The sequence below is a fragment of the Asticcacaulis sp. AC460 genome, from assembly GCF_000495795.1.
GTDB lineage: Bacteria > Pseudomonadota > Alphaproteobacteria > Caulobacterales > Caulobacteraceae > Asticcacaulis.
The window spans coordinates 169885-285227 of sequence record NZ_AWGD01000019.1 but is presented as its reverse complement, the minus strand read 5'-3'; the positions used below and the strand labels follow the sequence as shown (position 1 = coordinate 285227).

Annotated in this window: 90 protein-coding genes and 1 pseudogene (2 of these 91 only partly in view); 41 read left to right on the top strand and 50 right to left on the bottom strand. The window is 62.8% G+C overall.

Annotated elements, in window-relative coordinates:
• From ABAC460_RS35645 to ABAC460_RS35635, 3 genes are all read right to left on the bottom strand, one after another.
• On the bottom strand, positions 1-430 hold the 5' end (the start) of the coding sequence (locus ABAC460_RS35645) for an LOG family protein (RefSeq protein WP_155914631.1). It extends 659 nt beyond the left edge of the window; only the first 430 of its 1089 coding nucleotides appear in the window; the start codon lies at positions 428-430; its stop codon lies beyond the left edge, outside the window.
• 78 nt (positions 431-508) lie between these two features.
• A complete protein-coding gene (locus ABAC460_RS35640) occupies positions 509-892 on the bottom strand; it encodes a YdbL family protein (protein WP_023453483.1) in 384 nt (127 codons plus the stop codon).
• A 25-nt stretch (positions 893-917) separates the two neighbouring features.
• Positions 918-1100: a YnbE family lipoprotein gene (locus ABAC460_RS35635; RefSeq protein ID WP_031236765.1), complete on the bottom strand. Its 183-nt coding sequence runs from the start codon at positions 1098-1100 to the stop codon at positions 918-920.
• 140 nt (positions 1101-1240) lie between these two features.
• Here ABAC460_RS35635 and ABAC460_RS35630 point away from each other — a divergent pair, with 140 nt between their 5' ends.
• Positions 1241-2278: a potassium channel family protein gene (locus ABAC460_RS35630; RefSeq protein ID WP_023453481.1), complete on the top strand. Its 1038-nt coding sequence runs from the start codon at positions 1241-1243 to the stop codon at positions 2276-2278.
• A 16-nt stretch (positions 2279-2294) separates the two neighbouring features.
• Here ABAC460_RS35630 and ABAC460_RS35625 read toward each other — a convergent pair whose 3' ends face one another.
• Entirely contained in the window at positions 2295-5825 is a 3531-nt protein-coding gene (locus tag ABAC460_RS35625; RefSeq protein ID WP_023453480.1) for an intermembrane phospholipid transport protein YdbH family protein, read from the bottom strand.
• A 532-nt stretch (positions 5826-6357) separates the two neighbouring features.
• Here ABAC460_RS35625 and ABAC460_RS35620 point away from each other — a divergent pair.
• Complete coding sequence (locus ABAC460_RS35620) at positions 6358-7788, top strand: M23 family metallopeptidase (RefSeq protein ID WP_023453479.1); 1431 nt, start codon at positions 6358-6360, stop codon at positions 7786-7788.
• Between the two features lie 51 nt (positions 7789-7839).
• Here the strand turns inward: ABAC460_RS35620 and ABAC460_RS35615 are convergent, their stop codons facing one another.
• Together ABAC460_RS35615 and ABAC460_RS50150 are read right to left on the bottom strand one after the other, a co-directional pair.
• Complete coding sequence (locus tag ABAC460_RS35615; RefSeq protein WP_023453478.1) at positions 7840-8313, bottom strand: NUDIX domain-containing protein; 474 nt, start codon at positions 8311-8313, stop codon at positions 7840-7842.
• 72 nt (positions 8314-8385) lie between these two features.
• Entirely contained in the window at positions 8386-8553 is a 168-nt protein-coding gene (locus ABAC460_RS50150) for a hypothetical protein (protein WP_162150310.1), read from the bottom strand.
• Between ABAC460_RS50150 and ABAC460_RS35610 the strand changes: the two genes are divergently transcribed.
• The 4 genes from ABAC460_RS35610 to ABAC460_RS35595 all read left to right on the top strand — a co-directional run bounded on the left by ABAC460_RS35610 (position 8519) and on the right by ABAC460_RS35595 (position 12619).
• A complete protein-coding gene (locus ABAC460_RS35610) occupies positions 8519-9280 on the top strand; it encodes an SDR family oxidoreductase (protein ID WP_031236762.1) in 762 nt (253 codons plus the stop codon). The genes ABAC460_RS50150 and ABAC460_RS35610 overlap by 35 nt on opposite strands.
• A gap of 222 nt (positions 9281-9502) precedes the next feature.
• Positions 9503-10390 (top strand): hydroxypyruvate isomerase family protein, encoded by an 888-nt coding sequence (locus tag ABAC460_RS35605; protein WP_031236761.1) that lies wholly within the window; start codon positions 9503-9505, stop codon positions 10388-10390.
• Complete coding sequence (locus ABAC460_RS35600; RefSeq protein ID WP_023453475.1) at positions 10390-10971, top strand: YdeI/OmpD-associated family protein; 582 nt, start codon at positions 10390-10392, stop codon at positions 10969-10971. Before ABAC460_RS35605 ends, ABAC460_RS35600 begins: the two co-directional genes overlap by 1 nt.
• Positions 10972-11122: 151 nt before the next feature.
• Complete coding sequence (locus ABAC460_RS35595) at positions 11123-12619, top strand: carboxylesterase/lipase family protein (RefSeq protein ID WP_023453473.1); 1497 nt, start codon at positions 11123-11125, stop codon at positions 12617-12619.
• A gap of 3 nt (positions 12620-12622) precedes the next feature.
• Here the strand turns inward: ABAC460_RS35595 and ABAC460_RS35590 are convergent, their stop codons facing one another.
• Genes ABAC460_RS35590 through ABAC460_RS35580 form a run of 3 tightly spaced genes read right to left on the bottom strand, consistent with a single transcriptional unit; the run spans position 12623 to position 16413 of the window.
• Positions 12623-14149, bottom strand: a complete 1527-nt coding sequence (locus tag ABAC460_RS35590; RefSeq protein WP_023453472.1) for a helicase HerA-like domain-containing protein — start codon at positions 14147-14149, stop codon at positions 12623-12625.
• A 28-nt stretch (positions 14150-14177) separates the two neighbouring features.
• Positions 14178-15380 carry an acyltransferase family protein gene (locus ABAC460_RS35585; protein ID WP_023453471.1) on the bottom strand — a complete coding sequence of 401 codons (1203 nt, stop codon included), beginning with the start codon at positions 15378-15380 and terminating at the stop codon, positions 14178-14180.
• Positions 15381-15393: 13 nt separating this feature from the next.
• On the bottom strand, positions 15394-16413 hold the full coding sequence (locus ABAC460_RS35580) for a polyprenyl synthetase family protein (protein WP_023453470.1): 1020 nt from the start codon (positions 16411-16413) through the stop codon (positions 15394-15396).
• 211 nt (positions 16414-16624) lie between these two features.
• On the opposite strand from ABAC460_RS35580, the gene ABAC460_RS35575 reads away from it, so the two are divergent.
• Positions 16625-17314: a tRNA1(Val) (adenine(37)-N6)-methyltransferase gene (locus ABAC460_RS35575; RefSeq protein WP_081716535.1), complete on the top strand. Its 690-nt coding sequence runs from the start codon at positions 16625-16627 to the stop codon at positions 17312-17314.
• On the opposite strand, the gene ABAC460_RS51190 is transcribed toward ABAC460_RS35575, so the two are convergent.
• The gene (locus ABAC460_RS51190) at positions 17315-17521 is read right to left on the bottom strand and encodes a DUF433 domain-containing protein (RefSeq protein ID WP_081716526.1); all 207 of its coding nucleotides are present in this window, start codon (positions 17519-17521) and stop codon (positions 17315-17317) included. It abuts the gene before it with no gap.
• A gap of 247 nt (positions 17522-17768) precedes the next feature.
• Entirely contained in the window at positions 17769-18758 is a 990-nt protein-coding gene (ilvC, locus tag ABAC460_RS35570; RefSeq protein ID WP_023453468.1) for a ketol-acid reductoisomerase, read from the bottom strand.
• Positions 18759-18814: 56 nt separating this feature from the next.
• On the opposite strand from ilvC, the gene ABAC460_RS35565 reads away from it, so the two are divergent.
• The 7 genes from ABAC460_RS35565 (at position 18815) to ABAC460_RS48295 (ending at position 33108) form a co-directional block, all read left to right on the top strand.
• Positions 18815-19621, top strand: a complete 807-nt coding sequence (locus ABAC460_RS35565) for a thymidylate synthase (RefSeq protein ID WP_023453467.1) — start codon at positions 18815-18817, stop codon at positions 19619-19621.
• On the top strand, positions 19618-20136 hold the full coding sequence (locus ABAC460_RS35560) for a dihydrofolate reductase (protein ID WP_023453466.1): 519 nt from the start codon (positions 19618-19620) through the stop codon (positions 20134-20136). The genes ABAC460_RS35565 and ABAC460_RS35560 overlap by 4 nt, the downstream gene beginning before the upstream one ends.
• A gap of 37 nt (positions 20137-20173) precedes the next feature.
• Positions 20174-21226 carry a M23 family metallopeptidase gene (locus ABAC460_RS35555; protein ID WP_023453465.1) on the top strand — a complete coding sequence of 351 codons (1053 nt, stop codon included), beginning with the start codon at positions 20174-20176 and terminating at the stop codon, positions 21224-21226.
• A 76-nt stretch (positions 21227-21302) separates the two neighbouring features.
• Positions 21303-24233 carry a calcium-binding protein gene (locus ABAC460_RS50800; protein WP_023453464.1) on the top strand — a complete coding sequence of 977 codons (2931 nt, stop codon included), beginning with the start codon at positions 21303-21305 and terminating at the stop codon, positions 24231-24233.
• Between the two features lie 99 nt (positions 24234-24332).
• Positions 24333-26909: a calcium-binding protein gene (locus ABAC460_RS49660; protein WP_023453463.1), complete on the top strand. Its 2577-nt coding sequence runs from the start codon at positions 24333-24335 to the stop codon at positions 26907-26909.
• Between the two features lie 109 nt (positions 26910-27018).
• Complete coding sequence (locus ABAC460_RS35540) at positions 27019-30042, top strand: tail fiber protein (protein ID WP_023453462.1); 3024 nt, start codon at positions 27019-27021, stop codon at positions 30040-30042.
• 36 nt (positions 30043-30078) lie between these two features.
• On the top strand, positions 30079-33108 hold the full coding sequence (locus ABAC460_RS48295; RefSeq protein WP_081716524.1) for a tail fiber protein: 3030 nt from the start codon (positions 30079-30081) through the stop codon (positions 33106-33108).
• Between the two features lie 39 nt (positions 33109-33147).
• Here the strand turns inward: ABAC460_RS48295 and ABAC460_RS35535 are convergent, their stop codons facing one another.
• From ABAC460_RS35535 to ABAC460_RS35520, 4 genes are all read right to left on the bottom strand, one after another.
• Positions 33148-34461: a hypothetical protein gene (locus ABAC460_RS35535; RefSeq protein WP_023453460.1), complete on the bottom strand. Its 1314-nt coding sequence runs from the start codon at positions 34459-34461 to the stop codon at positions 33148-33150.
• Between the two features lie 300 nt (positions 34462-34761).
• Positions 34762-35571 (bottom strand): 3-hydroxybutyrate dehydrogenase, encoded by an 810-nt coding sequence (locus tag ABAC460_RS35530; RefSeq protein WP_023453459.1) that lies wholly within the window; start codon positions 35569-35571, stop codon positions 34762-34764.
• 7 nt (positions 35572-35578) lie between these two features.
• Positions 35579-36733 carry a thiolase domain-containing protein gene (locus ABAC460_RS35525; protein ID WP_023453458.1) on the bottom strand — a complete coding sequence of 385 codons (1155 nt, stop codon included), beginning with the start codon at positions 36731-36733 and terminating at the stop codon, positions 35579-35581.
• Positions 36730-37593, bottom strand: coding sequence for an alpha/beta fold hydrolase (locus tag ABAC460_RS35520; RefSeq protein ID WP_023453457.1), 864 nt, complete (start codon positions 37591-37593; stop codon positions 36730-36732). The genes ABAC460_RS35525 and ABAC460_RS35520 overlap by 4 nt, the downstream gene beginning before the upstream one ends.
• A gap of 173 nt (positions 37594-37766) precedes the next feature.
• Here ABAC460_RS35520 and ABAC460_RS35515 point away from each other — a divergent pair, with 173 nt between their 5' ends.
• On the top strand, positions 37767-38441 hold the full coding sequence (locus ABAC460_RS35515) for a TetR/AcrR family transcriptional regulator (RefSeq protein WP_023453456.1): 675 nt from the start codon (positions 37767-37769) through the stop codon (positions 38439-38441).
• Here the strand turns inward: ABAC460_RS35515 and ABAC460_RS35510 are convergent.
• The gene (locus ABAC460_RS35510; RefSeq protein ID WP_162150316.1) at positions 38438-39262 is read right to left on the bottom strand and encodes a helix-turn-helix domain-containing protein; all 825 of its coding nucleotides are present in this window, start codon (positions 39260-39262) and stop codon (positions 38438-38440) included. The two genes, ABAC460_RS35515 and ABAC460_RS35510, sit on opposite strands and share 4 nt — an antisense overlap.
• 141 nt (positions 39263-39403) lie before the next feature.
• On the opposite strand from ABAC460_RS35510, the gene ABAC460_RS35505 reads away from it, so the two are divergent.
• Positions 39404-40123, top strand: coding sequence for a DoxX family membrane protein (locus tag ABAC460_RS35505; RefSeq protein ID WP_023453454.1), 720 nt, complete (start codon positions 39404-39406; stop codon positions 40121-40123).
• Between the two features lie 259 nt (positions 40124-40382).
• Positions 40383-41849, top strand: a complete 1467-nt coding sequence (locus ABAC460_RS35500) for an IS110 family transposase (RefSeq protein ID WP_023453453.1) — start codon at positions 40383-40385, stop codon at positions 41847-41849.
• Between the two features lie 535 nt (positions 41850-42384).
• Here ABAC460_RS35500 and prfH read toward each other — a convergent pair.
• From prfH to ABAC460_RS35430, 14 genes are all read right to left on the bottom strand, one after another.
• Entirely contained in the window at positions 42385-43011 is a 627-nt protein-coding gene (gene prfH, locus ABAC460_RS35495) for a peptide chain release factor H (RefSeq protein ID WP_023453452.1), read from the bottom strand.
• The gene (locus ABAC460_RS35490) at positions 43008-44186 is read right to left on the bottom strand and encodes an RNA ligase RtcB family protein (protein ID WP_023453451.1); all 1179 of its coding nucleotides are present in this window, start codon (positions 44184-44186) and stop codon (positions 43008-43010) included. The genes prfH and ABAC460_RS35490 overlap by 4 nt, the downstream gene beginning before the upstream one ends.
• 403 nt (positions 44187-44589) lie before the next feature.
• Positions 44590-45816: an RtcB family protein gene (locus tag ABAC460_RS35485; RefSeq protein WP_023453450.1), complete on the bottom strand. Its 1227-nt coding sequence runs from the start codon at positions 45814-45816 to the stop codon at positions 44590-44592.
• A 261-nt stretch (positions 45817-46077) separates the two neighbouring features.
• Complete coding sequence (locus ABAC460_RS35480) at positions 46078-47001, bottom strand: substrate-binding domain-containing protein (RefSeq protein WP_023453449.1); 924 nt, start codon at positions 46999-47001, stop codon at positions 46078-46080.
• A 19-nt stretch (positions 47002-47020) separates the two neighbouring features.
• Positions 47021-48706, bottom strand: a complete 1686-nt coding sequence (locus ABAC460_RS35475) for a methyl-accepting chemotaxis protein (RefSeq protein ID WP_023453448.1) — start codon at positions 48704-48706, stop codon at positions 47021-47023.
• Between the two features lie 130 nt (positions 48707-48836).
• Entirely contained in the window at positions 48837-49649 is an 813-nt protein-coding gene (locus ABAC460_RS35470) for an ABC transporter ATP-binding protein (protein WP_023453447.1), read from the bottom strand.
• Positions 49650-49763: 114 nt separating this feature from the next.
• Positions 49764-50522 (bottom strand): ABC transporter permease, encoded by a 759-nt coding sequence (locus tag ABAC460_RS35465; protein WP_023453446.1) that lies wholly within the window; start codon positions 50520-50522, stop codon positions 49764-49766.
• A 2-nt stretch (positions 50523-50524) separates the two neighbouring features.
• Positions 50525-51271: an ABC transporter permease gene (locus ABAC460_RS35460; protein WP_023453445.1), complete on the bottom strand. Its 747-nt coding sequence runs from the start codon at positions 51269-51271 to the stop codon at positions 50525-50527.
• Positions 51272-51339: 68 nt separating this feature from the next.
• Positions 51340-52545 (bottom strand): MFS transporter, encoded by a 1206-nt coding sequence (locus tag ABAC460_RS35455; protein WP_023453444.1) that lies wholly within the window; start codon positions 52543-52545, stop codon positions 51340-51342.
• The gene (locus ABAC460_RS35450) at positions 52542-53609 is read right to left on the bottom strand and encodes a PhnD/SsuA/transferrin family substrate-binding protein (protein WP_023453443.1); all 1068 of its coding nucleotides are present in this window, start codon (positions 53607-53609) and stop codon (positions 52542-52544) included. Before ABAC460_RS35450 ends, ABAC460_RS35455 begins: the two co-directional genes overlap by 4 nt.
• A gap of 24 nt (positions 53610-53633) precedes the next feature.
• The gene (locus ABAC460_RS35445; protein ID WP_023453442.1) at positions 53634-55952 is read right to left on the bottom strand and encodes a TonB-dependent receptor; all 2319 of its coding nucleotides are present in this window, start codon (positions 55950-55952) and stop codon (positions 53634-53636) included.
• 244 nt (positions 55953-56196) lie between these two features.
• Positions 56197-57231: an ABC transporter substrate-binding protein gene (locus ABAC460_RS35440; protein WP_023453441.1), complete on the bottom strand. Its 1035-nt coding sequence runs from the start codon at positions 57229-57231 to the stop codon at positions 56197-56199.
• Positions 57232-57242: 11 nt separating this feature from the next.
• Positions 57243-58478, bottom strand: coding sequence for a class II aldolase/adducin family protein (locus ABAC460_RS35435; RefSeq protein WP_023453440.1), 1236 nt, complete (start codon positions 58476-58478; stop codon positions 57243-57245).
• Positions 58479-58491: 13 nt separating this feature from the next.
• Entirely contained in the window at positions 58492-59847 is a 1356-nt protein-coding gene (locus ABAC460_RS35430; RefSeq protein WP_023453439.1) for an LLM class flavin-dependent oxidoreductase, read from the bottom strand.
• Positions 59848-60167: 320 nt separating this feature from the next.
• On the opposite strand from ABAC460_RS35430, the gene ABAC460_RS35425 reads away from it, so the two are divergent.
• From ABAC460_RS35425 to mobA, 12 genes are all read left to right on the top strand, one after another.
• Complete coding sequence (locus tag ABAC460_RS35425; protein ID WP_023453438.1) at positions 60168-60755, top strand: ANTAR domain-containing response regulator; 588 nt, start codon at positions 60168-60170, stop codon at positions 60753-60755.
• The gene (locus tag ABAC460_RS35420; RefSeq protein ID WP_023453437.1) at positions 60756-61904 is read left to right on the top strand and encodes an ABC transporter substrate-binding protein; all 1149 of its coding nucleotides are present in this window, start codon (positions 60756-60758) and stop codon (positions 61902-61904) included.
• Between the two features lie 501 nt (positions 61905-62405).
• A complete protein-coding gene (locus tag ABAC460_RS35415; protein ID WP_023453436.1) occupies positions 62406-63686 on the top strand; it encodes an alginate export family protein in 1281 nt (426 codons plus the stop codon).
• Between the two features lie 20 nt (positions 63687-63706).
• Positions 63707-64978 carry a CmpA/NrtA family ABC transporter substrate-binding protein gene (locus ABAC460_RS35410; protein ID WP_023453435.1) on the top strand — a complete coding sequence of 424 codons (1272 nt, stop codon included), beginning with the start codon at positions 63707-63709 and terminating at the stop codon, positions 64976-64978.
• Between the two features lie 10 nt (positions 64979-64988).
• Positions 64989-65891 carry a nitrate ABC transporter permease gene (ntrB, locus tag ABAC460_RS35405; RefSeq protein WP_023453434.1) on the top strand — a complete coding sequence of 301 codons (903 nt, stop codon included), beginning with the start codon at positions 64989-64991 and terminating at the stop codon, positions 65889-65891.
• A 176-nt stretch (positions 65892-66067) separates the two neighbouring features.
• Positions 66068-66871, top strand: a complete 804-nt coding sequence (locus ABAC460_RS35400; RefSeq protein WP_023453433.1) for an ABC transporter ATP-binding protein — start codon at positions 66068-66070, stop codon at positions 66869-66871.
• 316 nt (positions 66872-67187) lie between these two features.
• The gene (locus ABAC460_RS35395) at positions 67188-68402 is read left to right on the top strand and encodes a nitrate/nitrite transporter (RefSeq protein WP_023453432.1); all 1215 of its coding nucleotides are present in this window, start codon (positions 67188-67190) and stop codon (positions 68400-68402) included.
• A gap of 431 nt (positions 68403-68833) precedes the next feature.
• Complete coding sequence (gene nirB / locus ABAC460_RS35390; RefSeq protein ID WP_023453431.1) at positions 68834-71329, top strand: nitrite reductase large subunit NirB; 2496 nt, start codon at positions 68834-68836, stop codon at positions 71327-71329.
• Positions 71326-71658: a nitrite reductase small subunit NirD gene (nirD, locus tag ABAC460_RS35385; RefSeq protein WP_023453430.1), complete on the top strand. Its 333-nt coding sequence runs from the start codon at positions 71326-71328 to the stop codon at positions 71656-71658. The genes nirB and nirD overlap by 4 nt, the downstream gene beginning before the upstream one ends.
• A gap of 111 nt (positions 71659-71769) precedes the next feature.
• Positions 71770-74439 (top strand): nitrate reductase, encoded by a 2670-nt coding sequence (locus tag ABAC460_RS35380; protein ID WP_023453429.1) that lies wholly within the window; start codon positions 71770-71772, stop codon positions 74437-74439.
• Complete coding sequence (gene cobA, locus ABAC460_RS35375; RefSeq protein WP_023453428.1) at positions 74429-75187, top strand: uroporphyrinogen-III C-methyltransferase; 759 nt, start codon at positions 74429-74431, stop codon at positions 75185-75187. The genes ABAC460_RS35380 and cobA overlap by 11 nt, the downstream gene beginning before the upstream one ends.
• Positions 75184-75768 carry a molybdenum cofactor guanylyltransferase gene (gene mobA, locus ABAC460_RS35370; protein ID WP_023453427.1) on the top strand — a complete coding sequence of 195 codons (585 nt, stop codon included), beginning with the start codon at positions 75184-75186 and terminating at the stop codon, positions 75766-75768. Before cobA ends, mobA begins: the two co-directional genes overlap by 4 nt.
• Here mobA and ABAC460_RS35365 read toward each other — a convergent pair.
• Complete coding sequence (locus ABAC460_RS35365; protein ID WP_023453426.1) at positions 75753-76139, bottom strand: nuclear transport factor 2 family protein; 387 nt, start codon at positions 76137-76139, stop codon at positions 75753-75755. The two genes, mobA and ABAC460_RS35365, sit on opposite strands and share 16 nt — an antisense overlap.
• A gap of 10 nt (positions 76140-76149) precedes the next feature.
• The gene (locus ABAC460_RS35360; protein ID WP_023453425.1) at positions 76150-80796 is read right to left on the bottom strand and encodes a DUF3320 domain-containing protein; all 4647 of its coding nucleotides are present in this window, start codon (positions 80794-80796) and stop codon (positions 76150-76152) included.
• 276 nt (positions 80797-81072) lie between these two features.
• On the opposite strand from ABAC460_RS35360, the gene ABAC460_RS35350 reads away from it, so the two are divergent.
• Positions 81073-81498, top strand: coding sequence for a hypothetical protein (locus ABAC460_RS35350; RefSeq protein WP_023453423.1), 426 nt, complete (start codon positions 81073-81075; stop codon positions 81496-81498).
• Positions 81499-81983: 485 nt separating this feature from the next.
• Here ABAC460_RS35350 and ABAC460_RS35345 read toward each other — a convergent pair whose 3' ends face one another.
• From ABAC460_RS35345 to ABAC460_RS35335, 3 genes are all read right to left on the bottom strand, one after another.
• Positions 81984-83222 (bottom strand): SGNH/GDSL hydrolase family protein, encoded by a 1239-nt coding sequence (locus ABAC460_RS35345; protein ID WP_023453422.1) that lies wholly within the window; start codon positions 83220-83222, stop codon positions 81984-81986.
• A 98-nt stretch (positions 83223-83320) separates the two neighbouring features.
• Positions 83321-84580: a serine hydrolase domain-containing protein gene (locus tag ABAC460_RS35340; protein WP_031236748.1), complete on the bottom strand. Its 1260-nt coding sequence runs from the start codon at positions 84578-84580 to the stop codon at positions 83321-83323.
• 294 nt (positions 84581-84874) lie between these two features.
• The gene (locus tag ABAC460_RS35335; RefSeq protein ID WP_023453420.1) at positions 84875-85057 is read right to left on the bottom strand and encodes a hypothetical protein; all 183 of its coding nucleotides are present in this window, start codon (positions 85055-85057) and stop codon (positions 84875-84877) included.
• A gap of 49 nt (positions 85058-85106) precedes the next feature.
• Between ABAC460_RS35335 and ABAC460_RS0124565 the strand changes: the two are divergent.
• A pseudogene (locus ABAC460_RS0124565) lies at positions 85107-85520 on the top strand (DUF4262 domain-containing protein); the annotation flags it as partial.
• Positions 85521-85588: 68 nt separating this feature from the next.
• Here ABAC460_RS0124565 and ABAC460_RS35330 read toward each other — a convergent pair.
• On the bottom strand, positions 85589-86353 hold the full coding sequence (locus ABAC460_RS35330; protein WP_023453418.1) for a VOC family protein: 765 nt from the start codon (positions 86351-86353) through the stop codon (positions 85589-85591).
• Between the two features lie 279 nt (positions 86354-86632).
• On the opposite strand from ABAC460_RS35330, the gene ABAC460_RS0124560 reads away from it, so the two are divergent.
• From ABAC460_RS0124560 to ABAC460_RS35320, 3 genes are all read left to right on the top strand, one after another.
• Positions 86633-87367 carry a hypothetical protein gene (locus ABAC460_RS0124560; protein WP_023453417.1) on the top strand — a complete coding sequence of 245 codons (735 nt, stop codon included), beginning with the start codon at positions 86633-86635 and terminating at the stop codon, positions 87365-87367.
• Positions 87368-87398: 31 nt separating this feature from the next.
• A complete protein-coding gene (locus tag ABAC460_RS35325; protein WP_023453416.1) occupies positions 87399-88169 on the top strand; it encodes a ThuA domain-containing protein in 771 nt (256 codons plus the stop codon).
• Positions 88170-88257: 88 nt separating this feature from the next.
• Complete coding sequence (locus ABAC460_RS35320; RefSeq protein ID WP_023453415.1) at positions 88258-89016, top strand: SDR family NAD(P)-dependent oxidoreductase; 759 nt, start codon at positions 88258-88260, stop codon at positions 89014-89016.
• Positions 89017-89023: 7 nt separating this feature from the next.
• Here ABAC460_RS35320 and ABAC460_RS35315 read toward each other — a convergent pair whose 3' ends face one another.
• Positions 89024-90079: a winged helix-turn-helix domain-containing protein gene (locus ABAC460_RS35315; protein WP_023453414.1), complete on the bottom strand. Its 1056-nt coding sequence runs from the start codon at positions 90077-90079 to the stop codon at positions 89024-89026.
• A 177-nt stretch (positions 90080-90256) separates the two neighbouring features.
• Between ABAC460_RS35315 and ABAC460_RS35310 the strand changes: the two genes are divergently transcribed.
• Positions 90257-91696, top strand: coding sequence for a pilus assembly protein (locus ABAC460_RS35310; protein WP_031236743.1), 1440 nt, complete (start codon positions 90257-90259; stop codon positions 91694-91696).
• A gap of 363 nt (positions 91697-92059) precedes the next feature.
• Here the strand turns inward: ABAC460_RS35310 and ABAC460_RS35305 are convergent, their stop codons facing one another.
• Both ABAC460_RS35305 and ABAC460_RS35300 read right to left on the bottom strand, forming a co-directional pair.
• Positions 92060-92671, bottom strand: a complete 612-nt coding sequence (locus ABAC460_RS35305; protein ID WP_023453412.1) for a hypothetical protein — start codon at positions 92669-92671, stop codon at positions 92060-92062.
• A 14-nt stretch (positions 92672-92685) separates the two neighbouring features.
• Positions 92686-93099 (bottom strand): response regulator, encoded by a 414-nt coding sequence (locus tag ABAC460_RS35300; protein ID WP_023453411.1) that lies wholly within the window; start codon positions 93097-93099, stop codon positions 92686-92688.
• Between the two features lie 171 nt (positions 93100-93270).
• On the opposite strand from ABAC460_RS35300, the gene ABAC460_RS35295 reads away from it, so the two are divergent.
• The gene (locus ABAC460_RS35295; protein WP_023453410.1) at positions 93271-94515 is read left to right on the top strand and encodes an Hsp70 family protein; all 1245 of its coding nucleotides are present in this window, start codon (positions 93271-93273) and stop codon (positions 94513-94515) included.
• Between the two features lie 91 nt (positions 94516-94606).
• A complete protein-coding gene (locus tag ABAC460_RS35290; protein WP_023453409.1) occupies positions 94607-95770 on the top strand; it encodes an SGNH/GDSL hydrolase family protein in 1164 nt (387 codons plus the stop codon).
• Positions 95771-95806: 36 nt separating this feature from the next.
• Here the strand turns inward: ABAC460_RS35290 and ABAC460_RS35285 are convergent, their stop codons facing one another.
• Positions 95807-96751 (bottom strand): CPBP family intramembrane glutamic endopeptidase, encoded by a 945-nt coding sequence (locus tag ABAC460_RS35285; protein ID WP_031236742.1) that lies wholly within the window; start codon positions 96749-96751, stop codon positions 95807-95809.
• A gap of 209 nt (positions 96752-96960) precedes the next feature.
• Here ABAC460_RS35285 and ABAC460_RS35280 point away from each other — a divergent pair, with 209 nt between their 5' ends.
• Positions 96961-98649, top strand: a complete 1689-nt coding sequence (locus ABAC460_RS35280; RefSeq protein ID WP_023453407.1) for a methyl-accepting chemotaxis protein — start codon at positions 96961-96963, stop codon at positions 98647-98649.
• A gap of 28 nt (positions 98650-98677) precedes the next feature.
• Here ABAC460_RS35280 and ABAC460_RS35275 read toward each other — a convergent pair whose 3' ends face one another.
• Complete coding sequence (locus tag ABAC460_RS35275; protein ID WP_023453406.1) at positions 98678-99676, bottom strand: glycoside hydrolase family 43 protein; 999 nt, start codon at positions 99674-99676, stop codon at positions 98678-98680.
• 247 nt (positions 99677-99923) lie between these two features.
• On the opposite strand from ABAC460_RS35275, the gene ABAC460_RS35270 reads away from it, so the two are divergent.
• Positions 99924-100661 carry a FadR/GntR family transcriptional regulator gene (locus ABAC460_RS35270; RefSeq protein WP_031236741.1) on the top strand — a complete coding sequence of 246 codons (738 nt, stop codon included), beginning with the start codon at positions 99924-99926 and terminating at the stop codon, positions 100659-100661.
• Here the strand turns inward: ABAC460_RS35270 and ABAC460_RS35265 are convergent.
• Together ABAC460_RS35265 and ABAC460_RS35260 are read right to left on the bottom strand one after the other, a co-directional pair.
• Positions 100658-101764, bottom strand: a complete 1107-nt coding sequence (locus ABAC460_RS35265; RefSeq protein ID WP_023453404.1) for a cellulase family glycosylhydrolase — start codon at positions 101762-101764, stop codon at positions 100658-100660. The genes ABAC460_RS35270 and ABAC460_RS35265 overlap by 4 nt on opposite strands.
• Before the next feature lie 188 nt (positions 101765-101952).
• The gene (locus ABAC460_RS35260; protein ID WP_023453403.1) at positions 101953-104685 is read right to left on the bottom strand and encodes a TonB-dependent receptor; all 2733 of its coding nucleotides are present in this window, start codon (positions 104683-104685) and stop codon (positions 101953-101955) included.
• Between the two features lie 301 nt (positions 104686-104986).
• Here ABAC460_RS35260 and ABAC460_RS35255 point away from each other — a divergent pair, with 301 nt between their 5' ends.
• Positions 104987-106126, top strand: a complete 1140-nt coding sequence (locus ABAC460_RS35255; RefSeq protein ID WP_023453402.1) for a sialidase family protein — start codon at positions 104987-104989, stop codon at positions 106124-106126.
• 193 nt (positions 106127-106319) lie between these two features.
• On the opposite strand, the gene ABAC460_RS35250 is transcribed toward ABAC460_RS35255, so the two are convergent.
• Complete coding sequence (locus ABAC460_RS35250) at positions 106320-107309, bottom strand: glycoside hydrolase family 43 protein (protein WP_023453401.1); 990 nt, start codon at positions 107307-107309, stop codon at positions 106320-106322.
• Between the two features lie 179 nt (positions 107310-107488).
• On the opposite strand from ABAC460_RS35250, the gene ABAC460_RS35245 reads away from it, so the two are divergent.
• The gene (locus tag ABAC460_RS35245; protein ID WP_023453400.1) at positions 107489-108991 is read left to right on the top strand and encodes a tryptophan halogenase family protein; all 1503 of its coding nucleotides are present in this window, start codon (positions 107489-107491) and stop codon (positions 108989-108991) included.
• 205 nt (positions 108992-109196) lie between these two features.
• Here ABAC460_RS35245 and ABAC460_RS35240 read toward each other — a convergent pair whose 3' ends face one another.
• From ABAC460_RS35240 to ABAC460_RS35215, 6 genes are all read right to left on the bottom strand, one after another.
• A complete protein-coding gene (locus ABAC460_RS35240) occupies positions 109197-110357 on the bottom strand; it encodes a cellulase family glycosylhydrolase (RefSeq protein WP_023453399.1) in 1161 nt (386 codons plus the stop codon).
• Complete coding sequence (locus tag ABAC460_RS35235; RefSeq protein WP_052012743.1) at positions 110354-111556, bottom strand: cellulase family glycosylhydrolase; 1203 nt, start codon at positions 111554-111556, stop codon at positions 110354-110356. Before ABAC460_RS35235 ends, ABAC460_RS35240 begins: the two co-directional genes overlap by 4 nt.
• Before the next feature lie 8 nt (positions 111557-111564).
• A complete protein-coding gene (locus ABAC460_RS35230) occupies positions 111565-112698 on the bottom strand; it encodes an aldose epimerase family protein (RefSeq protein WP_052012742.1) in 1134 nt (377 codons plus the stop codon).
• Positions 112699-112954: 256 nt separating this feature from the next.
• Positions 112955-114268, bottom strand: a complete 1314-nt coding sequence (locus ABAC460_RS35225; protein ID WP_023453396.1) for an ABC transporter substrate-binding protein — start codon at positions 114266-114268, stop codon at positions 112955-112957.
• Positions 114265-115116, bottom strand: coding sequence for a carbohydrate ABC transporter permease (locus ABAC460_RS35220; RefSeq protein ID WP_023453395.1), 852 nt, complete (start codon positions 115114-115116; stop codon positions 114265-114267). The genes ABAC460_RS35225 and ABAC460_RS35220 overlap by 4 nt, the downstream gene beginning before the upstream one ends.
• Positions 115113-115343: the 3' end of a carbohydrate ABC transporter permease gene (locus ABAC460_RS35215; protein WP_023453394.1), read on the bottom strand. Its footprint extends 645 nt past the window's final position; the window shows 231 of its 876 coding nt (coding positions 646-876); its start codon lies beyond the right edge, outside the window; the stop codon is at positions 115113-115115. The genes ABAC460_RS35220 and ABAC460_RS35215 overlap by 4 nt, the downstream gene beginning before the upstream one ends.

Sequence of the window (115343 nt, the reverse complement as noted above, 5' to 3'; positions counted from 1 at the left end):
TCAGGATCAAAAAGCCCTTTTCCGACAAGGTCTTGGCAATCGACACACACTGCCAGTAGACGTCAGGCCCGGCATCGACCTGGCGCGGCACATCATGCCCGCCCATGATCGCCACCACCTTGCGCCCCTCCAGGAAGCGCATGACGTCGCGTTCCTGCACCGAATCGTGCAGCCGCGCCGAAATCATCTCGGCCAGGCTGAGCGCGCGCGGCTTTCCCGGTCCCTCCATGAACCAGCGAAAGCCCGCATGGTCGGGCGTCGCCTCCCAGTTGCTGCCGTCGTCCCGCAGGCCGGCATACAGGTCCATCGCCGTGTAGACACCCGTGTCGAACGCCGGCAGGTCCGGCGGCAACAGCTTCAGTTGGGCCAGCACACGCGCGCCGTCCGCCAGCCACGCATCCATTTCCGGTATCGATGTCAACACCCGCATGGGGTTCCCCCTGTCGGAAAAACGAAACCCCTCCGCAGTCGCCTGCGAAGGGGTCTGTAAAACGCAATCAGCCTTAGCTTACTTCTTCACCCAGCTGCCCGAGGCGTCCTGGTAATATTCACCCGAACTCAGCTTCGGCAGGATGACATTGACGAAGGCCGACTGGCCGGCGGCTTCGATCGACACGCCGTTCTTGGCGGCGGCCTGACCATAGACCTGGCGGCGGCCTTCGTTGATTTCGACGACCGCGGCCTGGGTGGCGCTGTCGGCACCGCCGACAACCCCTAAGAAGCCGTCGGGCTTCTCACCGACCGTGCCGGCGCGCTTGGCGGCATCGACTGTGGCCTTCGACGAAGCGATATCGGCAGCGGCCGGCGTGACCAGGATGGCGGCGACGCTGAGGCCCGAAGCGGTCACGGCGACGGCGGTCAGCACGGCTTTGAAAAATTTGCTCGTTTTCATGGTGTTTCTCACTCAGATCACGCGGTTAGAACAGGTTCGGGTTCTGCTGCACCAGGGCCTTCACGTCCTCGTCGAGCTGAACCTTCACATTGACATCGAGTTTGGCGTAGATGGGAGCCAGATTGACGTTGACGTTCACCGACGGCGTACATGCCATCAACGCCACCGCGCTCGCCCCAGCCACAGCCATAGCAACTGCCTTCTTCATATATGGCTCCTCATCCCGCCGTTCCAACAGCGTGTGTCACAGTAATAAGAGATATAGGCTGAACCGTGGCTGAACGGAAAGCATATTTTCCGCATATAAAGCCGTGTGCTAAGCCGTCGTCGCACCTTACGGAATTTGTCATGCTGCTCAGCGCCTCCCCCTCCCCGGCCGCCACGGTCCTCAAGCGCAAGGGCCGGCTGAACATCTGGCAATCCCTGCTGTTGCGCGCCGTCCTGGTGCTGGTCCTGATCGGTATCGCCCTGGGCGGGCACCTGGCCGACCGCGACGGGTTGAAGGACAATATCGACGGCCAGGTGTCCTTAACCGACGTGGTCTATTTTACCGCCATCACCATCACCACGGTCGGCTATGGCGATATCGTGCCGGTATCCGACCGGGCGCGCATGTTCGACACCTTCGTCGTCACGCCGGTACGGCTTTTTATCTGGATCATCTTCTTCGGCACGGCCTATACTCTGGCCTTGAAAAGCACCTGGGAGCAGTTTCGCACACGCATGATCCGCCAAGGCCTGAAAGACCACATCATCGTCTACGGCTACGGCGCCACCGGAGAGGCGGCCGTCACCGAGCTGCTGCGCCAGGGCGTGGCGCCGGAATCCATAGTCGTGGTCGATCAGCACGCCTCGCGCATTGCAGCGGCCACCGAGCGCGGCGTCACCGCCATCGAAGGCGATGCCACGGTCAATGCCGTCCAGGAAGCCGCCTGCATCCGCACGGCACGGTCGGTGGTGGTCTCGACCCACCGCGACGACTCGACCGTGCTGATCGTGCTCAGCGCGCGCCAGATCAATCCGAAAGTGCCGATCAGCGCCACGGTGCGCGCCTCCGAGAACGAAAGCCTGATGCGCCAGGCCGGGGTCGACAACATCATCAATCCGGTCAGCATGGGCGGACATCTGCTGGCCCGCGCTTCGGAAGGCGGCCATGTTGTGGACTATATCGCCGACCTGGCCTCGGCCGACGGCAAGGTGGTCCTGCGCGAGCGCGAAGTGACGCCCGCCGAGCTCGGCCGGCCGCTGAACTGTATCGAGACCGGGCTGGGCCTGCGCATCTGCCGCGACGGCCAGGTCTACGGCTATTGGGAAGCCCAGGCCCGGGCGCTGCAGGCCGGCGATGTCATCGTCGAGATTACCCGGACGGAAAAGGCGGTGGAGTAGTTATTGCACTGCCTTTTTACTGCACTGCCTGCGGTTTCGCCGCCGTTCGCACATTGAACGCCGTCAGGTCGTCCAGGATCTCGTCCAGATTGATCGGCACTTCCAGATATAGCTCGACCGGCGTGTCCGACGGCAGCTTGATCGGCTTCTGCATCCACTTGCCGGTAATATAGTCATACAGGCTGATCTTGGCCTTCTGCTTCTGCGGCGGCGAGAAACGGCCCTTGATATGGAAGTTGATGTTCAGCTTGCCGCCCGGGATCGAGTTCAGGCGGGCATCGATCTGGTCGTAGTGAATCCATTCCATCGCCTGGAAGGCCAGGTCCTGGAACGGGTTGAAGTTCGGATCGGCCTGAGGCGCGACCGGCTTAGGCGCGTTCGGATCCTCCGCCGTCACCGTGCCAGTGGCCGCCATGCCGGTCACCGACGTGCGCTTGATCGAAATCAGCCCTGCGGCGTCGGACTTCATCAGGCCATCGGAGATGCTGACCCGGCCATTCTCGATCTTGAAGGGCAACCGTCCGCTCAGCTTGCCCTCCATGGTCATGGAGGTCGCCAGGTCGGTGGCCGCGATGATCTTGCCGAAGTCGAGCCCGTCGAACTTGACAGCCCCGGAAATTGCCGACTTGCCATCCAGCGGCAACACCGCCGGCTCCAGGAACAGCGGCCCGCCCGGGCTTTGCACCACGGCACTTTCCAGCGCGATGGTCTCACCCTTGAACTGCAGGCTCAGCTTGAGGTCCGACAGCGGCACACCGACATCCATTGAGTCGATGCTGATCATCTGGCCGGGATCGCTCAGCATCGGCGCCAGCGACGTAAAGACGATCCGGCCTCTCAGACCACGCGAAATGCCCGTGGCGCCGACATAGTCCAGCCCGTCCAGTGTCATGACGCCGCCGCTGCCTGATGTCGTCTTGTCCCAGGTGATGGCGCCGTTGAAGGTCGCCTTGCCGGTGACATCGCGTGAGAAGATGGCGGCAACCAGCGGGCTCAGATAAACCGGCTGCAGGCCTTCCGGCGAGAAGGTCAGGTAGTCGGCCGTCGAGAAGCTCAACGACCCGACACCCGTCACGTTATTATTGTCGAGATTGACATTGGCCAGCTTGTGCTTGGTCGACTGAACTGCGGCGATGAAACGCCCTTTGAGCACCTTGGCGTCATTGGTCAGGGTGCCGGTCAGGGTCAGCGGGTTGAAGCGCTGCTGCTCGCCGGTCAAACCATCGGTCAGCACGCCGGCGGTCAACCCCATCTTAAGGCCGACAGCCTCCGCGCCAGGAATCGCGAAGGCCTCCAACGGCCCCTCGCCGCCACCCATTCGCGCCTGCAGGTTGGGTGCGTTCAGGTTCAGCCCGCTCAGCGCCCCGGCCACCCGGAAACCGCCCTTGCTGTCCATCGCCAGGAAGACCGGGCCGGTCTGGGCCAGTTTCAGCGACACATCGGTGAAGTTGTCACCCAGAACGGCCGAAGCGGCCGTAACCGTGGCGGGCTTGGCCAGGGTCACGGCAAACCCGGCGTCAGCGGTGGTAGTGAACCGGCCCTCGCCTTCGAAACGGCCGCCCGATACCGGATAAAAGTCGAAATCGGCCTTGGCGGCATAGGTGCCGGCGAACAGGCCGGTATCGGTCAGGCCGACGTTGTTCGCCGTCAGAGCCACACTGGGCAGGTCGGGGCCACTGAGCGACACACCGAACGCACCGACCTGGCTACTGCCCAGCAAGGGCTTCTGCGGATCGGGCACGACCGTCGCCTTGCCGCCACCGCTTAAGCCCAGCTCGATCGGACTGCGGGCCTTCAGCGTAAACTGCGCCGGGGCGCCGGCCTCGGCGGTGCCGTTGACCGACAGGTTCAAGCTCTTCGCCCGCAACGTAAAGCGCGTCAGAGCCCGGTCCAGCATGACCACGGCATCGGGCGGCGGCGGGTTGGGCGCGCCGGGTACCGGCGGCTTGGTGGCCAGTTCGGCCTCAGCCTTGACGCGTGAGGTCGCCATGGCTTTGAGACCGCCATAGCTGCCAGCGTCGCTGGCCACATCGCTCTGGATGTCGACACCCCAATGGCCGGTCGTGGCATCGCTGCCACCCGTACCGGTCAACGACAGGCGCATCCCATCCAACGCGATGTCGGCCACAGCGACATGGCCGACCGTGGCCGTGCCGCCGAAGTCGGCTTCGACGCCGTCGCCGTCCACCGCCAGGGCGAAATCATTAAGGTTGAGGCGCGCGTCCTTGGCGAACAGGTCGTCCTGCCGCAGGGCGCCGGCCGAACCGGTCACCGGCCCCTTGATCTCGATCGCCGCCGGCTCGGTCATCGACAGTTTGGCGGAAACCGCGAGGTTCTGGCCATCCATACGGATATCGCGGCTGTCGATATTGCCCGACATCACGCTGTCGGCGCGGGCCAGCAGACGGCCCTGGCCTGTGAAGGCCGTACCCGTCAGGTTGGCGCCGCTGGCCGTGGTCTTCAGCGCGCCCTTGACGTGGAGATTGGCCTCCAGCCCGCCCATGTCGGCATCGGCCGTCTGGACACCGGCTGCCCTTATGGCGACGGTATGCTCGGTCGGTCCGCTAAAGGCCTCGGCCACAGATGTGGTCTTGCGGTAGGGCAGCAGCGAGTCGAGATCGAGCGTGACATTCTGCAGGTTGGTCGGACGGCGGCTGACATCGGCGGTTTCCACCGGATCGGCAGCGCGCATCTCCCAGTCCCTGGCCTCGAAACGCGCCTGGACATGGAGCTGGTCGCCCGGGCCGGCCACGCCGACACTCTTGGCCGTTATCACACCGCCCAGCAGTTCACCCGACCCCATCGGACCCGACAGCTCTGCGCCGGGCATTTCGACCTTGGCAAATGTAATCCGGCCCTGCGTCAGAGTCAGGCCACCACGGCCACGCACCAGGCCGTAGTCGGTGACCACGCGCACCGTGGCGTCGTCAATGACGATCGACTCGGGCGGCGGCGCGTCGGACGGCGGCGCCGTCAATGCACTCTGGATCAGCTTGTCCAGCGAACCGAAATTGAGCTTGCCGTCCTTGAAGCTGAACTGGACCAGCGGCCGGCTGAGGTGGATACGGCTGACCCGCGCCAAGGGCTGACCACCGCCGGAAAAAGGCTGAAGCTTATAATCGACATCGAACTTGCCGATGGAGAATTCCGGCTCCTTGGCTTCACCGACATAGAGCTGTCCGGACGCCTGCCCGAAGCCCAGAGAGGTGATCTTCAGGTGGGCGCCCTCGACCCCCTGCCCCTTCAGCCAGTTTTCGATGGCGACGGTGGCGATTTCCTTGCGCGCCGCGTAGGTGACGATGCCCAAAGCGGCGGCGCCCCACAGGGTCAGCCAGAGCCAGCTCGAGGGACGGATACCTTTTCGCGGCGGCCGCGGGCCGCGCGGTGCGCGGCTGGCAGGCACGCCAATACCGTCGTCGCCCCCCAGATCGACGCCGTCACGCGGCGCGCCGTCCGGCGAAACCGGACGGGAAAAGCTGTCGCCGCCGCTGCTATGCACCGGGAACCACAAGGCTTCATCATCGCTCAGGGACGGACTTTTGCTCATATTCAGACGGGTTGGGCTTCTGCGCGCTCTGAGGTTTGGTAAACGACTATATCACTCAAACTTGTTAAAAATTGTGGACACATTGCTTTTCTTTTTTCCCTCGAAGTCACCATTTCCGCCACAAATCACGGTTATCCAGCCTTGACAGTGACATTTTGGGTTCAGTAGCGTTTTGCGTAAATTTTTCACGTCTTTAGAAGCCCTTAGGCGCAGACTCCTCGCGAACACGGTTTTTGTAAACCTTTCGTTAAGCTTTTTTAAGGCTCATTTTAACCAAGAGCCCGTAAAAGTGCGGTCCATTCACCGGTCCGGAGGCAATGAAAGTCGCCTCATTTTCGCCTTTTTTCGGCGTAAGCAGGGCCTTTCGCGAGATCAAGACTCAGGTCAAGGTAGCCCCTCAGGGTCGGTAAAGACGGATATGAACGGACGTAAAACCGCAAATATCCTGACGTCCGACGTCTGTAAAACCAGGACGTTTTCGACAAGCATGGCTCAACACGATCCCCGCCGACAGCCCGTCCGCGTAACGCCGATGATCTTTGCATCGGCGACCGCTTTGACTCTGGGCGTGCTGTTGTGGAACGTGCTGCAGCCGGTCACGGGCTTTTCCCAGCCGCTGGATCCTATCGCCGCCATGGCGCTGGAAACTCAGGCCTTCGCTGAAGCCGCCGCCCGCCCGGGCTACAACCAGCCCGAAGACGTCGCCATTTCCGTACGCGCGGGTGAAACCCTGGCCGACGCCATTGTCCGCGCCGGCGTGTCACCGGGTGAAGCCAAGGTGGCTGTGGGCCTCCTGTCCAAGGCGTTCGACGTCAATGCGCCGCGTCCGGGCCAGAGCCTGGAAGCCGCCATTGCCCGCCCGCTCGATCCGTCCAAGCCGGCGCAACTACTGGGCCTGACGGTCCGCACCGGCCCGGCCAAGCAACTGGCTCTGACCACATCGGGCGACGGCGTCATGCGCCTCCGCGCCCTGGAAGAACCCATCCGTGCCGAGCGCCGCGTGGCGATCGGTGAGATCAACGGCTCGCTGTTCACCTCCGCCGCTGCCATGGGCGCCACCCCGTCCCTGACCCAGCAGGTCGTCAAGCTGTTCGCCCACAAGGTCGACTTCCAGCGCGACATCAAGTCCGGCGACACCTTCAAACTGGTTTTCGACCGTAAGGTCACCGAAAGCGGCCGCACCGTCGAGGCAGGCAATCTGCTCTATGCCGAGATCGAGGCCAAGGGTGGCATCGACCGCTTCTATTCCTTCCAGGCTCAGGGCGCCAAGACCGTCGAATACTACGATGAATTCGGCAAAAATATCAAAGGCTTCCTGCTGGCGACCCCGATTTCCGGCGCGCGAACCTCGTCCGGCTTCGGCATGCGTTTCCACCCGATCGTCGGCTTCATGAAGATGCATACCGGCATCGACTTCGCCGCGCCGACGGGCACCAAGATCGAAGCCGCCGGCGACGGCGTCGTGGTCGATGCCAAGTGGTGGGGCGGCTATGGCCGCTGGGTCCGCATCCGTCATACCAGCGGCTGGGAAACCGGCTACGCCCACATGTCGTCGATTGCCGTGAAGCCGGGCCAGAAGGTCGTCCAGGGCCAGGTTATCGGCTATGTCGGCACCACCGGCCGCTCGACCGGTCCACACCTGCACTTCGAAGTCTGGAAGGACAAGCGTCCGATCGATCCGCGCAGCGCCAAGGTGCCGCAGTCGAACACACTTACGGGCCCTGACTTGATCGCCTTCCGTGCCCGCAAGCGCGAAATCGACACCATGGTCGCCATGGCCGACGTCAAGCGCACCGACGGTTCGGGTGACAGCCTGGCCATGCAGGCCGGCGCCTATCATTTTGAGAACGAGGACGCGACCAGCCGTCCTGCGGCCCTGGCCCAGACCGACCCGGCGCCGGTGCGCACGAACGGCCGCGCGCAACTGCGCCCGGCCCTGTCGTCAACCCGCGGCGCACGATAATCCACCAGCCATACCTCCCCGCTCGCGGGGAGGTATGGCTGGTGCTCGGTTCTACCAAATCGGATCGGGCGGGAAGCCCATCAACGCTTCCTGGATCCGCCGCAAACTCCCGCCGTTGATATTATCCGGCAGCTTGTCCAGCGCGAAGAAGCCGACATTCTTGATCTCGCCCTGCGCCTTCATCTCGACCGGCTCCCACTCGTCGACGCGGAACAGCAGCACATGGTCGCCAGGGAAAAACTGCTCGTTGGAATGGACCGACAACAGCTTGGGCAGTTCCAGCGGATGAACCCCCGCCTCTTCACGCAACTCGCGCGCCACGGCCTCATGCGCCGTCTCGGCCGCATCGACCCCGCCGCCCGGCAGCCACCAGCCTTCAAGATAGGTGTGCTCGATCAGCAGGACGCGCTGGTCCTTGTCCAGCACCAGGCCGCGCACGCCCAACGTCTTGCCCCGCGTTGTTCGCGACAGGGCGAAAAAGAACGGGCGCGAGTAAGGCTCGACAATTCTCTTCCAGTCTTCCATGGCTCTAGATGTGAACGTCCTGCGACCATTTCGCAAGTGGACAATGCAGGACATTTCAAGAATTTAATCAGCCTACTTGCCCGTTTTGCCCGACACGTTTAACAGGGACAGAAATTCCGGAGTTTTTTTGCCATGACCGCCATCTACGTCCTCGCCGGCTACCTCGTTCTGAACATCGTCCTGAACCTGATCGACTTCCGCCGCGTTGACTAAGCGGGCCCCCAAGCGGGCCTTGGTCACCGGCGCCGCCAAGCGCATCGGCCGGGCCATAGCCACGGCCCTGGCGCGGCAGGGCTATGACATCGCGGTCCACTACAACCGCTCGCGCGACGACGCGCTGGAACTGGTCACGGAACTCGAAACCATCGGTGTTCGCGCCGCCCCGGTCGGCTGCGACCTCAGCCAGCCGGCCTGCGTTGCCAACCTGATCGCCGATGCCGTGAGGGCCCTGGGCCCGCTGGATGTCCTGGTCAACAACGCCTCGATCTTTGCCGACGACCGCGCCGCCACGGTGACGGTCGACAGCTTTACCACCCACACCAATACCAACCTGCTGGCGCCCATCCTGCTCAGCCAGGCCTTCGCGGCGCAGACCCCGATGCCCGATGGCGCTTCGATCATCAACCTGATCGACCAGCGGGTGCTGAAACCCTCGCCGCCCTTCTTCAGCTATGGCCTGTCCAAGGCGGGCCTGTGGCATGCTACCCGCACACTTGCTCAGGCCCTGGCGCCGCGCATCCGCGTCAACGCCATCGGCCCGGGTCCGACGCTCAAATCCATCCACCAGAGCGACAAGGATTTCGAACGCGAAGCCCGCTCGACCCTGCTGCAGAAGCCGACCTCGCCGGAAGAGGTGGCCGCGGCCGCAGTCTACCTGCTCAGCGCCCCCAGCGTCACCGGCCAGATGATCTGCGTCGATTCAGGCCAACACCTGAACTGGAAGACCATGGACATGTTCGACCTCTAAACCGACCAAAAAAGACAGCAATATAAATAACTTAATCCCTCCCCGTTATACGGGGAGGTGGATTATTTGCTGGAAGCAAATGAGACGGTGGGGGATTTGGCCCGCAGGTGTTTCCCTCATCTGCAAACCTCTTCTTTAAGGGTCGTCGCCAAGAAATCGCCCCTCGCCAAACGCGCTATTTTCGGCATAGATAGTCATACAATAAAGACAGGGACAATGCACATGACCACTTCCCGCCGCGCCGCCCTCGCCGGCCTGACAGGCCTGACAGGGCTCGGCCTCGCTTCTACCGCCAGCGCCGCCCCGGCTGCGATTGACGTCAAAAAGGCGCTGAAGCCGTGGGCCATCAATCTCGACACATGGTTCCGCGAACTCCCTTTCCTTGAAAGGTTCGCGCCCGCTGCCAAGGCCGGCTTTACCACGGTCGAGTTCTGGCCGGTCAACCGCGAGGGCGTCGACGCGGTCAAGGTCCGCGCTCTTCTGGATCAGCATGGCCTGAAGGTCTCGCAATTCGCCCCGGCGGCGCCGGCCTTCTCCGATCCGGCCAAGCACGCAGAACTGGCCGATATGATCAAACAGGCCATCGTCGACTGCAATACGCTGGGCTGCAAGGCGATCACCCTGGTCGGCCATGCGGTGGTTCCCAACCTGTCGCGCGAAGCCATGCTCAGCGGCTATACTGCTGGCCTGATGCGCATCGCGCCGCTGCTGGAAGCTGCCGGCGTCATGGCCCTGGTTGAGCCGTTCAACACGGTCAACCACCCCAACCACCTGCTCAACGGCTCGCGCCCGGCGGTGTCGATCTGCCGCGCCGTCAATTCACCGATGGTCAAGCTGCAATGGGACTTCTACCATATGCAACTCGAAGACGGCGATCTGATCGAGAAGTTCCAGGCCGGCATCGACCAGGTCGGCTACGTCCAACTGGGCGATGTCCCGGGCCGCCATCAGCCCGGCACGGGTGAGGTCAATCACGTCAACCTGCTGAAGGCCATACGCGCCGCCGGCTATACCGGCGTCTTCGGGCTGGAATACATGCCGCTCGACCAGGACAATGACCGCGCCTTCAGGGACGCCGCTACCCTTTCGATTGCGGCAGGGCTTGCCTGATGAGCAACCCCAAGGTCGATTCCTACCTGGCGCGGGAAAAGTCCTGGCACGACGCCTTCGTCAAGCTGCGCGCGATCGCCCTGGCCTGCGACCTGACCGAGGACTTCAAGTGGGGTCATCCCTGCTACACGCTGAACGGGCAGAACGTGGTGCTGATCCACGGCTTCAAGGACTATTGCGCCTATCTGTTCTTCAAGGGCGCCCTGATCAGCGATCCCGACGGGGTCCTGGTGCAACAGACGGAAAACGTCCAGTCGGCGCGCCAGATCCGTTTCACCAATGCCGACCAGATCGACGGCATGGACAACCTGCTCAAGGCCTATATCCATGGCGCCATCGGCGTCGAAAAGGCCGGTCTGAAGGTCGATTTCAAGCCGACCTCGCAATTCTCCATGCCCGAGGAGTTCCAGCTTCGCCTGGACGAGGACGCGGCGCTGAGGATGGCGTTCGAGGCTCTGACACCGGGCCGCCAGCGCGGTTACCTGCTGCACTTTTCCTCGGCGAAACAATCCAAGACCCGCGAGGCCCGCATCGACAAGGCCGCCCCGCAGATCCTGGCCGGCAAAGGCCTGGACGACTAGACCAGGATACGAAGACTAGATTTTTCAATATCTTATCCCTCCCCGTTATACGGGGAGGTGGATCATTTGCTGGAAGCAAATGAGACGGTGGGGGATTTGGCCCGCCGTAATTTTCCTGTTACGATGGCTCATATTCTGGAAGGCTTGGCACATGCTCAAACCCCTGATCGCCGTCCTGGCCCTTGCGCTTACAACGCCTGCCCTCGCCGGCACCGTCCACACGGCCCAGGGCGATATCGAGGTCATTCCGGACAAGACCACCACCGCCTATCTGGGCCTCCCCTTCGCTGCACCACCGGTCGGCGAACGCCGCTGGAAACCACCCGCAACACCGGCCAGTTGGACCGGTACCCGCAAGGCCGACCACTTCGGCGCGGACTGCCAGCAGAACCTGACGCCCGGCGGATTGGGCCCCTGGACGCCGGAATATCTTCCGACCGGACCGGTCAGCGAAGACTGCCTCTACCTCAATGTCTGGACACCCAAAACCGCCGACGCAAAACTCCCGGTCCTGGTCTGGATCCATGGCGGCGCCTTCACGGGCGGGTCCGGCGCCGTGCCGATCTACAATGGTGCGGCCCTGGCTGACAAAGGCATCATCGTCGTCACGATCAATTACCGCCTGGGCGTCTACGGCTTCCTGTCGCACCCGGACCTGATGACCGAAAGCGGCGTCTCCGGCAATTACGGCCTGCAGGACCAGATCGCCGCCCTGCAATGGGTCCACGACAATATCGCCGCCTTCGGAGGTGACTCGTCCCGCGTCACGGTAGCCGGTCAATCCGCCGGCGCCGCTTCCGTCCATGCCCTCCTGGCCAGCCCCAAGGCCAGCGGCCTGTTCAGCCAGGCGATCGCCCAGAGCGGTTCCAGTATCGGCTTGCGCTTCGCCGACCGGTCGAGCGCGGACGCAGACGGCAAAGCCCTTGTCACCGCCGCCGGCGTCGCTAACCTCAACGACCTGCGCCGCCTCAGCCCGGCCGACCTCGACACAACGGTGCGCAAGAGCGGCCTCGCCTTTCGCCCGATCATCGACGGCAACGTCCTGCCCGGCACGACGCCGATCAACGACGTCCCTATCATGACCGGCATGACGGCCAATGAGACAAGCGCGCAGAGCTTCTTCCAGCCGGACACCCTGACGCCTGACTCCTACCGGACGATGATCGCGCAGACCTATGGACCGCTTGCCGATCAGGTTCTCAAAGTCTATCCCGCGGGCACCACCGACACCGAAGCCCGGGCCTCACGTGACGACCTGGCCCGCGACCAGGGCCTGGCCGCCATGGCCTTCTGGGCCGGGGACCGCATGCAATCCAGCCGGCAGCCCATCTACGCCTATCTGTGGACCCATATCGAGCCGGGACCGGAATCGGCGCGCTACCGGGCCTTCCACTCGTCAGAAATACCCTATGTCTTCGGCGTACTGGATACACCTGGGCGGCCGTTCACCGACACCGACCGCGCTATCTCCGAACAGATGATGGCAATCTGGGTCAATTGGGTCGCGAACGGCAATCCCAACCTATGGCAGCCCTACGCAACGAGCGCCCCTACGATCGCCATCCTCGACGAAACGGTATCATCGCGCCCGATCCTCCTGCCGGAAAAACTGGCCCTGTTCAGAGCCTTTTTCGGTCGCGGCAGATAAACCCTACCGCCGCCGCTTGGTCGTGCCGAACATACCGCGCATCAGCTGGCCGACAATGGCAATCCCGACCGAGCGGATGATCGGCACGGCCACCTGCTTGACCGTCTTCAGCGTATCGGCCGTCGCCTTAGCCTTGGCCTTCTCGTCGGCGACGCGCTGGCGTTCTTCGTCCTTGGCCGCCTGGACAGCCGCTTTCGCAGCCGCCTTTTCTTCGGCAGAAGGCGGCGGGGGCGGGGCATCGGCCGCCACCTTGGCAGCGCGCGCCGACAACAGCTCATAGGCCGACTCGCGGTCGCGCTCAGTGTCGTACATGCCGCCGACCGGCGACGCCGCCACGATGGCCGCCCGCTCCTGTTCTGTGGCCGGCCCCATACGCGACGCCGGCGGCCGGATCAGGGCGCGCTCGGTGATATTCGGCCGCCCCTTCTCGTCCATCAGCGACACCAGGGCTTCGCCGGTGCCCAGTTGCTGCAGCACCTCCAGCGTGTTGAACTCGGGATTGACGCGGAACGAGTCCGCCGCCGACTTTAAGCCCTTCTGTTCCGACGGCGTATAGGCGCGCAAGGCATGCTGCACCCGGTTGCCCAACTGCCCGAGCACGGCATCAGGCACATCGGCCGGGTTCTGGGTGATGAAGTAGATACCGACGCCCTTCGACCGGATCAGGCGGACCACCTGCTCGATTTTTTCCAGCAGCGCCTTGGACGCCTGGTTGAACAGCAGGTGCGCCTCGTCGAAGAAAAACACCAGGCGCGGCTTTTCCGGATCGCCGACCTCGGGCAGTTCCTCGAACAACTCGGCCATAAGCCACAGAAGGAAGGTCGAATACAGCTTCGGGTTCTGCATCAGCCGGTCCGAGGCCAGGATATTGACATAGCCCTTGCCGCTGATGTTGGTCCGCATCAGGTCTTCCAGCCGCAGCGCCGGCTCGCCGAAGAACTTGGCCGCACCCTGGTTCTCCAACGTCAACAGGTTGCGCTGGATGGTAGCGATGGTGGTCGGGGATACCTGGCCGTAGGTGGCGCCGATCTCCTTGCTGTTCTCCGACAGGTATTTCAGCATGGCGCGCAGATCATCCAGATCCAGCAGCAACAGGCCTTCCTTGTCGGCCACGGCAAAGGCAATGTTGAGCACCCCTTCCTGGACATCATTCAAATCGAGCAACCGCGCCAGCAACAGCGGCCCCATCTCGGAAATGGTCGCCCGGATCGGGTGGCCCTTTTCGCCGTACAGGTCCCAGAAGACCACCGGCGCCGCGGCCGGCGTCAGGTCCAGGTTCATCCCCTTGGCGCGTTCCAGCAGCTTTTCATTGGGCGTTCCGGGCTGCGACAGGCCCGACAGGTCGCCCTTGATATCGGCGGCGAAGACCGGCACCCCAGCATCGGAAAAGGCCTGGGCCAGGATCTGGAGCGTGATGGTCTTGCCGGTACCGGTGGCGCCGGCGATCAGGCCGTGGCGGTTGGCGCGGCTGTACAGCAGGATTTGCGGATTGGTACCTTGGCCGACAAAGGCTCCCGGCAGATCGGACATTGAGTCGCTCCTCTAAGACGCGACCGTTTTAAAGGATCGGTGTCCCCGGCGCCAGTCTGCGCGTCAGCCAATCCTTCAGCAGCCGGCGCATCGGCATTTCGAAATAGAGGAAGCTCAAGCGCGCCAGTCCCAGGGCGATCGCCATAAACAGCAGCAACACCAGCGGCGAGGCAAAAAAGCCCGCCCGCACCTCAAACGGCAGGTGCGCCAGCCCGACCATGATCATCAGCTGCAACGGAAAATGGATCAGGTAAACCGAATAGCTGACATCACCAACCCAGGCCCATTTTTCGAGCTTGTCGGCATTCAGCCACTTCCCCTGCTGCAGACCCAGTGCCAGCAAGGTCAACGGCACCAGGACATAGACAAAGCTGTCGGTGCTGAACAGGACGGATTTCGAGCCGATATCGTGGCTTTCGATCCAGTCGCCGACCGGTCCCCAGATCAGATCATGCCCAATGACATAGGCCACCAGCCACAGCGCCGGCACCAGCCACACCAGCACCCTCTCCACCCGTTCCAGCCACACCGCCCGGGCATGATCTCTCAGATACTGTACGGCGTAAAAGATCAGCCCACCCAGAAAGAAATTCGGAATACCGCGCGTGAAGTCCGGCGCCGGCTGGGGTTGCAGATATTTGAACAGCAGCCCCAGCACCACCACAGCAGCAATCATCGAAGGCTTGTTCAGCCGCAGAGCACACAGGGCGAAGAAAACGCCATAGAGAAAGACCTCGACCGAGATCGACCACGACGGCCCGTTGAACGACATCTGCGCCCCGGGCAGCCACTGATGCACCATGAACAGGTTGAGCACGAACTGGCCCGGCGAATTGTCCTGATAGATATAGGCCTGGCCATATAGGCTGACGAACACCCACTGGATCAGAGCGACCGCGACAAAGGTCAGGAAAAACAACGGATACAGCCGCGAAAACCGGGCGATAAAGAAGCTGCGCAACCCCACCCGCCGTTGCGACACGGCTTCCGCATACAGCCAGAAAAAGACATAGCCCGAGATCGAAAAGAACAGCTCGACGAAGAACTGGCCATAGACATAGACCGGCGCCAGCAAGGCATAGAGCGGCATGCGGGCATAGTCGAAATTGCCAGTGTCATCGAGCAGGAAGTGCTTGTAGTGAAACAGCACCACCATCGACGCCGCAATGCCGCGCAGGATATCCAGTTCGAAAAACCGGGCCTCAGTGCTGCGCGTGGTGTCCTGAGTCAAGGTCGCGCCTTGTCTACTTTTGCCGTTCCACGCTGTACAGCGCCAGGTTTTCTAACGCGGCGCGCCACGGGCCGGGCTCGAACACCGAAAGCGCGGCGCGGGCCTTGTCGGCATAGCCGCGGGCGACGGCGCGCGCCTGGTCCAGCGCTCCGGACTCAATCATCAACCGTTGCGCATGGGCAAAATCGCCGTCCTGCTGCTTGCGCTCGCCGATGGTGCGGGCCCAGAAGGCCTCGTCCGTCGCCTTGGTCGCCTGCATGGCCAGGATCAGCGGCAGGGTCGACTTGCCCTCGGCAAAATCGTCGCCGGCATTCTTGCCCAGGTCGGCGGCATCGCCGTGATAGTCCAGCACGTCGTCCTGGATCTGGAAGGCCAGGCCCAGGTTCAGGCCATAGCTGTACAACGCCGTGATCTTGTCTTCGGAAGCGCCGGCGGCCACGGCGCCACTTTCGGACGCCGCCGAAAACAGAGCAGCAGTCTTCGACGAAATGATCTCGATATAGTCAGCCTGGCTGAGGTTCAGGTCGAACGCCTTCATCAACTGCAGGACTTCGCCTTGGGTGATGACGGCCGAAGCCTTGGACAGGATGTCGAGCGCCCGCAGCGAACCGGTCTCGACCATCAGCTCGAAGGCGCGGGCGAACAGAAAGTCGCCGACCAACACCGACGACGGCGCACCCCAGATCAGGTGGGCGGCGACCTTGCCGCGGCGCAGGGACGACGAGTCGACGACATCATCGTGCAACAGGGTGGCGGTATGGATGAATTCGACGGCGGCCGACAGCTTGTGATGGTTGTCGTTGCGCACCTCGCACAGGCGCGCGGCGGCCACGCACAAAAGCGGGCGCAGGCGCTTGCCGCCGGCGGCGATCAGGTGCTCGGCCAGGGCGGGAATGACGGCGACTTCGGACTGCATCCGGGCGGTGATCAGACTGTTGACCTTGACCATGTCCGCGGCGGTCAGGCTGACCAGGGCGTTCACGTCGGCTTTGGCGACCGGCGGGCGTACAGTCTCGATATTGGCCGAATCCAAGGTGTTAACTCCTGACACAAACGGTAAAGGCCATAAACCGCCTTGACGGTGCAGGCAATGGCCCGCGATAGTAAACTTCAACCGTAGCTGCCATACAGGCGGCGAAATGATCAGAAAACAATCTCTTATGGGGACCGAGACCGCTTCATCACCGGTTGATTGTGCCACAGAAACCACGCCGACGCACCTGCTGGGCGGGCGCGTCAAAGTGATGCAGCCCGCCAAGGGCTATCGCATCGGCATGGACGGCGCTCTGCTGGCCGCGGCCTGCGCCGGATTGGCGCCGCGCGGGAAGGCTTTGGAACTGGGCTGCGGCGCCGGCGGCGCCATGCTGTCGCTGAAGGCGCGTTGCCCTGATTTAGCGCTGACCGGCATCGAGCGCGAACCGGCCTACGCCGAACTCGCGCGCGGCAACGCCGCCCTTAACAGCCATGACGATGTGACAGTAATGACCGGCGATATCGGCGCCGGTTTCAAAACTCTGGGCCTCGACCGCTTCGATCTGGTGTTTAGCAACCCGCCCTTCTTCGATGACCCGGACACCCTGCGCCCGCCGCATGAGGCCAAGCGCCCAGCCTGGATCGCCGATGACGGTTTGGGCGCCTGGCTGGACTTCGCCCTGGCGGCGGTGAAGGACGGCGGAGACATCGTCTTCATCCACCGGGCCGACCGACTGGGCGACATCCTGACCGGCCTGTCGTCAAAGGCGGGTTCCTTCCGGGTACGGCCCATTCAACCGTTTATCGAAAAGAACGCCAAAAGAATCCTGGTCTGTGGCAAACGCCTGGGCAAGGCGCCGCTGCGCCTGTTACCTCCGCTTGTTCTGCACGACCAAGGCAACCGAAAACACACACCCGAAGTCGAAGCGATCCTACGCGGCGAAGAGGTCTTGGGGTGGTAATTATTGTCGTGAAACACGACGGGCAGCATAAAGCAGAGCTTGCAATACGTCTTCCCGATCAAGAAACGGATAATCGGCAAGTAGGTCGTCAACTGATCTCCCGCTTCCCAGTTGCCGCACAATCATGCTCACAGTGACGCGAAAGCCGCTGATACAAGGTCGACCTCCCATAATTTGAGGGTCTGTATTAATCCGAGTTAGCGTCATTTAATCTTCCAACACCATGACTGCTTACCATAGCGGCCATGAGAGACCAACTTATCCTCCACCGCTTGCGGGGGAGGTGGCGAGCAAGCGAGGCCCCCCTTGGGCCGAAGCGTGTCGAGACGGAGGGGGCGTTACAAGCTCCGAGCTTCGGCTCCCTCAGCTTCGACGCGCTACGGTTTTGCCTTCGCTTGCTCAGCACGGCACGGGCCGCCCCGCTCCCCCGCAAGCGTTGGAGGATAAGAACAGCTCATCCCTTCGCCACACCATCCAGATATGCCTTCGTCGCATCCAGCAGATTATCCCTCAACGCCTCCCGCCGGGCATTCAGATCCGGACTGCCCGCATCGTAATCGGCCATAAGCCGACGAACGAACGCCCCAGACTGCACATCCTGCAAAACCCCCGCCATCTCCGCTTTCGATGAATCATTGATTATTCGCGGACCGGTCAGATACGCCCCATATTCCGCCGTGTTCGAAATCTTGCCGAAGCCGCCCGACATCCCCAGTTCCCACAGCAGATCGACCACCAGCTTCAACTCGTAACAGGTCTCGAACCACGCCACTTCGGGCGGGTATCCGGCATTGACCAGAGTCTGGAAACCCGAAGTCACCAGCTCCCGCGTCCCGCCGCACAACACCACCTGCTCACCGAACAGATCGCTCTCGCATTCGTCCTTCATGGTGGTCTCGAGAATGCCCTTGCGCCCACAGCCCAAAGCCGCCGCATAGGACAGTCCCAGCGCCTTCGCCCGGCCGGAAGCATCCTGATGGACGGCAAACAGACAGAACACCCCGTCGCCGACCACATAGATGTCGCGGATGCGCGGACCGATCCCTTTCGGCGAGACCAACAGGACGTCAACACCGGCCGGAGGCACCACCAGACCAAAGTTCACCGACAAGCCATGCGCGAAAATCAACGCTTGATTTTCTCGTAAATAGGGCGCGACCTCGTCGGCAAACAACCTCTGGTGGGCCTCGTCGGAGGTCAGCACCACGATAACGTCCGCCCACAAGACACCGTCCGAAACCGTAACGATTTCAAAGCCGTCTGATTCGCACTTCACACGTGTTTTCGAGCCCGGCTTAAGTGCTACCTTAACTTGCGCCACGCCGGAATCGCGTACGTTGAGCGCATGGGTCCGCCCCTGTGAGCCATAACCGATGATCAACACGTTCGACGCCGCAATCAGCGACAGGTCACAGTCGGCATCACGATAAACGGGAAGGGACATAGCGGTTGGCCTCGGCTATAGTGATCAGAATCGCTGCCTATCTTAAAGTACCGCCCATGTTCGACCATCCGGAATATCAGTATCTCAACCTGTTGCGCGACTGCCTGGAAAACGGCGTGCGCCGGGACGACCGGACGGGCACCGGCACCTACGGCCTGTTCGGCCGCCAGATCCGCTTCGACCTGAGCCAGGGCTTCCCACTCCTGACCACCAAGAAGGTCCATTTCAAGTCGGTCGCCGTCGAGCTGCTGTGGTTCCTGCGCGGCGACACCAATGTCAAATACCTGCACGATCACGGCGTCACCATCTGGGACGAATGGGCGGATGAGAACGGCAATCTCGGCCCGGTCTATGGCAAGCAGTGGCGCTCATGGACCTCCCCCGACGGCCGCACCATCGACCAGATGGCGCAACTGGTCGAAAACCTGAAGACCAATCCGAACTCCCGCCGCCACGTCATCTCGGCCTGGAACCCGGCCGAGGTCGAGGACATGGCCCTGCCGCCGTGCCACTGCCTGTTCCAGTTCTTCGTCGCTGACGGTAAGCTATCGTGCCAGCTCTATCAGCGCTCGGCCGACATCTTCCTGGGCGTGCCGTTCAACATCGCCTCCTACGCCCTGCTGACCCACATGGTCGCCCAGGCCGTCGGCCTGAAGCCCGGCGACTTCGTCCACAGCTTCGGCGACGTCCACCTCTACAGCAACCACATCGACCAGGCGAAGACGCAGCTTGAGCGCACGCCCTTCGCCTTCCCGACCCTGGAACTGGCGCCGAAGACCGACCTGTTCGGCTTCGACTATGCTGACCTCACCATCGCCAACTACCAAAGCCACGGCGCGCTGAAGGCGCCGGTCGCCGTATGACCAAACCCAAACTGGCTCTGGTCGTGGCCATGAGCGACAACGGCGTCATCGGCAAGGACAACACCCTGCCCTGGCGGCTGCGCTCGGACATGAAACTGTTCAAGGACATCACCCAGGGCAAGCCGATCCTCATGGGCTCGAACACCTGGGACTCGCTGCCGAAAAAACCCCTGCCCGGCCGGCTGAACCTGATCCTCAGCCGCGACCTGAAGTTCGAGGCCCCCGGCGGCATCATCTGCGCGACGATGTTCGAAGCGCTGGATATCGCCAAAGAACACGCCACCGACGACGGCGTCGATGAGATCTGCGTCATCGGCGGCGCCAATGTCTACGCCCAGACCCTGCCCAAGGCCGACCGGCTCTACGTCACCCACGTCCACGCCACGGTCGAAGGCGACACCCACTTCCCGGCCATCGATCCGGCCGTCTGGCAGGTGGTGCGCGAAGAGACCTTCACCAAGGCCGAATTCGACGATCACGATTTTACCCTGAAGGTCTACGAACGGGCGAAGTGATCTGGCCGAATTCCCGCGATTGGGTTAGGCTCGCCCCATGACCCAGCGCCCGCTTCTGATCGCCGCCGGCTTCGCCTTACTGGCCGCCTGTTCTCCGCCCAAGGCCGACACGGCGCCGGCCGTCTCCGTCGAGCCCGTGCCGCAGCCGACCCTGACTCAGGCGCCCGGCGGCTTCAGCATGGGCTCGCCCATCGCCTGCGACATCGGCAAGGACTGCGTCATCCAGCAATATGCCGACCGCGATCCGAACAAGGGCCCGGCCAGCGACTATACCTGCGGCGGCGCCACCTATGACGGCCACGACGGCACCGACTTCCGCATCCCGGACAAGGTCGCCCAGGCGCGCGGCGTCGCCGTTCTGGCCGTGGCCGACGGGGTGGTGGCCGGCGTGCGAGACGGCGCGCCCGACTGGGAGGTCGGCGCCTATAACCAGGCCGCCGTGCCGTCCGACCGGGCCTGCGGCAACCGCGTGGTGGTCATCCATGGCAATGGCTGGCATACACAGTACTGCCACATGCGCCAGGGCTCGATCAGTGTGAAGGACGGCCAGAAGGTCAAGGCCGGCGACAAGCTGGCCCTGGTCGGACAGGCCGGCTGGGCGGCATTTCCGCACCTGCACCTGGGCGTATTCAAGGACAACAAGCCCGTCGATCCGTTCAACCTGTCGGCCTCGTGCTCCCCCACGACAGCAACCACCCTGTGGAACGCCGGCGTCAGACAGCAGATGGTCTATGCCGGCCGCCAGATGCTCAATGCCGGCTTTGCCCCCGGCCCTGTGACCATGGATGCCATCGAGCGCGGCAATATCCCCATGGCGACCAGGTCCAGCCCCGCCTTGGTTGCCTGGGTCCGCGCCATCAACCTGCAGTCCGGAGACGTTCAGACCCTGACCATCTACAAGCCCGACGGCAAGGTCCTGGTGACCTCGGCCCAGCCTATGCTGGACCGCAACAAGGCCCAGTACATGGCCTTCACAGGTGAACGGCCACCCGGCGGATCCTGGCCGAAAGGCAAATATCGCGCCACCTACACGGTTACCGCCGGGACCAAAACCGTTCTGTATAAAGAATTCAGTCTGGAGTTCATGTGAGGCGGTATTGACGTAACGCTGTCCCATGTCATGTTACGGCGCAAATTCAGGCCGTTTGGCGCAGGGAAGCAATACCATGACGACGTTCACGGGTATCAACGGCACCGACGGCGCCAATGGCGCGACCCCGCCCCCGGGCAATGACGGCGCTGATGGCGGCAACGCCACGGCCGGCGGCAGCGGCGAAAGCCTGGTCATCGACATCACTGAGGAAAATATCCAGGAACTGCTCGGCGGTCAGAGCCTGCTGGCAACCTCCGGTTCGGGCGGCAAGGGTGGCGGCGGCGGCCACGCCAATGCCGGTGCGCCGGGCGGCATTGGCGGCAACGGCGCCACAGGCGGCCAAGGCGGCGACCTGACCATCGACCTGACGGGCATCTCCTACACCGAAGTCATGACCATCATCGCGACTGGCGGCACGGCCGGCTATGGCGGCGGCGGCGGCCTGGGCGGTAACGGCATCGCCGGTACGGGCGGCGCGGCCGGACTGGCGGCAAACGGCGGCGACAATGGCGACGTCCTGATCCGCCTGACCGACAGCACGGTCATCACCGATCCTCTGCATCCGTCGGCACGGCTGAACCTGACTGCCGGCTTCACCGCAGGCTACATGCTGGGCGGTTTCGGCCGGACCGGCAGCGCGGGCGACACACCCGGCGATGGCGGCGACGGCGGCCGTGGCGGCGATGGCGGCACAGCCGGAGTCCTGGTCGACAGCGTCTACCTCTCGTTCGACACAGGCTTCAACAGCCACCGCATCGAAGTCATCGGCGCCCTCGGCGGCATTGCCGGCGACGGTGGCCGCGGCGGGGCCGGCACTACGGCCGGCCAATATGGCGCGGGCGGCCGCGGCGGTGACGGAGGCGACGGCAGCGATGTCGCCATCACCTTCACCAACAATCATATCACCGGCACCCCCGCCGACGAGCGACTGAAGCTGGAATTCGTCCTCAACGGCGGCCGCGGCGGCATCGGCGGCGAAGGCGGCCTGGGTGGCGCCGACCTGGGTGAACGCGCAAGTAACGGGATCAACGGCGCCTCAGGCCTGGCGACCCTCACCTTTTCCGGCAACACCATCGATGGCGGCGCGGGCAATGACACCCTGGTCCTCGCCTTCGCGCGCGGCATATATGTCGACGAAACCCGCGGCGAAGAATGGGATCCGACCGGCATCGGCGGTATCTATATCGACCTGGCCAACGGCTATATGGAGGTCGGCGGCCAGGTCAACAGCCTTGTCGGTGTCGAAAACCTGACCTTTGAGGTGCAGAACGGAATCTTCGTTCCCGGCGACCCGTTCCTGGACATGGCCGACCACATTTTCGCTTACGGCTCCAACGCCGCCAACCAGATCCTGGGCAGTAACTGGGCGCCGGGATTCTTCTACGGCCGGGGCGGCGATGACATCCTGTTCGGGCGCGGCCTCAACGATCGCCTGGACGGCGGTTCCGGCGCCGACGAACTGGTCGGAGGCGACGGCCTCGACCGCCTTTACGGCGGTTCCGGTCTCGACTTCCTGGAAGGTGGCGCCGGCAACGACATCCTCGATGGCGGCAGCGGCGGCGATACCCTGATCGGCGGCAATGGCAACGACCAGTACTATGTCGACAGCAACAGCGACATCGTCACCGAGTCCGATGGCGGCGGCATCGATGTGGTTTTTGCCGCCTTCAACTATACCCTTGGCAACCACGTCGACGACCTGACACTGACCGGCACGGCCAATATCAACGGCACCGGCAATGACCTGAACAATACCCTGACCGGCAATACGGGCGACAATGTCCTGAGCGGCGGCCTGGGCAACGACGCCTATTACATCCAGAACGCCGGCGACAAGGTCGTCGAAGCCAACAATGCCGGCAACGACGTCATCTATAGTGAGGTCAGCTACAGCCTCGTCGGCCGCTACGTCGAAGCCCTGTACCTGACCGGCGACACGGCCGTTGAAGCCATCGGCAACGGCTCCGCCAATCAGCTCTACGGCAATGCCCTCAACAATTTGCTGGATGGTGGCGCGGGTGTCGACATCATGGTCGGCAATGCGGGCGACGACACCTATTTCGTCAATGTCGCGTCCGACGAAATCTTTGAAGGCGCGGATGGCGGCCTCGACACCGTCTACGCCTCGGCCAGCTACCTCCTGTCGGCCGAGGTCGAACGCCTGATCCTGACCGGCACGGCCGCCAACGGCACCGGCAATCTGTCGAACAACGTCATTACCGGCAATGACGGCAACAACGTCCTGGATGGCGCCGGCGGGGTCGATACCCTGGTCGGCGGCCTGGGCAACGACACCTATTATGTCGACGACAGCCTCGACATCGTCACCGAAGCCTCGGGCGCCGGTACCGACACCGTCATCGCCAGCGCCAGCTACAACCTGACCGGCCGGGTGGTCGAAAACCTGACCCTGACCGGAGCCGACGACCTGACGGCCATCGGCAACGGTGTCGGCAACAAGCTGACCGGCAATACAGGCAACAACCTGCTCGACGGCGGCGCCGGCGCCGATACAATGACCGGCGGACTGGGTAACGACACCTATTATGTCCAGGCGACCGGCGACAAGGTCGTCGAGGCCGGCGGCGAAGGCACCGATATCATCTATTCGACCGTCAGCTACAACCTGACCGGCCGCTATGCCGAAACCCTGAACCTGACCGGATCGGCCAATATCGACGCCCTGGGCAACAGCCTGGCCAACACCCTGATCGGCAACGCCGGCGCCAATACGCTGAACGGCCTCGGCGGCAACGACATCCTGACGGGCAATGGCGGCGCCGACATCTTCCTGTTCGGGCTGGGCAGCCGCGCCGACACTGTCACCGACTTCAGCGCCGCCCAGAACGACACCCTCAATATCAACGCCCATACCGGCGGTGTCGCCAACGCCGGCCTGGTCACCCAGGCCGGCGCCGATACGGTGATCAACCTGGGCGGCGGCAATGTCATCACCCTGCTCAATGCCGTCCGCGCCGACGTGCTGGCGCAGATCGTCTGGTAGACTGTGACCGCACGGTGACGGGGTGTGACCAATAAACCCGGTTGTATCCCGGCATAACAGGATTAATCTCCGCCGCGGAAACGGGCGGGAGACATAATCATGGCGGCATATGTAGGCACACCGGAAGCCGATATTTTCCAGGGCACCTCGGACAACGACACCTTCACGGGCATCAGCTTCAACGACTCCGTCGACGGCGGCGCCGGCACGGACGTCATTTCCATCGACCTCAGCGCGGCCACGGCGAACATCCAGTACAGCGCTCACCTGGCGGGGAATGCGACCGGCTGGACGGCGCTGGGCATGCTGATCCGCAATGTAGAGCGGCTGTCGGCCCTGCACACGGGCAGCGGCAATGACACCCTGATCATCGCCTACTCACACGGCCCGTTTGTCTGGCACGCCGGCGGCGGCAACGACACAGCCAGGATCAGTTACACCGCCGCTCCGGCCGGAACGTCGATCATCGCGGCGCCGCAATCCGACGGCGGCTACGCCATCGATATCGCGGGTTTCGGCACGACCGTGCTTTACGATGTCGAAGTGATCGACCTGGATGGTGGCGCCGGCAACGATTCCCTGACCGGCACGGTTGGCACTGACCGGCTGGACGGTGGCATCGGTGATGACACCCTTAGCGGCGGCCTGGGCAATGACGTACTGGGAGGAACCTCCGGTAACGATCTCCTGATCGGCGGCGGCGGCGGCGATTATTACGATATCGGTGAAAACGAACACGCTGTTATTGTCGAAAATGACGAGCAGAGAGACGGCGATACAATACGCGTCATCGCTGAACGCTATACCCTGCCCGACAATTTCGAAAACCTGAGTTTGCACGGCAACTACGCTTACGGCAACGCCCAGAACAACATCATTCACCTGGGCACCCCAGATGAGTTTCCCCGCGGCTCCCTCTACGGCCTCGAAGGCGACGACGTCCTGTACGGTGACGACGAAAGCAATGGCCTCGATGGCGGCACCGGCGCCGATACCATGTATGGCGGGTTCGAGATGGATTATTACACCATCGACAACCCCGGCGACGTGGCCATCGAGGAGGACGGCCAGGAGTACATCGAGGCGGTCATCCGAGCGTCCATCGACTTCACGCTCGATGACGCTCACGCCTACAACATCGACAGCCTGGAACTGACCGGGAACGCCATCCGCGGGACGGGCAATGACAGGGGCAATTCCATCAAGGGCAATAGCGAGAACAACATCCTCGACGGCCGCGGAGGGCGTGACTATCTGGAGGGCGGCGCCGGCAACGACACCTATATCGTCGAGTTCCGGGCGAGCAATCCCGACCGCATCGTCGAAACGGCCAACAAGGGTATCGATACCGTTATGACCGCGGGCACTTTCTCCCTGCCCGCCCATGTCGAAAACCTGACCCTGACCAGCATCGGTGACGACAACGGCACTGGCAACGATCTCGGCAACCTGCTGATAGGCAATGCCGGCGTCAACATCCTGACCGGCGGGCTGGGCGACGATACCTATGTCCTAATGGGCGGCAACGATACCGTCGTCGAAAAGCTCCTGGAAGGCCTCGACACCGTCGAAACCGACGCGACCTACACGCTGGGCAACCACGTCGAAAACCTGACCCTGACGGGAGACGGCAATGTCAACGGCACCGGCAACCTGGTGGCCAATGTCCTGACCGGCAATGCCGGGGTCAACACCCTGACCGGCGGCCGCGGCAACGACACCTACTACATCCAGAACGCCACCGACCGGGTCGTCGAACTGCATACCGAAGGCACCGACACCATCTTCAGTTCGGTCAGCTACTCCCTGTTCGGCCGCGCCATTGAGACCTTTATCATGACCGGGACCGCCGATCTCACGGTCACCGGCAATTCGCTGAACAACAGCCTGACCGGCAATGACGGCAACAACAGCTTCGACGGCGGCACCGGCGCCGACCGGATGGCCGGCGGCCTGGGCAACGACACCTATTATGTCGACCATGTCCAGGACAATGTCGCCGAACTGCACCTCCAGGGCAACGATACGGTCTTCAGCTCGGTCACCTATTCCCTGTTCGGCCGGGCGGTCGAAACCCTGATCCTGACCGGGGACGGAAACCTCAACGGCACCGGCAACAGCCTGGCCAATACGATCACCGGCACTGCCGGCAACAACAGCCTGGACGGCGGCGCCGGCGCCGACGTGCTGAAAGGCGGGCTGGGCGACGATACCTATTATGTTGACCATGCCCAGGATAATGTCGTCGAGCAGCACGGCCAGGGCACCGACACGGTCTACGCCACCGTGACCTACTCCCTGTTCGGCCGCGCGGCCGAAAGCCTGATCCTGACCGGCAGCGGCAACCTCAACGGCACGGGCAATTCGCTGAACAATGTCCTGACCGGCAATGACGGCAACAACACGCTCAATGGCGGCGGCGGCCGCGACCTCCTGACCGGCGGCCTGGGCGCCGACATCTTCCTGTTCACCACCGGCGCAGGGCGTCCGACCATCACCGACTTCAATTCAACCGAAGGCGACAGTATCGATATCCATGCCTATACCCATGGCGTCTCGGATATCAGCCGCATCAGCCAGAGCGGCGAGGACGTCACCATCACCCTGATCGCAGGTCCGGTGATCACGGTAACCCACGCCAATGTCGGCGACGTCATGGACCACATCGTCTGGTAACGGCCGCCGACATGCGGACGTCATGAATCACATCTATCGGTAGAGCAATTGTGACTGCCGCAGCGGCAGGGCCATGCTATAGACAGCTTTTTTCGGAGGGAGAATTTTCATGAAACCGTTGTACCTAAGCGTGCCTGAATCCCTGTCCGCCTTTGGTTCCCGGCATTCCGATTTCGGCCTCAGCCCAGCGTCTTCCGCGACAGTCGCGCTGGGCATTGCCTCCACCACCAGCCTGTCCGCCGTGTCCGCCACGACCGCCAGCCTCGCCGAAGGCCGCACCGACACCGTGTCCACGGCTGCCTTCACGGTCACCAACGCCCTGACCTTCGCCACAGCCATCCCCGACGCCGGGCCGATTGCCGCTCCTTATATCATAAGCAACTGGCAGCCCTACCTGACCATCAACTTCCTGGTCCCACTGGAAGGCATCTATCCGCCTCAGAACGGCCTGAACGGTGCGCCTGAGGAAGGCGTCAACAACAGCGCCTATATGGGCGGCATCCGCATGTTCGCCGGCAACTTCGCCCCACAAGGCGATGCGCTCGCCGCCGGCCAACTCCTTTCGATCGCCCAGAACACCGCCCTCTTCTCCCTGTTCGGCACCACCTATGGCGGCGACGGTATCACCACCTTCGCCCTGCCGGACCTCGGCGGCCGTACCACGGTCGGCATCGGCACCGGTGCCGGCCTGACGCCACGGACGCTCGGCCAGGTCTTCGGCGCCGAAACGCTTAACATCGCCTCCGCCAACCTGCCCTACAGCGCCGGCGGCACCGCCGCCTCGCTCGACAACTACAACCCGTCCCTGGGCACCCGCTACCTGATCCAGATCCAGGGCATCTTCCCCTCCCAGGATGGACTTGCTGACGACGGCCTGAGCGACGGCGGCCTCATCGGCAATAATATGGACATGATGGGCCTGGTGGTTCAGTTCGCCGGTTCATACGTCCCCCGCGGCTACCTCGCCTGCGAAGGCCAGCTCCTGTCGATCTCCCAGAACATCGCCCTGTTCTCCCTGCTGGGCACCACCTACGGCGGCAACGGCACGACCACCTTCGCCCTGCCCGATCTGCGCGGCCGTACCGTCGTCGGGGTCTCCGCCAGCCACTCCTTGGGCCAGGCCTTCGGCAGCGACCGCGAATATATCGATCAGAACGAGCTGCCGGCGGACATGGCCGGCAGCGGCAACCCCGTCACCAACAACGGCCCCTCCCTGGCCCTGCACTACATGATCGCCACCCAGGGCATCTTCCCGTCCCGCAACAGCCTGACAGAAGGCGATCCCGAAGAGCAGTATATCGGCGAAATCGCCATCACCGCCATCAACTATGCGCCGCGCGGCTGGATGTTCTGCGAGGGCCAGCTCCTGAGCATCGCCCAGAACACCGCCCTCTTCTCCCTCCTGGGCACCACCTACGGCGGCAATGGCACCACCAACTTCGCCCTGCCGGACTTCCGCGGCCGTACGGCGGTCGGTACCGACACCGGCTTCAGCCTGGGCCAGCAGGCCGGCAGCGAATCCTACACCCTGTCCTCCACCTACATGCCGGCGCTCGACCTGAACGGTAACCAGTATCAGAACACCCTGATCGGCGCCGGCCAGAACGACACCATCCACGCCTACGGCGGCAATGACAGCCTGGTCGGCAACAACGGCGACGACGTCCTGGATGGCGGCGCTGTCACGGACACCATGTCCGGCGGCGCCGGCAACGACACCTACTATGTCGACTCTGAGATCGACAGCATCATCGAACCGAGCGGTCAGGGCACCGACCTGGTCTATGCCAGCGTCACCTACAGCCTGGCCGGCACCTTTGTCGAAGCCCTGACCCTGACCGGCAGCGCCAATCTCAATGGCACCGGAAACGGCCAGGCCAACACCGTCACCGGCAACACCGGCAACAATAGCCTGGACGGCGGCGCCGGCAATGACACCATGTATGGCGGCCTCGGCGACGACACCTTTATCGTCAGTGTCGCCGGCGACGTCGTCTATGAAAATTCCGGCGAAGGCACCGACACGGTCGAGGCCTCCGTCACCTACACCCTGGGCTACAACCTCGAGAACATCGTCCTGACGGGCTCAGCCAATATCAACGCCACCGGCAACGCGCTGGACAATATCCTCTACGGCAACACAGGTACCAACATCCTGACCGGCGGCTTGGGCAACGACACCTACTTCGTTCAGAACACCACCGACAATGTCGTCGAGGCCTCGAACGAAGGTACGGACCTGATCAACAGCTTCGTCACCTACAGCCTGGCTGGCCGTCAGGTCGAAAACCTGACTTTGATCGGCGGCGACCCCGTCAACGGCACCGGCAACAGCCTGGCCAACACCCTGACCGGCAACGCCGCCAACAACACCCTGGACGGTGGGACCGGTCACGACCGGCTGGATGGCGGCGCCGGCGCCGACACCATGATCGGCGGCAGCGGCAACGACACCTTCGTCGTCGACAATGCCGGCGACAGTATCACCGAAAACGCCGGCGGCGGCGCCGAACTGATCGAAGCCTCGATCACCTGGACCCTGGGCGCCAATTCCGAAAACCTGACCCTGACGGGCGCCGCGGCCATCAACGGCACGGGCAATGACGGCAACAACATCCTCACCGGCAATGCCGGCGTCAATGTCCTGGCCGGCGGGCTGGGCGACGACACCTTCTACGTCCAGACGGTCGGCGACAATGTCGTCGAAGCCGGCGGTTCGGGCAATGACGTCATCTTCTCGACCGTCACCTACAGCCTGAATCAGCGCTACGCCGAGACCCTGAACCTGACAGGCGGTGACAATGTCAACGCCACCGGCAACTCGCTGACCAATACGCTCAGCGGCAATACCGGCAACAACACCCTCAACGGCAAGGGCGGCGCCGACAACCTGACCGGCGGCCTGGGCGCCGACATCTTCCTGTTCGAAGCCGGCAGTGGCGTCGACGTCATCACCGACTTCACCGCCGCCCAGGACGACGCCATCAACATCCACGCCTACACCAACGGCGCGACCAATACCGGAATCGTTACCCAGAACGGCGGCAACGTCCTGATCGACCTGGGCGGCGGGAATACAATTACCGTCAACAACGCGCTCCAGACGGAGGTACTTGCGCACATCGTTTGGTAGAAAAGACGCGACAGCCCGCGGGTCAATGAAGTATGAATGCCCCATAAATCGTTTGCAGGGGCCTATATCATGAAACCCGTCTATCTCGCTACGACCGACCTGGAGTCGGCGTTCCGTTTGTCGCATCTCGAGTCCGCCGCCGGCACCCGGGCCTTCAGCCCTGGCGCCGCGCCTGTCGCGTTAAACGTCGCCAACGCCACCAGCCTGTCGGCCGTTGCCGCCAAGACCGGTACGGTCAGCGATGGACGCGCCGACACCGTGTCCGCGGCCACCTTTGCCGTCGCCGATACCCTGGCGTTCGACATCGCCACAGCCCCCACCGACGGCCTGATCAGCGCGCCCTATTACATCGACAACCACCAGCCCTACCTGGCCATCAACTTCCTCGTCCCGCTGTCAGGCGCATACCCTCCCCGACCGGCTTTGCACGACGCCCCGGAAAGCGGTATCAATGACTCCGCCTACATGGGCGGCATGCGGATGTTCGCTGGCAACTTCGCCCCCTACAGTGACGCCTTTGCCGCCGGCCAAATCCTCAGCATCTCCCAGAACACCGCGCTGTTTTCCCTGTTTGGCACCTATTACGGCGGCAACGGCATCACCACCTTTGCCCTGCCAGACCTGCAGGGTAAAGCCGTCGTCGGGATCGGCCAGGGCCCGGGGCTTAGCGACTATGTCATCGGCGAGCAGTTTGGCTCGAACACACTTGAAATCAATGCGGGCGTCATCCCCACCTCCGGGGGCGGCAGCGGCTTCGGTATCGACAACAGTCAGCCCACCTTGGCCACGACCTACATGATCCAGGTCGAAGGCATCTTCCCGTCTTCGAACGGGCTGATGAACAATGACATGAACCAGATGGGTCTGGTGGTCCAGTTCGGCGGCAATTTCACGCCGTTAGGCTACCTGCCCTGTGACGGTCGCCTGCTGTCCATCGGCGAATACGACGTGCTCTTCGCGCTGCTCGGTACGACCTACGGCGGTGACGGTGTCGAAACCTTTGCCCTGCCCGATCTGCGCGGCCGCACCGTTGTTGGCGCCGGTCAGGGTCCCGGTCTTCCGTTCCACAACCTGGGTGAACAGTTCGGCACGGAAAACCAGTATCTCTCGCAAAACCAGATGCCGGGGGACATGGGTGGCAGCAACTCCGCCGTCAACAATGCTCAGCCGTCTCTTGCACTTAACTACATGATCGCCCTGACAGGCATCTTTCCTTCACGCAGCGCCCTAACGGACGCCGACGAGGAAATGCAGTATCTCGGTGAGATCGCTATTACGGCCATCAACTATGTCCCCAGGGGCTGGGCGCTCTGTCAAGGCCAACTGCTCAGCATCGCCCAAAACCAGGCCCTGTTCTCCCTCCTCGGCACGACCTATGGTGGCAACGGCACGACCAACTTCGCCCTGCCCGACTTCCGCGGCCGCACGGCCGTCGGCACCGGCAATGGCACTATCCTGGGCGATAGGGGCGGCGCGGAGACCTATACCCTCTCGACCAACCTGTTTCCGGGCATGACCCTGAACGGCAATGGCGCGCCCAATAATCTGTATGGCGCGAACCAGAACGATTTCCTCAACGGCTTCGACGGCAACGATCGCCTGGTCGGCAATTACGGCAACGACCGCATCGACGGCGGCACCGGCAATGACACCATGGACGGCGGCTTCGGCGATGACACCTACTATGTCGACTCCACCGCCGACAGCATCATCGACAACAGCGGCCAGGGCTATGACTACGTCTTCGCCACCGCGACCTTCAGCCTGGCCTTCACCTTCCTCGACGTGCTGTACCTGACGGGCTCGGCCAATATCAACGGCACCGGCAATGGCCAGGCCAACCTCATCACCGGCAATACCGGCAACAACCGGCTGGACGGCGCCGCCAACAACGACACCCTGACCGGCGGTCTGGGCGACGACACCTATGTCATCTCCAATGTCGGCGACGTGATCAATGAAAACGCCAATGAAGGCATCGACACGGTTGAATCGGCCATCACCTTTACCCTCGCCGACGTTCTGGAAAACCTGACCCTGACGGGCTCGGCGAACATCAACGGCACGGGCAATGCCGGCAACAACATCCTGACCGGCAATACCGGCGTGAACGTCCTCACCGGCGGCCTGGGCAACGACACCTACAACGTCCAGAATACCGGCGACAATGTTGTCGAAGCGGCCAATGAAGGCACCGACCTGATCAACTCGACCGTAAGCTACAGCCTGTCCGGCCGCCAGGTCGAGAACCTGACCCTGACCGGTTCGGCTAACGTCAACGCCACTGGCAATGGTTTCGCCAACATCTTGACCGGCAACAGTGGCAACAACGTCTTGGACGGCGGCGCCAACAACGACACTATGGCGGGCGGTGCTGGCAACGACACCTACGTGATCAGTGCCGCCGGGGACGTCGTCACTGAGAACCTCAACGAAGGCATAGACACCCTCGAGACGCCCTTCACCACCACCCTTGGCGCCAATCTTGAAAACGTCACCCTCACCGGTTCCGCAGACCTCAACGCGAACGGCAATGCCCTCAACAACGTCCTCACCGGCAATGCCGGCGTAAACGTTCTGACCGGCGGTGCGGGAAACGACACATATTACATCCAAAATGTCGGCGATAATGTCGTCGAAACCTCGGGCAACGGCAGCGACGTCATCTTCTCGACGGTGACCTATTCGCTGAACCTGCGCTATGCCGAAACGCTCAACCTGATCGGCTCTGACAATGTCAACGCCACCGGCAATTCGCTGGGCAATACCCTGGGCGGCAATGACGGCAACAACACGATCAACGGCAAGGGTGGCACGGATAACCTGAGCGGTGGCCTGGGCGCCGACATCTTCTTCTTCGACGCCAACAGCGGAACGGACACGATCACCGACTTCAGCGCGGCGCAGAACGATACCATCAACATCAACGCCTACACGAGCGGCGTGGCCAATGCCACCATGGTCAGCCAGAACGGCGGGAATGTGGTGATCGCTCTGGGTGGCGCCAATGTCATCACGGTCAACAGCGCCCTGGTCGCCGACGTGCTCAGCCATATCGTCTGGTAAAAGAAAAGGCCCGGAAGTCTCGCTTCCGGGCCTCTTGTCCTACGGGATCAGGCTGCCGACACCCTGTTTGACGATCTCGCCAAACAAACCGCCGCCCTTCTTCTTTTTCTTCTTGCCGTCACCGTTGCCGGTGTTGTTGTCCTGTGGCTGAGCCTGCTCTTCTGGCTCGGACGGTTGCCCGGCCATACCGAACATTCCTCCATTCATGCCTCCCATATCCTGGCCCAGCAATCCTCCGGTCGTTGATCGATAGCGGATCTTGGTGGTCCACTGGATGTTCCACGCCACCTTCGGGTCTGCCGGCCGCGCCGGATAGCTCAGGTTCGTCTCACCGCCATAAGCCGTGATGTTGTACATGGCGCCTTCGGTCGCGCCTGCCACCTCGGCCGGCACGGTACAGGCCGTCGCGGTCCCCGGCAGCAACACCTTCGACGCCGTCAAACGCTCAATGTCGCCCGGCGTCAGGTAATCCGGCGCCATGCCCATCCAGCCGGTATTGCTTGCCGCCGAGGTCCACATGACGAAGGTGTCGCGCTCACGCCCCGAGCCGATGGCCGTGGCAACAAACCCCTTGGCGTTGGGAATGGCCGCCCAGGTCAGCGGCACGGCGCCCGATGCCGCCTTCTGGTTGCCCGAAACCTTGATCGGCGCCAGGAAGTCCTGGCTCTGGCTCAACGAAAAATCGATCTGCGGCGCATAGTCGGTCTTGACGGTATGGGCGCCGGTCAGGGACTGGCCGGTAAAGGCGCTGTTGGTCTTCGCGTTCGGCCATTCGCCGTAGGCCTTGTAGGTCGCGGGCGTCGGCTTGTTGACCGTATCCAGGTTCACCGACGGCGCCAGTTGCTTGACCATGGCCATGCGCTGGTTCGGGTCGGTGATCTTGGCCAGGTCGATAACCAACGGCTGACCGGCGGCGGCGTGCTCACCGCAACCCCAGTAGATCAGGATCTTGCCCTTGGGTGTTTCGTGGCTCTGCTCCCCCGGCGTGTAGGGTTGCGCCGGCCCGGCCGGCCCGGCCTCGGTGCGCTTGTAATAGAGCGGCAGATCGGCAGCGGTCATCAAGTGATCACCTGTCGTCTCGGTCTTCGCCACCTGGTTGGACCCGAGCGTCAAAGTGACATTGTGGCTGGCATCGCCCGACATCATGCCCATCATGGACGACATGGAAGGCTTGCCCTTGCCCATACCCGCCATATTGAAGCCGGAACTGGTGGTAGTATCGACCCAGTAGGAGGCGACCGGTCCGGTGACCACCTGTTTGGTTGGGGTTGCCGTTGACGCCGGACCGGCGATCAGAGCGGCAATCACGGCGGCCGCAGCGCCGCGCATCAGAAATATACGCGCCTTACCCATAACCCAATCTCCTGAAAATATGCTTTGAAACCTCGCCATCTAAGCGAACTGAGCGGAAGTCGCAATTTACATTTCCGTTAGATATGAAACTTTCTGAAGCGGTATAATTTTAGCCCAAATCGCTCACTCCACTTACTTCAAAACTATCGAACAATTTCTATAAACTACTGAATTCACTTAAAATAATCCCTCCCCGTTATACGGGGAGGTGGATCATTTGCTGGAAGCAAATGAGACGGTGGGGGATTTGGCCCGCCAGAGCTTGCTTCACCTACTATCATGTTTTTTAAGGCTATTCCGCTACTGCGCTGTCCATCCACCATCGACCGGAATCGATGCCCCGGTAATATTATGCGCCAGCGGACTGGCCAGCCACATCACCAGCAACCCGATCTCGGCGGGATCGGACATTCGCCGGCTTGGCTGCTTTTCGGCCAATAACTCCGCCACCCCGGCCGCCCGATCGCCACCATGGGTCGCGGCCCGCGCGACGATTTGCGGCTCGATCAAGGCGGTCTCCGTCCACCCTGGACAGATGCAGTTGACGGTCACCCCGCCGCTCTCGCGCGTGCCGGCGGAGGCATATTCCAGCGCCGCCACCTTCGACAAACCCACCAGGCCGAACTTCGACGCCACATACGGCGCCTTGGCCTCGGAAGCCACCAGGCCATGCACCGAAGCGATATTGATAACCCGGCCGTACCCCTTCACCGCCATCTTTGGCAGAGCATGGCGCATGGTGTGAAACGCTGCCGACAGGTTGACGGCAATCAAACCATCCCAGGTCTCATCCGACACCTCCGATAATCGCGCCGTCTTCTGCATCCCGGCATTGTTGACCAGGATATCCGGCCCGCCCCAGGCCTCGACCGCCGCCATCATCCCTGAAATCGCCACCGCATCGCGCAGGTCGCCGGCAAAGAACCGCGCCTCAGGCGCCCCCGCCGCCCGCATGGCCACGACCGCCCGCTCGGCCTCCTCCACGGTTGCCAAACCATGCACCGCGACCCGCGCTCCGGCGGACGCCAGCGCCTGGGCGACGGCCAAGCCTATCCCACTCACGGAGCCGGTAACCAGCGCCGTGCGGCCTTCCAGATATCGCGATGTCATGATGGAGTTACAGCCTCTCTAAAATCGAGACGTAGTTGGCGACCGCTCCGCCGCCCATGTTGAAACACATGCCCAGCTTCGGATCCGGCAATTGCATCTCGCCCGCCTCGCCGGTCAGTTGCCTGGCGGCGATGACATGCATGCTGACCCCGGTCGCGCCGACCGGATGGCCCTTGGCCTTCAAGCCACCCGACATATTGACCGGCAAACGGCCATTACGCCCCGTCCCGCCATCGATGACCAGTTCACGCCCCTGCCCCGCCGCAGCCAACCCCATGGCCTCGACCGACAGCAGCTCGGCAATGGTGAAACAGTCATGGACCTCGGCGAACGAGATATCGCCGACCGACACGCCCGCCTGCGCATAGGCCTTGGCGAACGCCCGGCGCGGCCCCTCAAATGCCGTCATGTCCTTGGCCGACAAAGGCAGCAAATCATTGACCTGCTGCGCCGCCCGGAAGCCCACGGCCCGCCGGAAATCCCCAGCCATATCCTCACGCACCAGCACGATCGCCGCCGCCCCGTCCGACACCAGCGAACAGTCGGTCTTCTTCAAAGGCGCGGCGATGATCGGGTTCTTGTCCGACGCATAGCGACAAAAATCCAGCTCCAGCGGCTTGCGCAGCTGAGCGAACGGATTGTGCACGGCGGCAGCGTGGTTCTTGGTGGCGATATGGGCCATGGCCTCGGTCGGATCGCCGTACTTGGCCTGATAGGCCAGGGCGAACTGGGCGAAGATCTCGGGGAAACTCATCCCCGCCTCTTCGCGCTGATAGCTGGCCGCCCCCAGAGCCCGCGTCACGGTCGGACCATCGACGGCGGTCATCTTCTCCGCCCCGACGACCAGGGCGCTCTTCACCCGGCCCGACGCGATGGCATCCATGGCGGCATACAAGGCCGCCGAACCCGAAGCACAGGCGTTTTCCAATCGCGCCGCCGGCTTGAACCGCAGCCCCTCATCGGCGCCCAAAATCATCGAGGCGCAGAACCCGTCCGGCACCATGCCGGCATTGAAATTGCCCAGCCACACGGCGTCGATGTCTTCGCCAGTCAGCCCGGCATCGGCCAGGGCTTCACGGGTGACGGCCTGGATCATCTCCTCCAGCGACATGTCGAGACGGCCGAACGGGGTATGTCCCCAACCGACAATGGCGGCTTTCATGGCACTAATCCTTCCAGAAAGGTTTCGATGGCGGTGACGGCCTCGCCTTCGTCCAACATCGGGGCGTGGCCGCGATTACGCACGGTGACGGCCTGCATTCCGGCATGGCGCTCACCCATCTGCTTCAAGGTTTCGGCTGACAGCAGGTCGGAAATCTCACCGCGCACCGCCAGGATCGGCAGGCCTTCCAGCTTGTCCCACATCCCCCACAGGTCGGGTGGCGCCACGGTCGGCTCAGGCGTGGCAAAGGCCTGCGAAATGGCTGGATCATAGGCCGGCGCGATGGTGCCGTCCGGCCTGACCTCATAGGTCCGCCGCGCAAAGGCCAGCCAGTCGTCGTCATGATAATCCGGAAAGGCGACACCATTGGTCTCCTTCGCCCGGGCGGCAGCGTCTTCCCACGTCGTCACCGCGACACCCCTGCCGGTATAGCTCGCGATGCGCGCCAGACCCGCCGGATCGATCTCCGGCCCGACATCGTTGATCACCATGCCGATGACCATCTGCGGCGCGAAGGCCCCCATGATCATGCCCATCAACCCGCCCATCGACGTCCCGATCAGCGCCGCCCGAGGAATCCCCAGATCCCCCAAAAGCTTGAACATGTCCTGGACATAGACGCCGGGCGTATAGTGCGCCGGCTGATCGTCCCATTGCGACTTGCCGCGGCCGCGCTGGTCGACGCTGATAACCCGATACCGCGTCGACAGATGGCCGGCGATCCATTCGAAGTCGGCCGAGTTGCGCGTCAGCCCGTGCATGCACAGCACCGGCATACCGCTGCCGCCATAATCGCGGGCGTAAAGGGTCAGACGCGTGTCGGCACTCTGGTACCGGATATCGCTGTAACTGGTGGACACCGCCCACTCCCTGTTTTGTTTTGCGACCTATCTAAGCCGCTTTATCTCGTTTGTAGAGATACTATTTTTCAACATCCGTTGAGTGTCAACATATTTTCAACGATCATTGAAAATTTGACCGTTCCGTTTGAGTCGTGTCACAGGGTGGAAAAATACAGGAAGGTACCATTTTCGTGAGAGCCCCGCGCAAAGCCGCCTCAGCCAAAGCTGCCGGCCTCCAGAGCCGCCGTGACCTGGTGCTGGATTCCGCAGAGGCCCTATTCTCCGAACGCGGATTTTACGGCGTGACGGTGCGTCAGGTGGCGGACATGGCCGGGGTGGACGTCGCCCTGCCCAACTACTATTTCGAATCCAAGCGCGGCCTGTTCGACGCCGTGTTCCTGCGCCGCGCCGAGGTCCTGAACCAGCAACGCAGCGACGAACTGGACGCCGCCCTGACCGCGGCCCAGACCGAAAGCCGCACCATCCGTGTCGCGGAAATCCTGAACGCCTTCGTCCGCCCTGTGAAAACGGCGCAAAGCTCCCAGGATCCAGGCTGGCGCAACTATTGCCGCCTGGTCGCCGAGGTCAATTCGTCGGCGGTGTGGGCGGGGATGATGACCTCGCACTTCGACACCCTCATCGCCCGTTTTATCGAAGCCCTGCACACCGCCCTCCCCGGAGTCGCGCCGAAGGACATGTACTGGGCCTATCACATGCTGACGGGCGCCTTGACCCTGACCATGGCGGATACGGGCCGGATCGACCGTCTGTCGGGCGGGCTGTGCCAGTCGGGCGACGCCATCGACGCCTACGGCCACCTGGTGAGCGTCTTCACCGGCGCCTTCGAATCGCTACCCCGAGCCTAATCACCGGCCATCGGCAGCAGCCGCGTATGCACCGCGTGTTCCGGGGTTTCCGTAAACACGCGCCGGCGCCGCTTCAGATAGTCCCGCGGTGTATGGCCGGTGAAGAACTTGAATTCCTTGTTGAAATGCGCCTGGTCGGCAAACAGGAAATCCTGCGCCACCGCCGTCCAGCTTATCGGCCGCGCCTGATCGACGGCATCGATAACTTCCTGAATGCGATAGAGCCGCGCCAGCCGTTTCGGCGGCACCCCGGCGACGCTATTGAACAGGGAGATCATATGCTTATGGCTGAAGCCCCGCTCGGCCACCGCCTGGCCCGATTGCAAGGCCCGCAGCGCCGGCGCGATCTTTTCGAACTTCGCCGTCCGATCGATGCGCGCGGTCAACAGACGCTCCAACAACATGAACCTTGCATGGAACCCCGGCGCTGCGTAGAGCCGCTCACGCAACTCCTCGGTAAAACTGCCCCAGATGGCGTCCAGGGGCACGAACTGGTTATGCACGGCGTTGATGTCGATCCCCATCAAGGCGTGGGCGCCACCGGGCCAGAAGGTGACGCCGATAAAGTCGGGATCATCCGGCCAGACCACCGTGTGGTACTGGTCCCACACGCCCATGAACCAGCCCTTGTGATCAACGGCAAAGGTCCCGGTACCGTCGGCGCGCCTGGCCACGAAGCCGCCACCGAAATTGATCTTCAGATCGGTCTGCGGCGACGGCAACACCTTTTCCTCACGGTACGGCATCCGGCCCGTTGGGCTATAAAAATACCGGACGTAGCGATGCAGCGGATAGGCCGGTGTGTAGACCTGAAAAGACATGGCTCCATTGTCCGCCATCCCGTGATATTTTCAAGCGGAATCGCAGGGTAATATTTTTCACATCAGGTAAAATAAATACAATTTTCCACCCCCGCCCTGACCTAGACTGACAAGTCGCCTCCACCCGAACCGAAGGTCAAGATGAACAACCGTATTCTGATCGACCGCCTGCCGTTTGCCGCCGGTGTTACGGCCCTGGGCGCCGTCTGTCTGGCCTTCCACGACTTCGCCTTGCAATGGCAGTCCGCTCCGGATTGGTTCAAGGCCCTCCCCTTCGCCGTGATCCTGAATGCCGTGTGGCTGATCGCCACCGGAATCGCGCTGCTTATCCCGCGTCTGGCCTTCGCCGGCGCCGTCTCAGCCACCGTCCTCTTCGGCCTCTGGTCCCTGATCTTCCACGGTCCCCTGGTGGCGCAACAACCGGCGCAGGTCTATCTGTGGCTCGGCGTCGCCGAGGCGGGCTGCCTGATGGCCGCCGGCCTGGCGCTGTCCGCCAACGACAACACCCGCATTACCCTGGCTGCGCGGATCATCTTCGGCCTGTGCGCCGTGATCTTCGGCCTCAGCCACTTTGTCTACGCCGAGGTCACCGCCAAGATGGTGCCCGGCTGGCTGCCCTTCCCTCTGGCCTGGGCGTATCTCACCGGCGCCGGCCACCTCTTAGCCGGCCTGGCCCTGGTTTCCGGCCTTCGCGCGCGCCTCGCGGCCGGTATGGAAGCCGCCATGTGCGCGGCCTTCGTGATCCTGCTGCATCTCCCGCGCCTCATCGCCGCCCCCACCAACCAGGTCGAGTGGACAATGACCTGCATGGCGCTGTCGATCACCGGCGCCGCCTGGGTTATCCGCAGCCACATCAAATAATCGTCAAATAAAAACGACAGTCTATATTTTCCCTAACCTGCCTGATCAGGTTAAAATTTTACAATTCATCCTTCCCAACCAAAGTTACCAATAAACCCACCTGTTGAGTGAACGGCTCTCCGTGTCCAGTACCCCTGCCGGTCCGGACGTCTCTCAGCCGGGTGGTACCTCCCAACTGGTTGGGGTCGCACGAGCCTGCGGCTCCATCATTTTCCAGTCGGGCCACCAAAAAAAAATGTGATTGAGAAGGGAAGAACCTATGCACAAAGACCATAACCACCTGCGCAAAGCCATCCTCGGCACCGCATCCATCCTGGCCTTAAGCGCCGGCTCGGCCATCGCCCAGGACACCCCCGCTCCCGCCGCCGAAGACAATGTCGTCGTCGTCGTCGGTGTCCGCGGCTCGCTGCAGCGTTCCATGAACATCAAGAAGAACGCCACCGGCGTCGTCGACGCCATCTCCGCCGAAGACATCGGCAAGTATCCCGACACCAACCTGGCCGAATCCGTCCAGCGCATTCCGGGCGTCTCGATCGACCGCGTCAACGGCGCCGGCTCCAAGGTCACGGTCCGCGGCTTCGGCCCTGGCTTCAACCTGGTGACCCTGAACAACCGCGTCATGCCGACGGCCAGCATCGACCTGATCGGCACCGGCGTCACCAACGCCATGGGCGGCTCGCGCAGCTTCGACTTTTCCAACATCGCCGCCGACAGCGTCTCCGGCTTCGAAGTCTACAAGACCGGCAAGGCCCACGTCGCGTCGGGCGGCATCGGCGCCACGCTGAACATCAAGACCCTGCGCCCGATCAGCAAGGCCGGCGCCACCGGCGTCCTCAGCGTCAAGGCCCTGCACGGCGACGGCATGGTCGACGGCGACGAACTGACCCCGGAAGTCACCGGCGCCTACAGCTGGACCAATGACGCCAAGTCCTTCGGCATCGCCCTGTTCGGCCAGTATTCCGAGCGCGACGTCGCCTCGCGCCAAGCCACCCAGAACAGCTGGAACCTCGACACCCGCGCCCAGTTCTTCGACCCCAACAGCGGCCGCCTGCGCTACGCCGCCGACAAGACCACCCTGCTGACCCAGATCACCAACGCCCCGCCGGCCGGCAGCCTGGTCGCCTACCCCAACGACAGCCGCTACGCCCTGTCGCAAACCCATAACGAGCGCACCAATATCGGCGCGACGGTCCAGTTCCGCCCGACGGAAAACTGGCTGTTCACCGCCGACGCCATGTACGTCGAAAACGAAGGCACCGAACAGCGCGCCGAACAGACCAACTGGTTCAACCGCCCCTTCGACAAGATCATCTTCGAAAAAGGCGAGTCGGGCAAGGTGTGCGAGCGTTTGTTGACCGTTCCGGGCGTGGGACCGATCACCGCTTTGACGTACACGTGCAGCATCGAAGACCCAACGCGGTTTGCTCACAGCAACGATGTCGGCGCCTATGCCGGCTTGGTTCCACGACGGTTCCAGTCAGGAGAGCGCGATAGCAAGGGCCACATCTCTAAGGCCGGCGATGGCAACCTGCGCCACGCATTATACGAGGCCGCCAACATCCTGCTGTCGCGTGTCAAAAAGCCGTTCGCCCTGCAAACCTGGGGCAAGGCCCTAGCTGCAACCAAGGGTGCCAAACGGGCCCGTGTCGCTGTTGCCCGTAAGCTCGCCGCACTCCTGCACAAGCTTTGGCTGTCGAACAAGCGTTTCGATTGGGAAGCCGCCTGACCGCAACCCCCAATCGAAACGTCGACGCCAGAGGGGTGATCTCGGGGTATCCTGCGAGGCGAAGACCTCGTTGGTGACAAAGAGACACCCACTTTTATCGAGCCATTGCTCAACCGCCTGACCGCGATCCTGGCGGCACGGACGCTCAAAGCTCCAAAGCTATCCGTGACCCCGTAGACAACCATAGCCACCGGCTTTGCGCAATATCGCTCGTCGTCGAGCCTGTCCCAAGACTCTTGTAGGGCTATCGGAAGGCCAGTGTCCGCGACGAGCGGCAGGGACATCTTCTGAAGCCGAAATCAGCACCTCAGCTCACGAGAAAAGATCGTCCGTGAGGCGTGTTCTCTGTGCCCGTCAAGCGACGTGCTGCGCCGTATGCGGCCTGCGCGCGACACCTATATACTGTGATAAAACAATGCATTAGACGAAGTTCTGAGCTGCCTGAAATCAATTAGACAACGATACGTAATCCCCAATTTCTTGCGGACGCCTTCTATCGCGGGACAGATTTCCCCGCCCCGCGACATCAACCACCTCACTTACCGACCTTCAGCTTGAACCCCGTCCGGGAATAGGTCCGCACCGGGTTGCCACGTTCCAGCCCCTGCTGCGCAGACCACTGATCCCGCCGGGCAAGCGCCCCCGTCTCCAACCGCCGCTCTTCGAGCATCAACGCCAGTTTCAGCTTCGCCAGCTTGCGGTTGGCATGCTGCGAGCGCTGTTCCTGGGCCGTCACCACCAATCCGGTCGGCCGGTGAACCGCCCGCACAGCGCTGTCCGTCTTGTTGACATGCTGTCCGCCAGGTCCGCTGGCCCGCATGGTCGAAAACGCGATTTCGCCATCACGCAGATCGGGCACGTTCTCGGGCGAAGGCGCCAACGCCACACCCACGAACCAGTTGCGACGCTTGTGCAGCGGCCGGAACGGGCTGTCGCCCACCCATTGGATGGTCCCGATCCGCTCGCGCACAAACGCCGGCGCCGCTTCACCGCTGACGCTCAGCAGGAGAGATGCTGGCAGCGCCTCCCCCGCATCGAGGACGTCGCAGGTGATCCCCTGCTCCGCCCCCTCGCGCGTGAAGGCCTGCGCCAACTTCGCCACGACCCAGCAGCACTCATCAGGCCCCTTGCCGGAGCTTATATGCAGAATGATCTCGGTCATGACCCCCTCGTCTTGTAGCTCAGCAGGGGCCGAAGCCGCGCGATCACCCGGATCAGACCGGCCGCCTCAAGATCGCCGATGACGCCGGCGATATCCTTGTAGGCCTCCGGCGCCTCCTCGAAGATCAGGCGGCGGTCCTCGCAGATCACATGGCTGGACAGCTTGGTCTTCTGCAGATCGGCCACCTTATACCGCCGCGACAACCGCGCATGGGCATCGTTGCGGCTCCATTTACGCCCGGCGCCGTGCGCCAGCGAACTCAGCGCCGCTTCCGCATGCTCCGCGACTGGCTCAGCCAGATAGCTGAAGTCCCCGCGCGACCCGGGGATCACGATCGGCCCGCAATCCGCCGGCGCCGCGCCCTTGCGGTGCAGCCAACCGTCACGATATCCGGTGACACTGTTGTGCGTGATATCGAGAACGCAGTCACCGGACAGGCCGATGGCGCCCAGGAACCGCTCGGCGATGATCTGCCGGTTGACGACGGCCCAGGCCACGGCCTGGTCGTGCCGTGTCAGATAGGCCCTGGCCTCTTCGCTGGACGCGAGGAGACCCGACTTACCCGTCAGCTCCGTCTGCGCCGACAGGATGGCCTGGCCCAAGCCGCGTGAGCCGCTGTGCACCATCATCCAGACGCGATCGCCCTGGAGATTGAGGGCCGCGAACCGCTGCGGGTCGACGACCTCCTCGATGCGCTGGAACTCGACAAAGTGGTTGCCGCCGCCGATCGTGCCCAGCGACGGGCCGGCCAGTTCGCGCGGCAACCCGGCCGCGGCCAGGACATCCTCGACCGGCCCGTCCCACGGGTCGTCCAGCCCGTGCAACCGGCGGTCCACCTGGCCGACGCGGAATTTCCGCACCGTCAGGCTGGTTTCCCACAAGGCCATGCCGCAGCCGATATCGCTGCCGACCAGATGCGGCCAGATCCGGTCGGGTGACCAGAAGGCGGCGCCCACGGCGATGCCGTTGCCGGCGTGGAGGTCGGGCAGGCCGACGACCTTGCCCATGCCTTCCAGCCGCGCGGTGGCGTCCAGTTGATCGAGCGCCAACGGATCGAAGCGCGCGGGATCGCGCCCGATGAGCGTGATTTCGCAACATTTACAGGTATTGGCAGCGCTGCCTGCGCCGCCGGAACAGATCAGGCGTGCGTGTGCGCCTGACAGGAAATTGCCCATGCAATTGGTTCCTGAAGAGTAAGGGTAAGAAGATTGGTTTCGAGTTTCAGGAACGTGGCTCGCATGATGGTCTCCTTTCCTGCTTCAGGGTCTTGCCGGGACTGGCTATGCCGGCCTGATAAAGTATCAAATGTGTCAAGTCAACAGCATTATAAATACTGACAAATTATTTACCAACACATCCGAGATGCGTATAAATTCTGTTACATTCCAACGACATCATGGCCACAATAAATTTATACCTCCCCGTTATACGGGGAGGTGGATCATGTGCTGGAAGCACATGAGACGGTGGGGGATTTGGCCCGCCGGTATTTCCCCCACCTACATCCCCAATACCCCCATCCCTCCCCGGCCCGAATTGACCGGGGAGGCCCCTTCATCCGGCAGCCCCCTGCCGGTCCTAACCCTTCACACAGACAACCTGGCGAAGGGTGTGGACGATCTCGACGTGGTCGGCCTGGGCAGCCATCACGGCGTCGATGTCCTTGTAAGCCGCCGGCGTCTCATCGATGACGTCGGCGTCCTTGCGGCATTCCACACCGGCCGTGGCCTTGATGTGGTCCTCCACGGTGAAGCGGCGCTTGGCCTCGGCGCGCGACATGGCCCGCCCGGCGCCGTGCGAGCACGAACACAGGGCCTCGGCCGCCGCCAACCCATCGATCCCGCGCACGATGAACGACTTGGCGCCCATCGAACCCGGAATGATCCCCAGCGTCTCCGGCGTGATTCGCACGGCGCCCTTGCGGGTCACCAACACGTCCGAACCGAAGTGCCGTTCGTGCGCCACGTAGTTGTGGTGACAGTTCACGGCCTCGCAGTCGCAGGTGAAGCGCTTCGGCACCGATACCGACAGCGCCTCGAGAGCCGCCGTCATCATCAGTTCCCGGTTGGTCCGGGCAAAACGCTGGGCCCACGACACCGCGCCCATATAGTCGCCGAACAGCTCCGAGCCTTCCGGCAGGTAGGCCAGGTCCTCGTCGGGCAGGTTGATGTACCAGCGCTTCATCTCGTGCTTGGCGCGCTCGATGAAGTAGGAGCCGATACGGTTGCCGATCCCGCGCGAACCCGAGTGCAGCATGATCCACACCGCCTGGTTTTCATCCAGGCAGACCTCGACGAAGTGGTTGCCGGTCCCCAGCGTCCCCAGGTGGTTCTGGGCGCGAGCGGCCGCCTGGCTGATCTTCGGGTGCTTGTCGATGATCTTTTGCAGTTCACCGTGCAATCCTCCGAACGCCGCGTCCGACGCCGGCGACACCTTGCCGAAGGCGCCGCGGTCGTTCGATCCGCCGTTGTCGGTCCGGCCGTGCGGGATGCGCGCCTCGATCGCCGAACGCACACCCGACAGGTTGTCGGGCAGGTCCGATGCGGTCAGGGTGGTGCGCACCGCCATCATGCCGCAGCCCAGGTCGACCCCGACCGCGGCCGGGATGACCGCGCCCTTGGTCGGGATCACCGAACCGATGGTCGCGCCCATGCCCCAGTGGACGTCGGGCATAATGGCCACGTGCTTGTGGATGAACGGCATGGCGGCGATGTTGTCCAGCTGCTTGCGCGCCTGGTCCTCGACGGCGACACCGTCGATCCACGCCTTGATCAAGCCCCCACGGGCGCCTTGAAACACTTGCATTGTTGTTCTCCTTTGTTGCGTGTTTCGGAAACGAAAAAGCCCTTCCGACCGTGGGTCGAAAGGGCTGCGAACTTTTGAAGCGAGAGAGACCGGTTACAGTCTCGGATCTCCTGTCAAAACGCGCGCAGCCATAACCGGACCCAGTTCCTGGGACCGATCGCAATAGCTCATGGTGTGTGCGCGTTTTGTCATAATGCGTGGCTGTATGGCCAAGGCCCGACGTAAGGTCAAGCCGGATTGTTACGAATGCAACAGGTGTGGCTATTTTGCCATGAACTCGTCGACGTTGGACGGGATGATGACCTGATACGGCACCCAGTCGTACAGCTGGGCGTATTCATCCTTGGCGAACTTGACGGCATCGACCAGGGTCTGTTCGGCTTGCGCCTCGGCGTTCTGCAGCACCGACATGGTCAGCCAGCCCGACTTGACGGCATCCAGCGCGAAGGTGGTGCCGTCCACCCCGCCGATGGCGACCTGGCCGGGCTTGTAGCCGCGTTTCTGCAGCGCCGCGATGGCGCCCAGGGCCATTTCGTCGTTGTTGGCGGCGATGGCGTTGATGACCTTGCCCTCGTCCAGCCACTGGCCGATCAGGGCTTCGCCCTGTTCACGCTTCCAGTTGCCGGTGGCCTCCGCCACGACGTGCAAATTAGGCTTCGTCGCCAAAATCTCTTTGACGCCGATGGTGCGGTCGCGGGCAGCCGGGTGGCCCTCTTCGCCGCGCAGGATCACCACATTTCCGGAATCATTGATTTGTCGAGATAACAGCCGCATTTGCAGCCGTCCGGCGACCAGATCGTTCGACGCGACGATGGCGACCTTGCCCTCGAATCGCTCGATCGGCGGTAACCGGTTAAAGAAGATCAGCGGCACCCCCGCCTTGGCGGTTTCGGCCATGGCGGTCTTGGCGGAATCGCCGTTGACCGACAGCACGACCACCACGTCGGCTTTTTCCGCTATGGCTTTGCGGACCTGGCCCATCTGGATGTCGGCGTTATTGTTGGCGCTTTCGACCGTCAGCTCGACGTCCGGGTTCGCCTGCGCCGCCGCAATGATCGAATCCTTCAAAATGCCGACAAAAGTATCATCCGACCGCGCCATCGACACATAGATCTTGTGCTTGGCCAGGGCCGGCGACGCCGCCAGCATCAGGGCGGCTGCGGCAATCAGGGTACGCTTCTTCATTATCGTTTCCCCTTATAAATCAAGCGGCTCTTACGCGCGCCAGGAACTTGTCGACCTCACCCTTCAGCATATCCGACTGACGCGACAGGGCCTTGGCGGCGCCCAGAACCTGGGTAGCGCCGGCGCTCGACTCCTGGGCGGCCAGGGTGACGCTGTTGATGTTGTTGGTCACTTCCGAGGTGTTTTGCGACACTTCGTGGATGTTGCGGGCGATCTCGGCCGTGGTCTGTTCCTGCTGGCTGACCGCGTCGGCAATGGCCGAAGCGATGGCATTGACCTCGCTGATGGTGTCCTCGATGCCGGTGATTTCGCCGACCGCCTGCTGGGTCGAAGCCTGCATCTTGGCGATCGAAACCCCGATGGTCGTGGTCGAGGTCGCGGTTTGGTTGGCCAGCCCCTTCACTTCCGATGCAACGACCGCAAACCCTTTGCCGGCCTCGCCTGCGCGGGCGGCTTCGATGGTGGCGTTCAGCGCCAAAAGGTTGGTCTGCTGGGCGATAGCGTTGATGATGCTGACCACCGACTCGACCTGGGCGGCGTCGCCGGACAGGGCGTCCATGCTGCCGCGGGTGCGGCCGGCCTGCTGGACGGCGTCGCTGGCAATCATGGATGAACGTGCAACCTCGCCGCCGACCTGGCGGGCCGAAGCGGCCAATTCCTCGATGGCGGCGGCGACCGAGCGGACATTGTCGGCGGCCTGGCGGGCACCGGCTTCGACAGCCGACGACTGGACGCTGGTCTCTTCGGCAGCGGCTGACAACGTCTGAGCGGAAGCCTGCAGTTCCGAGGCGGCGTTGGAAACGGCGCGAACGATGTCGCCGACGGCGTGTTCGAATTCATCGGCCAGCTTGACCACCTCGACCTTGCGCTGGTTCTGCATGTCGATTTCCAGGGCGGCCTGCTGCGTACGCAGATCCTCGGCCTCGACCAGCTTTTCCTTGAAGATTTTCAGGGCCGAAGCCATGCCGCCGATTTCGTCGCGGCGGCCAGTGTCGGGAATGGCGACATTGATGTCGTGATTGGCCAGCTTCAGCATGACCTGGGTCATGCGCGAAATCGGGCGGGAAATCCCGGCGGTCAGGACAAAGCCCACCAGGACGCAGAAGACGGCCAGCGAGCCCAAGGCGACCATGATCCACACACGGGCCGATTCACTGACCTTGGTGGAGGCGGCAACCGCCGCGTCGGCCTTGGCCTGGCGGTAGTCCTGGATCTTGCGCACGGCGGCGTAGAAGGTTTCGCGTTCCTTGGACAGGTCGTTCATCAGCACGTCCTGAGCCATGTCGGGCAGGCCGGCCTTGTCGAGGTCGGCGACCTCTTCCTGAACGGCCAGGAAGTGCTGCCAGGCGCCGCGCAGCGCGGCGGCCAGTTGGGCTTCCTCGTCGCCAGCCACCATGGTGCTGTAATCGCTCCACGACTTGGAGAACTCGTTGCGGGCCGTGGCGGCTTCGGCGGCATAGGCATCGCGGGCCGCACCGGCCGCGTTGTGCTCCAGGAAGGAGGTAACGCCCAGGGCCTGGCTGATTCGCGCCAGGTCGCCCAGGGTCGACACGGCCTTCATTTCGGTGGCCAGACGGGTACCGATGGCGGAAACCTCGTTCAGCTTATAGATGGAGAAGGCGCCCGTGGCGACCGACAGGACCATCAGCACGCCAAACGCCAGTGCGATCTTTCCCCGGATCGAGAATAGCAACTTCCCAAGCATGTCCGAGTCTCTCCCAAAATTCGGCTCTATTTTGCGGGAGGCTAACGCGGCAACTCATAATATAGGATTAACCACGCGACGACAGGACGGTCACAATTCAATGGTTGCGGATTGTGGACAGTAATACCGCTCAACCGCCCTGGGGCCTGCTGAGAATCGACTGCAGGATATCCTCCTCGATCTCCAGCAGCAGCGCCGACGACCGTTCGCGCGGATAGTCCAGCGGGATCGAAACGATGCGCGCAATCCGACCCGGATCCGACGCCATGACCACCACCCGGTTGGACAGGTGGACGGCTTCGGAGACGTCGTGGGTGACCATGATCATGGTGTTGCGATGCTTGATCCAGATGCGTTCCAGCTCGGTGCGGACCTTCAAACGGGTCAGAGCATCCAGCGCCCCCAATGGCTCGTCCAGCAGCAGGATACCGGGCTCGTTGACCAGGCCACGGGCGATGGCGGCGCGCTGGGCCATGCCCCCGGAAAGCTGGTGCGGAAACGCGCGCTCATAGCCGGTGAGATTGACCAGGGCAAGGTGGGCGCGGATCAGTTGTTGGCGCTCGGCCCTGGGCAGGTTGCGCCGGATCAGGGCCAGGTCGATATTGTCCTCGATGGTCAGCCACGGCAGCAGGCGGTGATCCTGGAAGACGATGCCGCGTTCCAGGCCCGGGCCGGTGATGCGTTCGCCACCCAGGGTGATGTCGCCGTCATAGTCGGTATCCAGCCCGCTGATCAGGCGCAGCAGGGTCGACTTGCCGCAACCACTGGGGCCGACAATACTGACGAATTCGCCGGGCTGGATGTCGAGACCGATGCCGTCCAGCACCGTCTTGGTCTTGCCTTCGATGGTGAAGCGCTTCGACACGCCCTTGATGGACAGGGCGCCGGCGGCCTTGGCCGGCAGGTCGGGCGTAAGGGTCGGATTATCGCGGTTCCAAAACATATCGGTCACCTTTCTAGAGCGCATCCCGAAAAGTGTGACGCACTTTTCGGGATGCGCGTTAAAACAAAAGCTTAGAGCGCCGATCCGATTCTTCCGGATCGGCGCTCTAAAAAACTATTTGCGCCAGCGCAGGGCGTGTTTGCCGATGGCGACGCACAGGCGGTTGGTGGCGTAGCCCATGGCGCCGATGAAGATCAGGCAGACGATCACCTGGTCCATGCGCATGGCCAGTTGCGCCCGCTCCATGATCACCCCCAGGCCCGGCCCAACCGTGAACAGCAGTTCGGCGCCGACCGTGGCGATCCAGGCAAACGACGTCGCCTGCAGCAGGCCGGTCAGGATCTGCGGAAAGGCTGCCGGAAACAGGATGCGGGTAAAGGTCTCAACCTTGTTCAAGGTCAGGACATGGCCCAGTTCGCGGTAGCGGTTCTCGACCCCGCGCAGGCCTTCGCAGGTGTTGAGCGCCATGACTTCGAAAGCGGCAATGGCGACCAGCAGCTTGATCGAGAACTCGCCGGTGCCGAACCACAGGGCGATGATCGGGATCAGCCCCATGGTCGGGACCTGGCGCAGGGCGTGGTAGATCGGCCCGATCAACCAGTCGACTGTCCGGCTCAGCGCCATGGCGGTACCCAGCGCTATGCCGGCCAAGGTGCCGGCGGCCAGGCCGATCAGGGCGGTCGAGACACTGGCAAACAGGTGCATGGCCAGTTCGCCGCCGTTCAACAGATCGACGGCGCTGGCCCAGATGTCGGATAGCGGTACAAAGGCATAGGCCGCCGACTTGCCCTGCAGCGAGGCGATATGCCAGGCCAGGATCAGAACCAGCGGTAACGCCCAGGCCTTGGCCAGACTTTTGATCGATGCGGTCATGGTCAGCCTGCCTTCCAGCGCGACAGCCGCGTCTCTGCGCTGCGCAACACCCGGTCGAGACCGAAGCCGACCAGGCCGGTGATCGCGACGCCGACAAAAACGACATCCATCCGGAACATCTGGCGTCCCAGTTCCATCATCTGGCCGAGGCCGACTTCGGAAGCGATCAGTTCAGCGGCGACCAGAGCGCCCCACGAGCGGCCAAGCCCCAGCCGCACGCCGGTCACCACGTCCGGCAAAGCCGCCGGGATAATGACCTTGCGAAGGGTATCCGGCAAAGGCAGGCGCCAGGCCTGGGCCACGTCCTTGTACCGCTGCGGTATCCCCCTCACCCCTTCGACAGCCGCCAGCGCGATCGGGAAGAAGGTGGCCTTGGCGACGATAAGAATCTTGAAGGTTTCACCGATGCCGAAGAACAGGATCAGCACCGGCACGAAGGCGATGGTCGGTACGGTGCGGATAACGGTGAAGAACGGCAGGGTGTAGTCCTCGATCGGCCGGAACAAGGCCGCCGCCACGCCATAGGCCAGGCCTAGCAGGGTCCCGGCCCCGAACCCGACTGCCAGACGGTAGAAGGTCGCGCCCAGGGCCGTGCTCAGTTCGCCCAGTTGCCAGGTCTCGACCAGAGCAGAAACCACACGTTCCGGCGAGACCAGGATCTGGCTCGGGAAGACACCGGAGGCCGCAGTCGCCCACCACAGGGCCAGGACCATCAGCGGCGAGGCTATGGCGGTGACGACTTTGGGCACCTTCCAGCCGCGCTCAAGGAGCGAAGCGTTAGCGCGACGAGAAGGCGCTTTCGTAAGCGCTAAGGCTGTCATGAGTTAAGTTCCGCGTTGGCGGCCTGGCGGTGACGCCAGAAACAGAAGGCGGCGGTCACCCAGACCAACGGAATCCAGGCGAGGAAGATGTTCTGCAGGCCGATGGCCAGGCTCAGGCTGCCGCCGGCGACCGACCCCAGCAGCGAACCGGTCTGGCCGGACAGGTTCAGCAGGCTGGAAATTTTGCTTTTTGCGATCGGCGAATGGGCCAGGCGCTGCATATTGACCAGGTGGATGGTCGCCGCGGCAATGGCCAGGCAGACGGCGCCCAGCATCAGCACCAGCCATTCCCGGCCGAACCCGACCAGCAACAGCGCCGCCGTCGCAAAACCGAGGCTCGCCGCGTAAGCCCAGACCAGCCGCACCTTGCGCAGCAAGGGCCCCAGCACGAACAGGGCGGCAATGGTGGCCAGGCCTTGCGTGGTCACCAGGGCGACCGCCATGGCCTTGGGCAGGTGCAGGTCGGTAATGGCGAGGACCAGAATGAAGCTGGAAAACAGCGAGGTCACCGACGAGTTGACGAACTCGGTCAGGCAGCTTTCGCCGACCCAGAGGTCTTTCAACATCAGGCGGAACTGGTCGAGCAGACCGGCCCCGCCCCCTTGCCCAACGGAGGTTTCGACCACCGCTTCGGCCTCGGGCAGGAAGTTCTGCGACCACAACGCCATCAGGCCAAACAGGGCCGCCAGGCAGATATAGGAGACCAGGAAATTGGCCGATCCGGTCAGCAAGGTGCCGACCCACGGCCCCAGAACCGCCATGCCGGTCGATTGCGAGGCGCGGAACCAGCCAGCCTTGTCCTGGCCAAAGCTTTTTAGCCTTTGCAGGAAGGTCGAGTTCATCGAGATGGTGCGAAACGGCACGGAGGCGCCGACCAGGCTGCGGGCCACGGCCAAAGCGCTCCAGGCGCCGAGGAATGGCACCACCAGATAGATGGCCATGCAGTTCAGGCTGGCCAGCAGGTAAACCCGTTTGGCGCCGTATTTGGCGATCAGGAACCCCGCCGGCAAGGTGACCAGCATCATGCCCAAGGTGGCCGAGCCCGAGATCAGCCCGACCTGGAACGGCGTGGCGTTCAGGTGCAGGGCGAACAGGGTGGTGATGACATTGCCCATGCCGATGGTGGTCCCGGCCAGCACCGACAGGGTGATGAACCGGGCCAGGAATCCATTGTCGGCAGGAGCGGCGACGGCTCCGATCATTTCGAGCCCTGACGTGCGGTCCAGTAGCCTTCCAGCTTCTGATTTTTCAGCGCCTGTTCGACATATTTCGGCTCGAAGAAGTCCTTCACGTCAAACGCCTGCGGGATCAGTTTCTCACTGGAGGTGAAGGCGACGGCGTCTCGGTAATGCTCTTCCATATAGCCGTCGAACAGCGGCGACCACTTGGCCTTCCATTCGATGTCGTTTTCCGAGTCACGCTGAACCACCGACAACGGCGTGCCGTTGCGCGAGATCAAGGTCTGGGCCTCTTCGCGGTTGGCGTCCTGGGACGACCAGTAGGCGGCGGAGATATAGCCTTCGACGACTTCCTGGGTCAGGCCGGGATTGTCGCGGGAAAAGTCTTCGCGCACGAACAGTTCCGACCGCCATTTCCAGTTGGTGCCCTTGGACGACCAGATGACCCGACCGACGCCCTTGTCTTCCAACAGGTAGGCGGCCGGTCCGATAAAGGCGGCGTCGATCTGGCCCGCGGCCAGCGAAGACGCAGCGGCATCGGCGGCGATGTTGAAGATCTTGAAGTCGGCCCGGGTCAGGCCTTTCGACGAGATCAGCTGGTTGAAGGCCAGTTCACCGGGACGGCCGCGTTGCAGGGCGATGCTCTTGCCCTTCAGGTCCTCGATCGACTGCGCCTTCGAACCGGCGGGGACCACGAGGTAAGAGTTGCTGCCGCGACCGGCCGGCACCACCAGCTTGATGGGGATGCCGCCGGCACGGGCGATGATGGCCGGGAAGTCGCCATAGGCGGCAAAATCGACCTTCTTGCTGGCCAGGGCTTCATTGAAGCCCGGCCCGCCCAGGGACTGCGAAATGGGCACCCATTCCACCGTTACCCCGCGCTTGGCCAGCCGCTCTTCAAGGACTTTCCGGGTGTAGACGGCGGCCGTCTGGTTACCGCCGACATTGAGCTTGCCGTCCGCATAGTAGCCGATGGAAGCAATGCGAACCACCTTCGCTTGGTCGGCGGCGGAGGTATTCTGACCGCCCGGTGAACAGGCGGCCAGAAGCAGGAGGGCGAAGGCGAAAACGGGGGTCAGGATGCGCATGGCAGGCTCTCCAACAGACTTTGTTTAAAACAACTTGGTCAGGGTCACGCCCCAGGTGCGCGGCGGGCCGAAGCTCACCGGGTAGGCGCCGTTACGCGCAGCATTGGCGTTGTGGACGTATTCCCGGTCTTCCAGATTGTAGACATAGGCGCCGAGCGTCAGCCCCTTGTCCGGGAAACGCCAGGCCAGACGGGCATTGTAGAGGGTGTAGGCGTCCTGCTCCTGGATCGGGTCGTTCTGGACCACCGCGTTGAAGAAGATATGGCTGCGGTAGTTGGCGTCGGCTCCGATAACGATCTGCTGACCATTGCTGAGCGGGAAGACATAGTCGGCATCGATCGTCGCGGTTTCCTTGGGCGCGCGGGCAATCTGGTTGCCGCTGGCGTCGGTCGGGGTCTGGACGCCGCCGACCAGCACCGTGGTGTGGAAGTCGGTGTACTCCGCCCGGGTCAGGATGCCGACATTGGCGCGCAGGGTCAGGTTCTGGGTCGGCTTGCCGGCCAGTTCCAGCTCGATACCGTCGATCTTGCCGTTGGCGGCGTTGCGCAGGGTCGTAGCCGACTGGCCGTTGAGCTGGCCCTGAACGTTCACCTGGATATTCTGGTAGTCGTACGTGAAGGCCGAGGCATTGAAGGTCAGCCGGTTATCCAGCCACTCGCTCTTCAGGCCGGCTTCGATATCGGTCAGGGTTTCGGGCTCGACCGTATTGACCGCCACCTGCGAGGTGACATTGCCATTATAGCCGCCCGAACGGAAGCCGGTGGCATAGCGCAGATAGACACGGACATTGTCGTTGATCTCATACTGCGGGGTCAGCGAGTAGGTGGCGCGTTCCCAGGTGTTTTCGGCGACCAGGGTGGCATTGGGGTTCAGGGTCGAGCTGACCGCCGAACGCTGCCACCACCGGCTCGGATCGCTGAAGGTGACCGAACCGGTGACGGCCTGGACACCACCCAGGTCGATCGACTTGGTTTCCGTCGTCCAGCGCGCGCCGGCGGCGATCTTGAAGCGGTCGGTGACGGTCCAGGTCGCTTCGCCGAACACCGCGAAGCTCTCGGTCTTCTGGTCATAGATGGTGTTCTGGAACGCCGAGCGCAGGGCCGGAAGACCACCACCCGCCGCCACATTGGCGAGCGTCGCCGTACCGGCGTCGGAATGGAAGTCTTCTTCGAACAGGTGGGCGCCGACGGTCCAACTGACGCGGTCGGCCGCGTCGGAGGACAGGCGCAGTTCCTGGCTGACCTGCTTGCTGTCGACGGCGCTGTGCGACAGCTGTGCCGGCCGGGGGCCATTGTCGCCATCGGCGAAGGCTTCGCGCGACAGTTCATCGTAGGAGGTGATCGAGGTCAGGGCCAGGCCGCCAATGTGCCAGTTGACGTTCAGGTTGACGCCGCTGCTGTTCAGCGTTGCCGGACCGCCGTCATAGTCGTTGCTGATCGCATCGCCCAGGGACGGGCTGGTGCCGTAGGCCGGGATGTAGCCATAGGAGTCGGCACCGCCGACGCCGGTGCCGATCTTGTAGCCCGGCGCACCACCATCTTCGAGGTCACGGGTGTGCAGGGTCAGGATGGCTTCGACGTCGTCGTGCGGCGTCAGCAGGAACTTCAGGCGGAAGGCCGAATCCTTGGTCGCGCCCTGGCCTTCACCGTCGAAGGTGTTTTCGTACCAGTCGCCGCGGTCTTCGATGCTGCCCGAGAAGCGGGCGGCCAGCAGGCCGTCGATAAGCTTGCCGCCGATGGCGCCCTGGACCGCCTTGGATTCGTTGCTGCCGACTTCGCCGCGGATATAGCCGCTGGTTTCGAACGAAGGCTTGCGCGACAGGGTGTTGACGGCGCCGCCGATCGTGTTCTTGCCCCACAGCGTGCCTTGCGGGCCGCGCAGGACTTCGATGCGGTCCAGGTCGAACAGCGGGAAGGTCTGGTAGGCGGTGTCGCCGTAATAGACGTCGTCGATATAGATGCCGGTCGGGCTGTTGACGTTGCCGGAGGGGTCGTTGACGCCGACGCCACGCAGGAAGTAGCGCGGACGGGCGACGCGGCCACCACCGTTGGCGCCGGTCAGGTTCGGCACGAAGCGCGCAACATCGTTGGCGGTGGCGATATTGCTTTCGAGCAGCTTGTTGCCGCCCAGCGCGGTGACGGCCACCGGCACGGCCTGGACCTTTTGCGACCGGCGCTGGGCGGTGATGACGACATTGACGCCGCTATTGTCGGCATCGGAGATGGAGGCCGTCGAAGCGCCGGCGGCAACAACCGGGGCGGTATCGTCGGCGAAAGCGATGGCGGGTAGCACAGCCGCGAGGGCTGTGCCGGCCAGGAGGATGGCCAGTTTGGAGGAGGTCATGTGCGAGACTTTCTTGATCGTTTTGGATTTTTTGGTCGCTGATCAAGTGATCTCGTACAGCGTGGAAGGAGGAGGTGGTTAAGTCGTAAGAGCCGCTTCGCTTTCTTCCTCCTCCCCTGTTTACGGGGGAGGTGGATCATGGCGAAGCCATGAGACGGAAGGGGCCATTCCACTGGCGGTAAGCCCCTCCCACCGCTTCGCGGTCCCCCCTCCCCGTAAACGGGGCGGGAGAAGACAAGCTCAGCTAGGTCGTTTCGTATGCAGGCGTTGAAGCAACTTGAGCGGTATCCAGCGGGCGAGCATCGATCCAGTCGGTGATGCTGAAGTCGTTCGGGATGAAGCCCTTCTGGAACAGGAAATCCTTGTAGGCGCTCAAGCCGGCGATGGCGGTGTCGTTGAGGGTGGTGTGCAGTCGGTTATGCAGTTCGTGACCGTAGGCGCGCTCGACCACCTCGGCGGAGGTGCCGTCCTGGCGGGCAATGCGTTCGGCCGCCTCACGGGCATGGGTTTCCGCCCACGGACCGGCTTCGGCGACACGCCGGACCAAGGTCGCCACCAGTTCGGGATAATCTTCGATGAACCTGGCATGGACGGTCAGCGGGCGCGGCGTACCGTTATTGGCGCGGACCAGAGGATCGGGATGGGCGCTGATCTCGCTGACCACTGTGGCGTTCAGGCGATCCTTGATGGCGATGCCATGGGGACCGCGCACGAAGATGGCGTCGACCTGGCCGCTCAGCAGGGCGTCGACCGCACGGCCGCCGCCTTCGAAGGTGCGCGCCCCCTCTTCCGCACCCGGCGTGCCGAAATTGTCATGCACCTGGCGCAGTTCGACGAACTCGGCGTCTTTTTCCGACAGCCCGGCCAGTTCCAGCGCCGTCAGATAGCCGCGGAGATGCGCCGCCTGGGTGTGGTCGACCGGATGGTTGGCGGTCAGCAGGGCCAGCTTGCGGTCCTTCAGGTCCTTGCCGGTCTTGATACCCGACGACGGCAGGGCCAGGACGGCCTGGTATTCGTCCAGCCAGTTGATGCCGACCAGGCGGGTTTCGACACCCGTCGAACGCGCCCAGATGGCCGGGACATTGCCACCCTGGCGGATGGAATATTCGATGTGGTGGTCGTAGTGCGACAGCTGCTGTTGCTTGTCGCCGTCGCGCTTGACCGACTTCAGCGCGATGCCGAGCGGCTTCAGCTCATCGGCGAACCAGCCGTTCTGAATGGCGACGGCCAGAGGCGAATGGCCACAGTGCGAATACCAGATAGCGTCAGGGTTAGACATGGTTGGCTCCTTCAGGCGACTTCAGCCAATTTTGCGGAGGTTAGGGATGCGGCTTCGATTTGCAGGCGGGCGGCTTCTTCCAGCGCCACCACCAGGCGGGCCAGCGAGGCGAAGTCGTCGCCCCAGGCCAGCAGGCCGTGATTGGCGTGCAGCAGGGCCGGCGCCTTGGGGAAGGCGCGCAGGGTGTCGACGACCGGGCCGGCGTCGTAGCGTGCGGCGGCTTCGGTGACCGGGATCGACCGCAGGCCGAACGCCGCCAGTTCCGGGAAGTCGGTGACCGGCAAGGCCTTCTGGGCCAGGGCCCAGGCGACCAGATGCGGCGAATGGGTGTGGATGGCGACCTTGGCGTCCGGACGCTCGGTCAGGATGGCCGAATAGAGCGGCAGGACTTCCTCGTGATGGTAATAGAGTTCACCTTCATGGACGTTCTCGTCGTGATCCAGCACGACCACGGCGATCTTGCCGCCCTTCAGCGGGCCTTCGAAACCGCCGATGACGAAGCGATCGCCGTAGCGCTTGGCGGCATTGCCATTGCCGACGATCGACAGGCTGTTGGTCTCGTGCAGATGGGCGACCGCCGAGTCGATCTCGCGCTTGGCGTGGACAGCGAAATCCGACAGCGGCGCACCGACGATGGGGTAGGTCTTGGTGTCGTTGTCGGCGCGGGTCTGGGCCTGCAGCGAGCCGTAGATCTTGTCACGGGCCTCCTGCGGATAGTCCTGGGCGCCGCCGATGCGGTCGGCCAGGCCGGTGACATAGGCCGCCTCTTCCAGCGACAGAACCAGGCGAATGGCGCGGGCGGCATTGGGCGCCCAGATCAGCACCCGGCCGTCACGCAGCAAAAGCGCTGGCGCTTCCGGGCGATTGTTGAGCACCGCCGCTACCGCCGCTGGATCGGCGTCGGCCACCGGCAGATCCTGCGTCTTGGTGTAGCTGAACATCTGGAAGTAGCGCACCGGCAAGGGACGACCCGAGAGACCCCAGGCGGCCAGGCGCGGCGCCCGCAGCAGCACGGCCGCACCAGCATCGCTATGGGCGGCGAAGACCGCTTCAAGCAAAGGCTTGGCTTCCGCCGGAACCTCAGCATCGACCGGCACCGGCCCGGCGCGCAGTTCGGCGAAGGCGATTCCGTCCGCCCGGCGCTGGGCCAGGACGCCGGGACGCGCCGGCGACAGGGCTTTTCCGAGCGTGAGGATACGGACACCGTCGGCAGCCGCCGCGGCGAGGTCTTCAGCAACAGTGGTCATAGTCTTGGCTTTCTCAGAGCACGTCGGCGTAGACGCGCGGCTTTTCCTGAACGGTATGAGGGTTGGCCGGGCGCTTCAGGCCCAGGTTTTCACGCAAGGTAGTGGCTTCGTACTCGGTGCGGAACAGGCCGCGGCGTTGCAGTTCCGGCACCACGCCGGCGACGAAATCCTCGAACCCGGTCGGCAGCAGCGGCGGGATGACGTTGAAGCCGTCGGCCGCCTCGCCACGGAACCATTCTTCCATGACGTCGGCGACGTGCTCGGCCGTGCCGACGACCAGGTTATGGCCGCGCACCACGCTGAAACGCAGAACCAGTTGCCGGATGGTCAGGTTTTCGCGCCGCGCCAGGTCGATCAGTTGCTGGCGGCGGCCCTTGCCGTTTTCGGTTTCCGGCAGGTCGGGCAGAGGACCGTCCAGGTCGTGGCCCGACAGGTCAAAGCCCATCAGCTTCACGCCATTGCGGAAGTCGTAGAGGTCCTGCAAGGCGCCCAGCTTGTCCTGGGCCTCCTGCTCGGTGGAACCGATGACCGGCGATAGACCCGGCGTGATCAGCAGCTCCGACGGATCGCGGCCGTATTTCGGCATGCGCGATTTCACATCGGCATAGTAGGCTTGCGCCACGTCCAGCGACTGCGACGAGCAATAGACCATCTCGGCGATCTGGGCGGCGAACGCCTTGCCGGTATCGCTGTTGCCGGCCTGGACGATGACCGGGTAGCCCTGGACCGGGCGCGCGATGTCGAGCAGGCCCTCGACGTTGAAATACTTGCCGTGGTGCTTGACCGGATGCGCCGAGCGGATGTCGAGATAGTCGCCACTCTGCTTGTCGATGTTACCGAAAGCATTGTCATCCCAGCTGTCCCAGAACGCCTTGGTGACCTGCAGGAACTCGCCGGCATGTTCGTAGCGCGAGGCGTGGTCCAGCGGATTGTCGATGCCGAACACCTTGGCTGAACTGTCGGAGAGCGAGGCAACCACGTTCCATCCGGCGCGGCCGCCGCTGATATGGTCCAGCGAAGCGAAACGGCGGGCGACATTATAGGGTTCGTTGAAATTGGCCGACAGGGTGGCAATCAGGCCGATCTTGCTGGTGGCGCCGGCCACCGCCGTCATCAGGGTCAGGGGCTCGAACTGGTAACCCAGCGGCTGGTGCGCCAGTTCGTTAAGCTGGCCGCCGGCCTGGCCGACGAAGTCGGCCACGAACACCGCATCGAACTTGGCGCTTTCCGCCAACTGCGCCAGCTTCACCCAGTATTGCAGGTCCGGCTGACCGCTTTGCGGCGAGTCCGGATGACGCCAGGCGCCGGGATGATGGCCGAAGGCGCGGAAGAAGACGTTCAGTCCGAGGTGGCGGCGGCGTTGTACCATGGTTGGGCTCCAAATCCACACTAACTTGGTGGTATATAAATCACCACTTATTTGATGGAGTTTTCGACGTCAACCGGGTCGTGAACCTGCACTGGGTAGCAAAACACCAGCGCAGCGGCGGCCGGCGCGTTAATTTTTCAAGAAATTTCATTAGCTTATGACGTTCCGAACTAAGCCTTCGGAGATGTTTGCGCTGCGCAGGAAAAAATCTATCCGACCTTTGCAGAAAAACTATTCGACGGATGCAACAACCTATTTGATAAGGCTTTGCGGATTGTTCGCACTTGCGTGATGGCCATGGTCTGCGCTACCCATAGGCCATGAACGTCCTCATCATTGATCCCGACGAAGCGCGCGCCGCCCTGGTGGCGGAGGGCATTCGCGCCGATCACGGTGAGAAGGAAACCACCATCCGCCAGGGTACGCACTTCGAACTGCGCATGCTGCGCGACTTTGATCCTGACATGGTCATCATCGCCTGCGAGAGCCCCGACCGCGATATGCTGGAGGCGCTTCAGGTCGCCAACGAACAGGTACCGCGCCCTGTGGTCATGTTCGTCGACCGCAGCGATGCCAATGCCACCGCCCAGGCGCTGGAAGCCGGGGTCGCCGCCTATATCGTCGATGGCTTCAACCCGCGCCGCATCAGTTCGGTGCTGACCGTGGCGGCCCAGCGATTCGCCATGACCCAGGCGATGCGCCGCGACCTCGACAAGGCCAAGGCGGACCTGGCGGCGCGCAAGGTCATCGACCGCGCCAAGGGCGTTCTGATGAAATCACGAAATCTGAGCGAAGAGGATGCCTATAAGGCATTGCGCAAGCACGCCATGGATACGGGCCGGCCCATCCATGCGGTTGCCGCCGACATCCTGGCCGTCAGCGGCCTGCTCAAGCCGGGAGAGGACTGAATGGTCACCGACGTCAAGATCGCCTACAGCCCGCTCAACGACGCCGCCCTGGTGCTGGTCGCCGAGGCGCTGGGCTTTTACGACAGTGAAGGCCTGCGCGTCACCTTAAGCCGCGAGGCCAACTGGTCCAACATCCGCGACAAGCTGGCCTATGGCCTGATCGACGCCGCCCATATCCTGGCGCCGGTGCCGTTCGCCGCCGCCCTGGGCCTGGGCCCGTCCATGGGCCGGATCATCGCCCCTATGGCCCTTGGCGCCAACGGCAATGCCGTGGTGGTATCGCACGACCTGAAGGCGCGATTAAGCGACGACGACAGCAGCCACACGCCTTTGATGAGCAGCGCCCGGCTGCTGGCCCGCGAAGTCGACCGCCGCCGCAAGGCCGGCGAAGGGCGTCTGGTCTTCGCCGTGCCCTTTACATGGTCGCCGCACCATTTCGTCCTGCGCCATTGGGCGGCGGCAGCGGGCCTCGATCCCGAACGCCAGTTGCAGTGGGTGGTCCTGCCACCGTCGCGCATGGCCGATATGCTGAAGGACGGGGTGGTCGACGGTTTCTGTTCCGGCTCGCCCTGGCCCCAGGCCGCCCATCTGATGGGGCGCGGGCAACTTCTTTTTGCCGACCCGGACTACTGGAGCCTGAAGCCGGAAAAGGTGCTGGGGGTGCGCGCCGCCTGGGCCGAGCAGAACCCGGACGCCACGACCGCCCTGGTCCGCGCCTTGTTACGGGCTGCCCTGTGGGCCAATAGCGCGGCCAATCGCGACGACCTGATGCGCATCCTGGCGCGACATGTCTATGTCAATGCGCCTCAGGAGGCTATTTCCCTGGCGCTCAGCCAGGGCGGCGCCGGCTTCACGCTCGATCCGGAGGCCGCCACCTTCCCGTGGATCAGCCATGCAAAATGGTTCATGGGCCAGTTGGTCCGCTGGGGCTGGCTGGAGCCGGAGCACGACTTCGACCAGTTGGCACGGCATATCTACCGCCCGGACCTGTGGCGTCAGGCCGCGTCCAGCCTGGGGCTGAATGCGCCCGAGGCCGACGAAAAGGACGAAGGCGGGCATCCGGAGCCGTGGCAACTGCCGGCTCAGCCTTCGCCGATCATCATGCCGGCGAACCAGTTGTTCGACGGCGGCGTGTTTATGTGCCGGTAATTATACACCTCTCCCCGTTTACGGGGAGAGGACGAGAGCCGAGTGAAACGAAGGCGATCGGGTGAGGGGCCTTCAGAGGACGGAGCGCGCCGAAGACGCCCCGCCCCTCACCCTAACCTCTCCCCGTGAAGAACGGGGAGAGGGGACGATAACGCTACTCGTGCCAACCCATCACAGAATAGTGATTTCAACAGAAACCAAATATCTCGGTTTCACACAAGTTTCATAAAACGCCCGTTGAAACCCCTTCCGGGCCGTTTTCGTGATAATTTTGACGCAACGCGATTTCGCACTGCAACAAAGCCGCAGAATCCGCGTTGACGAATGTCGGAACCCGGATGATCGTCCCTGTGTGGCCAAGGAAGGCCGCACCGAAATTCTCGCTGAAACCGCCAATGGCGGCGTGTTGCAGCGCACATAGACACTGGCGTCTCAAGTCAACCAACACCTTCGGGTGAGGTTCCGCTTGAGGCGCTTTTTTTTATTCTCAAGGGGACTTAAGTGACAAATCGTATCCGCATCCTCCTCACCACAACGGCCGCTGTCGCCGCGCTGGGCGTGGCCGCCGGCGCCCGCGCTGAGGACACCGTCTCCGAGGCGATCGGCGCCTCCAAGCCGATCTTCGAATCCAGCCTGCGCTCGGAAACCGTCGACCAGTTCGGTTTCGCCGAAAAGGCCGAAGCCTTGACCTGGCGCAACCGTTTCGGCTTCACCACCGGCGAATACAAGGGCATCAAGGCGATCATCGAGGTCGACAGCGTCGAGGCCTTGACCGAGAACTACAACTCGACCCTGAACGGCAAGACCGCCTTCCCGAACGTCGTCGACCCGGAAGTCACCGAAATCAACCGCGCCCAACTGAGCTGGGCCGCCACCGAAACCACGACCCTGACGGTCGGCCGCCAGCGCATCATCCTGGATGACGCCCGCTTCATCGGCAATGTCGGCTGGCGCCAGGATGAACAGACCTATGACGCCATCCGCCTCGACACCATGCTGGGCCCGGTCAAGGTCACCGGCGCCTATATCGGCCGCGTCAACCGCATCCAGGGCGACGAAAAGGACTGGAAGTCCAACTCCTACGTCCTGAACGCCAGCTACAGCGTCAACGAGGCCCTGAAGTTCACCGCCTTCAACTATACGTTCGACTTCGAAACCACGGCGACCGCGCCGACGGCCGCCGACATCGCCAACGCCAAGATTTCCTCAGTGTCCACCACCGGCCTGCGCGCCTACGGCAGCACCTGGGTGTCGTCGTTCAAGCTGAACTATGTCGCCCAATATGCCGGCCAGTCGCCGTCCGGCAAAAATCCGGCCGCCGACTACACCCTGCATGAAACCATGCTGGAAGGCGCCGCCACCTGGGACGTCTATACCTTCAAGGTCAATTACGAGATCCTGGAAGGCAATGGCACCCAGGGCTTCGTCACCCCGCTGGGCACGGTCCACGCCTTCGAAGGCTGGGCGGACGCCTTCGCCTCGGTCGGCGGCAACAAGACCCATCCGAACGGCATCAAGGACCTGAGCTACAACCTGACCATCGCCGGCCACACCAAGCCGTGGGCGCCATGGTTCATGAACCCGACCCTCAGCGTCATCTATCACGACTTCCAGACCGACCGCCTGGGCCAGGACATCGGCACGGAGTGGGACGCGATCCTGACCGCCGGCATCACCAAGAACCTCAGCCTGATGCTGAAATATGCCGATTTCGAGCGCGCCAGCCCGACCATGCCGGCCTCGCGCACCAAAACCTGGATCATGCTGCAGTACAAGCTCTAAGCCCTAAGGAATTTACGACTATGACCGACTCTATCGACACCAAGGGCTTGAACCGCCGCCAGGCCCTCACCGCCGCCGCCGCGACTGTAGCCGCTGCCCAGGCCCTCTTCCCGGGCGGCGCCCACGCCGCCGGCAAAGGCCCAGAAACCACCGCCGCCAAGCTGGGCTTCATCGCCCTGACCGACGCCTCGCCGCTGATCATCGCCAAGGAAAAGGGCCTCTTCGCCAAATACGGTATGCCAGACGTGGAAGTGCTGAAGCAGGCCTCGTGGGCGGCCACGCGCGACAACATCGTCCTGGGCTCGAAGGGCGGCGGTATCGACGGCGCCCACATCCTGTCGCCCATGCCCTACCTGATCACCACCGGCCAGTCCGCAAAGGCGACGCCGATGTACATTTTGGCGCGCCTGAACGTCAACGGCCAGGGGATCAGCGTCGGCAACGACCTGAAGAGCGTCCAGGTTGGCCTCAACAGTTCGGGCCTCAAGGCCAAGTTCGCCCAGCTCAAGGCCGCCGGCAATATTGCCAAGGTCGCCATGACCTTCCGTGGCGGCACCCACGACCTCTGGCTACGCTACTGGCTGGCCGCCGGCGGCATCAATCCGGATGTCGACTGCTCGACCATCGTCATCCCGCCGCCCCAGATGGTCGCCAACATGAAGGCTGGCACCCAGGACGCCTTCTGCGTCGGCGAGCCGTGGAACGGCCAGTTGGTCAGCCAGAAGATCGGCTACACCGCGACCACGACGTCGGAAATCTGGATGAACCACCCGGAAAAGGCGCTGGGCATGCGTGCCGACTGGGTCGACAAGAACCCCAACGCCGCCAAGGCGCTGATCGCCGCCACCATGGAAGCCCAGCAGTGGTGCGAACGCAACCGTGCGGCCATGTGCGCCATCACGGCCGGCCGCCAGTACATCAACGTGCCGACCGGCGACATCGTTCCGCGTCTGCAGGGCACGATCGACTATGGTGATGGCCGCAAGGTAACCAGCAGCCCGCACGTCATGAAGTTCTGGAACGACTTCGCTGCCTTCCCGTTCAAGTCGCACGACGCCTGGTTCATTACCGAGAACAAGCGTTGGGGCAACTTCAGCGCCGGCCTCGACACCAAGGCCCTCGTCAACAAGGTCAACCGCGCCGACATGTGGCGCGACGTCGCCAAGCAGTACGGCATCGCCACCCCGGCGTCGGATTCGCGCGGCGTCGAAACCTTCTTCGACGGCAAGAAGTTCGATCCCGCCAACCCGGACGCCTACCTGAACAGCCAGGCCATCAAGAAGCTGTCCTAAGGAGTAAAGTATGCCCTTCGATCTTGTGAAGAAAGCGACCATGGCCCCCAGTTCTCCGCCGCCTGAGGTCGACCGTTCGGCTCTGCTGATCGCCGCCCAGAAGAAACAGATCGACGCGGCCCGCCTGCGCAAGGTCGCTGAGAAGGCCTCGACCTTCATCATGCCGGCCCTGTTCCTTGGGATCGTCCTGGCCTCCTGGGAGGCCACGGCTCAGGCCTTCCCGGGCGGCCTGCCCGGTCCGGTGCAGGTGTGGACCGACTCGCAGGAACTGATCACCGATCCGTTCTTCGACCGCGGCGGGGTCGACAAGGGCCTGTTCTGGCACATCCTGACCTCGCTTTCGCGGGTGGGGATCGGTTTCAGCATCGCCGCCGTGGTGGGGGTGCTGGCCGGCGCCTTCATCGGCACGGTCGGCTGGGCGCGCAAGGGGCTGGATCCGATGTTCCAGGTCCTGCGCACCGTACCGCCCCTGGCCTGGCTGCCGATCTCGCTGGCCATGCTGCGTGAGGCTCAGCCCTCGGCCCTGTTCGTGATCTTTATCACCTCGGTGTGGCCGATCGTCATCAACACGGCGGTCGGCGTGCGCAACATCCCGGTCGACTATATCAATGTGTCGCGCGTCCTTCGGCTCCATCCGATCGAGTTCTTCTTCAAGATCATGCTGCCGGCGGCGACGCCGCACATCTTCACCGGCCTGCGTATCGGGGTTGGCATGAGCTGGCTGGCCATCGTCGCTTCGGAAATGCTGTTGGGCGGGGTCGGCGTCGGCTTCTTCATCTGGGATCAGTACAACGCCGCACGCATCTCGGACATCATCGTCGCCCTGGTCTGGGTTGGGCTGGTGGGCTTCGTCCTCGACCGCCTGGTCGCCGGCCTGGGTCATCTGGTCTCCCGCGGCACCGCAGCCGACTAAAACACAAATCGCTCTCCCGCCCCGTTCTTCACGGGGAGGGGGGACCGCGAAGCGGTGGGAGGGGCTTTTACCATCAGTGGAAGAGCCCCTTCCGTCTCCTTGCTTCGCAAGGATCCACCTCCCCCGCAAGCAGGGGAGGAGAACCAAGAATTCACCCTCCGCTTATGGAGCCTTCCATGCCTCCCCTGCTCTCTCTTGAAAACGTCTATGTCGATTTCGAACGCGACGGTGTCATTTCCAGCGTCCTCGACAACGTCTCGCTGTCGGTCAATACCGGCGAATATATCTCGATCATCGGCCATTCTGGTTGCGGCAAGTCGACCCTGCTCAATGTCGTCGCCGGCCTGGTGCCGCTGACGTTAGGCGCCGCCCTGCTCGGCAACCGGGAGATCACCGGCCCCGGTCCCGACCGCGCGGTGGTCTTCCAGAACCACTCCCTGCTGCCCTGGATGACGGTCTATGAAAACGTCCGCCTCGCCGTCGACAAGATCTATGGCGGCAAGGAAACCCTGAGCCAGCTCCATGAACGCGCCATGACCAATCTCGACCTGGTCAAGATGACCCACGCCATCAAGAAGCGCCCCGGTGAAATTTCCGGCGGCATGAAACAGCGCGTCGGCATCGCCCGCGCCCTGGCCATGGAACCCAAGGTTCTGCTGCTGGACGAGCCGTTCGGCGCGCTCGATGCCCTGACCCGCGGCCACCTGCAAGACACGGTCATGGCCCTGCATTCACGCATCAAAGCGACCGTCCTGATGATCACCCACGATGTCGACGAAGCCGTCCTGCTGGCCGACCGCGTGGTGATGATGACCAACGGCCCCAAGGCGACCATAGGCAAGATCGTCGATGTCCGCTGCCCGCGTCCGCGCAGCCGACTCAGCGCCTTCCAGGACCCGGAATTCCTGCGCTGCCGCCAGGAGATCGTCAGCTTCCTGGAGCAGCATGACAAGGTCGCCAAAGAGCTCACAGACGCGTGATTTCATTTGAAACCACTTGACCTTGTTTTCGAGAAACTGCGCCGGATGGCCTAGGCGGGCCGAATCCGGCGCCTTTTGTGATATTTTTGCACCGCAGCAAACTTGCGGCCCGGCCCTGTGCACGCAGGATTTGACGAACGCTGCGCTTCGGATAACTGTGATCGTGCGATCAAGGGCGATCGCATGACCGCTTTGCAGCGCCAACGGGGGTGACGCAAAGCTTTAACAGACGACGACGTCTCAAGACCTATCCTCTCCACCTGGGGCGGATTCGGCTTGGGGCGTTTTTTTATGCTTTATGCAGTAAGAGACTCCGATGATCAGTAAGGACTTCTTCAAAGCCGGACACACCCCGACCCTTCTGTCCGCCTTCCTCTATTTCGATATGAGCTTCATGGTCTGGGTGCTTCTGGGCGCCCTGGGCGTGCAGATCGCGGCCTCGCTGGGCCTCACCCCCGCCGAAAAAGGCTTCATGGTTGCCGTGCCGATCCTGGCCGGCGCCTTGCTGCGCCTGGTCAATGGCGTCCTGGTCGACCGCATCGGTCCAAAGAAAACCGGCACCATCGGTCAGGTCATCGTCATTTCCGGCCTGCTGCTGGCGTGGATTCTCCAAATCAACAACTACGGCGGCGTCCTGGCCCTGGGCATCGTGCTCGGCATGGCCGGCGCTTCGTTCGCCGTCGCCCTGCCCCTCGCTTCGCGCTGGTATCCGCCGAAGTACCAAGGCATCGCGCTGGGCATCGCCGGCGCCGGCAATTCCGGCACCGTCCTGGCGTCGCTGTTCGCGCCATCCCTCGCCAAGGCGTTCGGCTGGACCACCGTGTTCGGTATCGTCGCCATCCCGCTGATCATCACCCTGGTCATCTATCAGTTCATGGCCAAGGATTCGCCCGACCAGCCGCCGGCCAAGACCTGGGCGCAGTATCTCAACATCTTCAAGCAGTCCGACGCCTGGTGGTTCCTGCTGTTCTACGGCGTTACCTTCGGTGGTTTCGTCGGCCTGTCGTCGTCGCTGAACATCTATTTCAACAGCGAATATGGCATCGAACCTGTCAATGCCGGCTTCTTCACCGCCGCCTGCGTCTTCGCCGGTTCGATGCTGCGTCCGATCGGCGGCGGCCTGTCCGACCGCATCGGCGGCATCCGCACCCTCAGCATCATGTATTCGGTCGCCGCGGCAGCCCTGGTGGTTTTGAGCTTCGGTATGCCGACCGTGTGGATGGCCATGGCTGTGCTCCTGGTCGCCATGGGTGCGCTGGGTATGGGTAATGGCGCGGTCTTCCAGTTGGTGCCGCAGCGTTTCCGCAATGAGATGGGCGTGATGACCGGCCTGGTCGGCATGTTCGGCGGTGTCGGCGGCTTCTACCTGGCGGCGTCGCTGGGCCTGTCGAAACAGGCGACCGGCAGCTATCAGCTGGGCCTGATCGGCTTTGCCATCCTGGCCTTGGTGGCGCTGAGCGGTTTGACCTTCGTCAAAAAGCGCTGGCGCGGCACCTGGCAGGCGTTTGGTGCGGCGGACGCTAAGCTATAAGGTATGAAGTAAGTTTCTCCTCCCCATTTTATGGGGAGGGGGACCGCGGAGCGGTGGAGGGGTACATGCCACGCACTCCGCAGCTTCAAAGTAAGTCACTAAAAACATATAATTTTATTACAATCCCGTCCTTATGCAAGAATACCCCTCCACCGCTTCGCGGTGCCCCTCCCCACTTCGTAGGGAGGAGACTTTGCAAGCCGGATATGGCAGCGCCTTTTCGCTTATCTCGCACTGCAATATCGCAAATACCCGTTGACAAAATAGGGTTTAGCCGTATTCTTAAAAGTCTGATCACTGTAGATCACCCCCATTCGCGCTTCTGAACCAACGGCGGTTCCGCAGCGCACCATCAAGGACAACGGAGTCCCGGACCGCACCTCATCAGAGGTGTGCGGTCCGGGGCTCTTTTTTTTGGCTCAAAGGTACCCATGACCCAGTTGAAAGAGCGTCTCGTCGTTATCGGTGCCGGTATGGCCGGCGGTCGTATCGTCGAAGAAATTCTCAAGCGCGATGAACAGCGCTTCGAAATTTCCATCATCGGCGCCGAGAACTGCGCCACCTATGACCGGATCCAGCTGTCGCCCGTCCTGGCCGGCGAAAAGGTGTTCGACGACATCGTCACCCACTCGCAGGAATGGTACGACGCCAATGCCGTCAAAACCCATTTCGGTTACTGGGTCCAGTCGATCGACACGGTCGCCAAGTCCATCACCCTGCACGACGGCCAAACCATCGGCTACGACAAGCTGATCCTGGCCATGGGCTCCGACCCGATTCGCCTGCCCCTGCCCGGCGCCGACCTGGCCGGCGTCGTCGCCTTCCGCGACCTGCACGATGTTGACCTGATGCAGAAAGCTGCCGAGCGTGGCGGTGAGGCCGTGGTCATCGGCGGCGGCCTGCTGGGTCTCGAAGCCGCCTACGGCCTGGCCAAGCGCGGCATGAAGGCCACCGTCATCCACCTGGTCGACGTGCTGATGGAGCGCCAGCTCGATGAAGCCGCCGGCCGCCTGTTGGAAAAGGCCCTGGCCGAACGCGGCGTCGGTTCGATCCTCAATGCCCAGTCCGAAGCCATCCTGGGCGAAACCCATGTCGAAGGCCTGAAACTTAAAGACGGCCGGATCATTCCGGCGACCCTGCTGGTCCAGGCCGTCGGCATCCGCCCGCACGTCGAACCCGCCAAGTCCTCTGGCCTGACGGTCGAACGCGGCATCGTCGTCGACGACCAGATGCGCACCTCCGATCCGGACATCTTTGCCGTCGGCGAATGCGTCCAGCACCGCGGCCAGTGCTACGGCCTGGTGGCGCCGATCTGGGACATGTGCCGCACCCTGGCCGACGTCCTGACCGAAAAGAACCCCAATGCCGAATACCACGGCTCCAACCTGGCCACCCGCCTGAAGGTCTCCGGCGTCGACCTCTACTCCGCCGGCCAGTTCTCGGGCGGTGAAGGCTGCGAAGACATCGTCTTCCGCGATCCCGGTCGCGGCGTCTACAAGCGCATCGTCATCAAAGACGACAAGCTGGTCGGCACCGTGCTGTTCGGTGAAGCCGGCGACGGCGGCTGGTATTTCGACCTGATGAAGAAGGGCGAAAGCGTCGCCGACATCCGCGACACCCTGATCTTCGGCCAGGCCGTAACCCATGCCCTGGCCGGCCAGGACCCTTCTGACGCCGTTGCGGCGTGGCCCGACGACACGGAAGTGTGCGGCTGCAACGGCGTGTCCAAGGGTCAGGTTGTTGCGGCGATTACCGCCGGCAACGACACGCTCGACAAGGTCCGTTCCTGCTCGAAGGCCTCGGCCTCGTGCGGTTCGTGCACCGGCATCGTCGAGAGCCTGCTGAAGTGCACCCTGGGCGACAAGTTCAAGGCCCAGACCGGCCCCAAGCCGATGTGCAAGTGCACGGAGCACGGCCACAGCCATGTCCGCAATGCCATTGTCGAACAGCGTTTGATGAACATCCCGGACATCATGCAGGCGCTGAAGTGGGGCACGCCCGACGGCTGTTCGTCATGCCGCCCGGCGCTCAACTACTACCTGCTGTGCGCCTGGCCGAAGCAATACAAGGACGATCCGCGCTCGCGCTTCGTTAATGAACGCAACCACGCCAATATCCAGAAGGACGGTACCTATTCGGTCGTGCCGCGCATGTGGGGCGGCATAACCTCCGCCAAGGAACTGCGCGCCATCGCCGATGTCGTCGACAAGTACGACGTCCCGATGGTCAAGGTCACCGGCGGCCAGCGCCTCGATCTGTTCGGCATCAAGAAGCAGGACCTGCCCGCCGTCTGGGCCGACCTGAACGCCGCCGGCATGGTTTCGGGTCACGCCTACGCCAAGGCCTTGCGCACCGTGAAGACCTGTGTCGGTTCGGAATGGTGCCGCTTCGGCACTCAGGATTCGACCGGTTTGGGTGTGAAACTCGAACAGGCGACCTGGGGCAGCTACATGCCGCACAAGTTCAAGATGGCAGTGTCCGGCTGCCCGCGCAACTGCGCCGAGGCGACCATCAAGGACTTCGGCGTCGTCTGCGTCGACAGCGGCTATGAGCTGCATGTCGCCGGTAATGCCGGCATCCATGTCCGCGTCACCGACCTGCTGACCAAGGTGGCGACCGAGGAAGAAGCGCTGGAATGGTCGATGGCCTACGTCCAGCTCTACCGCGAAGACGCCTGGTACCTGGAACGGACCGCCCCGTGGGTGGAACGGGTCGGGCTGCAGTACGTCAAGGACGGCCTGGCCACGCCGGAACAGCGCGCCGCCCTGGTCGCCCGCTTCCTGGAATCCCAGGAAGTCTACCAGGTCGATCCGTGGGCCGAACACGCCCCGAAATCCGAACCCGCCAAGGTGTTTTCGCCGCTCGCCGACCTGCGCGACGGCGTCACCCAGGACCATCTGACGACGACCCAGGAACCTGCCGAATGAATGCGAATGTCAACATAAACTGGACCGATGTCGGCGCCGCGATCGAAGTGGCCCGCCAAAGCGCCCGCCGCGTCGAGACCTCCCTGGGTCCCATCGCCGTCTTCCGCACCGTGGCCGACGAATATTATGCCGTCTTCGACCGTTGCCCGCATAAAGGCGGGCCGCTGTCGGAAGGCATCGTCCACGGCCGCGCCATTGCCTGCCCGCTGCACAACTGGTCGATCTCGCTGGAAAGCGGTGAGGCTCTGGGCGCCGATGCCGGCAAGGGCTGCACCCCGACCGTGCCGCTGAAGGTCACGGACGGCCGCATCCTGCTGGGACTGCCTTAAAAACCCCTCTCCCCGTTCTTCACGGGGAGAGGTTAGGGTGAGGGGCATGCTGTCGAAAGACCAGCCTCCCACCCAACAAAGCTGGAACCTCCGCATCCGGAAACCGTTCTTATGTTCGATCCCGCCACGCCTGTTACGACCAAGACCACCTGCCCCTATTGCGGGGTCGGGTGCGGCGTGAAGGCCGACCTCTCGCCGGACCGCCGGCTGAAGGTCAAGGGCGATATCAACCACCCGGCCAACCACGGCCGCCTGTGTTCCAAGGGCACGGCGCTGGGCAACACCTTCGGACTGGAAGGCCGCATCCTTGAGCCCAAAATGCGCGACGGCGACGGCTTCCGCTCCGCTTCCTGGGACGAAGCCCTCGACGCCGTCGCCCAAAAGTTCAACCAGGTCATCGACGAGCACGGCCCGGACGCCGTCGCCTTCTACGTCTCGGGCCAGTTGCTGACCGAGGACTATTACGCTGTCAACAAGCTGGCCAAGGGCTATATCGGCACGGCCAATGTCGATACCAATTCGCGCCTGTGCATGTCGTCGGCGGTGGCGGCGCATAAGCAAGCCTTCGGCGCCGACCTGGTGCCCGGCGTCTATGACGACCTGACCGAAGCCGACCTGCTGATCTTTTCGGGTCACAATGCCGCCTGGACCCATCCGGTCCTGTATCGCCGCATCGAGACCCGCGAAGGTCAAATCCGCGTCTGCATCGACCCGCGCCGCACCGACACGGCCAAGAACGCCGACCTGCACCTGATGATCAAGCCGCAGACCGATGTGCGGCTGTGGAACGGTCTGTGCGCCCACCTGATTGCCCGCGATGCCCTCGACCACGATTTCGTCGACCGCCATACCAGCGGCTTCTCGCGCCTGATGGCGGCCCTCTCGACCGAGGACCAGAGCCTGGACGCCGTTGCCGAGGACTGCGGCATCGCCGTCGCCGACCTGAAGCGCTTTTACGACCTGTTCCTGCATACCGAAAAGACGGTCAGCCTGTTCAGCCAGGGCTCCAACCAGTCGACCCAAGGCGTGCACAAGGGCCTGGCGCTGATCAATGCCCACCTGCTCAGCGGCAAGATCGGCAAGCCCGGCGCCGCGCCCTTCTCTATCACTGGCCAGCCCAACGCCATGGGCGGGCGCGAAGTCGGCGGGCTGGCCAATATGCTGGCTGCTCATATGGATTTCGATGATGCGTCGAAGGCGCGCGTCCAGCGTTACTGGCAGTCGCCGGCCATCGCGCCGAAGCCTGGCCTGAAAGCTGTCGACATGTTCGAAGCCGTGCACAGCGGCAAGATCAAGGCGATCTGGGTCATGGCGACCAACCCCATGGTCTCCATGCCTGACACCAACCGCATCCGTGAGGCGCTGGAAATCTGCGAGATGGTGGTCGTGTCCGACGTCATCGCCCGCACCGACACCATGGACATGGCGCATATCCAACTTCCTGCGGCCGCCTGGGGCGAAAAGGACGGCACGGTCACCAATTCCGAGCGCGTTATCTCGCGCCAGCGCCGCATGACCACCCTGCCCGGCCAGGTCCGCCCTGACTGGGCCATCATCGCCGAGGTCGCCCGCCGCATGAATTCGGCCTGGGACAAGGCGTTCTCGTGGCGCACGCCCAACGACGTCTTCCAGGACTATGTCGGCCTGACCACCTTCGAGAACAATGGCAGCCGTTTCCTCGACCTGGGCGGGTTCGCCGGGCTGGACATGGCCGGCTACGACGCCCTGACGCCGACACGGTGGCCGTATGCCAAAGGCAAGCAACCCGCCGGCCGGCTGTTCGGCGACGGCCGCTTCGCCACGCCCGATGGCCGCGCCCGGCTGATCCCGACCGAAGCCAAAGCGCCCGCTAACGCCGTTTCGCCCGACTATCCCTTCAGCCTGAACAGCGCCCGCGTTCGCGACCATTGGCACACCATGACCCGCACGGCCCTGGCGCCGGAGCTGAACCGCCACACGCCCGAGCCGCTGCTCGATATCCACCCCAGGGACGCCAAACGGCTGGGTATTGCAGATGGCCGTCTGGCCCGCGTGAAGACGCGGTATGGCGAGGCCATCGCCAAGGCACGCGTCACCGACGACGTCCGCGAAGGCAATCTCCACCTGCCCATGCACTGGACCAAGCAGTTCGCGCCGTTCGGCCGTTCGAACCAGTTGATCAATCCGGCGGTCGACCCGACTTCGGGCCAACCGGAATTCAAGCACACACCCGCCACGGTCGAGGCCTATCACGAGACCTGGCACGGCTTTCTGCTGCTGCCGCGCGACTTCGATGGCGAGGCGCCGCAATGGAGCGCCGATACGGTGTGGCGCCGGACCGCCCACGCCTTTGCCGACTGCATCGAGATCGCCGGCATTGCTCCGTTCGAGTCGAAGCTGGACGCCACCGTTATGCTGGACGACATCGGCACCGGCGTCACCCGCCGCGTCAATATCGAGGACGGCCGGTTGAACCGCGTCCTGTTCGTCGCCCCGATCCACAAGCGCCTGCCGTCGCGCGAATGGCTGCTGGAACGCTTCGGCGATATGGGCCTGAATGCCCAGGACCGCGCCGCCCTGCTAATCGGCCGCCTCCCTGGCGTCCAGGACAAGGGCCGCATCATCTGCGCCTGCCGCAATGTCGGCGAAAAGACCGTCCAGGCCGCCATTGCCGAGGGCGCCCTCACCGTCGAAGCCATCGGCCAGGCCACCTCCGCCGGCACCTCCTGCGGGTCGTGCAAGGGCGAACTGAAACAGTGCCTGCTTATTCACAGTGCCAAGGAGTCCCAGCATGCTGCATAATGGTTTTGTTACGCTTGCCGGCGCTGGTCCCGGCGATGCCGACCTGCTGACCCTGGGCACGTTGAAGGCGCTGCAATCGGCTCAGGCCCTGCTGTACGACGCCCTGGTCAGCGAGGATATCCTGGCCCTTGCGCCGCAGCGCTGCATCAAGATTTGCGTCGGCAAGCGCGGTGATCGTCTGAGCGTGCCGCAAGACAAGACCAATGCTCTGATGGTGCGCCTGGCCCGGCGTGGCCTGCATGTCGTGCGCCTGAAAGGCGGCGATCCGTCGGTGTTCGGCCGGGTGGAAGAAGAGCGCAACTACCTGGATTGTAACGGTATTCCCCACAAGACCCTGGCCGGTGTGACGGCGGCGTCCGCGGCGGCGGCACAGTTCAGCTTCCCCCTCACCCACCGTGGAGAGGCGCGTTCCGTGACCTTCCTGACAGGCCGTACGAAAGATGGTAGTATCGATCTGCGCGATGCCTCGGTTGCGGATCCGGAGATGAGCCTGGTGTTTTACATGTCGTCGCACAATGCCGGTCATATCCAGGCCCGCCTGCTGGGCGCCGGCCGCTCGCCGGCGACGCCCGTGGTGCTGATCGAAAACGCCGGCCGGGCTCATGCCCGTGCCCGTAAGCTGTCCTTGCGCGACCTGGCTGCGACCGTGGTCGCTGAAGCCTGGGACGGGCCGGTTCTGATGGGGATCGGCGACGCCTTCGCCTATGCCCGCATGCCGCAAAGCCTCGCTCAGGCACGGTTTGCATGACCACCGTCGTCATCCTGGCCGGAGGTCAGGGCCGCCGGATGGGCGGCAACAAGCCCTTCCATGCGCACGGTGCCTCGACCTTGATCGAGGCGGTGATTGCCCGGCTGCGTGGCCAGGCCGGCGCGCTGTACGTCAATGCCAGCAAGCATTTGACGCCCGAGTTCGAAGCCCTGGGCCTGCCCCTGGTGATGGACGATGCCGATTTCTCAGCCCTGGGGCCATTGAGCGGCGTCCTGACCGCGCTGGAACTGGCGGCAGCACGCGGTGAAGAGACGGTAGTAACCGTGCCGTGCGACATGCCGGATCTACCGCTGGACCTGGTGGCGCAACTGGAATCGGCGCCGCAAACCGATGTCGTCTACTTTACCGGTCGCAGCGAATACCCGTTGTGCGGACTATGGCGAACAACGGTGACCGAGAAGCTGAAGGCCATGCTGGATGAGAACCGAGATACGGGCGGGTTGGCTGTGTGGCGTTTCCTGGAACAGGTTCAGGTGTGCAAGGTCATCACCACCGACGACGCCGCATTTGCCAATATCAACATGCCGCAACCCAAGTATTCAGATCAGCGGCTGCCGTAATTTTTCCGTTTTATGGGCGCTGTGGAAAAGGCGACATTGGCCAGGCGGATCAGGCCTTCGTCGTTATATTCAAAGGTTTCGGCGACGATATGGCTGGACTGGTTGCGGTAGACCAGGGTGTGGCCCTGGGCGCCGACGCAGTTGGCGACAGGTTCGAACTTCAGGTTGGGAACACGCGGCAAGGTGGCCACGACATATTGGTAGAGCGCTTGAATATCGGTCAAGACTCCGCGCTCGGAAAATTCGAGTTTTGCAACAAAGGGCGAGATGAAGACTACGTTTTCAGCGTAGAGTTCGCAGATATTCTGGGCGTCGCGTGAGTTCCACGCGGCGTACCATTCAAGAGCTTTCTGTTCATAGTCTATCGTCATTGTCATGCTTTCAGGGTAAACTGATCAGGTCGCCTTTTTCTTCCAGGGCGCCGATCGTTAGCAACAGGTCCAGACGCGCTTCTATACGGATCTTCAGCGGGGCGCTAGTCGTTGAAAAACCTAAGATTCTTGCGACGGCAACAGCCAGTTGGCCACGCTGGGCACCGAAGTTTTCCGCGACCGTCTGAATCAGGGCTGCGTCGATTTCGGAGGGGGGCAAAAGGTCGGGTTTGCGCAGGGAAGATGAGGCTTCGGAGCGGTCGCGAACTGTGACGGCTCGGCCAGGAATGTCATAAAAATCATCGACTTGTGAGATGCGCGCGTCGTTGATGGCGGTGCGGAGCGCGGACTGGACATCGCTTTTCAGGCGGGGTGTCAGCTTGGGCAGGCCGGACAGGGCGCGGACGCGGGCGGTCAGTTCATCGGCGTGAATCGGACCCTCGATTTCGATGATTTGAACGACGGAATCGGTCAGCGGAAAATTGACCTTAAGGTCAGCTTCACGGTACGGATTAGACTTCGCAAAAACTGGAAGTGTTGTCACAACGGGTGCGATTTCGGCCGGGGCAGCGGTCACGGGTTGGGGGGCGCGGTAGCCTTCGGCGTCGCGGGCGGCCCAGCTCGATTTTGCGGCCGAAATCGCGGCTTCGAGTTTTTTGAGCTCTTCGTTCGGGCGCAGGTACCAGTCGGCACTCCAGATGCGGTGGATGATCCAACCGTGGGCTTCGAGGACCTGTTGCCGCAGCCGGTCACGGTCGCGGGCCGACCGTGAGGCATGATATTGCGCCCCGTCGCACTCGATACCCAGGACGAAGCGGCCGGGTTTGTCCGGATCGGCCACCGCCAGGTCGACGCGGAAGCCCGAGGCGCCAATTTGGTTGCGCACAACATAACCCGCCTGGGTCAGGCGGCGGGCGACCTCTTCCTCGAAGACGCTGTCGTGGCTGGATGTGCCGGTATCGCCGGCATCGAAGCGGCCGGTCTCGGCGAAGGTCAGGAACAGTTTCAGGGCGGCGACGCCGCGGGCGGGGGTGCGTTCCAGGTCGATATCGGCGCCGCTGAAATTGCAGAAGACCTCGCAGCGCAGTTTCGCCCGCGAAATCAACACGTTCAGCCGGCGTTCGCCGCCTTCGGCGCTTAATGGGCCGAAGGCGTGCGGTAAGGCGCCTTCGGCGGTCTTGCCGTAGCCGACCGAGATGAAGATGACGTCGCGTTCGTCGCCCTGGATGTTTTCCAGGTTCTTGACGAAGAAGGGTTCGGCGCCGGTGGCGGCAAAGAAGTCCTCGGTTTCCGGATGGGCGCGGCGCAGGACTTCCAGTTCGCGCAGGATGGCCTGACGTTGCGACACCGAAAAGGCCGCCACGCCCAGGCTTTGGTGCGGGTTGTCGCGGGCGTGGGCAATGGCAGCTTCGGCGACCTTGCGGGCTTCCAGGGGGTTGGTCCGGCTGGTCCCGCGTTCATAGACGGTGTCGAGGCGGTGGTATTTCAGCCCCATGCCGGCCGCTGCATCATAGGGGCTGGGGACGATGTACAGCCGGTTCTCGTAGAATTCACGGTTGGAGACGGCGATCAAAGACTGGTGTTTCGAGCGGTAATGCCAGCTCAGCATGCGGTGCGGCGCGCCCTTGGCCAGGCACAGGTCGAGGATGCTCTCGGCATCCTTGGCTTGCAGGGTGACGCTGTCGTCGTCTTCGGGTTCGTCCTCGCCGGTCAGCTTCTTGAAGAAGGCGGTCGGCGGCAGTTGCCGTTCGTCGCCGACGACGACCAGTTGTTTGACGCGGGCAACGGCGCCCAGGGCGTCGACGGGCTCGATCTGGGAGGCTTCGTCCATGACGAGCAGGTCGAATTCGAAGGCGCCGGGTTTGAGGAACTGGGCCACCGACAGCGGCGACATCATGAAGACGGGTTTCAGTTGCTGGATCACCGGGCCGGCGCGTTCCAGCAGGACGCGGATCGGCAGGTGGCTGCGCTTCTTGGCCAGTTCGGCATTGAGCACGCCCAACGGCCCGACGCCAGCCGTACCCTTGGGACGGGCCTCGCCGTGGGCATGGGCAATCTCTTCCTTGGCGGCTTCGATATGGGCGCGGTCGAACTGACGGAATTGCGCCACGCGGCGTTCGTAGTCATCGCCGTCAAAGGCACGCAGGTCGGGCCAGTCGCGGAACAGCCGGTCGCGCAGCACCGTCGCATAGGCGCGGTCGAAGGCCGGGACCAGGTCCGCGGCGGCGAGGCTGTTGTCATGCAGGCCGGCAACCAGGCTGGAAGCACCCAGCGCCGCCAGTTGCCGGCCGCGCCAGGCGACGGCGATGTAGCGGTTGAGGCCTTCCGGGTCGCTAAGCCAGCGGGTGTATTGGTTTTCGCGGCCGGTGACTGTGATGTCGAGGGCTTCCGGGTCGAGCTTCAGGGTCTGGGAAGCGGCATCCAGAGCGGCGCGGTGTTCGGTTGTGGCGGCATAGAGGGCCTGACGGGCACGGTCGGCTTCGGCCAGGTCGGCGTCAGTCAGGGCAGCCAGTTTCGGCCAGACGCTGTCGGGTAGCGAGGTGTGCGACATCCGCCAGCGCAGGATGTTGTCCAGCCGCTCCCAGTCGCTGTCGCTGCCCTGCCAGGTGCGGCCCCAGGCGCGGCCAAGCGGCTCGGCGGCGGCAAAGGCGGCTTCGGCCTTTTGCAGGGCTATGGCCAGGTCGATCAGTTTCAGGCGCGGTTCGACACCTTCGGGCAGCGGATCCTTCAGGTAGGAGCGCAGCAGGGCGATCTGGCCCTTGTAGCCGCCATCCAGGAAGCGGAACAGGCCATTGCCCTTGGTCACCACCCCGGCACGCAGGGTCGTGTAGTCGACGGTGAGGCCGATATCGTTGAATACGGCTTTGGACCGGTGGCGCAGGTCGACCAGGGTCTTGCCGGTTTCGATCAGTTGATTGAGCGCCTTGGGGTTACGCCAGGCGTCATCGCTGAAAGCCGTGCGGTCGGCTTCGCGCGGTAGCGGCGTCAACTGCAGGAAGGCCAGCAGCCGTTCGAGTTCGGAGACAGTGCCGGGCGCGGGCGCACCGAACAGGCGAATGGCGACCCTGGCTTCCTGGATGGTCTGATTGAGGGCGGTTTGCGCCCTGGTGATGTCGCGGGCGATCTGTTCGGTCTGGGCCGGGTCGAGCGGATCGGCGCCTGCGCCACGCCAGGCATGGTCGGAGAGCGGACCGGTCGCGCTCAGGCGGCCGGTGATGTCTTCGGCCAGGCCACGACGCTTGGCGACATCGTCGGGCGTCCAGGTTTCGGCGCCTTCGAGGGCCAGGGCGGTGCCGGGGGCCAAATCTTTACTAGAATGCGCGATCAGCCGGCCGAGGATCTGCTGCGGCGACAGGCCGGACGGTTGCAACGGCGCATGCAGGCGGTTGGCAAACCCGTTGAGGTCGTCGGTGGCCGCGGCCAGCTTGTCTTCGACCGACGGGTCGCGGCGTGGCGGCAGCAGGCTGGCTTCGCGGGTGCGTTTCAGTTCTTCGAGGACGGCGCGCTTGCTGATCTTGTTGGAGTGCAGTTCCAGGGTCAGCGGGCCCAGGCCCACCTGTTTCAGCCGGCGATGAACGACGTCCAGCGCGGCCATCTTTTCGGCGACGAACAGCACCTTCTTGCCGCGCGCCACGGCCGCGGCGATGATGTTGGTGATGGTCTGGGACTTGCCGGTGCCGGGCGGCCCCTTGACGACCAGGGTGCGGCCGGCGGCGGCTTCGGCGATGGCCACGGTCTGGGAGCTGTCGGCGTCGACGACGTGGTGGCGGCGCTGGGGCGGGATGACGTCGTCGATGGCGGCATCGTCGGGGACGATCGGATCGCTTTCAGGGAAGCCGTCGCGCAGCAGGGCAGTGATCAGCGGGTGGGCCGAGATGGGGTCTTCCTCAGGCCAGGTATCGGGGTCGAGGTCGCGATACATCAGGAACTTGGCGAAGGAGAAGAAGCCCAGCACCATGGCGTCGGGCAGGACTTCCCAACGCTTTTGGCCGGCGATGGTGTCGGCGATCTTGGTGAAATAGGCGTTGAGGTCGAGTTCGTCTTCGTCGGGGAAGTCCTCGATGGTCAACCCGAACTCGGACTTCATCTTGGCCTGGAGCGTCAGGTTGGGTGACGGCGGTTCGTCGCGGTCCCTGAGTTTGAACTTTTCGGCGGCGCTGCCGCGTTCCAGTTGGACTGGCAGGAGGACCAGGGGGGCGTGGCGAACGACGTCGGAGTCGTCGGCATCGTACCAGCGCAGCAGGCCCAGGGCGAGATAGAGGATGTTGACGCCCTGCTCCTGTTCCAGGGTCTGGGCGTCGTACCAGACGTCAAACAGGCGTTTCTGCAGCGCTTCGGAGGTCAGGCGGGTTTGAAGTTTGGTATCGGTGTGGCGGGCGGGTTTGTCGCTATCGCCGGGCTGGGCCAGGCTGTCGGTGGGCAGGGTTTCCTGGTCCTCGACGCCGATCTGGGTGCCGGGCAGGAAGGTCATGGCCCGGCTGTCGGTCAGGATGCGGAAGACGTCTTCGGATTTTTCGTCGACGATTTCGACCGTGCGGCTTTGGGTCAGGCGCAGCGGCACATTGAGCAGCCGGTTGCGTGTCGACAGGTCGAGCAGCGCGTGACGCTCTTTCAAAAGCCGGTCGCGAAGGGATGTCGGGGTGTCGCCGTCTGCCATGTCGGTCCTCCGGCAGGTAGTCTATAGGGCCGGAGCGGAGTCGCACAATGCGGGAGATGGAATCTTTGCTGGCCATTTTATTCGTGACCTCTGGCTCAGATTGATCACCAGCGAGACGGTCCAGAAAACGCATTTGATATCATGGAACCGTAATTTTGAGTCATTACAACGGAAAGAGTTCGCTATGGTGCCTTGAATCCAACTATCAATCTTCCTGCAAACTCTGAGCGGTTCAGATCATCCGCTCTACCAGATTAGATATGGAACAGGCGTACAATGACGTTTTATTATATTGAGCCTGAGGTGGCCGGCGGATGGGGTGAAAACACGGTTTTTGAACGCACGCCAGCTGTTGGCACGACAGTTCATAAGCTGCACTATGTGTTCGAAGACTGGTTTGGTGATTCCATCGTTACGTCGTCACATTGCTATATTGTGACGGAAGCGGCATCTATCGAAATATTAAATGACGAGTTGACAGGCGTAATATTCGATGACGTGGAGGTCTCGACTTATCCTCAATTTTCCATGCTTAGGCCGGGTGTCCAGCTCCCTAAATTTGTTTGGATGAAGGTGGTAGGCCAGCAAGGCAAGGATGATTTCGGACGCAATCGCGGTGAGGATCTTGTCATTTCAGAGAGAGCCCTCAACATCTTCAAGAAGTTTGGGCTAACAGTCGGAGAGTTCAGGCCTCTCGGATGACAACTGGCTTAACCCGAACGGCGAGGCGATGTTAGCGGTAGCGTTGCGCGTCGACAGGTCGAGCAGCGCGTGGCGCTCTTTCAGTCGCCGGTCTCGAAGGAATGTCGGGGTGTCGCCGTCTGCCATGTCGGTCCTCCGGCGAGCAGTCTATAGGGCCGGAGCGGAGTCGTACAATGCGGGAGATGGTGCCGGCTGTAGAAAATACGGAACCTCCGGCGCGAAGCGCCTTCACATTGCGCACGCTCTGAAGGCGTTATTCACGTAAACGCCGTCCATCTGGCTTATCTGGCTTATCTGTGGATAGCCCTTTCCGGCCGTTCCGCCGCCGCGATCTTCGCCCGTCCGGTCACCGGCGGAGCCCAGCCGCTTCGTAGGTCAAGGGTTGTCCACAGATAAGCCAGAGAAGCCAGATGAACAGCGCCCGCATGGTATCGCCGGTGGGATTAGGACGCTTTTTTGAAGCGCTGCGCGCGAAGGCTTCCCGACTACTTCTTCAGCTTCTTCGCCCATTTGAAGGCTTCGAGCGGGATGGCGTTGGCCATAGTGGCGACGCCTTCGGTGTCCGGATGCAGGTGGTCCGACACGTCGAAGTCCGGCAGCAGATAGCCCGGACGGGACGGGTCTTCGACCGCCTTGTCGAAGTCGAACACGCCGTCGAACACCGTCTGTTGCCGGATCCAGGCATTGACCGCCACGCGTTCGGTCTCCTTGGCATCGGTGTAATAGTCCTTGAACACCGTGTCCTTGAACGGCGTCAGGGTGGCGACGTAGATGCGCAATCCCTTCGAATGGGCGCGGTCGGCCATCTGGCTTAAGCCCGCGATAATGTCCTGGGCCGAGACATATTGATCGTGGCCAGGGCCGGCGGCGTGGCCCAGATCGTTGATGCCGATCAGCACGATTGCCGCTGCCGCATTGGGCTGGGCCAGAACATCGCGGTCGAAGCGCGCCAGGGCCGCTTCGCCGAACCGCGCCCAGTTGCCGTGGTGCCAGATGCGGTTGCCGCTGATGGCGGCATTGACGACGCTTAAGGGGATGCCTGCCTCGTCCAGACGGCGGCTGAGGACGTCGGGCCAGGTGGCGCCCTGGTCCTGGGCGATGCCGAAGCCGTCGGTGATCGAGTCGCCGAAGGCGATCACGGCGGCGCGCGACTTGCTGCCCGAGACATCGACCCCGGCCAGCCACGGGAAGGAGGCGCCGATACCTATATCGGCCGCCGGTCCGGGGATATCGGCGGCGGAGGTCTGACGGCCCTTGGCGGTGAACATCACAGCGCGCTGGATGTCGTGCATGGTGGTCAGGGGCACGGTGCCAGACGCATAGAGGCTGACGGCCAGGTCGGAATTGTCGGCAACGTCGAGATCAACCGGATCGCTGACGGCATAGGCGCCGGGGGCGATCATCAGGTTGGTTTGGCCATTGAAGGTGACGGCCCGGTCGGAGGCGGTATCGATGCGGCTGCCGGAGTCGCGGCGGGCGACGCGGACCTCGTCCAGCTTCAGCGGTGTCTTGCCGTAGGCGTTGGACAGGCGGATGCGGACGGAGGTGCCGCCGGCCGAGACGCGCACGATTTGGCGCAGGGTCATGTCGGTCAGCTTAGCATCGCCGGAGTCGGGCTCCGGCGCGGCATACCAGGCGGGAATCCATTTCGGCGTCTCTGCGGCGGCGGGTAAAGCGATGCAGGTAACGGCCAGGGCCAGGGCAAGGGAGCGAGCAAAAGACATGCGAGTCACCGGGGTGTTGGAGCGCGGGGATGCTTATAGCGCGATAGTGGTTGAACGCCACATGTCGCCCTGCTTGGATCAGCTTCTTCGGGCTTTGCTCATTCCAACGCCTGGTAGATCAGCGTCCGCAGCTTGCCATGGTCATCGATGTCACCGGCCGGCATCAGCTGCGTCATATAGACAACGGTAAGCCCTTCCGCCGGATCGACCCAATAGCTCGAATGATAGGCACCGCCCCAGCCGAATTCGCCTTGCGAGCCCGGTTCACCGGCCTTGCCGACATCGGTGCGGATGCTGAACCCGAGGCCGAAGCCCTTGCCCGGATCGTAGGGGATATTGAGATGGTTGCTGGTCATCAGTTCCACCGATTTGCGGCTGAGGTAGCGTCGGCCGTCCAGCTCCCCGCCCCGGCGCAGCATTTCCAGGAACCGGCTGTAGTCGGGCGCCGTCGACAACAGGCCCGCGCCACCGGAAAAGGCGATGCGCGGACCGTCGAGATAGTGCCCCTGGCCGGAGGAGTCGGCCCGGCGGAGGCCGCCCTCGCCCGCGGCATAGACCGCAGCCAGGCGGCCGGCCTTGTCGCGCGGCAGGTAGAAGGACGTGTCCTTCATGCCCAGCGGCTGGATAAGCCGTTCGGTGAGAAAGGCATCGAGCGTCTTGCCGCTGACCTTTTCGACGATCACCCCCAGTATGTCCGTGCTGTAGCCATAGACGAAGGCTTCCCCCGGCTGCGCGGCCATGGGCAGGGCCGCCATCCGCGCGACCACGGCCGAAACCGGCTCGTTGCGGTCGGCGAAGTACCACCCGGTAATACCGGCGTCCTTCCAGGCCTGTTCGCCCAGACCGTAACCGTAGGAGATACCGGACGTATGGGTCAGCAGGTCGCGGATGGTGATGGGGCGTTTGGCCGGCACGACGCTGTAGCCACCATCCGGATTGGCCACGGCAACGGTCGTTTTCGACCATTCGGGCAGATATTTGCCGATCGGATCGCTCAGCAGCAGCTTGCCGTCTTCGCTCAGCATCATGATGGCGACACTGGTCAGCGCCTTGGACTGGGAGGCGATGCGGAAGATGGTGTCCTTGGCCATCGGCGACTTGCCTTCCTTGTCGCGCCATCCGACGGTAACCGAATAGACCTCACGGCCGTCCTGTTGGATTTGCACCACCGCACCGGCGATCCGGCCCTGGTCGACATAGGTTTGCAGGACCTGCCCGACGCGATCCATACGCCCGGGCGAAATGGCGTGCGCCGCAACCGCCTGAGGCGCTTGCGGCAAGGCCTGCGCTGTTGCTGCACCGGCGAGGATCGACGCGACCAGTACAGCCCGCGCGGCAGATTGAAGTGCAGATTTCATCGGTGTGTTCCCTCATCGGCGCATTTATGGCCGCGCCTTTCGCGGTATTGTGACATGGCGAACCGGCACGGATCAAGTCACAGGACTCATCGGAGCGGCGCGTGAGTAAGGGCCAACCGGGGTGGGTGGCGAGTCTTTACAAAATGATCGCCGATTCCCTGTCCACACCGATCCGATCGAAACGGGGACTATCACCGGGCGGGATAAGAGTGGGATGGCCTAAGGTGGTGCGATTCACGGACTATGACGTGCGTAATTCCGCATTCCCTAAGCTGTCACCGTATTTTCCGATAATCAGCCTCGCAAATCCCCGTTTCGAGTTCGTACGATCTTCTTGGCTTCCTCGAAGATATCCTCGACCGTGCGGGCGCTGGTTCCGCTGGCACGGGCGTCGACGACGAGTTGACGCAGTTCGTCCAGGGTCAATTCCTGGCCGCGGCGTTCGCAGTCTCGCCGCACCAGATCGCGGGAAGGCAAGGATCCAGGCTTCGCCTACAGTGTCGGATTTACAAAGACCCTTGGCTGTCCGGAGTTCATCGTTTTCGGGCTGAGCGGCGAGTTGATGCATCATATGCTTTGGCAAGTCTTTCACCAGATTCGGGACGGGAAGATGCCGGAAGACGGAATGCGGTGGAGTAACGTGCTGACGGATCATGACTGTATTAGCCGCACGGTTCATCCGACCAATATGGTCCGCGACTATCTCAATTCGGCCATGTGGTTCTGGGGGTACGACAACCCGAAAGGCCCACTCCCCGCGATGCAGCTGTTTTGGCCGCCCAATGGCAGAGATCTGTTCCCCTGGCATGCCGCGTGCCCGCAGGATGTTCGCGATTTGCAGGTGCCGTTATATCTGCCGAACCAGGCGCGCAAACCGAGCGGCTCGTCCGGCGGCTTCTTTTCAAGGCTTGCCGCGAAACTGGGATTTAACAAACCTTAAAGCCCCCAACCGCATTCGCAAGCGTTGCGGCCGGGGATCGGGCTCGCCCGTTCGATCGAAGTTGCCTATCAGGCCGCAGCGCGAGTGCCCAAGAGTCCGAACATGGCACCTTGCGGATCTATGGCCACGACGGCCCATTGCCCGCCAGGCACCTGCATCGGTGGCAACTGGATCTTGCCACCCAAGGCTTCCAGGCGCGCCACCGCCGCGTCGATGTCGCCAACGTTGAAGTAGAACAGCCACGCCTGCTGCGGCAGAGGATTGTTCATCATGCCCCCGCCTCGGGCGCCATCGGCGATGAAGGTCTGGTAGATGCCCATGGCGCCCATGTCCATGGCCGTATCCTTGGCGAATCCGAAGCGATCGGCGTAAAAGGCGAAAGCGGCTTCCCAGTCCTTGGCATGATACTCGTTCCAGCCGCAATGGCCGGCCAAGCCCGGCTTTTCGCCATCGGTAGGGCTATAGGCTGTGCTCTCGCCTTCGCTGGTCGGCGTCATGACGTAGATGGCGGCTCCCTGGGGATCAGCGACCATGGCAATTCTGCCAACCGGGATATCGGTGGCGGGCATGTAGGTCTTGCCGCCGGCGGCCTCGAAAGCCCTGATCTGGGCGTCGACGTCATCGACATTGAGATAGCCGAACCAGGCTGGCGGCATGGCCCCATCCGGCGCCTTCATCATACCACCCACCTGGGCATCGCCCGCATTTATGATGCGGTAGTCCATGCCGGGCGTGTCGCTCTTGGTCACGGTCCAGCCTATGATCTGGCTGTAGAAGTCGATACCGGCGTCCAGATCGGACGTGATCAGTTCGTACCAGATGAAATGGCTCATAGGGGCTCCCTTGGGCAATAGTCCGTCAGATGCGCGGAACAGTTACAGGAAAGCCGGACGGAAAGTGTCAGCGGGCCAACGCCTCACCGGCCCCATTCCCTGGGTGGTTTTTTCGTGACAATAACAATTCCCGGACGATCTCAACACAAAAAAATCGGCTCTCCACGCCTTCCTTGCCCAGCGGACGAGAAAAATAGCTCAGCGCCGTCAAATGACGTCCCCTCTTGTCCGCCAAGGCGGTGGCAGGTAGCTTGGCTATATCGGAAGAGGGAGGAAGGCATGCCGTCGCAAGACAAGCGAGATCTGTTCTATCCAGCGCTGGCCCTGGCCATTTCCCTGACAGCCTTCGCCGGCTTCGCCATCACCTATCTCGGGCCGCTGGCCACACGTACCTATCCGGACGTGTCCTGGGCCGTCCATGCGCACGGGATCGTCTATCTGGGCTGGTGTGCCTTTTTGCCGATACAGGCGTCGCTGGCACGGCGGGCCTTCACTGTGCACCGGGCGCTGGGGGTGGGCAGCCTGTTGCTGACGACCGCCATGGCCTTTACAGGCTTTCTCGTTATCGGCGTGAGGGTAAAGGCCGCCGTGCTGGGGGAAGGTGCGCAGTTCTGGAAAGCCTTCGGTATAACGATCGCGACCGGGCTTGTGCTGTTCCTCGGCTTTTATCTGGCCGCTTTGCTCAATCGCCATCGGCCCGACTGGCACAAGCGGCTGATGATCAGCGCGGCCGCCACGGTGATCGCCGCCGCAACCTGGCGGTTATGGGTCGCCGCCATCGGCTTTCAGGATTGGGCCATGCCGGCCGCGCTTATGTCCACGAAAGTCTTCATTGTGGCCGGAATGATCCATGATTTCGCCACCCGCCGTAAGATCCATCCCGCCTGGTGGGTGGGGCTCGGCATTTCGGCCGCAGCGGAGGCAGCAAGCCTCGCCCTGGCCGGAACGGTATTGGAACTGCCCATCGCGCGCGCCATCGCCAGCTTCGCGGACGTGTTCGGCTGGATGTATTGATGTGGCCAGGGGTTTGGTTGTGAGGACGCCCATGAAGCGGTTGGTTTTGGTGTTGGTGGCCCTGTTGGCGGCGTGGGTGCCCTCCGTCAGTTGGGCCGACAGCCAGTTCAAGCTGATGGTGTTGGCCATGCCCAGCAAGTATCATTACGAATATGTCCCGATCGCCCGCGACAGCCTGGAGAAGATGGCGCGGCTGCATGAGTTCGAGATCAGCTGGGCGGGGGCTGGGTGGGCATTAGAGCAAGACCTCAGCGGGTATCGCGCCATCGTCTTGCTGAACACGCCGGTGGAGGATCTGACGCCGGTTCAGCGCGAAAAGTTCGAGGCTTATGTGAAGGCCGGCGGGCACGTCATGGTCGTGCATCGGGCCGCGATCGCTTTGCCGGCGCAAAGCTGGCCCTGGTATGAGCAGTTGGTCGGGCGGACCGTCGGCGTGCATCCTATGTTGCAGACCGGTGTTGTGACGGTGGAGGATAAGGGTTTTCCGGCGGTGTTCGGGTTGTCGCAGCGGTGGGTGTGGAGCGATGAGTTTTACACCACGACCAATCCGTATGGGGTGGAGATTCATCCGGTGTTGAACGTCGATGAGTCCAGTTACGATCCGGAGAAGATCTGGCCCGGTCAGGTGGTCAAGCCGATGGGCAAGGATCATCCCATTGCCTGGTATCACTTCGTCGGGAAGAGCCGGGTGTTCGTGACGACCTTGGGGCACAATGGTGAGGCTTACCGCGATCCGCAGTATCTCGCGCATCTGCTGGGCGGGATTTACTGGACAGCCACGGGGTTGGGGCAGAGTGAGTAAGAAGGCCCCTCACCCGATCGCGTGCACTTCGTTCCGCTCTCGTCCTCTCCCCGCAGGCGGGGAGAGGTGATTTTAGAAAGATCCCTCGATGCCTCATTCGAGCAAGGTAGCCATTGTCACGGCCGGCGGGAGCCATCTCGGAAGGGCCATTTCGCTGGCTTTGGTCCAGGACGGGTACGAGGTATTCGTAACCTGGCTCCATAGCGTCGACGAGTTTGCGGCGATAAGCGAATCCGTGACCGGCATACGCTGCGATGCCGGGATCAAGGCCGATGTCGATGCCTTCTATGCTGAGGTTAGGGAGCGAACCGGGACGGCGCCGGATGTGCTGGTCAACAATGCCGGCGTGCAGACCTGGTCGTCGCTGCTGGAACTCCGGGAGGAGGACTGGGACCGGGTTATTCGGACCAATCTGAAAGGCTGTTTTTTGAACACCCAGGCGGCGGCGCGGCAGATGGTCGAGGCCAAGCGTCCCGGCAGGATCATCAATATCGGCTCGGGCTGCAATCAGACGCCGTTCCTCAACCTGGTCGACTATACGGCATCGAAGGGCGGGATCGAGATGCTGACCAAGTCGGCGGCGGTCGAGTTGGGGCCGTATGGGATCACCGTCAACTGTGTCGCTCCGGGGTCGATCGAGACCGAGCGGACGCAGCAGGAAGCGCCCAACTATGCCCGCGATTGGTCGAAGATCACGCCGCTGCGCCGGGTCGGGACGCCGCAGGAGGTGGCCGATGCGGTGAGTTTTCTGGCCGGGCCGAAGGCCGGGTTTATTACCGGCCAGACCCTGGTGGTCGATGGCGGGGTGTTTACCCAGACCAACTGGCCGCATGACGGCTATGTGTGAAAAGACCTCAGCTCTCCTCGCCCTGCGCGCGGGGCTTAGACGTACCCATCCGTAATCCCGCGGCGATACAGCCGCTGAACAGCGCGCCTTCCAGGCCACCGGTGACGAGTTGGCTGATCAAACCGAACCCGCTTTCACCGAACAGCGCCGAGATACCGTCCAGGTGCAGGCGTGAGCCCGGGAACTGCTCGCCCAGCAAGGCCAGGCTGCCCAGCATCATCCGCCCGCCCAGCAGCGGCACCAGGACACCGGCCACGCCTCCGGTCAGGGCGGCCAGGGCTGCGCCCTTGCGGACACCGCTAAACCGGCCGGCCAGCCAGGCGCCCAGGCCCACGGCGCCGCCGACCAGCGCGCCTTCCGGCGCGCCGGTGATGTTGGCCGGCGCCTGGCCCAACAGGAGGTTGAAGGCGTCCAGACCGACCAGCTTGACCACCGCTCCGACCACGATCCCGCCGGCCAGTCCGCCCAGCACGCTCCAGTGCACGCCGCGCGTCGGCGCCATCGCCGCCAAGGCGATACCGAAGGATACCCCTGCCCCGCCAAGGATGGCGACGATCAGGCTGATGCACAGCACCACCAGCAGCACCGACACGGTCCCCATGCCGGCGGCCACGGGCTGGGCCGCAATGGCCGAGCCATACAGCAGGCCGCCGATGAGGCCGGCACCAACCGCGCCGGCCGTTCCCGCCACGCCCGGCCGGATGACCTGCCGCCAGTCGCGGGTTCGCAGCGGCGGTGACGTCTCGGTCACGGCTTCGACCGGGGCGATAAAGCGGTAGCCGTGCTTGGTCACCGTCTCGATAAAGCGCGGCCGCGCGGCATCGTCGCCGAGTTGTTTGCGCAGGGTGCGGATGCACTGGGTCAGGGCTTCGTCGGTAACGGGGACGCCGCGCCAGACCTCCTCCAGGAAGCGATCCTTGGTAATCAGCTTGCCGGGTTCGCGCACCATCAGCGCCAGGGCATCGAGATAGCGCGCGTTCAGTTCCACCGTCACGCCATCGCGGCTGAGGCGGCGGTTGTCGGGATTGAGCACGAAGCGGTCGAAGCGGAGACTGGCGGTCATTCGAGATAGCTTAGCGCATCGTCACGGCGGCGCAAGGCCGGGCGCTGAACACTGGCCGGCAGCCCAAATTCTTACGTGCGCGTATGATTTCACCGCAAAAATTTAAACTTTTTCCAGCAATATTCGGGAACGGCGGTATTTCGAACCCATGGCCGCAACCTGGTGGAAAAGGATTTCATGCGGTATTTTGTTAAGGCCTTCCTGCGCTCGCGTCACGCCAGTACGACCATGATCTTTGGCCTGGCCGTTTTCGCCATCCTGGCCGCGCTGGGCACCGCCATCGACTATGCCGTTCTGCAGCGCGCCAAGCGCACAACCCAGGATGCGCTGGACTCCGCCGTCCTGGCCGCCGCCATCATCAACAACTCCAATGAAGGCGAACTGAAAAAGCTGGCCGGCGAAGCGTTCAAGGAGAACCTGAAGGGCACCGACCTGGACGCCAAGATCACGGCCTTCAAATACGACCAGAAGGCACGCACGGTGAAGGCCACGGCCCGCGGCAGCTATGATCCGGTCATCATGCAGCTGTTCGGCTTCAAGGACCTGCCCTATTCGGTCAAGGCCGACGCCATCAAGGCCGCAGACGGCACGCTGGAAGTGGCGCTGGTGCTGGACAACACCTGGTCGATGAGCGCCTCGGTCGGCGGCACGCCCAAGATCGACGTGCTGAAGACCGCGGCCCAGAGCCTGGTCTCGACCATCCTGACCAAGGACAACAAGGACTATGTCAAGATCGCTGTCGTGCCCTATGCCGACTATGTCAATGTCGGCATGGGCAACCGGTCGGCGTCGTGGGTCAGTGTCGGGGCCGACTATGCGACCACCTCTGCCAAGACCTGCACCACCGTCTCGACGGCGACGCAGTGCACGGGCGGGACGAAGGGTACCTGCACCGGCACCCAGGACGGCGTCCCCTATACCTATAGCTGCTGGATCGTCGCCCAGACCTGCAAGACGGTCAATGTCACGCCGTATCAAAGCTGTTCCGGCGGGACGACCACCAATTACAAATGGTATGGCTGCGTCAAGAACCAGGTGGCCTCGTCGAAGCTGGTCATGCCGGATCCGACGGGGGCCTATGCCGGTATCCTGCAGACCAGCCAGACCTGCCTGAACCCGATCCTGCCGCTCAGCAACGACGCCACTGTGGTGACGAATTCGATCAAGAACCTGGTCGTCAATATCAGCTCGTACAAGCCCGAAACCTATATTCCGGCCGGAATGATCTGGGGCGTCAATACCCTGACCCCGCCGGCACCGTTCACCGAGGGCAAGCCCTACGACAAGAACAACAAGGAACCGCGCAAGACGATCGTTCTGATGACCGACGGCGCCAATACCCTTTACGCCAACACCTCGGGCGGGATCGCGGTGGCCAATGCGACCCAGGTCGCGGTGACCTACAGTGATCAGATCCGCGTCTGCGACTACGCCAAGTCGAAGAATATAGAGATCTACACCATCGGCTTCGACGTGACGGACGCCACGGCGCTGAAAACGTTGAAGGCCTGCGCCACCGACGCCCAGCACTATTTCGACGCCAAGAGCTCGGCCGACCTGATCAAGGCGTTCGAAACCATCGGCGGCAAGCTGAGCAAGGTGCGGCTGACGGGGTGACCTTGACGTTATTGGCGGGCAGAGCGAGGCGCTGATTTTCGCGTCCTCCCTTAGCGTCTTCACGTCTTCGCGTGAAACATGCTGTCTACAGGCGGGTCAGGCCCCAGTGTCAGCGGTCAGGTAAAGAACGGTTTCACGCCAAGACGCGAAGGGAGCACGGCCTCGTCCGCGTTAGGTCCGATACCCTGGGCATTGGAGGCTGACTGCTAAGAGGACCCCTCCGTCTCGACGCGTTCGCTGTCGGCCTTCGGCCCAGCTTCACTTGCTCGCCACCTCCCCATTGGAGAAATGGGGAGGAGAAGGAAGAATAACCATTTCAATTAGCGGTCAGACGCCAGTCCCGTTGGCGTGATATATGTTTGATCAGTTGAAGTAGGCGTCGACCTGGGCCTGGCTGGTTTCTGGACCGCCGACGGCGGGACCGTTCAGCAGCAGGTCGCGGCGGCGCTGTTCGGCGTCATCGACCGATACTTCAGGGTCGGCGCTGCCGGTTATCTCACCCAGGCGCGCGATGCGGCCTTCGATCTGTTCCAGGACGCGGACCACCTTCGATACGCGCTGGCCGACCAGGTCCTGGAAGGAGCAGGCTTCGAAGATGCGCATGACCAGGTCGTCAGCCTTGTCCTTCATGCCGGGATCGGCGTCGTCCAGGTCCATAAGCGCCTCGGCGGCACTCAAGATTGTGTTGGTGGCAGTTTCGGTGTCACGCGTGATGGCGTCAAGCTCGGCACCGGCCTGGGGCAGGCTGTCGCCCATCTGGTTGGGGCACAGCCGGCGCAGTTCGGTCCGGGTCTGGGCGATGTCGCGCGCAATGCCGACCAGTTCGTCCGAAGCATGCTTGTCCAGGCGCCGGAAAAACCCTTCCAGCAGGCCCAGCAGTTCCTCCGACACGGCAGTCATGCGCAGCAGTTCGGGATCGAACATGCCGAGGATATCGGCCGCGAAGGTCGGCCGGTTAAGGTCAACAGCGCTCATGGTTGAAGTCCCCCTCAGGACGCGACGGCTTCGGTCGGATGGGCCAGCCAATAGGCGTCGACGTCTTCGCAGATCTGTTTGATGTCGTCGAAATAGAAGGGCTTGGGCAACAGGAAGTTGACCCGGCCGCGGCGGGCCTTGTTCAGCGCATCAGCGCCGGATTCCGGATCGTCGATACGGCCGGCGGTCATGACGGCGATCGGGGCGCCACCGGCCAGGTCGCGGAACTCGCTCAGGTGATCCAGGGTGTTGTAGCCTTCGATGAAGACGTCCAGTATCAGCACGTCAAAACGGTCGGCCTTGAGGGCGTCGTGAGCGGCGGCCGGGTCCTGGACCCAGACGGCGTCGAAGCCGGCCTTCTGAAACATCTTGCAGATGATGGTTGCCTGGGTGCGGCTGTCTTCCAGCACGAGCGCGCGTTTGGCCATGTTTACAGTCCCTGAGAATACGCATTTTACGTTCTGTAGGGGACTACCTTAATCGACAGGCGCTAAAATTGCGTTACAGTGTTTTTTGACGCGAAATCGGTCTTTTTCCGCTCGTCAGAACGGCCATTCTTCGCTACACACCGCGCCCCTCCCCCGTTTGGCGCAACCCCTATGTCCCGACCCTATTGCGGCATCGACTTCGGCACCTCCAATTCGGCGGTGTGCGTCGGGCTGGGCGAGAGCGTCCGCCTGGTGCCCATCGAAGGCGAGTCCGTCACCCTGCCTTCGGCCATCTTCTTCAACTTCGAAACCGAGACGGTCAGCCATGGCCGCCGGGCCATCGCCGAATATCTCGACCACTATGACGGCCGGCTGATGCGGGCGCTGAAGTCGATCCTGGGCTCCAGCCTGATCGGCGAAACCACCCAAGTCGGCGAGCGGCGCAAGGATTTCCGCGCCATCATCGGCATGTATATCGGCGAGCTGAAGGCCCGGGCCGAGCGCTTTGCCGGCCACACGATCGACCAGGTCGTTCTGGGGCGTCCGGTGCGCTTCGTCGATCATGACGATGTCGCCGATGCCCGCGCCGAGGCCGAGCTGCGCGGCATTGCGCAGGCGCAAGGCTTTCGCGACATCGCATTCGAATACGAACCCCTGGCCGCCGCGCGGGACTACCAGTCCGGTTTGAAGGAAAGGGAAACCGTCCTGGTCGTCGATATCGGCGGCGGTACGTCGGACTTTTCGGTTGTGGAGTTGAGCCCAGCCGGCGGCGACAACCGTATCCTGGCCAATGGCGGCGTCCATATCGGCGGCACCGACTTCGACACCCGTTTGAGCCTGGCTACCGTCATGCGCGACATGGGGTATCGCAGTCCGTTGAAGAGCGGGCTGGAAATGCCCGGCCTCTATTATCACCAGCTGTCGACCTGGCACCTGATCAACTTCCTCTATACGCAGAAGACCATGACCGGGGTGCGTCAGTTGCATCACCAGGCGGCCGACCGCAGCCTGACCCAACGCCTGATCACCACGATCGAACACCGCGCCGGCCACGAGATCGCCAGCAAGGTCGAACAGGCCAAGATCGCCGTCTCGGATGGCGAAGCGGCCCGGATGGACCTGACCGGGATCGATGACGGCTGGACGCACGAGGTGACGCGCGATGCCCTGATCGGCGCTATTGCCGCCGACGTGCGCAAGGTGGTCGATGCCGCGATCGACACGGTGAATGCGCGCGCAGGGTTGCAACCTGCCGGAATCGAGACCCTGTTCATGACCGGCGGTTCGACGGGGTTGCCCGGCTTCGAAGCCGCCATGCGCGCGGCCTTTCCTCAGGCCCGGGTGCACTACGGCGACCGCTTTGCCTCGGTGGCCAGCGGCCTGGGCCTGGCGGCGAAGGAACGTTACGCGGGCTGAGGGGCTGTTCGCCAGCCGGGCGATTTGGAAGGCAAGGCCGGATCAGATATCCTAAGAACAACGCTGTCTATCAGACATAAGACCCGACAGAATGTCCAAATCGAAAAAACGAATCCGCGCCGTCGTGATCGGCGGCTCAAACACCGTCATGGGTCTGAATCCTGACTATCGGATCGGTTATTTGTGGGAAACCTTCAGGGCGTGCAAGAAACGGGGCTGGAAGCTCGACGTCATCGATGATCTGTCGGTGGGTGGCACCACCATTTTCAATGGCCTGTTCCGGCTCAAATGCTGTTCCAAGCTCAAGAAAGCCGATGTCCTGATTGTCGAATATGCGCTGAACGACACGTCCGGGCACGAAAAAGATCGCAAACTGCTGCAACACTGGGCCCGGGCCTATGAGGGCGTTATCCGTTATGCCCTGACACAGAATCCGCGACTACAGATCATCTCGGTGATCCTGGAGTCGCGCACCGCGCCGGCCGAACGGCGCCTGAGCATGATCCATGCCGCTATTCATCGTCTGTCGGACGTCTACCGCACACGCGTGATCGATATCGCTCGAACGCTCGTGGAGGCCGTTGGCCCGGAACAGGCGTGCAGCGACCTCTATTATCTGGACTCGCACCATCTGGCTGCCCCCGCGGTAGAAATGACGAAAAAAGCTCTGACACGCGAGCTCATAAAGGCCGTCAGCAAACGGCGCCGCAAGCGCGACCTGCCGGAACCCATGGACCCCTTCCACTTCGCCGACGCGACGGCAGCCGGTCTGGACAATCTGCCAGAGGGCCCCCGCATCCATCGCGGCAACCGGCGGTTTCATGCAGACGGCTTGGAACTGGCCGGCAAGCGGCTTGTTTTCACTTTGGTCGAGGGCAAGCTGCTGGGAATGAACTATGTCTGCGAGCTGAGCACGGGACCGGCCTTCATGCGGTGCGGTGATCTGCTGTACCAGGTCAATGTCATGAAGCCCGGCATCACGGCCGGCAACTTCGAGTTTCTGGTGGCGGCCACGGGCTGCGACTTCCTGTATCCGCCCGATGTCAACCGTCCGCCGGAAACCTCTACCTACACGATTTCGCCGGTCGCCGACGGCGAAATCGCCAAGACCGTGACGCCGCGCAGCATGACGCCGCATCCGGTCAATCCGTCGCCGACCCTGGCGCTCTGCGGTATGCTGTACACCGGCCGTATGGAGAATGTGCGCATCGAAGAGGTTCTCCAGCCCCTGCGGGAACGGATGCTGGGAAGTTAGGGCGCATGTCGATCCGTATCGAAATGCGCCCCGATGTCACGCTTTTCGAGTGGACGGTTCAGGCGCTGCGTGCCCGCGTCCGGGCTTCAATGCGCCCGCTGCAATAAAGCCGATTGAGGCAACCAGCAGAACTGCTGTCGTGACGACACTGGCTTCCGGTCCGAAGGCCGCACCGGTCAACCACCACGGGGCGCCTTCGGCGGGCGCCAGATCGACGACCAGGGACGCCACCGCGATCTTTCCGCCGCTGACCTCAAGTCCGAACCCGACTCCCAGAAGCGTGTTCCAGGCAGAATGCCAGGCGCACACGCCCCACAGCGAGCCTTCCTTGATAGCATAGAGGCTGATCATCACCGCAAACAGGACGATGTTGACCAGGCCCAGGATCAGTTCCTTCGACAGATTGATATTGCCGGCGTGGAGCAGGGAAAAGACGATCGAATTGATCACGATGGCCAGGATCAGGCCGTGGCGAGAGGCGACCAGTTGCATCAGCCAGCCGCGCATCAGGATTTCCTCGGTCGCCCCCTGAATCATGAAGCCACCGAACAGGCACAGGATGGGAAGGAACAGAAGCGGCGCGGGCGCCGCCCACACGCCGGCGCCTTCGACGCGATAACCGCCCAGGGCCCAGATCGCGCCGACCACAAGCCCCAGAAATGCAAACCCCACCAGAAGTCCGCGCACGTAACGCACAAGCCCGTGCGCATTGAACCCCAGCGCGACCGGTGACCGGCGCTCAAACAGCCAGGCCCAGGCAAAGACGAGGATGGCCGTAACGCCAAAACCCGCCAGAAGAATGCTCAGGGGCTGCCACTGCGTCTCGAGGTCGGCCTGGCGAAAACCCATCGGCTTGAGAATGCCGAAGATGGTCGTTAACTGCCCAAGGATGAAGAAAACGACGAGCAGCACGATGGCGACTGCCGTCCAGGTGCGACGATGCCGAGGCGTCCTCGGTGCGTAAAGTTCTGTTCCGGTCATGTAGCCCCTCCTGGCCTATCCGCGGCCGTTCAGGCGGCGGGTGCCCTTCGTTTCAGATGCAAACATCTGCGGCAAGTTAATTCGGGTTAATGGCCGTCCGGTTTCGAATGGAATTTGGCACTCTGACAGGACAATTTTAACACATGAAAATCAATATAGTTAATCAGACAAGACCGCGTTGCGCGGCGGCAGAAAACGACAGGAACGCTATGCTCAAGCTGGCAAACATATCCGTCACGAAGAAACTTCAGCTGATCATGGCTCTGGCCCTGGTGGCATTTGTGGCCGTGTCGGCGGTGGCCCTGCTGGACTACCGCCAGGTTATGCTGGGCGACCGGATGGACAAGACCCGCAACGTCGTCGAGGTCGCCGGCAGCGCCGTCCGCGCGCAATACGAGCGCTTCCAGAAGGGCGAGATCAGCGAGGCCGAGGCCAAGGCCGCCGCCATCGCCCAGGTCAAGGCATTGCGTTACGAAGGCCAGAACTATTTCTGGATCATCGACGACCATGCCCAGATGATCATGCACCCGTTCAAGCCGGAACTGGACGGTACCGACGCCTCCAATATCAAGGATCCGAACGGGGTGCGCCTGTTCTCCGAGATGACGGTCGCGGTGCAGGCAGGTCATGACGGCTTCGTGCGCTATGGCTGGCCCAAGCCGGGCATGGACAAGACCAAGCCGACGGCCAAGATCTCCTACGTCTCCGCCATTCCCGAATGGAAATGGATCGTCGGTTCCGGCATCTATATCGATGACGTCAACACCGCCTTTATGGCCCAGTTGACCAAGTTCGGCGCCATCGGCCTGTTCACCCTGCTGGTGCTGGGTGGCGTGAGCTGGATTATCGCTCGCGATATCCGCGTGCCGCTGGGCCGGATCACCCACGGTCTGGCGGCCCTCGCCGAGGGCAAGGAACTGCCGCCCCAGGGTGATGAGCGCCGCGATGAAATCGGCGTCATGACGCGGTCGCTGCAGGACCTGAACGCACGCCTGAGCGATGCCCGCCGGCTGGAGGACGTCCAGAAGTCGGACGCCCTGGCCAAGCTGGAGCAGAAGGCGCAGCTGGAAGCCGAGATCGACGCCTTCAAGGGCACGGTCGGCGACATCATGGGCAAGCTGGGCGGCGCCACCCACGACCTGAAACATGCCTCCGACGACATGACGCATATGGTCACCTCGGTGAACGACAAGTCGCGCACCGTGACGGCCGTCACCGGCGAAACCTCCGGCAATGTCCAGATGGTCGCCGCAGCGGCCGTGGAAATGTCGGCCTCGATCCGTGAAATCGCCAGCCAGACCGGATCGTGCTCGATGGCCATCCGCGACGTGGTCGAGCACATGCATAAGGCCAGCACGACCTCGCAGAAGCTGGACGAGGCCACCAAGCGCATCGTCGAGATCGTCGACCTGATCCAGAACATTACCGGCCAGATCAACCTGCTGGCGCTGAACGCCACGATCGAGTCGGCACGGGCGGGCGACGCCGGCAAGGGCTTTGCCGTGGTCGCCAACGAGGTCAAGCAACTGGCCACGGCGACCGGCCGCGCCACCAGCGAGATCACCGTCAATATCGACAATATCCGCGAGGTGTCCCAGGACGTCATCCAGGTGCTGCACGCCATCAGCCGCGGCGTCGATACGGTCGACCAGATCGCCGTCAGCATCTCCTCGGCGGTCGAGGAACAGAGCGTGGTTACCGCCGACATCGCCGCCAATATGAACACGGCGTCGATGAACACCGACCGGATCAGCCACAATGTCGAGGACATGAGCCGTGCCTCGGACGATGCCACTGTGTCGGCGCGCAAGACCTCGTCGTCGGCGCATATCCTGTCCGAACAGACCGAGCACCTGAAGACGGAAATCCTGACCTTCCTGGACCGCGTGTCGGCGTAAAAAGTTGAAGCTGACAGCGCCTTTGGTGCTATTGCGGCGCTTCGATGGGCACGCCGTCCTTTTGGGGCTCGGCGAACTGGGGCTTGCCGTCGGCGCCCCAGCTTATCGGCTGAATGCGCGGCGAGCGCTTGGGCGTACACCCCATCTTCGGACCGGGATTGGCGTGGTAGATGATCCAGGTCGTCTTGCCGTCCGGCGAGGTGAAGAAGCCATTGTGGCCCGTAGCGTAGATGCCATTGGCCTCGGACTTGGCCAGAACAGGCGTCGGCGACTTGCTCCAGGATGCGGCCTTCAGCGGATCGCTGCCGGCCGGCGCGCTCAGCAGGCCCAGGGCGTAGTCGTCCGACCAGCAGGCGCTGGCCGAATAGGTCAGGAACAACTGCCCGTCAGGCCCCTGCAGGAATTCGGGCCCTTCCAGGATCTGGCGGCCGCCCTGGCGTTCCCACGCCAGGTCCGGACGGGCGATGATGGTCTCTCCGCCAGCCAGGGTCCAGGGGTTGGCCATGCGCGAAATGCTCAGCACGCTGTCGGGGCCGACATAGGGCGAATAGACAAAATAACGCTGCCCGCCATATTCGAAGACGGTGCCGTCGATGCCGGTGTGGGCGGTGTTGATCTGTCCCCTGTCGACCCATTCTCCTGTGGTGGGATCAGCATTGGTGTTTTCGAGTACGAAGACGCCACGATGGGCATCGTCGTCGAATCCCGACGCGGCGGCCGTGTAATAGAGGTACCACTTGCCATCGATCCGGTGCAACTCCGGCGCCCACAGCGAAATCGAGGCGGGGCCCTGACGCGGCGGAATCCATACGGTTTTGCGTTTGGCCTTGGACAGGGCGGCGATGTCGTCGGTCTTCCAGATGACGATCCGGTTGCCCATGGTGTGCATGTAGTAATAGGTGTCGCCGTCGCGCGTGATCCATGGATCTGGCCCTGAATCCATCAAGGGGTTGGTGAAGGTTTCGGCGGCGCCGGCCTGTGGCGACACCAGGAAAAAGGCGGCGAAAAGGGGCAAAAACCTCAGCATATCTGTCCATTCCCATATTTATCTTATTTATAATATAATAACGAAGGCGCGAAGGATACGCAACCGAAATCCAGGCATTTCCCGTCGCGGCTTAAAGGCGAGATGGTTGCGGCGGTTACCGGCGCCACGGTGCGACGGCTTATCCATCCGATCTATAATACAATTAAACGCCAAACGACTTGCCGTTTGCGCGGTTTGACCCTATCAATGGATTGAATATTTCAATCTTTCGGTATTGCAGCCATCGATGCACGTTGAAAAAGAGTTTGGCTCGACATTGGATCTGGGCCGTAACCTGACCATCGGACTGCTGGACCACCTCGGCAAGGCGATCGTTGTCGGTCATTACGACAACAAGGTCTTCCCGACCGAAGCCGTCCTGGCCGACCAATATGGCGTCAGCCGCTCCGTCACCCGCGAAGCCGTAAAGATGCTGACTGCCAAGGGACTGCTGATCGCACGCCCGCGACAAGGCACCGTCATTCAACCGACTCTGCAATGGAATCTGCTCGACAAGGATGTCCTGCGCTGGCTGCTGGAGCGCAAATTTTCACTGCGTCTGCTGCGTCAGTTTACCGAACTGCGCGTGTCGGTCGAACCCAAGGGGGCGGAACTGGCGGCGCAATATGCCGCTTATGAAGATTTGCAGCGTATGAAGGCGGCTTTCGAGCGCATGGTTCGGGCCGATGGTGGCGACGGTGACCCAACTCAGGCGGATATCGATTTTCACGTCTCGATCCTGTTTGCCTCCGGCAATCCGTTTTACTACCAGTTCCAGGAACTGATCCGCACCGCGCTGATGACATCGATCCAGTTTACCACCCGCGTCAACCAGTCGATGCCGAATATCGAAGCCCATGAGAATATCATGAAGGCCATTTTCGATCGCGATCCGAAGCGCGCCTATGCCGCCATGCACCTCATCGTCAACGACGTGCTCCTGACCATCCATGCTCAGGAAGAGGCCGATAAAAGGGCGCTTTAAGCCTTCGGTTCGCGCGTGAGCCGGCGGATCAGATCCACCTCTGCCTGGCGATACGGCCGGCCGTCGGCGTGGAAGATATCGTGAAACCACAGGGTTGGCTGGGTGTCGATATAGGGCCTTTGCCACGAATCCCACGGCATGTTGGTTTGCGTCTTGCCGACAACGAAACCCCAGTTGATCATGGCGACGCGTTCGCGTTGACCGACGGCCAGGGCCGAATCGAAGGTCGAACCGTTGCCACGCGCCATATATTCCGTCAGCAACAGCGGCCGGCCGTAGGGCCGCAGTTGCGCGATCCGCATCTCCAGGCTTTCCGGCCAGTCGTAATTGTGAAAGCTGATAATATCGGACTGTTCGAGCTGGATGCGTTCGACGGCATTGAGTTGGCCGTCCGGCGACCAGTCCTCGTTATGCCACAGGCCGCTGGTCAAGGGCTGGATGGGCCCGGCGCTGCGGACCCAGTCGAACACCTGCGGTAGCAGGTTCGCGACCAGCTCGATCTTTTCGGCTTCGGCGAGTTGGGCATAGGTCGCGCCGCCCTGGTTGTCCGGTTCGTTCCACACGTCCCAGGCCAGGACGCGCGCATCATTGGCAAAGGCGCCGACGACCGCCTTGGCGTAGGCTTCCAGCCGCGGATGTTGCGCGGCATCGCGCAGGCCATCGGTGCCTGGGCTTTGCGCCCAGCCGGAATTGTGCGTTCCGGGGCGAGGCGTGCGTTGCGGACCCGGCTGCGGATTGGGGTCCCAGCACGAATCGAACAGCACGAAGATGGGCCGGATACCATGGGCGTCGGCCATGCCCAGGAAGTGGTCTATACGGCGAATCAGTCCATCGGGATCATCGGCCCAGACCCGGTCGTGCAGAAAGACCCGGGCGGCGTTCATGCCGATGCCGGCCGCCCACCCCAGTTCGCGGTCGATCGTCACCGGATCGAAGGTCGCCGCCTGCCACATCTCGAACTGGTTGATCGCGGTGGACGGTATAAAATTGCTGCCAACCAGCCAGGGCTGACAGTCATACCAGCGCTGCGCCGCCGGCGCGGTCCAGCGCTTTTCGGTCGACTCCGCGCTGATCGAGGTCCGCGCCTGACTGGAAGACACCATGAACTTTACCCAACTGATCGTGCTTAAAGACAACCACGAATAAATAAGATTTATATGAACAAACCTTCCATACCTCCTGTCGATCGTCAACGCCGGGCGACAAAAATCCGGAAAGAAAGAAGCCTCCCTCCTCAGTAAGAGAAGGGAGGCAGGAGGAACCTTCAGGGAGAAGGGGGAAGTGACCAAACCTAGTAGCGGAAACGGATACCCACCGAGTAGACCGTTTCTTCGTTGCGGATCTGGGTGTTGTAGATGCCGTTACCGCCGCCGGCGATGTCGTTCATGTAAACGCGATAGGTCCGCAGGGGCTTGGGGAACAGGTTGTTGAGATCGGTGGCAATCGAGATATTGTCCGAAATCCGGTAGCTGGCCGAGAAGTCCAGCCGGGCCGTACCTTTGGTGTATTCGCAGCCGGGGTTGCCGCCCCAGTCCTGAACCGCGTCACAGACATTGAGCCACTTGCTGCGGGCGTTATAGGCCAGGCGGGCCGACCACGGACCATTCTCATACATGCCGGTCAGGTTGCCGGTCAGGCGCGACACGCCCGGCTGGTTCTTGTCCTGCTTGTAGGAGGAAGGCGAGTTGCTTTCCATGTAGGTGACATTGGCCTGGATGCCGAAACGGGTTGCCCAGGTCGGCAGGAAGTCGAAGTCGAAGAAGGTCGTGAACTGTGCTTCCGCGCCTTTGAAATTCACCGTATTGGCGTTGTACGGCGCGCTGATGCGGACATTCTGGGTGTCGGTTGCGTAGCCGTTGTTGTTCGGATCGGGCGTCGGATCGTTGGTGAACTTATCGTCGGTGATCTTGATGACGTGGTAGTTGATGAAGCCGTCGACCTTACGGTGGAAGATGTTGGCCGCAAACAGCCCCGTCGCACCGAAATAATGTTCGTACGTCACGTCGAAATTGTCGGAGGTGTAGGGCTTAAGGTCGATATTGCCGGAGCCGCCACCCCAGCGGAAATACTCGTTGGTCGCCGAGTCGTATTCGACACGCGTGCCGGAATTGACGACATAGTTCGGATTGAGATCGCCGAAGTTCGGCCGCGTCCGCGTCTTGTTGGCGGCGATACGGACCTGGGTGTCGTTGGTCAGATGCAGACGCATGCTGGCCGTCGGCAGGGTGTCGGTATAGCCGCTGTTCAGGGTGCGCTGGCTGCTGGTGACGCTTTCGTCCGTGTCGACCACGCGCACGCCCACAATACCATCCACCGGGATGCCCCAGTCGAATTCATAGTCGATTTGACCGTAGAGCGCGGTCGACTTTTCATTGGCCCTGAAGTGCTGGTTGGGATTGTAGGGCGGCGGACCGTCAGGGAAACCGACCAGGGCACGCAGGGAATTGGCATTGGCGCGGACCGAGGCCGAGGTCGGCCCCGCCCAGCTACGGACCGACGGGTAGGTCTCGCCGACAAAACCCGGCTGGGTGGTGCGGATATCCAGACCTGTGGCCGACAGGAGGATATTGCGGCCTTCCACGTTGTTGTAGCGTTCGCCGTTGTCGAAGGCGGCCTTTCGGTTGACCGAGCGCACGCCGAAACGGACGCGGGGCAGGTAGGACAGGTTGGTGCGGTATTCCGCATCGGTGCGGAACTGCCAGTCGCGGCCGCGCGCCGACAGCTGCCGGTCGAAGAAGCCCCTGAACTTGCCGTTGGCCGGATCGGTCGAGTCGAAGTTCTCGAAGGTGAAGTTCACGCCGCCGTCCGAGCCGACATCGTAGTCAACATGGACCGAGGGGCTGCTGGTGAAGGCGTAGTCCCAGCTATAGACCGACAGGAAGAACTTGGACTGGGTCGAAGCCAGGTCGGCGGACACAGTCCACGGCCCGGATTTCCACTTGCCGCCGGTAGCGATCTGATAGGTGTCGGTGCGGCCGGTGGTGGCGGCCTGCCAGCCCTGGACGCGGACCGGATTGTCGACCGTCATGCTTTCGACGCGGCTGTTGTCGAGGCTGAGTTCGATATCGTGATACTGGCTGCCGCCCCACAAGGGGACTTCCATGTTGCGGTCGTAGACCTTGGCGCGATAGCCTTGGTAGAGGAAGTCGGCGTACAGCTCCAGTTCCTCGTTCGGGCGCCATTGCAGGGCCGCATTGGCCGACGGACGCTCACGATCGTGTTCGGCGTAGTTGATGCCGATCAGGTCGCCGAAGCGCTTTCCGGCATATTTCGACGCATCCGGTGTGCCGGCGCCGCCCGGCAGGGTCGCGCTGACGAACGAACCGATGAAGCGCTTCGAGTCCAGGAAGTGGAAGCGGTTATAGGAGACGTTGAGCAGCGCGCCGAATTCGCCGGCGCCCGTCGACCAGCGATTGCTGAGCAGCAGGTTGCCGTTGGGCGCATAGTCCTTGGACTGGTTGGCATAGAGATAATTCGCCATGCCCGAAATTTCGCGGCCCTTGAAATCGAAAGGACGGCGGCCGCGGACATTGATCAGGCCGGCGATGCCGCCTTCGACCTGGTCGGCGGTGGTCGACTTGAAGACTTCCAGCGCGGCAACGTTGCCGGCGGCGAAATCCTGCGAGGCGACGAAGCGGCCTTCGGCAGTAAAGATATCACGGCCGTTATAGCTGGTGGCGATGTTGGGCAGGCCGCGGACAAGCACGCTGTCGGCCTCGCCGCCGTTGCGGCCGACAGTGACGCCGGTCACGCGTGCCAGCGAGTCGGACACAGCTGTGTCGGGCAGCTTGCCGATTTCGGCCGCGACGACGGCATCGACGATCTGTTCGGAGTTCTTCTTAAGGGCGCGCGACGACGCCAGGCTGCGGCGCAGACCGGTGACGACGATGGCGCCCGAATCGGCCGGAGCGTCCGCCGACGTTTCCGGTGCGGCTTCCGGCGTTGTTTGGGCATTTGCGCACGCACCCCACGCCATAATCGAGACGGTCGAGGCGGTCGCCAGTATAAAGGCCTTGAGTTTCATATCCGGTTTCCCTCTGTTCTTGTTTGTCAGCTTCGGCGCCTCATGGCTGGGCGACGTTCTTGAGCATGATATATGATTTATATGATCACGAGATCAATCGGTTTTTTCGGTTGGCCGTCGGAAAATCGCAATTGGTGCAATTATGATACAATTTAATTTATTAAATAAATTCAATTCATTAATCGGAATTTTAGCCCAAAAGTCGCTGATTTTCTGGATTGCGTTGACAACGGCACCTAACGCCTTCTTCTTATTTATCGTACTTTTAAATCGGCGCTGCGTGCCTTTTGGAGGAAAAAGCATGAAGACTCAGCCAAAACGGCCCCTGGCCTGCCTGCTTCCGATTGGCTGCCTTCTGGCCTTTGCGCCGGCATTTGCGCAGACCGGCACGCCGCTTGACGAGGGAACGGCCATGTATCCGAGGGTGGTTCGCCAAGAGGCCAGCGCCGCCAAACCACTGGTGGCCAGCGTCACCGCCTTTGAAGGCGGGGCCCATGCCGACATCTTCCGCAGCGACGACGATGGCAAGACCTTTCGCAAGGTCAGCGAGATCCGCGATCCGGATTTCAGCACGGGCCTGTGCTGCGGCGGTCTTTATAGCCTGCCGGTGGCGGTCGGTGCGCTGAAGGCCGGAACCCTACTGTATGCCGGCTCTGTCGGACAGGGCGTCGACGACAAACCCATGCATCTGAAGATACATCACAGCGACGATGGCGGGGCGACCTGGTCCTATCTGTCGACCTTTTATACGGCGCCGGTTCAGCGCAAGGGCGGCGGGCTGTGGGAGGTCGAATTCATGATCACCGCGGATGGCAGGTTGGGTTGCCTGTTTTCCGATGAGACGGTTTCTGGTCATTCGCAGATCTTGCAGCAATCTCTGTCTTCGGATGGGGTTCACTGGTCGGCGCCGAAGGCGATCGTTCAACTGGCGCCCCCGGGTGACCGGCCGGGCATGCCGGTCGTCTCGCGCTTGTCTGACGGGCGGTTTTTCATGACCTATGAGATTTGCGGCCCCGCTCACAATTGCGATGTTTACAGCCGTTATTCGGTTGATGGCGTCGATTGGGGCGATCCGGCCGATGCCGGGCAATCGCTTATGACGCCTGAAGGCTTCACGTTGCGGGCTACGCCGACCCATGCCTTGGCCCGCGGGTCGGGCAAGCTGGTCGTGACCGGCCAGCGCGTCTACCGTAACGGCGTCCACCAGCCGGACGCGGCTGTTACTTTGTTTATAGATGACAGTGGCACGGGCGTCGGACCTTGGCGGATGACGCCTGCGCCGGTCGATGTGCGGGATATCCCGGCGGACGGCAATGTCTGCCAGAACTATTCGTCACCGGTGTTGGCGTCGGAGGATGGCGCGTCGGTGTTGTCGATCGTGACGGACTATGTGGACGGCAAGTGCAAGGCGCGTTTCGGGACGGTGCGTTTGTCCGAGTGACTATTTTATTCCGGCCTCTTGCGCATCGTCGGCCGGTAAATCTCGCAGAATTCGTCTTCGGTCCGATGGAAACACCGGCGGGCCAAATCCCCCACCGTCTCATTTGCTTCCAGCAAATGATCCACCTCCCCGTATAACGGGGAGGGATAAGTTATTGGTAGAATTGATTTTTCGGCTAACTCAAGCCAGGAGTTCACCTCGCCACGACCACCGGAAGGCCGGTGCTCCAGTCGACCAGGTCGATATACATGGCGCGGCGGCGGTTATGGTCCGCATCGCTGCCCAGCCAGCCATGATAGGCGATCCACATGTCGCCATCGATCTCGAACAGGCTTTGGTGACCTGGCCCGGTCAGGGGCGGAGTACCCGGCTCGCTCTTCAGGATCGGGTTTTCCTTGGCGTCGAGGCACGGCCCGATCGGCGTCTTGCACATGGCATAGCCGGTCGCGTACTTTTCGTTGCTGTAGTCATTGCCGGCGTAGAACATCCAATAGATCGGACCGCGCTTGATCATCTGCGTCGCCTCGATCACGCCGCCTTCCCACGGCATGTCGTTGGTCACGCCCGACACGACGTGCGGCTCTCCCGTCAGGGCCAGGCCGTCGGGGCTGAGGCGCTGGGCGATGATGCCGGTCGGCACGCCGCAGCAATTGCCGTCGGTCTTGACGTACAGCCACAGGTCATCGCCATCGCGGAAGGGATTGGCGTCGATCGCGCCGATATCGCCGCCGCAGGTCAAAGGCTCGCCCTTGGGGAGGAACGGCCCTTCCGGCGCGTCGGCCACCGCCACGCCGACGCACAGGGTCAGGCCGTCGGGACGCAGCTTGCGGGCGTGGCGGGCGCTGAAATACATGACGTATTTGTCGCCGACCTTCATGACTTCCGGCGCCCAGATGTCCGAACCATAGCGCCGCGCCCAGGACGGCGTCCGCGGCATCGCGTCGACCGGCGCGCTCCAGGTCAGGCCGTCGGCCGAGCGGGACAACTGCACGTTCAGATGCCGGTTACCGATGTTGCTATTGGTGGCATAGGCGACCAGGCCGTCCTTGGTCACCAGGACAAAGGGGTCGGGAAAATTGACATCGAGCACGGGCTGGCGCTGGACGGGTTCGTCGGCCCAGGCAGCGCCGAAACCGCAGGTCATGGCCAGCGTTACGGCTGCGATCGCGCGAATCCATCTCATGTCAGTTCAACCCTGTTTTTGATGCCGCAAGGGCGTTTTTTCTGTCATTATATGATTTATCAGTATTATAATATAATTCAATCGGCATTTCGGATTTGGGCGGTATTCAGGACGTGGCGCGGGCTTGCGCTGACGTCAAAGCATAGCGCAAACAGGCCGGATGTCGCGGGGAGAAACACATGGATCGCCATATCCGCAATATCGTCATTGCCGGCGGAGGCTCGGCCGGCTGGATGGCCGCCGCCGCGCTCAGCAACGCCTTGCAGAAGGATTGCAGCATCACCTTGATCGAGTCCGAGGAGATTGGCACGGTCGGGGTTGGTGAGGCGACCATCCCGCCCATCCTGCGCTTCAACAAGACGCTGGGCATAGATGAAGCCGAGTTCGTCCGCGCCACCCAGGGCTCGTTCAAGCTGGGCATACAGTTCGTCAACTGGGGCAAGCTGAACCATTCGTACTTTCATCCGTTCGGCAGTTTCGGCCGCGACTTCGACATGGCCGGCGTCTATCACCACTGGCAGGCCGCGTTCGAAGCCGGACAGGCCGGCGGGCTCGACGACTACTGCATGGCCTGGTCCGCCGCCAAACGGAACCGCTTCGCGCCGCCGTCGGGCGATCCGCGCCACGTGCTGTCAACCTACGACTACGCCTACCATTTCGATGCCGGCCTCTATGCCGCCATGCTGCGTCGGTATGCCGAGGCCAAGGGGGTAAAGCGCCTGGAAGGTAAGATCGTCGATGTTGGGCTGAATGGCGAGACGGGTTTCGTCGAGACTCTGACGCTCGATGACGGCCGCAGCATTGCCGGCGAGTTGTTCATCGATTGCTCGGGCTTTCGCGGCCTGCTGATCGAAGGGGCGTTGAAAACCGGCTATCAGGACTGGACGCACTGGCTGCCGTGCGACCGGGCACTGGCGGTTCCGACCACGTCGTCCGCCGACTTCACGCCCTACACCCGGTCGACCGCGCACCAGGCCGGCTGGCAGTGGCGCATCCCGTTGCAGCACCGCACCGGCAACGGCCATGTCTATGCCAGCCAGTATATCAGCGATGAGGACGCTGCCGCCGTGCTGATGGGTCATCTCGACGGTGAGCCCTTGGCCGATCCAAGGCCGTTGCGGTTTACCACCGGCCGGCGCAACCGGTTCTGGAACAGGAATGTTGTCGCGATCGGCCTGTCGAGCGGGTTTATGGAGCCGCTGGAATCGACCAGTCTGTATCTGATCCAGTCGGGCATTGCCAAGCTATTGACCCTGTTTCCCGATCGCGATTTCGATCCGGTGCTGGTCGATGAGTTCAACCGGCTGACCCGGGTTGAGTTCGAGCGCATCCGCGACTTCATCGTCCTGCATTACAAGCTGACCCAGCGCGATGATTCTGCGTTGTGGCGGTATTGTGCCGCGATGGATATTCCGGACTCGTTGCGCGAAACCATCGAGATGTTCCGGCGGTATGGCAAGATTGTCCATCGGGAACTGGATCTGTTCGGAGATCCGTCGTGGCTGGCCGTGCATATCGGCCAGATGAATTTTCCGCAGCGTAACGATCCGCTGTTGGCCTATCGCGAAGCGGATGGTGTCGCGTGGCTGGCGAAATTCCGCTCGGTGATCGAGGCGGCGGCGGAGGGCTTGCCTGGACACGGGGAGTTCATTGCGCGCGCCGGTATGATGGCGGCGCGGTAGATGGACTTTGTAAGCGGAAACACCAGCGGGCCAAATCCCCCACCGTCTTATTTGCTTCCAGCAAATAATCCACCTCCCCGTATAACGGGGAGGGATAAGTTATTTATATTGCTGGCTTTTATTCTACGTTTTCGGCCTTAGAAGGCCGCAAAAAAGCGAAAATCAATCCAAAAAAACCGGGGAGGTCGCCCTCCCCGGTTTGGGTTTATTTCTTCTGGCTGAAGGCCTTTTCGGCCTCCGCCGTCATGGCCTTGATCTGATCGACCTCGGCCTTGCGGTACGGTGTGCCGTCGGCGTGGAAGATGTCGTGGAACCACAGAGTCGGCGGGTTGGCCGTGTAGGGCCGCTCCCACGAATCCCACGGCATGTTGGTCTGGCTCTTGCCCAGCACGAAACCCCAGTTGATCACGCCGACATTGTACTTGCGCGCGATCGGCAGGGCCGAATCGAAGGTCGAACCGTTACCGCGCGCCATGTATTCCGTCAGGATCATCGGCCGGCCATAGACCTGCAGCGACTTGATGCGGTTTTCCAGGCTTTCCGGCCATTCGTAATTGTGGAAGGTGATGATGTCCGACTGCTCGACCTGGACGCGCTCGACGGCGTTGAGGCGATCCTTGACGTCCCAGTTGTCGTTGTGCCACAGGCCGCTGGTCAGGGGCTGACGCGGGTCCTGGGTGCGCGCCCAGGCAAAGACCTGCGGTAGCAGCTTGGCGACCTGGGCGATCTTCACCTGTTCGTCCAGTTGCTTGTAATTGCCGCCGCCGCGGTTATCGGGCTCGTTCCACACGTCCCAGGCCAGGATGCGATCGTCCTTGGCGAAGGCGCCGACAAGACCCTTCACATAGGCCTCGTATTTCGGCCAACCGGCTTCGTCCATCAGGCCGGCATTGCCCGGGCTCTGGACCCAGCCGGAATTATGGGTGCCGGGGATCGGCGGGTGCTGCTTGCCCAGAACCGGATTGGGGTCCCAGCACGAATCGAACAGGACCAGCACCGGCTTGATCTTGTGCTTTTGCGCGATCGTCAGGAAGGTATCGATGCGCTTTTTGAAACCTTCGGGATCCTGCGCCCACAGTTGGTCGTGCAGGTAGACCCGCATGGTGTTCATGCCCAGACCTTGCGCCCAGCCGAGTTCGCGGTCGATCTCTTCCGGGTTGAAGGTATCGGCCTGCCACATCTCGAACTGGTTGATCGCCGAGGTGTTGAGGTAGTTGCTGCCGACCAGCCATCTTTGCTTGCCATACCAGGCGTGCGCCTGGGCCGGTGTCCATTGCACGGTTTCGGCATAGGCCGCCGGCAGTGCCTGGCTGGCCAGGATCAGGGCCAGGGCGCCGCCCGTCAGAAAGAATTTCATCGGTTTCATGGCTTTGCTTTCCTGCTCTTTGTCTTGAATGTCGCCGCCGCCTCGGCGGTCAGGGTCCGGATCTGGTCGGTTTCGGCCTTACGGTAGGGCGTACCGTCGGCGTAAAAGATGTCGTGGAACCACAGGGTCGGCGGATTTTTGGTATAGGGCCGCTGCCACGAATCCCACGGCATGTTGGTCTGGCTTTTGCCCAGCACGAAGCCCCAGTTGATCATGGCGACATTGTATTTGCGGCCCAGCGGCAGCGAGCTGTCGAAGGTCGAACCGTGGCCGCGCGCCATATATTCGGTCAGGATCAACGGCCGGCCATAGGGTTGCAGCATCTGGATGCGCTTTTCCAGACCCTCCGGCCATTCATAGCTGTGGAAGCTGATGATGTCGGATTCGTTGAGCTGGATTTCTTCGGTTTTGCTCTTTTTGCCATTGGGCGACCAGTCATTGGAGGTCACCCAGACGCCCGAGGTCAGGGGCTGGCTGGGGTCGGCGCTGCGGGCCCAGGCAAAGGCCTGGGGCAAAAGCCGTTCGACATTGGCCACCTTCACCGCCTGGTCGCTGCGGCCGCCGTCCCTGACGCCCGTCTTGCCGGCGACCGTCCAGTCGGCGGTCTGGCCGTCGCGGTTGTCGGGTTCGTTCCAGATGTCCCAGGCCAGGATGCGGTCGTCCTTGGCGAAGTGGCTGACGATGCCTGTGACATAGGCCTTCAGGTTTTCGGTATTGTCTTCGCGCAGGCCGATGGCGCCGGGGCTTTGGACCCAGCCGGAATTGTGCACGCCGGGGATCGGCGCCGGCTGAAGACCCAGATGCGGATACGGATCCCAGCAGGAGTCGAACAGGACCAGCATCGGCTTGATATTGTGCTTTTTCGCCAGGTTCAGGAAGATATCGATGCGCTTTTTGAAGCCTTCCGGGTCCTGCTGCCAGAGCTGGTCATGCAGGAAGACCCGCATGGTGTTCATGCCGATGCTTTCGGCATAGCCCAGTTCGCGGTCGATTTCCTCAGGATTGAAGGTGTCGGCCTGCCACATCTCAAGCTGGTTGATGGCCGAGGTGTTGAGGTAGTTGCTGCCGACCAGCCAGCGTTGGCCGGCGTACCAGGTGTTGGCCGCCTCAGCGGTCCATTTCTGGGTTTCGGCATGGACGGGACCGCTGATCATAAAGACAGCGGCCGCGCCGGCCAGGAACAGGTGCATGGGTTTCATGGCGGTGGTTATTTCGCGCTGAAGCGGTAGATCAGGGTGTTGGCATAGGTTTCGCCGGGCTTGAGCACCGCCGATCCGAAGTCCGGCTGGTTGGGCGTGTCCGGGAAGAATTGCGGCTCCAGCACGAAGGCGTCGCCTTCGCGGTAGATGTGGCCGGACTTGCCCGACGAGGTGCCGTCGAGGAAGTTGCCGGAATAGAACTGGATGCCCGGCTGGTCCGACAGCAGCTCCAGCTTGCGGCCGGAGACGTCGTCCTCAACCACGGCCATCAGGCGCGGTTGGGCGGTCTTCGTGCGGCTGGCCACCCAGTTATGGTCGTAGCCGCGGCCGTAGACGATCTGCTGATCCGATGCGTCACGCACGCGCAGACCGATGGCCGTGGGGGTGCGGAAGTCGAACACCGTGCCGGCGACCTTGCGGATTTCGCCGGTGGGAATGGCGCCGGCATCGGTCGGCAGGTAGGCATCAGCGATAAGGGTCAGTTTTTGCTCATTAATCGAGCGGTGGCTGCCCTCCCCCGCCAGGTTCCAGTAGGCGTGGTTGGTGATATTGACGATGGTAGTGTTGGTCGTGGTGGCCGTGTAGCGGATGGTCAGTTCGTTGGCTTCGTTGAGGGCATAGACGGCGTGGACCGTCATCTGGCCGGGATAGCCCATGTCGCCATCGGGGCTGATATATTCCAGCTCGACCGAAGCGGTGTCGCCGGACCTGGTTGAGACCACGGTCCAGTTGACCTTGTCGAAGCCCTTGGTGCCGCCGTGCAGCGAATTGACGCCGTTATTGACCGGGGTCTGATAGGTCTTGCCGTCGAGGGTGAACTGGCCCTTGGCGATGCGATTGGCGAAGCGACCGACCGTCGAGCCGAAATATTGCGGCGTCGAGACGTAAGTTGCGAGGTCGGCATAGCCCAGGGTGATGTCGGCGGGCTTGCCGTCACGATCGGCGGTGATCAGGGCCTGGAGGCCGGCGCCATAGGTGATGACCGTGGCCGAGGTGCCCTTGGCGTTCGTCAGGGTGATGGCCTCGACCTTTCCGCCATCGGGGAGCTGGCCGAAGGGGGCACGTTTGGCTTCACCGGCCAGGGCCGTAGTGGCCATAAGCATGAGGACGGGCGCGACCCAGAGGGGTGCTGTTTTGTGCATGGTTATCCCTGTGGATTATAATTATCCGATTTATAAGATAATTAATTGCCACACGTGGTCGGACACGTCAATGCGATATTACGGGATCGGGATGTCCATTTCTGCAAATCGATACTTCCGGAAAACCGGGAGTTTTTGCGGTCAGGGGCGATAGGCGGTCGGCGCACAATCGTCTTCAGAAGGCCCCTCACCCGATCGCGTTCACTTCGCTCCGCTCTCGTCCTCTCCCCGCGAGCGGGGAGAGGTGATTTTTAGCTCACGACAGGTTGGTCAGCATGTCGTTGATGCGGTGTTCGGCGTCGATCAGGGCCTTCTCCACCGGCTTGATGCCGGTGATCGCTGCCGCCAGCTCTTCGCTCAGCATGGCCTGGATGGCGAACTGGCGTTGCACATCCGTTGGCAGGCCCTGGCCGTAGCTGGTGATCGCCATCAGGTCGCGGCGGTGGGGTTGGGCCTGGTAGACCGGGTCGCCAACCACCTCCGCCATCGAGGTCAGGTGCCCCGACCGGGTCCAGTCACCTTCATGCACGCTCAGGAACTTCAGAAGGCGGAAGGCGGCCCGTTCCTGGGCCGGTGTGCGGGCTTTCTTCGGCATCACCCAGGCATGGCCGTCGACAAAGGCCGGCAGGACCGGATCGCCGAACAGGGCCGGATAGGGCTTGACGCGATAGCCACGGTACAGGGGCCGGCCGGGTTGGGCGGCTTCGTTGTCGAAATTGCCGATCATCCAGGTGCCGACGATATAGACCCCACCCTCGCCGTTGATGAAGGCCGTGGTCGCCGCGACATAGTCCAGGTCGCGCGTGGTCAGGCGTTCGTCATGGATTCGCTTGAACAGCCCGACGACTTCGCGCGCCCGCGGCGTGTTCAGCCGGATATGGTGCGGATCGGGGAAGATGACCTCATGCGCCGACAACAGGTAGGTGTAGAGGTTGCGGGCATAGGCTGCGCGTTCATTGACCGCCGACTGGACGAGATAGGGCTTGCTCGTTGCCGCGCGGAACCGGCGCGCCTGGTCCAGCAGTTCGGCGGCGCTGCGCGGCAGGACGGGTTCGCCGCCACGCACCAGCCCTGCCTTGGCGAACAGGTTCATATTGATGTGGAACAGTTGCGTCCAGGCGTCGAACGGCAGGCCGTAGACCTCGCCGTTCATGGTCACCGCCCGCCGCGCCACCGGTGTGAACTGGTCCGGGGTCACGCCCTGGGCTTTCAGGCCGGCGTCCAGTGGGGTCAGCAGGCCGTGGATCTGGTAGTCGGGGATGACCGCCATATGCATGGTGACCAGGTCCGGCGCGTCGTCGGCGGCGATCTGGGCCGACAACTGGTCGTAGCCCGGCCAGGCCACCGTGTTGATGTTCAGGCGGATGTCGGGGTTTTCGGCTTCGAAGCGGTCGAGCAGGCCGGTGATGATCTCGCATTCGCCGTTGATGTTCTGGGTCGGCGCTCCGCCTTTCGGGACGTGGGCGCGGCAGTCGCCGAAGATGCGCTGCACCGTGATGGTGGGGCGTGGATCGGGCCGGGCGCACCCGCTTAAAGCCGCCAGGCCGGTGAGGAAGACGCGCCGCCTCATAGCTTCACCATACCGGTCACGGCGCTGACGATGTGCTTCTGGAACAGGATGTAGACGATCAGCACCGGCAGGCCGGCGACGACGGCTTCGGCCATCAGCACGCCCTTGCCCAGGACCTCGACATAGTTGCTCTGGGCGGCGGCCATGCCTTCGGTCAGGGTGTACATGGCCGGGCGCGTGGCCGAGATCAGCGGCCACCAGTAGTCGTTCCACGACAGCAGGAAGGTGTAGATGCCGAGGCTGGCCAGGGCCGGCACGGTCTGGGGCAGCAGGACGTGCCAGAAGGTGGCCAGGCTGTTGGCGCGGTCGAGCCGGGCGGCGTCATCCTGGGCGCGCGGAATGGCGCGGAAGGCTTCGGTCATCAGGAAGACCCCCAGCGGCGCCGACAGGCCGGGCAGGATCAGGGCGCGGTAGGTGTTGTGCCAGTGCAAGTCGGAGAATATCTGGTGCCGGGTCAGGATGACGGATTGATCGGGGATGGCCAGCCCGGCCAGGACGATCAGGTACAGCCAGTTGCGGCCGGGGAACTCCAGCCGGCCGAAGGCGTAACCAGCGAGTGACGACAGGGTCAGGACGCCGGCCACGGTCGCGGTCGAGACGACCAGCGAGTTGAAGAACCAGCGGAACAGGGTCTGGTTGCGCAGCAATTCTGCGTAGTTGTCGAGGGTATAGGGCCCGTGCAGGTCCAGCGGCGCCTGGCGCAGCAGGTCGATATTGGTGCGGAACGACAGGAACACGGTCCACAGCAGCGGCGCCAGCACCAGGGCCAGCATGACGGCGCAGAAGGCGATCCGCACCCAGGCCCAGAGCTGACGGCCGCGTACACCGGGAAGCGCCACGGCGGTCATGCCCGCCTCCACAGGCGCTGGGCCAGTTGCGGCACGAAGGCGGCGACCAGGATCAGGGCGAACAGCATCTGCGACGCAGCGGCGGCATAGCCGATGTCCCACTGGTTGAAGCCGGTTTCGTAGATGTAGAGCACCAGCGGTCGCGAGGCGCCGTTGGGCCCGCCCTGGGTCAGGAGTTGCGGCTGGCCGAAGACCTGAAACTGCAGGGCGCATTCATAGGCAGTGAC

What these genes read in the sequence shown, in the direction of transcription:
- ABAC460_RS35320 (WP_023453415.1), top strand. Translation starts at nt 88,258, where the DNA reads ATGCCTCATTCGAGCAAGGTAGCCATTGTCACGGCCGGCGGGAGCCAT.
- ABAC460_RS35465 (WP_023453446.1), bottom strand. Translation starts at nt 50,522, where the DNA reads ATGACCGCATCGATCAAAAGTCTGGCCAAGGCCTGGGCGTTACCGCTG.
- ABAC460_RS35630 (WP_023453481.1), top strand. Translation starts at nt 1,241, where the DNA reads ATGCTGCTCAGCGCCTCCCCCTCCCCGGCCGCCACGGTCCTCAAGCGC.
- ABAC460_RS35565 (WP_023453467.1), top strand. Translation starts at nt 18,815, where the DNA reads ATGTTCGACCATCCGGAATATCAGTATCTCAACCTGTTGCGCGACTGC.
- ABAC460_RS35440 (WP_023453441.1), bottom strand. Translation starts at nt 57,231, where the DNA reads ATGTCTAACCCTGACGCTATCTGGTATTCGCACTGTGGCCATTCGCCT.
- ABAC460_RS35535 (WP_023453460.1), bottom strand. Translation starts at nt 34,461, where the DNA reads ATGGGTAAGGCGCGTATATTTCTGATGCGCGGCGCTGCGGCCGCCGTG.
- ABAC460_RS35505 (WP_023453454.1), top strand. Translation starts at nt 39,404, where the DNA reads ATGAACAACCGTATTCTGATCGACCGCCTGCCGTTTGCCGCCGGTGTT.
- ABAC460_RS35435 (WP_023453440.1), bottom strand. Translation starts at nt 58,478, where the DNA reads ATGACCACTGTTGCTGAAGACCTCGCCGCGGCGGCTGCCGACGGTGTC.
- ABAC460_RS35365 (WP_023453426.1), bottom strand. Translation starts at nt 76,139, where the DNA reads ATGACGATAGACTATGAACAGAAAGCTCTTGAATGGTACGCCGCGTGG.
- ABAC460_RS35250 (WP_023453401.1), bottom strand. Translation starts at nt 107,309, where the DNA reads ATGAGATGGATTCGCGCGATCGCAGCCGTAACGCTGGCCATGACCTGC.
- ABAC460_RS35615 (WP_023453478.1), bottom strand. Translation starts at nt 8,313, where the DNA reads ATGGAAGACTGGAAGAGAATTGTCGAGCCTTACTCGCGCCCGTTCTTT.
- ABAC460_RS35330 (WP_023453418.1), bottom strand. Translation starts at nt 86,353, where the DNA reads ATGAGCCATTTCATCTGGTACGAACTGATCACGTCCGATCTGGACGCC.
- ABAC460_RS35455 (WP_023453444.1), bottom strand. Translation starts at nt 52,545, where the DNA reads ATGATCGGAGCCGTCGCCGCTCCTGCCGACAATGGATTCCTGGCCCGG.
- ABAC460_RS35605 (WP_031236761.1), top strand. Translation starts at nt 9,503, where the DNA reads ATGACCACTTCCCGCCGCGCCGCCCTCGCCGGCCTGACAGGCCTGACA.
- ABAC460_RS35225 (WP_023453396.1), bottom strand. Translation starts at nt 114,268, where the DNA reads ATGAGGCGGCGCGTCTTCCTCACCGGCCTGGCGGCTTTAAGCGGGTGC.
- ABAC460_RS35430 (WP_023453439.1), bottom strand. Translation starts at nt 59,847, where the DNA reads ATGGTACAACGCCGCCGCCACCTCGGACTGAACGTCTTCTTCCGCGCC.
- ABAC460_RS35295 (WP_023453410.1), top strand. Translation starts at nt 93,271, where the DNA reads ATGTCCCGACCCTATTGCGGCATCGACTTCGGCACCTCCAATTCGGCG.
- ABAC460_RS35450 (WP_023453443.1), bottom strand. Translation starts at nt 53,609, where the DNA reads ATGCGCATCCTGACCCCCGTTTTCGCCTTCGCCCTCCTGCTTCTGGCC.
- ABAC460_RS35230 (WP_052012742.1), bottom strand. Translation starts at nt 112,698, where the DNA reads ATGCACAAAACAGCACCCCTCTGGGTCGCGCCCGTCCTCATGCTTATG.
- ABAC460_RS35345 (WP_023453422.1), bottom strand. Translation starts at nt 83,222, where the DNA reads ATGTCTTTTGCTCGCTCCCTTGCCCTGGCCCTGGCCGTTACCTGCATC.
- ABAC460_RS0124560 (WP_023453417.1), top strand. Translation starts at nt 86,633, where the DNA reads ATGCCGTCGCAAGACAAGCGAGATCTGTTCTATCCAGCGCTGGCCCTG.
- ABAC460_RS35340 (WP_031236748.1), bottom strand. Translation starts at nt 84,580, where the DNA reads ATGAAATCTGCACTTCAATCTGCCGCGCGGGCTGTACTGGTCGCGTCG.
- ABAC460_RS35555 (WP_023453465.1), top strand. Translation starts at nt 20,174, where the DNA reads ATGACCCAGCGCCCGCTTCTGATCGCCGCCGGCTTCGCCTTACTGGCC.
- ABAC460_RS35420 (WP_023453437.1), top strand. Translation starts at nt 60,756, where the DNA reads ATGGTCACCGACGTCAAGATCGCCTACAGCCCGCTCAACGACGCCGCC.
- ABAC460_RS35380 (WP_023453429.1), top strand. Translation starts at nt 71,770, where the DNA reads ATGTTCGATCCCGCCACGCCTGTTACGACCAAGACCACCTGCCCCTAT.
- ABAC460_RS35540 (WP_023453462.1), top strand. Translation starts at nt 27,019, where the DNA reads ATGAAACCGTTGTACCTAAGCGTGCCTGAATCCCTGTCCGCCTTTGGT.
- ABAC460_RS35470 (WP_023453447.1), bottom strand. Translation starts at nt 49,649, where the DNA reads ATGTTTTGGAACCGCGATAATCCGACCCTTACGCCCGACCTGCCGGCC.
- ABAC460_RS35525 (WP_023453458.1), bottom strand. Translation starts at nt 36,733, where the DNA reads ATGAAAGCCGCCATTGTCGGTTGGGGACATACCCCGTTCGGCCGTCTC.
- ABAC460_RS48295 (WP_081716524.1), top strand. Translation starts at nt 30,079, where the DNA reads ATGCCCCATAAATCGTTTGCAGGGGCCTATATCATGAAACCCGTCTAT.
- ABAC460_RS35310 (WP_031236743.1), top strand. Translation starts at nt 90,257, where the DNA reads ATGCGGTATTTTGTTAAGGCCTTCCTGCGCTCGCGTCACGCCAGTACG.
- ABAC460_RS35490 (WP_023453451.1), bottom strand. Translation starts at nt 44,186, where the DNA reads ATGGGCAATTTCCTGTCAGGCGCACACGCACGCCTGATCTGTTCCGGC.
- ABAC460_RS35285 (WP_031236742.1), bottom strand. Translation starts at nt 96,751, where the DNA reads ATGACCGGAACAGAACTTTACGCACCGAGGACGCCTCGGCATCGTCGC.
- mobA (WP_023453427.1), top strand. Translation starts at nt 75,184, where the DNA reads ATGACCACCGTCGTCATCCTGGCCGGAGGTCAGGGCCGCCGGATGGGC.
- ABAC460_RS35625 (WP_023453480.1), bottom strand. Translation starts at nt 5,825, where the DNA reads ATGAGCAAAAGTCCGTCCCTGAGCGATGATGAAGCCTTGTGGTTCCCG.
- ABAC460_RS35425 (WP_023453438.1), top strand. Translation starts at nt 60,168, where the DNA reads ATGAACGTCCTCATCATTGATCCCGACGAAGCGCGCGCCGCCCTGGTG.
- ABAC460_RS35475 (WP_023453448.1), bottom strand. Translation starts at nt 48,706, where the DNA reads ATGCTTGGGAAGTTGCTATTCTCGATCCGGGGAAAGATCGCACTGGCG.
- ABAC460_RS35255 (WP_023453402.1), top strand. Translation starts at nt 104,987, where the DNA reads ATGAAGACTCAGCCAAAACGGCCCCTGGCCTGCCTGCTTCCGATTGGC.
- ABAC460_RS35350 (WP_023453423.1), top strand. Translation starts at nt 81,073, where the DNA reads ATGACGTTTTATTATATTGAGCCTGAGGTGGCCGGCGGATGGGGTGAA.
- ABAC460_RS35620 (WP_023453479.1), top strand. Translation starts at nt 6,358, where the DNA reads ATGATCTTTGCATCGGCGACCGCTTTGACTCTGGGCGTGCTGTTGTGG.
- ABAC460_RS35395 (WP_023453432.1), top strand. Translation starts at nt 67,188, where the DNA reads ATGATCAGTAAGGACTTCTTCAAAGCCGGACACACCCCGACCCTTCTG.
- ABAC460_RS35325 (WP_023453416.1), top strand. Translation starts at nt 87,399, where the DNA reads ATGAAGCGGTTGGTTTTGGTGTTGGTGGCCCTGTTGGCGGCGTGGGTG.
- ABAC460_RS35635 (WP_031236765.1), bottom strand. Translation starts at nt 1,100, where the DNA reads ATGAAGAAGGCAGTTGCTATGGCTGTGGCTGGGGCGAGCGCGGTGGCG.
- ABAC460_RS35595 (WP_023453473.1), top strand. Translation starts at nt 11,123, where the DNA reads ATGCTCAAACCCCTGATCGCCGTCCTGGCCCTTGCGCTTACAACGCCT.
- ABAC460_RS35410 (WP_023453435.1), top strand. Translation starts at nt 63,707, where the DNA reads ATGACCGACTCTATCGACACCAAGGGCTTGAACCGCCGCCAGGCCCTC.
- ABAC460_RS51190 (WP_081716526.1), bottom strand. Translation starts at nt 17,521, where the DNA reads ATGACGCTAACTCGGATTAATACAGACCCTCAAATTATGGGAGGTCGA.
- cobA (WP_023453428.1), top strand. Translation starts at nt 74,429, where the DNA reads ATGCTGCATAATGGTTTTGTTACGCTTGCCGGCGCTGGTCCCGGCGAT.
- ABAC460_RS35260 (WP_023453403.1), bottom strand. Translation starts at nt 104,685, where the DNA reads ATGAAACTCAAGGCCTTTATACTGGCGACCGCCTCGACCGTCTCGATT.
- ABAC460_RS35510 (WP_162150316.1), bottom strand. Translation starts at nt 39,262, where the DNA reads ATGTCTTTTCAGGTCTACACACCGGCCTATCCGCTGCATCGCTACGTC.
- ABAC460_RS35265 (WP_023453404.1), bottom strand. Translation starts at nt 101,764, where the DNA reads ATGGTGTCTTCCAGTCAGGCGCGGACCTCGATCAGCGCGGAGTCGACC.
- ABAC460_RS35530 (WP_023453459.1), bottom strand. Translation starts at nt 35,571, where the DNA reads ATGACATCGCGATATCTGGAAGGCCGCACGGCGCTGGTTACCGGCTCC.
- prfH (WP_023453452.1), bottom strand. Translation starts at nt 43,011, where the DNA reads ATGACCGAGATCATTCTGCATATAAGCTCCGGCAAGGGGCCTGATGAG.
- ABAC460_RS35240 (WP_023453399.1), bottom strand. Translation starts at nt 110,357, where the DNA reads ATGAAACCGATGAAATTCTTTCTGACGGGCGGCGCCCTGGCCCTGATC.
- ABAC460_RS35400 (WP_023453433.1), top strand. Translation starts at nt 66,068, where the DNA reads ATGCCTCCCCTGCTCTCTCTTGAAAACGTCTATGTCGATTTCGAACGC.
- ABAC460_RS35560 (WP_023453466.1), top strand. Translation starts at nt 19,618, where the DNA reads ATGACCAAACCCAAACTGGCTCTGGTCGTGGCCATGAGCGACAACGGC.
- ABAC460_RS35275 (WP_023453406.1), bottom strand. Translation starts at nt 99,676, where the DNA reads ATGCTGAGGTTTTTGCCCCTTTTCGCCGCCTTTTTCCTGGTGTCGCCA.
- nirB (WP_023453431.1), top strand. Translation starts at nt 68,834, where the DNA reads ATGACCCAGTTGAAAGAGCGTCTCGTCGTTATCGGTGCCGGTATGGCC.
- ABAC460_RS35315 (WP_023453414.1), bottom strand. Translation starts at nt 90,079, where the DNA reads ATGACCGCCAGTCTCCGCTTCGACCGCTTCGTGCTCAATCCCGACAAC.
- ABAC460_RS35590 (WP_023453472.1), bottom strand. Translation starts at nt 14,149, where the DNA reads ATGTCCGATCTGCCGGGAGCCTTTGTCGGCCAAGGTACCAATCCGCAA.
- ABAC460_RS35280 (WP_023453407.1), top strand. Translation starts at nt 96,961, where the DNA reads ATGCTCAAGCTGGCAAACATATCCGTCACGAAGAAACTTCAGCTGATC.
- ABAC460_RS35445 (WP_023453442.1), bottom strand. Translation starts at nt 55,952, where the DNA reads ATGACCTCCTCCAAACTGGCCATCCTCCTGGCCGGCACAGCCCTCGCG.
- ABAC460_RS35235 (WP_052012743.1), bottom strand. Translation starts at nt 111,556, where the DNA reads ATGAAACCCATGCACCTGTTCCTGGCCGGCGCGGCCGCTGTCTTTATG.
- ABAC460_RS35300 (WP_023453411.1), bottom strand. Translation starts at nt 93,099, where the DNA reads ATGGCCAAACGCGCGCTCGTGCTGGAAGACAGCCGCACCCAGGCAACC.
- ABAC460_RS35640 (WP_023453483.1), bottom strand. Translation starts at nt 892, where the DNA reads ATGAAAACGAGCAAATTTTTCAAAGCCGTGCTGACCGCCGTCGCCGTG.
- ABAC460_RS35500 (WP_023453453.1), top strand. Translation starts at nt 40,383, where the DNA reads ATGCACAAAGACCATAACCACCTGCGCAAAGCCATCCTCGGCACCGCA.
- nirD (WP_023453430.1), top strand. Translation starts at nt 71,326, where the DNA reads ATGAATGCGAATGTCAACATAAACTGGACCGATGTCGGCGCCGCGATC.
- ABAC460_RS35220 (WP_023453395.1), bottom strand. Translation starts at nt 115,116, where the DNA reads ATGACCGCCGTGGCGCTTCCCGGTGTACGCGGCCGTCAGCTCTGGGCC.
- ABAC460_RS35360 (WP_023453425.1), bottom strand. Translation starts at nt 80,796, where the DNA reads ATGGCAGACGGCGACACCCCGACATCCCTTCGCGACCGGCTTTTGAAA.
- ABAC460_RS35305 (WP_023453412.1), bottom strand. Translation starts at nt 92,671, where the DNA reads ATGAGCGCTGTTGACCTTAACCGGCCGACCTTCGCGGCCGATATCCTC.
- ntrB (WP_023453434.1), top strand. Translation starts at nt 64,989, where the DNA reads ATGCCCTTCGATCTTGTGAAGAAAGCGACCATGGCCCCCAGTTCTCCG.
- ABAC460_RS35290 (WP_023453409.1), top strand. Translation starts at nt 94,607, where the DNA reads ATGTCCAAATCGAAAAAACGAATCCGCGCCGTCGTGATCGGCGGCTCA.
- ABAC460_RS35270 (WP_031236741.1), top strand. Translation starts at nt 99,924, where the DNA reads ATGCACGTTGAAAAAGAGTTTGGCTCGACATTGGATCTGGGCCGTAAC.
- ABAC460_RS35485 (WP_023453450.1), bottom strand. Translation starts at nt 45,816, where the DNA reads ATGCAAGTGTTTCAAGGCGCCCGTGGGGGCTTGATCAAGGCGTGGATC.
- ABAC460_RS49660 (WP_023453463.1), top strand. Translation starts at nt 24,333, where the DNA reads ATGGCGGCATATGTAGGCACACCGGAAGCCGATATTTTCCAGGGCACC.
- ABAC460_RS50800 (WP_023453464.1), top strand. Translation starts at nt 21,303, where the DNA reads ATGACGACGTTCACGGGTATCAACGGCACCGACGGCGCCAATGGCGCG.
- ABAC460_RS35600 (WP_023453475.1), top strand. Translation starts at nt 10,390, where the DNA reads ATGAGCAACCCCAAGGTCGATTCCTACCTGGCGCGGGAAAAGTCCTGG.
- ABAC460_RS35245 (WP_023453400.1), top strand. Translation starts at nt 107,489, where the DNA reads ATGGATCGCCATATCCGCAATATCGTCATTGCCGGCGGAGGCTCGGCC.
- ABAC460_RS35575 (WP_081716535.1), top strand. Translation starts at nt 16,625, where the DNA reads ATGCAGCCCGCCAAGGGCTATCGCATCGGCATGGACGGCGCTCTGCTG.
- ABAC460_RS35480 (WP_023453449.1), bottom strand. Translation starts at nt 47,001, where the DNA reads ATGAAGAAGCGTACCCTGATTGCCGCAGCCGCCCTGATGCTGGCGGCG.
- ilvC (WP_023453468.1), bottom strand. Translation starts at nt 18,758, where the DNA reads ATGTCCCTTCCCGTTTATCGTGATGCCGACTGTGACCTGTCGCTGATT.